Origin of the sequence: Pseudomonas sp. HB05 (assembly GCF_016756915.1) — a bacterium.
Classification (GTDB): domain Bacteria; phylum Pseudomonadota; class Gammaproteobacteria; order Pseudomonadales; family Pseudomonadaceae; genus Aquipseudomonas; species Aquipseudomonas alvandae.
Map to the genome: position 1 here is coordinate 1 of NZ_JAESPG010000010.1, position 115082 is coordinate 115082.

General features: G+C 62.0%; 108 protein-coding genes and 3 pseudogenes (1 of these 111 running past the window's edge). 71 read left to right on the top strand and 40 right to left on the bottom strand.

Going from position 1 to position 115082, the window contains the following annotated elements; all coding sequences use genetic code 11:
- The 3 genes from JMN22_RS11465 to JMN22_RS11475 form a co-directional block, all read left to right on the top strand.
- Positions 1-237, top strand: a 237-nt coding sequence (locus JMN22_RS11465) for a DUF6124 family protein (RefSeq protein ID WP_202334972.1), incomplete at its 5' end; no start/stop codon positions are given.
- A 510-nt stretch (positions 238-747) separates the two neighbouring features.
- Entirely contained in the window at positions 748-1083 is a 336-nt protein-coding gene (locus JMN22_RS11470) for a DUF6124 family protein (RefSeq protein WP_030141374.1), read from the top strand.
- A 231-nt stretch (positions 1084-1314) separates the two neighbouring features.
- Positions 1315-3078, top strand: a complete 1764-nt coding sequence (locus JMN22_RS11475; RefSeq protein WP_198798347.1) for an L-lactate permease — start codon at positions 1315-1317, stop codon at positions 3076-3078.
- A 99-nt stretch (positions 3079-3177) separates the two neighbouring features.
- On the opposite strand, the gene JMN22_RS11480 is transcribed toward JMN22_RS11475, so the two are convergent.
- Complete coding sequence (locus tag JMN22_RS11480; RefSeq protein WP_030141372.1) at positions 3178-3513, bottom strand: hypothetical protein; 336 nt, start codon at positions 3511-3513, stop codon at positions 3178-3180.
- Positions 3514-3760: 247 nt separating this feature from the next.
- On the opposite strand from JMN22_RS11480, the gene JMN22_RS11485 reads away from it, so the two are divergent.
- Positions 3761-4417, top strand: coding sequence for a polysaccharide lyase family 7 protein (locus tag JMN22_RS11485; RefSeq protein ID WP_030141371.1), 657 nt, complete (start codon positions 3761-3763; stop codon positions 4415-4417).
- Between the two features lie 18 nt (positions 4418-4435).
- On the opposite strand, the gene JMN22_RS11490 is transcribed toward JMN22_RS11485, so the two are convergent.
- The 3 genes from JMN22_RS11490 to JMN22_RS11500 form a co-directional block, all read right to left on the bottom strand.
- Positions 4436-5668: a nucleoside permease gene (locus JMN22_RS11490; RefSeq protein ID WP_198798348.1), complete on the bottom strand. Its 1233-nt coding sequence runs from the start codon at positions 5666-5668 to the stop codon at positions 4436-4438.
- 159 nt (positions 5669-5827) lie between these two features.
- Complete coding sequence (locus tag JMN22_RS11495) at positions 5828-6913, bottom strand: sugar phosphate isomerase/epimerase family protein (RefSeq protein WP_337248689.1); 1086 nt, start codon at positions 6911-6913, stop codon at positions 5828-5830.
- Positions 6910-8085 (bottom strand): Gfo/Idh/MocA family protein, encoded by a 1176-nt coding sequence (locus tag JMN22_RS11500; RefSeq protein WP_033864575.1) that lies wholly within the window; start codon positions 8083-8085, stop codon positions 6910-6912. The genes JMN22_RS11495 and JMN22_RS11500 overlap by 4 nt, the downstream gene beginning before the upstream one ends.
- Before the next feature lie 174 nt (positions 8086-8259).
- On the opposite strand from JMN22_RS11500, the gene JMN22_RS11505 reads away from it, so the two are divergent.
- The 4 genes and pseudogenes from JMN22_RS11505 to JMN22_RS11520 all read left to right on the top strand — a co-directional run bounded on the left by JMN22_RS11505 (position 8260) and on the right by JMN22_RS11520 (position 12979).
- Complete coding sequence (locus tag JMN22_RS11505; RefSeq protein ID WP_198796065.1) at positions 8260-9282, top strand: LacI family DNA-binding transcriptional regulator; 1023 nt, start codon at positions 8260-8262, stop codon at positions 9280-9282.
- Between the two features lie 255 nt (positions 9283-9537).
- Positions 9538-10492, top strand: a pseudogene (locus JMN22_RS11510) (TAXI family TRAP transporter solute-binding subunit).
- Positions 10493-10571: 79 nt separating this feature from the next.
- A complete protein-coding gene (locus JMN22_RS11515; RefSeq protein WP_198796064.1) occupies positions 10572-12599 on the top strand; it encodes a TRAP transporter permease in 2028 nt (675 codons plus the stop codon).
- Positions 12596-12979, top strand: a complete 384-nt coding sequence (locus tag JMN22_RS11520; RefSeq protein WP_030141364.1) for a DUF1850 domain-containing protein — start codon at positions 12596-12598, stop codon at positions 12977-12979. The genes JMN22_RS11515 and JMN22_RS11520 overlap by 4 nt, the downstream gene beginning before the upstream one ends.
- A 4-nt stretch (positions 12980-12983) precedes the next feature.
- Here the strand turns inward: JMN22_RS11520 and JMN22_RS11525 are convergent, their stop codons facing one another.
- Complete coding sequence (locus tag JMN22_RS11525) at positions 12984-13601, bottom strand: TetR/AcrR family transcriptional regulator (protein WP_030141363.1); 618 nt, start codon at positions 13599-13601, stop codon at positions 12984-12986.
- A gap of 163 nt (positions 13602-13764) precedes the next feature.
- Here JMN22_RS11525 and JMN22_RS11530 point away from each other — a divergent pair, with 163 nt between their 5' ends.
- The gene (locus JMN22_RS11530) at positions 13765-14205 is read left to right on the top strand and encodes a hotdog fold domain-containing protein (RefSeq protein ID WP_030141362.1); all 441 of its coding nucleotides are present in this window, start codon (positions 13765-13767) and stop codon (positions 14203-14205) included.
- Positions 14206-14430: 225 nt separating this feature from the next.
- Here JMN22_RS11530 and JMN22_RS11535 read toward each other — a convergent pair whose 3' ends face one another.
- Positions 14431-15519 (bottom strand): SMP-30/gluconolactonase/LRE family protein, encoded by a 1089-nt coding sequence (locus JMN22_RS11535; RefSeq protein WP_198796063.1) that lies wholly within the window; start codon positions 15517-15519, stop codon positions 14431-14433.
- Positions 15520-16017: 498 nt separating this feature from the next.
- On the opposite strand from JMN22_RS11535, the gene JMN22_RS11540 reads away from it, so the two are divergent.
- Together JMN22_RS11540 and JMN22_RS11545 are read left to right on the top strand one after the other, a co-directional pair.
- Complete coding sequence (locus JMN22_RS11540) at positions 16018-16980, top strand: EamA family transporter (protein ID WP_198796062.1); 963 nt, start codon at positions 16018-16020, stop codon at positions 16978-16980.
- A 250-nt stretch (positions 16981-17230) separates the two neighbouring features.
- Positions 17231-18094, top strand: a complete 864-nt coding sequence (locus tag JMN22_RS11545; protein WP_198796061.1) for a CAP domain-containing protein — start codon at positions 17231-17233, stop codon at positions 18092-18094.
- A 178-nt stretch (positions 18095-18272) separates the two neighbouring features.
- Here the strand turns inward: JMN22_RS11545 and JMN22_RS11550 are convergent, their stop codons facing one another.
- The 4 genes from JMN22_RS11550 to ggt form a co-directional block, all read right to left on the bottom strand.
- Positions 18273-18905 carry a Vgb family protein gene (locus JMN22_RS11550; RefSeq protein WP_198796060.1) on the bottom strand — a complete coding sequence of 211 codons (633 nt, stop codon included), beginning with the start codon at positions 18903-18905 and terminating at the stop codon, positions 18273-18275.
- A gap of 34 nt (positions 18906-18939) precedes the next feature.
- Positions 18940-20166: a helix-turn-helix domain-containing protein gene (locus JMN22_RS11555; RefSeq protein ID WP_198796059.1), complete on the bottom strand. Its 1227-nt coding sequence runs from the start codon at positions 20164-20166 to the stop codon at positions 18940-18942.
- Positions 20167-20334: 168 nt separating this feature from the next.
- A complete protein-coding gene (locus JMN22_RS11560; RefSeq protein WP_030141357.1) occupies positions 20335-20868 on the bottom strand; it encodes a cysteine hydrolase family protein in 534 nt (177 codons plus the stop codon).
- Positions 20869-20886: 18 nt separating this feature from the next.
- A complete protein-coding gene (gene ggt, locus JMN22_RS11565; protein WP_030141356.1) occupies positions 20887-22614 on the bottom strand; it encodes a gamma-glutamyltransferase in 1728 nt (575 codons plus the stop codon).
- Positions 22615-22779: 165 nt separating this feature from the next.
- Between ggt and JMN22_RS11570 the strand changes: the two genes are divergently transcribed.
- Positions 22780-23211 (top strand): GNAT family N-acetyltransferase, encoded by a 432-nt coding sequence (locus JMN22_RS11570; RefSeq protein ID WP_198796058.1) that lies wholly within the window; start codon positions 22780-22782, stop codon positions 23209-23211.
- Between the two features lie 112 nt (positions 23212-23323).
- Here JMN22_RS11570 and JMN22_RS11575 read toward each other — a convergent pair whose 3' ends face one another.
- The gene (locus JMN22_RS11575) at positions 23324-23674 is read right to left on the bottom strand and encodes a hypothetical protein (RefSeq protein ID WP_030141354.1); all 351 of its coding nucleotides are present in this window, start codon (positions 23672-23674) and stop codon (positions 23324-23326) included.
- Positions 23675-23807: 133 nt separating this feature from the next.
- On the opposite strand from JMN22_RS11575, the gene JMN22_RS11580 reads away from it, so the two are divergent.
- From JMN22_RS11580 to JMN22_RS11610, 7 genes are all read left to right on the top strand, one after another.
- Positions 23808-24143, top strand: coding sequence for a DUF6388 family protein (locus JMN22_RS11580; protein WP_030141353.1), 336 nt, complete (start codon positions 23808-23810; stop codon positions 24141-24143).
- A gap of 236 nt (positions 24144-24379) precedes the next feature.
- Positions 24380-24772: a sulfurtransferase complex subunit TusD gene (tusD, locus tag JMN22_RS11585; protein WP_181287846.1), complete on the top strand. Its 393-nt coding sequence runs from the start codon at positions 24380-24382 to the stop codon at positions 24770-24772.
- Positions 24772-25134, top strand: coding sequence for a sulfurtransferase complex subunit TusC (gene tusC, locus JMN22_RS11590; protein ID WP_198796057.1), 363 nt, complete (start codon positions 24772-24774; stop codon positions 25132-25134). Before tusD ends, tusC begins: the two co-directional genes overlap by 1 nt.
- Entirely contained in the window at positions 25134-25427 is a 294-nt protein-coding gene (tusB, locus tag JMN22_RS11595) for a sulfurtransferase complex subunit TusB (protein ID WP_030141350.1), read from the top strand. The genes tusC and tusB overlap by 1 nt, the downstream gene beginning before the upstream one ends.
- On the top strand, positions 25424-25759 hold the full coding sequence (locus tag JMN22_RS11600; protein ID WP_030141349.1) for a TusE/DsrC/DsvC family sulfur relay protein: 336 nt from the start codon (positions 25424-25426) through the stop codon (positions 25757-25759). Before tusB ends, JMN22_RS11600 begins: the two co-directional genes overlap by 4 nt.
- The gene (locus JMN22_RS11605) at positions 25756-26757 is read left to right on the top strand and encodes a glycosyl transferase family protein (RefSeq protein WP_198796056.1); all 1002 of its coding nucleotides are present in this window, start codon (positions 25756-25758) and stop codon (positions 26755-26757) included. Before JMN22_RS11600 ends, JMN22_RS11605 begins: the two co-directional genes overlap by 4 nt.
- A gap of 88 nt (positions 26758-26845) precedes the next feature.
- Positions 26846-27850 carry a glutathione S-transferase family protein gene (locus JMN22_RS11610; RefSeq protein WP_198796055.1) on the top strand — a complete coding sequence of 335 codons (1005 nt, stop codon included), beginning with the start codon at positions 26846-26848 and terminating at the stop codon, positions 27848-27850.
- Positions 27851-27984: 134 nt separating this feature from the next.
- Here JMN22_RS11610 and cysG read toward each other — a convergent pair whose 3' ends face one another.
- The 6 genes from cysG to JMN22_RS11640 form a co-directional block, all read right to left on the bottom strand.
- Positions 27985-29379 carry a siroheme synthase CysG gene (gene cysG, locus JMN22_RS11615; protein WP_198796054.1) on the bottom strand — a complete coding sequence of 465 codons (1395 nt, stop codon included), beginning with the start codon at positions 29377-29379 and terminating at the stop codon, positions 27985-27987.
- Positions 29380-30660: a serine--tRNA ligase gene (gene serS, locus JMN22_RS11620; protein ID WP_198796053.1), complete on the bottom strand. Its 1281-nt coding sequence runs from the start codon at positions 30658-30660 to the stop codon at positions 29380-29382.
- 15 nt (positions 30661-30675) lie between these two features.
- Positions 30676-31050, bottom strand: a complete 375-nt coding sequence (crcB, locus tag JMN22_RS11625) for a fluoride efflux transporter CrcB (protein WP_030141344.1) — start codon at positions 31048-31050, stop codon at positions 30676-30678.
- Complete coding sequence (locus JMN22_RS11630; protein ID WP_030141343.1) at positions 31047-32372, bottom strand: replication-associated recombination protein A; 1326 nt, start codon at positions 32370-32372, stop codon at positions 31047-31049. Before JMN22_RS11630 ends, crcB begins: the two co-directional genes overlap by 4 nt.
- Before the next feature lie 148 nt (positions 32373-32520).
- Positions 32521-33144 (bottom strand): outer membrane lipoprotein chaperone LolA, encoded by a 624-nt coding sequence (gene lolA, locus JMN22_RS11635; protein ID WP_030141342.1) that lies wholly within the window; start codon positions 33142-33144, stop codon positions 32521-32523.
- Positions 33145-33202: 58 nt separating this feature from the next.
- On the bottom strand, positions 33203-35611 hold the full coding sequence (locus JMN22_RS11640) for a DNA translocase FtsK (RefSeq protein ID WP_030141341.1): 2409 nt from the start codon (positions 35609-35611) through the stop codon (positions 33203-33205).
- A gap of 318 nt (positions 35612-35929) precedes the next feature.
- On the opposite strand from JMN22_RS11640, the gene trxB reads away from it, so the two are divergent.
- From trxB to infA, 4 genes are all read left to right on the top strand, one after another.
- Positions 35930-36889, top strand: coding sequence for a thioredoxin-disulfide reductase (trxB, locus tag JMN22_RS11645; RefSeq protein ID WP_030141340.1), 960 nt, complete (start codon positions 35930-35932; stop codon positions 36887-36889).
- 69 nt (positions 36890-36958) lie between these two features.
- Positions 36959-37639, top strand: coding sequence for a leucyl/phenylalanyl-tRNA--protein transferase (gene aat / locus JMN22_RS11650; RefSeq protein WP_030141339.1), 681 nt, complete (start codon positions 36959-36961; stop codon positions 37637-37639).
- A 57-nt stretch (positions 37640-37696) separates the two neighbouring features.
- Complete coding sequence (locus JMN22_RS11655) at positions 37697-38404, top strand: arginyltransferase (RefSeq protein ID WP_030141338.1); 708 nt, start codon at positions 37697-37699, stop codon at positions 38402-38404.
- Between the two features lie 315 nt (positions 38405-38719).
- Positions 38720-38938 (top strand): translation initiation factor IF-1, encoded by a 219-nt coding sequence (infA, locus tag JMN22_RS11660; RefSeq protein ID WP_002553999.1) that lies wholly within the window; start codon positions 38720-38722, stop codon positions 38936-38938.
- Between the two features lie 288 nt (positions 38939-39226).
- On the opposite strand, the gene clpA is transcribed toward infA, so the two are convergent.
- Both clpA and clpS read right to left on the bottom strand, forming a co-directional pair.
- Positions 39227-41497 (bottom strand): ATP-dependent Clp protease ATP-binding subunit ClpA, encoded by a 2271-nt coding sequence (gene clpA / locus JMN22_RS11665; RefSeq protein WP_030141337.1) that lies wholly within the window; start codon positions 41495-41497, stop codon positions 39227-39229.
- A gap of 28 nt (positions 41498-41525) precedes the next feature.
- The gene (gene clpS, locus JMN22_RS11670) at positions 41526-41888 is read right to left on the bottom strand and encodes an ATP-dependent Clp protease adapter ClpS (RefSeq protein ID WP_030141336.1); all 363 of its coding nucleotides are present in this window, start codon (positions 41886-41888) and stop codon (positions 41526-41528) included.
- Between the two features lie 225 nt (positions 41889-42113).
- Between clpS and cspD the strand changes: the two genes are divergently transcribed.
- Complete coding sequence (gene cspD, locus JMN22_RS11675) at positions 42114-42422, top strand: cold shock domain-containing protein CspD (protein ID WP_410002299.1); 309 nt, start codon at positions 42114-42116, stop codon at positions 42420-42422.
- Between the two features lie 71 nt (positions 42423-42493).
- Here the strand turns inward: cspD and icd are convergent, their stop codons facing one another.
- Positions 42494-43750 carry an NADP-dependent isocitrate dehydrogenase gene (gene icd / locus JMN22_RS11680; RefSeq protein ID WP_030141334.1) on the bottom strand — a complete coding sequence of 419 codons (1257 nt, stop codon included), beginning with the start codon at positions 43748-43750 and terminating at the stop codon, positions 42494-42496.
- A gap of 484 nt (positions 43751-44234) precedes the next feature.
- Here icd and JMN22_RS11685 point away from each other — a divergent pair, with 484 nt between their 5' ends.
- From JMN22_RS11685 to aceA, 9 genes are all read left to right on the top strand, one after another.
- A complete protein-coding gene (locus JMN22_RS11685) occupies positions 44235-46460 on the top strand; it encodes an NADP-dependent isocitrate dehydrogenase (protein WP_198796052.1) in 2226 nt (741 codons plus the stop codon).
- Between the two features lie 200 nt (positions 46461-46660).
- Positions 46661-47107, top strand: coding sequence for an NUDIX hydrolase (locus JMN22_RS11690; protein WP_030141332.1), 447 nt, complete (start codon positions 46661-46663; stop codon positions 47105-47107).
- Positions 47108-47166: 59 nt separating this feature from the next.
- Positions 47167-48291: a tRNA 2-thiouridine(34) synthase MnmA gene (mnmA, locus tag JMN22_RS11695; RefSeq protein WP_198796051.1), complete on the top strand. Its 1125-nt coding sequence runs from the start codon at positions 47167-47169 to the stop codon at positions 48289-48291.
- Positions 48288-48911, top strand: coding sequence for a high frequency lysogenization protein HflD (gene hflD, locus JMN22_RS11700; RefSeq protein WP_030141330.1), 624 nt, complete (start codon positions 48288-48290; stop codon positions 48909-48911). The genes mnmA and hflD overlap by 4 nt, the downstream gene beginning before the upstream one ends.
- A gap of 189 nt (positions 48912-49100) precedes the next feature.
- The gene (gene purB, locus JMN22_RS11705) at positions 49101-50471 is read left to right on the top strand and encodes an adenylosuccinate lyase (protein WP_030141329.1); all 1371 of its coding nucleotides are present in this window, start codon (positions 49101-49103) and stop codon (positions 50469-50471) included.
- An 83-nt stretch (positions 50472-50554) separates the two neighbouring features.
- Positions 50555-51721: a ribosomal protein uL16 3-hydroxylase gene (locus JMN22_RS11710; RefSeq protein WP_030141328.1), complete on the top strand. Its 1167-nt coding sequence runs from the start codon at positions 50555-50557 to the stop codon at positions 51719-51721.
- Positions 51714-52139 carry a GNAT family N-acetyltransferase gene (locus JMN22_RS11715; RefSeq protein WP_030141327.1) on the top strand — a complete coding sequence of 142 codons (426 nt, stop codon included), beginning with the start codon at positions 51714-51716 and terminating at the stop codon, positions 52137-52139. The genes JMN22_RS11710 and JMN22_RS11715 overlap by 8 nt, the downstream gene beginning before the upstream one ends.
- A 294-nt stretch (positions 52140-52433) precedes the next feature.
- Positions 52434-53195 carry a secretin N-terminal domain-containing protein gene (locus JMN22_RS11720; RefSeq protein WP_030141326.1) on the top strand — a complete coding sequence of 254 codons (762 nt, stop codon included), beginning with the start codon at positions 52434-52436 and terminating at the stop codon, positions 53193-53195.
- Positions 53196-53700: 505 nt separating this feature from the next.
- Positions 53701-55026, top strand: coding sequence for an isocitrate lyase (gene aceA / locus JMN22_RS11725; RefSeq protein ID WP_030141325.1), 1326 nt, complete (start codon positions 53701-53703; stop codon positions 55024-55026).
- Between the two features lie 111 nt (positions 55027-55137).
- On the opposite strand, the gene JMN22_RS26825 is transcribed toward aceA, so the two are convergent.
- Together JMN22_RS26825 and JMN22_RS26830 are read right to left on the bottom strand one after the other, a co-directional pair.
- Positions 55138-56025: a methyl-accepting chemotaxis protein gene (locus JMN22_RS26825; RefSeq protein ID WP_407683460.1), complete on the bottom strand. Its 888-nt coding sequence runs from the start codon at positions 56023-56025 to the stop codon at positions 55138-55140.
- Between the two features lie 15 nt (positions 56026-56040).
- Positions 56041-57060: pseudogene (locus tag JMN22_RS26830) on the bottom strand (methyl-accepting chemotaxis protein); the annotation flags it as partial.
- A gap of 101 nt (positions 57061-57161) precedes the next feature.
- Here JMN22_RS26830 and JMN22_RS11735 point away from each other — a divergent pair.
- The 18 genes from JMN22_RS11735 to JMN22_RS11820 all read left to right on the top strand — a co-directional run bounded on the left by JMN22_RS11735 (position 57162) and on the right by JMN22_RS11820 (position 75292).
- Entirely contained in the window at positions 57162-57326 is a 165-nt protein-coding gene (locus tag JMN22_RS11735) for a hypothetical protein (RefSeq protein WP_187293346.1), read from the top strand.
- 368 nt (positions 57327-57694) lie between these two features.
- On the top strand, positions 57695-58108 hold the full coding sequence (locus JMN22_RS11740) for an NADH-quinone oxidoreductase subunit A (RefSeq protein ID WP_030141323.1): 414 nt from the start codon (positions 57695-57697) through the stop codon (positions 58106-58108).
- Between the two features lie 10 nt (positions 58109-58118).
- A complete protein-coding gene (locus JMN22_RS11745) occupies positions 58119-58793 on the top strand; it encodes a NuoB/complex I 20 kDa subunit family protein (protein WP_030141322.1) in 675 nt (224 codons plus the stop codon).
- 73 nt (positions 58794-58866) lie between these two features.
- The gene (nuoC, locus tag JMN22_RS11750; protein WP_030141321.1) at positions 58867-60651 is read left to right on the top strand and encodes an NADH-quinone oxidoreductase subunit C/D; all 1785 of its coding nucleotides are present in this window, start codon (positions 58867-58869) and stop codon (positions 60649-60651) included.
- 2 nt (positions 60652-60653) lie between these two features.
- Positions 60654-61151, top strand: a complete 498-nt coding sequence (nuoE, locus tag JMN22_RS11755) for an NADH-quinone oxidoreductase subunit NuoE (RefSeq protein ID WP_018609201.1) — start codon at positions 60654-60656, stop codon at positions 61149-61151.
- A complete protein-coding gene (nuoF, locus tag JMN22_RS11760; protein WP_198796049.1) occupies positions 61148-62506 on the top strand; it encodes an NADH-quinone oxidoreductase subunit NuoF in 1359 nt (452 codons plus the stop codon). Before nuoE ends, nuoF begins: the two co-directional genes overlap by 4 nt.
- 142 nt (positions 62507-62648) lie before the next feature.
- Positions 62649-65363, top strand: a complete 2715-nt coding sequence (gene nuoG / locus JMN22_RS11765) for an NADH-quinone oxidoreductase subunit NuoG (protein WP_198796048.1) — start codon at positions 62649-62651, stop codon at positions 65361-65363.
- Entirely contained in the window at positions 65360-66367 is a 1008-nt protein-coding gene (nuoH, locus tag JMN22_RS11770) for an NADH-quinone oxidoreductase subunit NuoH (protein ID WP_030141318.1), read from the top strand. Before nuoG ends, nuoH begins: the two co-directional genes overlap by 4 nt.
- Before the next feature lie 11 nt (positions 66368-66378).
- Entirely contained in the window at positions 66379-66927 is a 549-nt protein-coding gene (gene nuoI / locus JMN22_RS11775) for an NADH-quinone oxidoreductase subunit NuoI (RefSeq protein ID WP_003180051.1), read from the top strand.
- A gap of 9 nt (positions 66928-66936) precedes the next feature.
- Positions 66937-67437, top strand: coding sequence for an NADH-quinone oxidoreductase subunit J (nuoJ, locus tag JMN22_RS11780; RefSeq protein WP_030141317.1), 501 nt, complete (start codon positions 66937-66939; stop codon positions 67435-67437).
- Between the two features lie 4 nt (positions 67438-67441).
- Complete coding sequence (nuoK, locus tag JMN22_RS11785; protein WP_003180046.1) at positions 67442-67750, top strand: NADH-quinone oxidoreductase subunit NuoK; 309 nt, start codon at positions 67442-67444, stop codon at positions 67748-67750.
- On the top strand, positions 67747-69600 hold the full coding sequence (gene nuoL / locus JMN22_RS11790; protein WP_198796047.1) for an NADH-quinone oxidoreductase subunit L: 1854 nt from the start codon (positions 67747-67749) through the stop codon (positions 69598-69600). The genes nuoK and nuoL overlap by 4 nt, the downstream gene beginning before the upstream one ends.
- A gap of 39 nt (positions 69601-69639) precedes the next feature.
- Entirely contained in the window at positions 69640-71172 is a 1533-nt protein-coding gene (gene nuoM, locus JMN22_RS11795; RefSeq protein WP_030141315.1) for an NADH-quinone oxidoreductase subunit M, read from the top strand.
- Positions 71173-71179: 7 nt separating this feature from the next.
- Positions 71180-72643, top strand: coding sequence for an NADH-quinone oxidoreductase subunit NuoN (gene nuoN / locus JMN22_RS11800; protein WP_198796046.1), 1464 nt, complete (start codon positions 71180-71182; stop codon positions 72641-72643).
- A 253-nt stretch (positions 72644-72896) separates the two neighbouring features.
- Positions 72897-73169, top strand: a complete 273-nt coding sequence (locus JMN22_RS11805; RefSeq protein ID WP_030141313.1) for a CopG family ribbon-helix-helix protein — start codon at positions 72897-72899, stop codon at positions 73167-73169.
- Positions 73169-73444 (top strand): type II toxin-antitoxin system RelE/ParE family toxin, encoded by a 276-nt coding sequence (locus JMN22_RS11810; RefSeq protein ID WP_198796045.1) that lies wholly within the window; start codon positions 73169-73171, stop codon positions 73442-73444. Before JMN22_RS11805 ends, JMN22_RS11810 begins: the two co-directional genes overlap by 1 nt.
- 63 nt (positions 73445-73507) lie before the next feature.
- Positions 73508-74617 (top strand): NAD(P)/FAD-dependent oxidoreductase, encoded by a 1110-nt coding sequence (locus JMN22_RS11815; protein WP_198796044.1) that lies wholly within the window; start codon positions 73508-73510, stop codon positions 74615-74617.
- A gap of 198 nt (positions 74618-74815) precedes the next feature.
- Complete coding sequence (locus tag JMN22_RS11820; protein WP_030141310.1) at positions 74816-75292, top strand: hemerythrin domain-containing protein; 477 nt, start codon at positions 74816-74818, stop codon at positions 75290-75292.
- A 52-nt stretch (positions 75293-75344) separates the two neighbouring features.
- On the opposite strand, the gene JMN22_RS11825 is transcribed toward JMN22_RS11820, so the two are convergent.
- The 7 genes from JMN22_RS11825 to JMN22_RS11860 all read right to left on the bottom strand — a co-directional run bounded on the left by JMN22_RS11825 (position 75345) and on the right by JMN22_RS11860 (position 82146).
- The gene (locus tag JMN22_RS11825; RefSeq protein ID WP_198796043.1) at positions 75345-76223 is read right to left on the bottom strand and encodes a LysR family transcriptional regulator; all 879 of its coding nucleotides are present in this window, start codon (positions 76221-76223) and stop codon (positions 75345-75347) included.
- Positions 76224-76469: 246 nt separating this feature from the next.
- Complete coding sequence (ycaC, locus tag JMN22_RS11830; RefSeq protein ID WP_030141308.1) at positions 76470-77099, bottom strand: isochorismate family cysteine hydrolase YcaC; 630 nt, start codon at positions 77097-77099, stop codon at positions 76470-76472.
- A gap of 203 nt (positions 77100-77302) precedes the next feature.
- A complete protein-coding gene (locus JMN22_RS11840; RefSeq protein WP_198796073.1) occupies positions 77303-79141 on the bottom strand; it encodes an amidohydrolase in 1839 nt (612 codons plus the stop codon).
- A gap of 118 nt (positions 79142-79259) precedes the next feature.
- Positions 79260-79898 carry an antibiotic biosynthesis monooxygenase gene (locus JMN22_RS11845; RefSeq protein ID WP_198796042.1) on the bottom strand — a complete coding sequence of 213 codons (639 nt, stop codon included), beginning with the start codon at positions 79896-79898 and terminating at the stop codon, positions 79260-79262.
- Positions 79891-80304 (bottom strand): DoxX family protein, encoded by a 414-nt coding sequence (locus JMN22_RS11850; protein WP_030141305.1) that lies wholly within the window; start codon positions 80302-80304, stop codon positions 79891-79893. Before JMN22_RS11850 ends, JMN22_RS11845 begins: the two co-directional genes overlap by 8 nt.
- Complete coding sequence (locus tag JMN22_RS11855; RefSeq protein ID WP_030141304.1) at positions 80301-81254, bottom strand: LysR family transcriptional regulator; 954 nt, start codon at positions 81252-81254, stop codon at positions 80301-80303. Before JMN22_RS11855 ends, JMN22_RS11850 begins: the two co-directional genes overlap by 4 nt.
- Before the next feature lie 70 nt (positions 81255-81324).
- Positions 81325-82146 carry an alpha/beta fold hydrolase gene (locus JMN22_RS11860; protein WP_030141303.1) on the bottom strand — a complete coding sequence of 274 codons (822 nt, stop codon included), beginning with the start codon at positions 82144-82146 and terminating at the stop codon, positions 81325-81327.
- Between the two features lie 348 nt (positions 82147-82494).
- On the opposite strand from JMN22_RS11860, the gene JMN22_RS11865 reads away from it, so the two are divergent.
- The gene (locus tag JMN22_RS11865) at positions 82495-85305 is read left to right on the top strand and encodes an ATP-binding protein (protein ID WP_198796041.1); all 2811 of its coding nucleotides are present in this window, start codon (positions 82495-82497) and stop codon (positions 85303-85305) included.
- Here JMN22_RS11865 and JMN22_RS11870 read toward each other — a convergent pair.
- On the bottom strand, positions 85252-86742 hold the full coding sequence (locus JMN22_RS11870) for an ATP-binding protein (protein ID WP_198796040.1): 1491 nt from the start codon (positions 86740-86742) through the stop codon (positions 85252-85254). The two genes, JMN22_RS11865 and JMN22_RS11870, sit on opposite strands and share 54 nt — an antisense overlap.
- A 185-nt stretch (positions 86743-86927) precedes the next feature.
- Positions 86928-87878 carry a GlxA family transcriptional regulator gene (locus JMN22_RS11875; RefSeq protein WP_030141831.1) on the bottom strand — a complete coding sequence of 317 codons (951 nt, stop codon included), beginning with the start codon at positions 87876-87878 and terminating at the stop codon, positions 86928-86930.
- Positions 87879-88176: 298 nt separating this feature from the next.
- On the opposite strand from JMN22_RS11875, the gene JMN22_RS11880 reads away from it, so the two are divergent.
- Positions 88177-88899 (top strand): pirin family protein, encoded by a 723-nt coding sequence (locus JMN22_RS11880; protein ID WP_030141832.1) that lies wholly within the window; start codon positions 88177-88179, stop codon positions 88897-88899.
- Between the two features lie 127 nt (positions 88900-89026).
- Here JMN22_RS11880 and JMN22_RS11885 read toward each other — a convergent pair whose 3' ends face one another.
- On the bottom strand, positions 89027-89902 hold the full coding sequence (locus tag JMN22_RS11885; protein WP_198796039.1) for a LysR family transcriptional regulator: 876 nt from the start codon (positions 89900-89902) through the stop codon (positions 89027-89029).
- A 110-nt stretch (positions 89903-90012) separates the two neighbouring features.
- Between JMN22_RS11885 and JMN22_RS11890 the strand changes: the two genes are divergently transcribed.
- From JMN22_RS11890 to JMN22_RS11900, 3 genes are all read left to right on the top strand, one after another.
- Positions 90013-91215: a YbfB/YjiJ family MFS transporter gene (locus JMN22_RS11890; protein ID WP_198796038.1), complete on the top strand. Its 1203-nt coding sequence runs from the start codon at positions 90013-90015 to the stop codon at positions 91213-91215.
- A gap of 139 nt (positions 91216-91354) precedes the next feature.
- The gene (locus tag JMN22_RS11895; RefSeq protein ID WP_030141835.1) at positions 91355-91756 is read left to right on the top strand and encodes a hypothetical protein; all 402 of its coding nucleotides are present in this window, start codon (positions 91355-91357) and stop codon (positions 91754-91756) included.
- Positions 91757-91978: 222 nt separating this feature from the next.
- A complete protein-coding gene (locus tag JMN22_RS11900; protein WP_030141836.1) occupies positions 91979-92185 on the top strand; it encodes a hypothetical protein in 207 nt (68 codons plus the stop codon).
- Positions 92186-92192: 7 nt separating this feature from the next.
- Here the strand turns inward: JMN22_RS11900 and JMN22_RS11905 are convergent, their stop codons facing one another.
- Positions 92193-93236, bottom strand: coding sequence for a GlxA family transcriptional regulator (locus JMN22_RS11905; RefSeq protein WP_030141837.1), 1044 nt, complete (start codon positions 93234-93236; stop codon positions 92193-92195).
- Positions 93237-93505: 269 nt separating this feature from the next.
- On the opposite strand from JMN22_RS11905, the pseudogene JMN22_RS26835 reads away from it, so the two are divergent.
- The 6 genes and pseudogenes from JMN22_RS26835 to JMN22_RS11930 all read left to right on the top strand — a co-directional run.
- Positions 93506-94588 (top strand): annotated as a pseudogene (locus JMN22_RS26835) (HAMP domain-containing protein); the annotation flags it as partial.
- Positions 94589-94681: 93 nt separating this feature from the next.
- Complete coding sequence (locus JMN22_RS26840; protein ID WP_407683462.1) at positions 94682-95449, top strand: methyl-accepting chemotaxis protein; 768 nt, start codon at positions 94682-94684, stop codon at positions 95447-95449.
- A gap of 232 nt (positions 95450-95681) precedes the next feature.
- On the top strand, positions 95682-96590 hold the full coding sequence (locus tag JMN22_RS11915; protein WP_198796036.1) for a LysR substrate-binding domain-containing protein: 909 nt from the start codon (positions 95682-95684) through the stop codon (positions 96588-96590).
- A 111-nt stretch (positions 96591-96701) separates the two neighbouring features.
- Complete coding sequence (locus JMN22_RS11920) at positions 96702-97892, top strand: CaiB/BaiF CoA transferase family protein (protein ID WP_030141840.1); 1191 nt, start codon at positions 96702-96704, stop codon at positions 97890-97892.
- On the top strand, positions 97889-98824 hold the full coding sequence (locus JMN22_RS11925) for a hydroxymethylglutaryl-CoA lyase (RefSeq protein ID WP_030141841.1): 936 nt from the start codon (positions 97889-97891) through the stop codon (positions 98822-98824). The genes JMN22_RS11920 and JMN22_RS11925 overlap by 4 nt, the downstream gene beginning before the upstream one ends.
- An 84-nt stretch (positions 98825-98908) precedes the next feature.
- Positions 98909-100243, top strand: a complete 1335-nt coding sequence (locus tag JMN22_RS11930) for an MFS transporter (protein ID WP_030141842.1) — start codon at positions 98909-98911, stop codon at positions 100241-100243.
- A 38-nt stretch (positions 100244-100281) separates the two neighbouring features.
- Here the strand turns inward: JMN22_RS11930 and JMN22_RS11935 are convergent, their stop codons facing one another.
- The 5 genes from JMN22_RS11935 to JMN22_RS11955 form a co-directional block, all read right to left on the bottom strand.
- Positions 100282-101154 (bottom strand): DMT family transporter, encoded by an 873-nt coding sequence (locus tag JMN22_RS11935; protein WP_337248690.1) that lies wholly within the window; start codon positions 101152-101154, stop codon positions 100282-100284.
- On the bottom strand, positions 101138-101404 hold the full coding sequence (locus tag JMN22_RS11940) for a ribbon-helix-helix protein, CopG family (RefSeq protein ID WP_030141844.1): 267 nt from the start codon (positions 101402-101404) through the stop codon (positions 101138-101140). The genes JMN22_RS11935 and JMN22_RS11940 overlap by 17 nt, the downstream gene beginning before the upstream one ends.
- Positions 101405-101527: 123 nt before the next feature.
- Entirely contained in the window at positions 101528-102427 is a 900-nt protein-coding gene (locus JMN22_RS11945) for a glycine betaine ABC transporter substrate-binding protein (protein WP_030141845.1), read from the bottom strand.
- A gap of 172 nt (positions 102428-102599) precedes the next feature.
- Positions 102600-103535, bottom strand: a complete 936-nt coding sequence (locus tag JMN22_RS11950) for an electron transfer flavoprotein subunit alpha/FixB family protein (protein WP_198796034.1) — start codon at positions 103533-103535, stop codon at positions 102600-102602.
- Entirely contained in the window at positions 103535-104284 is a 750-nt protein-coding gene (locus JMN22_RS11955; protein WP_198796033.1) for an electron transfer flavoprotein subunit beta/FixA family protein, read from the bottom strand. The genes JMN22_RS11950 and JMN22_RS11955 overlap by 1 nt, the downstream gene beginning before the upstream one ends.
- A gap of 207 nt (positions 104285-104491) precedes the next feature.
- On the opposite strand from JMN22_RS11955, the gene JMN22_RS11960 reads away from it, so the two are divergent.
- The gene (locus tag JMN22_RS11960; RefSeq protein ID WP_198796032.1) at positions 104492-106528 is read left to right on the top strand and encodes an NADH:flavin oxidoreductase; all 2037 of its coding nucleotides are present in this window, start codon (positions 104492-104494) and stop codon (positions 106526-106528) included.
- 193 nt (positions 106529-106721) lie between these two features.
- Complete coding sequence (locus tag JMN22_RS11965; protein WP_030141849.1) at positions 106722-107105, top strand: VOC family protein; 384 nt, start codon at positions 106722-106724, stop codon at positions 107103-107105.
- Between the two features lie 238 nt (positions 107106-107343).
- On the opposite strand, the gene JMN22_RS11970 is transcribed toward JMN22_RS11965, so the two are convergent.
- Complete coding sequence (locus tag JMN22_RS11970) at positions 107344-108129, bottom strand: pyrroline-5-carboxylate reductase family protein (RefSeq protein ID WP_198796031.1); 786 nt, start codon at positions 108127-108129, stop codon at positions 107344-107346.
- On the bottom strand, positions 108126-108827 hold the full coding sequence (locus JMN22_RS11975; protein WP_198796030.1) for a TetR/AcrR family transcriptional regulator: 702 nt from the start codon (positions 108825-108827) through the stop codon (positions 108126-108128). Before JMN22_RS11975 ends, JMN22_RS11970 begins: the two co-directional genes overlap by 4 nt.
- A 224-nt stretch (positions 108828-109051) precedes the next feature.
- Between JMN22_RS11975 and choW the strand changes: the two genes are divergently transcribed.
- The 7 genes from choW to JMN22_RS26845 all read left to right on the top strand — a co-directional run.
- Positions 109052-109900 (top strand): choline ABC transporter permease subunit, encoded by an 849-nt coding sequence (gene choW, locus JMN22_RS11980; protein ID WP_030142168.1) that lies wholly within the window; start codon positions 109052-109054, stop codon positions 109898-109900.
- Complete coding sequence (choV, locus tag JMN22_RS11985) at positions 109897-111120, top strand: choline ABC transporter ATP-binding protein (protein ID WP_198796029.1); 1224 nt, start codon at positions 109897-109899, stop codon at positions 111118-111120. The genes choW and choV overlap by 4 nt, the downstream gene beginning before the upstream one ends.
- Before the next feature lie 75 nt (positions 111121-111195).
- Positions 111196-112449 (top strand): aromatic ring-hydroxylating oxygenase subunit alpha, encoded by a 1254-nt coding sequence (locus JMN22_RS11990; RefSeq protein WP_198796028.1) that lies wholly within the window; start codon positions 111196-111198, stop codon positions 112447-112449.
- 9 nt (positions 112450-112458) lie between these two features.
- Positions 112459-113577: a hybrid-cluster NAD(P)-dependent oxidoreductase gene (locus JMN22_RS11995; protein WP_198796027.1), complete on the top strand. Its 1119-nt coding sequence runs from the start codon at positions 112459-112461 to the stop codon at positions 113575-113577.
- 87 nt (positions 113578-113664) lie between these two features.
- On the top strand, positions 113665-114579 hold the full coding sequence (locus JMN22_RS12000) for a LysR substrate-binding domain-containing protein (RefSeq protein WP_198796026.1): 915 nt from the start codon (positions 113665-113667) through the stop codon (positions 114577-114579).
- 111 nt (positions 114580-114690) lie between these two features.
- A complete protein-coding gene (locus JMN22_RS12005) occupies positions 114691-114954 on the top strand; it encodes a hypothetical protein (protein ID WP_030142163.1) in 264 nt (87 codons plus the stop codon).
- A 97-nt stretch (positions 114955-115051) separates the two neighbouring features.
- Positions 115052-115082: the beginning of a hypothetical protein gene (locus JMN22_RS26845; protein WP_442087941.1), read on the top strand. Its footprint extends 56 nt past the window's final position; the window shows 31 of its 87 coding nt (coding positions 1-31); its start codon is at positions 115052-115054; its stop codon lies off the right edge, out of view.

The following is a 115082-nucleotide window of genomic DNA, read 5'->3' on the forward strand; positions in this document are numbered from 1 at the left end:
AAACCCAGCAAACCAACACCCGACCCCAGTCAACTGTTCACCGTGATCAACGGCGTGGGCAACGAAGCCCTGCTCGCCAACCTCAGCGAAACCCTCGCCTCGGCCAATGCGATGATCAATGACCTGGCGTTCGACCTGGACAGTTCGCGACGACACGTTGCGCTGGGCATCCTGCAACTGATCGAAATGGGCGCAATGCTGGCCAACCGTGCGCTGGACAACGTCGAAGCGCGCTAGCCGCCGCTGCACATCACCCCTGTGGCGAGGGAGCTTGCTCCCGCTGGGTGGCGAAGCCGCTCCAAATTTCTGCATCAGCAAAAAACTTGGGCCTGCTACGCAGTCCAGCGGGAGCAAGCTCCCTCGCCACGGGTTTTGGGTTAACCCAGATTCCCGGTCCGGCAGCGGGCTGTGTTTATTCGGTTGTAGGATCCTTCGCGTTAGGGCTACGTCGTCTTGCGCCGTTACCTACAACTACGCCAGAATCCGCCGGCTTGTGCGTCTTGGGGCCGGGCTTTACTGTTGCTCGGTCGCTGAAAATCAGCGATCGGGTTTGGTAGCCCGGCTTTCTGGTGCAAGTGCAGCCTCATGCAGGGGACTTCTACAACCTCTGTCTTATGGTGGTCATGCGCAGGGCGTCCTCGGACGCGCCGGGTTGCCAGGTAACCGGTCTACCAACCTTCGTATGGCCACCACCCTTCGTTTGGTAGCGAGGATGATGGCTCCAATTTCTTATCTGGAGTTTCATCTATGTTCAAAGTAACCCCGAATCCTCCCGACACCGATCCAGCCGACGCGAAGGCATTCGACGAAGCCGCCGACCGCGCCCTCGATTACTACCTCAAGCCCAAACCCAGCAAACCAACACCCGACCCCAGTCAACTGTTCACCGTGATCAACGGCGTGGGCAACGAAGCCCTGCTCGCCAACCTCAGCGAAACCCTCGCCTCGGCCAATGCGATGATCAATGACCTGGCGTTCGACCTGGACAGTTCGCGACGACACGTTGCGCTGGGCATCCTGCAACTGATCGAAATGGGCGCAATGCTGGCCAACCGTGCGCTGGACAACGTCGAAGCGCGCTAGCCGCCGTTGCACATCCCCTTTGTGGCGAGGGGATTCATCCCCGCTGGACTGCGCAGCAGTCCCAAGTTTTTTGCCAATGCATAAATTTTGGGGCGGCTTCGCCACCCAGCGGGGATAAATCCCCTCGCCACAAAGGGAGTTGCGTGCAATCCAGGGACAAATCCCCGCCTATACTTCTCTGCCAATCCCCCCGGGGCCTGCACTTCCAACAATAAAAAGCAGAGGTGGAACATGGTCTGGCAACAAGTCTACGATCCCTTCGGTAATGCGGTGCTGTCGACGTTCCTGGCGGCGGTTCCGGTGGTGGTGATGCTGGCGTCCCTGGCATTCTTTCATGTCAAGGCGCACCTCGCGGCGCTGTACGCCCTGGCCTCGGCGTTGCTCATCGCGATTTTTGCCTTCGGCATGCCGGCCAACATGGCCGGTTCGGCGGCGCTTTATGGTGCGGCCAACGGGCTGCTGCCCATCGGTTGGATCGTGCTCAACATCATCTTCCTGCACCGGCTGACCACCGAGAACGGTTCGTTCAAGGTCCTGCAGGATTCCCTGGCGCGCATCACCGATGACCGCCGCTTGCAGCTGCTGTTGATCGCCTTTTGTTTTGGCGCGTTCTTCGAAGGCGCGGCGGGTTTCGGCACGCCGGTGGCGGTGACTGGCGCGATCCTGATCGGGCTGGGCTTTTCGCCGCTGGCCGCCTCGGGCCTGGCGTTGATCGCCAACACCGCCCCCGTGGCGTTCGGCGCCCTGGGCACGCCGATCATCACCCTCGCCAAGGTCACCGGGCTCGATGAAATGGAGCTGTCGATGATGGTCGGTCGGCAGTTGCCGTTCTTCTCGGTGATCGTGCCGTTCTGGCTGATCTGGGCGTTCGCCGGCTGGCGCAAGATGCTGGAGATCTGGCCGGCGATCCTGGTGGCCGGCGTCAGCTTCGCCATCCCGCAGTTTCTGGTGTCGAACTTCCACGGGCCGATGCTGGTGGACGTGATCGCCGCGCTGATCTCCATGGCGTGCCTCACCGGGTTCATCAAGGTCTGGAAACCGGCCACGATACATACCTCCGCAGCGCTGTCGGGCCGACACGATGATTCGAAGATCGACGCCAGCGAAGCACAGGCGCCGGTCGCCAGCGCCGCGTTTGCCAATGATGCCCGTCCCGCCGTGCTGCGCGCCTGGATGCCGTGGATCATCCTCACGGTGTTCGTGTTTGCCTGGGGCACCCAGGGCTTCAAGAACATCTTCGACACCCGCCCGGCCATCGACCCGCAGACGCAATCGGCCAAGCTCGACCCACAGGGCAAACCGATGCGCGAAGCCAATCCGATCTTCTCGCCCCTGCTGACCTTCGGCACCATCCACCAGCAGATCGAAAAGGTCCCGCCCGTGGTGCCCCAGCCTAAAACCGAGGAAGCGGTCTACAAATTCAACTGGTTCACCGCCACCGGCAGCGGCATCTTCTTGGCGGCGGTTCTCGGCGGCTTGCTGATGGGCTATTCGATCCCGCAACTGGTGCGCCAATACCTGCGAACGTTATGGGTGGTGCGCTATTCATTGATCACCATCGTGGCGATGTTGGCGTTGGGCTTTCTGACGCGTTATTCGGGCCTGGACGCGACCATGGGCCTGGCGTTCGCCGCGACGGGCATTTTCTACCCGATGTTCGGCACGCTGCTGGGCTGGCTCGGCGTGGCACTGACCGGTTCGGACACGGCTTCCAACGTGCTGTTTGGCGGATTGCAGCGGGTCACGGCGGAACAACTGGGAATCAGCCCGGTGTTGATGGCTGCCGCGAACAGTTCAGGCGGGGTGATGGGCAAGATGGTCGACGCCCAATCGATCGTGGTCGCCTCGACCGCAACCCGCTGGTACGGCCACGAAGGGGAAATCCTGCGCTATGTGTTTTTCCACTCGGTGGTGCTGGCGATCCTGGTGGGCGGGCTGGTGACGTTGCAGGCGTATGTGGCGCCGTTCAGTCACATGGTGGTGGGCGGACGTTGACCGAGGACCGGGCATGATCGGGTTGTTGTGGCGAGGGGATTTATCCCCTCGCCACAGGCAAGCCTTTACAGCCGGTAGGCTTGCCTTTCTAGCAGGGTATTACTGAACGTTCTTCAGCTTGACCACATCACCGGACACCGAGGTGGTGTAGCCGGTCAGGACCCAGGCCCAGAACCAGTTTTCCTGGACTTGGGTGTTGATCATGGCGTCGCCGCCCTTGGCCTGGATTGCCGCGGTCTGGGCACGGACGAAACGGTTGTTCTGGCGGATCGGGATCACGCCGAACAGCAGCAGGCCGGTGGCCTTGGCTTCGCTGTGACCGACGACGGTGTATTGGCTGCTGTCGTACTGCTGGGTCTTCATCGGGGTGCCGGTGCAACCCGCCAGGACCAGGCCGAACAGTGCGCCGGCGACAACTTTGCTGATGTGGTTCATTTGAGGCTCCATGGATAAACGCCCGGGATCCATCTCTCGGGCGGCGCGTACTCTAACCGATCAGCAATAAAATGACACAACATCCTCTGCCCATTTCAGGGCTCGAAAGGCCCATGGCAGAGCCATTCGTCAGGTGCGCCTCCAGCGAAACAGACTCGCGTCGATAGCATGAAAACTACGCCACGGAAGGCAGTTTCTTGTCTTGACGACCGCCAGGTAACGGCCGGTCCCGTTGGAGGGTTTCATCATGATCGACGTAACAGTCTGGAGCGTTACCCTGCCGGTGCAAACGCCCGCGCAGGTCGTGGCGACCAAAGCCATGCCAAGTTTGAAAAACAAATATTTCGACAATAACGGCCAGCGGATCGTCTTCTGGGCGCCCGTCACCGGCTCCCATACCGGTAACAGCAAATTCCCGCGTTCCGAACTGCGGGAAACCAGCAAGGATGGGAAGCATCGCAATTGGCGCTACAACAGCGGCACCAACACACTCAAGGGCGAACTGTCGGTCAACCAGGTGCCGTCGGAAGGCCGTGTGGTGGTGGCGCAGATTCACGCCAAGAATGCCCCGACGCCGTTGTTGAAACTGGTTTACCGCTACGAAAAGGGCACCGGCAACATTGACGTGGAATACCGGGTCAAGCCCAACGACAAAAAGAGCCCGGTGATCTACACCGTGCCCAAGGTGCCGTTGAACAAATCCTTCTCCTACACGTTGCAAATGGACAAGCAAGGCCAGCTCACGATGCTGATCGGCAGCAGCGGCAAACAGGTGAAGCTGGACAAGTCCTGGTACGGCTACGACTTCTATTTCAAGGCCGGCGTCTACACGCTGGACAACAAGGGTTATTCCAACGAAGGCGGGAAAGTGACCTACACCAAGCTGAGCGCCAGTCACAAGTGACTGACGCTCTTCCCACATTTACGCCTTGGACGGTGCCACGGCCGCTTGACGACCACTGAAGGTCAACAGGAAACCCACGAACACCACCAGCGCAAAACCGGCCGGGAACAGCCAGATGCTTTTCCAATCATGGCCGCCTTCCACCACGAAATGATCGGTCACCTGCCCCGCCACCCAGAAACCGATCAACATCCCCACGCCATAAGTCGCCAGGGTGATCAAGCCCTGGGCTGAGCTGCGCAGGTGTTTCGGCGCCTTGGCGTCGGTGTAGACCTGCCCCGAGACAAAAAAGAAGTCGTAGCAGATGCCGTGCAGGGCGATGCCGATGAACAACATGAACGCCAGCTCGCCGTTGTCGCCGTAGGCAAACAGCACGTAGCGCAACGCCCACGCCAACATCCCCACCAGTAGCGCCAACTTGATGCCGAAGCGCTGGATGAACAGCGGCAACAGCAACATGAACAGCACCTCGGACACCTGCCCGATGGCCATTTTCGCCGTCGGGTTGGTCATGCCGGTTTCGGCCAGGAAGGGATTGGCGTTCTGGTAATAAAACGCCAGGGGGATGCAGATCAGGATCGAGGCGATGAAGAACACTAGGTAGCTGCGATCCTTGAGCAGGCCCAACGCATCGAGCCCCAGGGATTGCTTGATGCCGCTCGCACTCGCCTGCTCCTTGAGCGGTGCCGTGGCGGGGAGCGTGAAACTGTAGAGTCCGAGGACCAGCGAGGCGATGGCCGCCATCAGGAAGGTGTTGCGCAAGCCACCGGATGCAATCGCCTCGCGCGAATCCCAGGCGAACACGAAGCTGATCACCACGCCCGCGGCGATCCAGCCCAGGGTGCCCCAGACCCGGATGCGTGAGAACTCCAGCGCCGGGTCGCGCATTTGCCGGAAGGCCACGGAATTGACCAGGGCCAGCGTCGGCATGTAGATCACCATGTAGGCCAGCACGAAGGGGTAGAACGCGCCGAAATCCAACGCCGAATAAAGCTGATACAGCAACACCGCGCCCACCAGGTGCAACACCGCCAGGATGCGCTCGGCGTTGAAGTAGCGATCGGCGATCAGGCCGATCACGAACGGCGCGATGATCGCCCCCCAGGACTGGGTGGCGAAGGCCATGCCGACCTGCCCGCCACTGGCTTGCAGCGTGCTGGACAGGAACGTGCCGAGGGTGACGAACCAGCCACCCCAGATAAAGAACTGCAGGAACATCATCACGCTGAGGCGTGCGTTTATCGTGGTCATGGCTGTCACCGTCTTGTTGTTCTTGTGAAATTTGAAGCCTCGTTTAGAGCACTTTGTGGCGAGGGGATTTATCCCCGCTCGGTTGCGAAGCGACCGCAAAAATTTGGGGGGCGGCTGCGCAGCCCAGCGGGGATAAATCCCCTCGCCACAAGGGTTACGTCATCGCATTGGGGGCAACCCCAACAACCGCCGGTTGGATGCCTCATCCGCCGTGACTCCGGCAAAATCATCGAACGCCTTGGCCGTCTTGTTGATCATGTGCCGCTGGATGAACGCCGCGCCCTCGGCCGCGCCCTGTTGCGAATCCTTCAGGCAGCACTCCCACTCCAGCACCGCCCAGCCATCAAAGCCGTATTGGGTCAGCTTGCTGAAAATCGCCTTGAAATCGATCTGCCCATCGCCGAGGGAACGGAACCGGCCCGGGCGATCCACCCAGCCCTGGTAGCCGCCATAGACACCGGAGCGGGCGTCGGGGCGAAACTCGGCGTCCTTGACGTGGAACATGCGGATGCGCGCGTGGTAGCGGTCGATGAAGCCCAGGTAATCCATCTGTTGCAGCAACAAGTGGCTGGGATCGTAGAGAATCGCGGCCCGTGGATGATGGTCGACCGCCTCGAGGAAGCGCTCGAACGAGGCGCCGTCGTGCAGGTCTTCGCCGGGGTGGATTTCGTAGCACAGGTCCACGCCCGCCGCATCGAAGCAATCGAGGATCGGCCGCCAGCGCCGGGCCAGTTCGGCAAAGCCTTGCTCGACCAGGCCCGAGGGGCGCTGCGGCCACGGGTAGATGTACGGCCACAGCAACGCACCGGAAAACGTCGCGTGGGCCTTGAGGCCCAGGCGCTGGCTGGCGCGGGCGGCCAGCTTCAGTTGCTCGATGGCCCACTCGGTACGCGCCTGGGGCTGGCCGCGCAGGTGGGCCGGGGCGAAGTCGTCAAACAACGCATCGAACGCCGGATGCACCGCCACCAATTGGCCTTGCAAGTGCGTCGACAATTCGCTGATCTCGACGCCGGCCGCTGCGCACGTGGCCTTGAGTTCGTCGCAATAGGCCTGGCTCTCGGCGGCCCGGGCCAAGTCGATGTAACGCGTGCCCAGCGTCGGCACCTGGATGGCTTTGTAGCCCTGCGAAGCGGCCCATCGGGCGATATTCGCCAAGCTGTCGAACGGCGCTTCGTCGGCCATGAACTGCGCCAGGAAAATCGCCGGCCCGCGCAGGCCGCGCGATGTTTGGTCGAGAGTCTTCACAGCTGCGATTCTCCGGTTTCCAGCGCGGTCCACTTCGCCTCGCCACGGTGATTGATGATGGCGGCCTCGATAAACGCCATGCCGCGTAAACCGGTTTCGATGCCAGGTACGCCCGGCACATCAGGGCCTTCGACCCGGGCACGAATGGCCTGGGCGAAATCGCCGTAGAGGTTGGCCATCGCCTCCAGATAACCCTCCGGATGCCCCGCTGGCAGACGCATCCGCCGAGTCGCCGCTTCACACAGCCAAGGCTGGCCGACACCACTGCGCAGGACGCGCAGCGGTTGGTCGAAGGCGCGATGGATCAGGCTCGACGGTGCTTCCTGGCGCCACTCCAGCGCGCCTTTGTCGCCATAGACGCGAATCTTCAGCGGGTTTTCTTCACCGGTGCAGACCTGGCTGGCGAGCAACACGCCGCTAGCGCCGCCCTCCATCTTGAATAGCATCGCGGCGTCATCGTCCAACTGCCGCCCCGGAACATGGCTGCCCAACGCGGCGCATAGCTGCTGGATCGGTTGGTCCGCGACGAACTCGGCCAGGGAAAACGCGTGGGTGCCAATGTCGCCGATGCAACCACCCAAGCCAGACCGGGCCGGATCATCGCGCCATTCGGCCTGCTTGTTGCCCTGGGCGGCGACGTCCTGGCTGAGCCAGCCTTGGGGATACTCGACGAACACTTTGCGCACCCGACCGATCACCCCCGAACGCACCATTTCCCGGGCCTGCCAGACCATGGGATAGCCCAGGTAAGTGTGGGCCAGGCCGTAGAGGCAACGACTGTCTTGCAGCACGTCCCTCAAGGCCAGCAACTCCTTGAGATTCAGCGCGGCGGGCTTCTCGCTGAACACGTGGAAGCCGGCCTTCAGCGCTTGGCTGGCAATCGGTGCGTGGAGGTGATTAGGCGTGACGATCACCAGCAATTCCATGCGCTGATCCAGCGGCAGCAGCGCTTCGTCGTCGAGCATCTGTTGCCAGTCGTGGTAACAACGCGATGCCGCCAGCCCCAACGCCGCGCCGGTCTGCCGGTTGTTATGAGGGTCGCGACTGAACGCGCCGCACACCAGCTCGAAACCGCCGTCCAGGCCCGCGGCCTGACGATGGGCCTGGCCGATGAATGCGCCCTCCCCACCGCCGACGAAGCCCATTCTTATTTTCGGTGCTACAGGATTCATCGCGATTCTCTTCTGTCCGGATCGATGATGTAACCGGTTACATCATGACGGGAATCTAGGCTTGGTTTTGTCGCCTGTCAAACGCTATGGAACAGGCTTGAGATGTGTCGGGCGACAAACCTGCGGTAAGCTCGCCGCCATGCCTGGGTCGCCAGGCGCCGAATCGAGGTGCCCTTGTCCAACATCCGTGAAGTGGCCCGGCTGGCCGGCGTGTCGGTGGCCACGGTGTCCAGAACACTGAAATCTCCCGAACGCGTGCTGCCCGAGACCCGGGACAAGGTCAACGCAGCGGTGCTCCAGGCCGGCTATCGACCGAACCTGATGGCGGTGCAGTTTCGCTCCCGGCGCACCGGCAACCTGGTGATTCTCGTGCCGACAATCGCCAACACGTTTTTCGCCCGGGTCATCAGCGGCGCCCAACAAGCGGCGCAAGCGGCCGGCTATCGGCTACTGCTGTGCGACACCCAGGGCCGCGAAGCCATCGAGCAGGAATTCGCCGCGCTGGTCTACGCCCATCAGGCCGACGGCGTGATCCAGTTGCGCGCCAGCGACCCCTTTGTCTCATTGCCTCCCGGCACCGACGCGCTGCCCCTGGTCAACGCCTGCGAGGTGGTCAAGGACGCGCCCTACCCGACCATCAGCCTGGACAACCGCGGTGCCGCGCGCGCCATGACCGAGCATTTGATCGGACTCGGCCATCGTCGCATCGGCATCATCAAGGGCCCGCGCAGCAGCCCGCTGACCCTCGACCGCGTGGCCGGTTACCAAGATGCCTTGGGCAACGCCGGTATCGCCCTCGATCCTGAATTGGTCTGCCACGGCGACTTCACCCTCAAGGCCGGCTACGACGGCGCCGGGACGATGCTCACACTGGCCGAGCGCCCCAGCGCGCTGTTCTGCGAGAACGACGAAATGGCCATCGGCGCGCTCAAGCGCATCAAGCAGATGGGCCTGCGGGTGCCCGAGGATATTTCCCTGGTGGGTTTTGACGACATTCCGTTCGCCGCGTATTGCGATCCGCCGTTGACGACCATTTCCCAACCGGCAGAAACTTTTGGTCACAAAGCCGTGGAGATGCTGATTGCCTTGATCGAGAAGCGCCCCATCACGCAGCGGCATGTGCTGCTGCCGTTCGAGTTGACCGTGCGGGGCAGTTCGGCTCCCCTGGTAGGTTTCCGTTCCGAGCCAGACCGCTAAGACCAGGGCCGCTGCGCGCGCCAGCGGGAGCAAGCTCCCTCGCCACGGGGATATCTGCTACTGAGCGCATACCTCCGGCTAGGCGAGATTGCTTTTGTGGCGAGGGAGCTTGCTCCCGCTGGGGCGCGAAGCGGCCCCGAATCAAACTGATTACGAAAGTTCTTTGCTCGTGCTTACTCGCCACCACCCAATACCCTTGTTTCGACTACAGTGGAAAGACTCTGCATAAAGCCATAACAAGACGGAGAGTCCTCAATGCGAGTCAACAAGCGCTTCACCCTCCTGGCCGCCGCCGCAACCTTGGCGGTCGCCGCCACCGCCCAAGCTGCCCCCCCCGGTGTTTATCAACATCCTGACCGGCGGCACCAGCGGTGTGTATTACCCGATCGGCGTCGGGCTTTCCCAGATCTACAGCAGCGGCATCGAAGGTTCCAAGACATCGGTACAGGCCACCAAGGCTTCGGTGGAAAACCTCAACCTGCTGCAAGCCGGGCGTGGGGAGCTGGCGCTGGCCTTGGGCGATTCGGTGGCCGATGCGAAAAACGGTGTGGAAGATGCCGGCTTCAAGGCCCCGCTGACCAAGCTGCGGGCGATTGCCGGCGCCTACCCCAATTACATCCAGATCGTCGCCAGCGAAGAATCGGGGATCAAGACCCTCGCGGACCTCAAGGGCAAGACCGTTTCCGTCGGCGCGGCGAAATCCGGCACCGAACTCAACGCCCGGGCGATCTTCAAGGCCGCCGGCCTGACCTACAACGATATGAAGGTCCAATACCTGCCCTTCGCCGAATCGGTGGACCTGATCAAGAACCGCCAACTGGACGCCACCCTGCAATCCTCCGGCCTGGGCATGGCCGCCATTCGTGACCTGGCGTCGACGATGAAATTGAACTACGTGTCGATTCCCACTGACGTGGTACAGAAGATCGGCAACCCGGCCTACCAGAGCGCCATGATCCCCGCCAACACCTACGACGGCCAGGCGGATGCCGTGCCCACCGTGGCCATCACCAATATCCTGGTAACCCACGCGGATGTCCCGGACGAAGTGGCCTATCAGATGACCAAGCTGCTGTTCGACAACCTCCCCCGCCTGGGCACCTCCCACTCGGCGGCCAAGGACATCACGTTGAAAAACGCCGCGAAGAACCTGCCGATCGCCCTGCACCCCGGTGCCGAGCGCTACTACAAGGAAGTGGGCGCGCTGTAGCCCTTGGCACTGCAACGGCGCCCGTCGCCGTTGCAGCATTGCGTTTCGCATCCGCACGTCGACAACAGGCAGGCATCTCATGAGTGAAGACCAGCACGGCATCGCCACGGACCCGCGGGACTGGCCCAAGACGCTGTTCTACGTGGCGTTGCTGTTTTCCATATTCCAGATCATCACGGCGGCCTTTTCACCGGTGTCCAGCATCGTACTGCGGGCAGTGCATGTGGGCTTTTTGCTGTGGGTGGTGTTTTTGAGCTACCCGGCCCACGGCAAGCAACGGCCCTGGCAGCCCTTGGCCTGGGCCTTGAGCCTGGCGAGCGTGGCGACGGCGCTCTATCAATGGGTGTTCGAGGCCGACCTGATCCAGCGTTCCGGCGACCTGACGACCGCGGACATGGTCATCGGCGTCATGCTGATCGTGCTGGTGTTCGAGGCGGCGCGGCGGGTGATGGGCATCGCCTTGCCGATCATCTGCGGCCTCTTTCTCGCCTATGGCCTGTTCGGCGAACACTTGCCAGGCGAACTGGCCCATCGCGGCTACGGCGTCGATCAAATCATCAACCAATTGGCCTTCGGCACCGAAGGCCTGTACGGCACGCCGACCTATGTATCGGCCACCTACATCTTCCTGTTCATCCTGTTCGGCGCGTTCCTGGAAAAGGCCGGCATGATCAAGCTGTTCACGGATTTTGCCATGGGCCTGTTCGGCCACAAGCTGGGCGGCCCGGCGAAGGTGTCCGTGGTGTCGTCGGCGCTGATGGGCACCATCACCGGCTCGGGCATCGCCAACGTCGTGACCACCGGCCAGTTCACCATTCCGCTGATGAAACGCTTTGGCTACAAGGCCGCGTTCGCCGGCGGCGTGGAAGCGACGTCGAGCATGGGCAGCCAGATCATGCCGCCGGTGATGGGCGCGGTGGCGTTCATCATGGCCGAGACCATCAACGTGCCGTTCGTGGAGATCGCCAAGGCCGCGCTGATTCCGGCGTGCCTGTATTTCGGCTCGGTGTTCTGGATGGTTCACTTGGAAGCCAAGCGCTCCGACCTCAAGGGCCTGCCCAAGGACCAATGCCCGAGCGCCTGGGGCGCGGTCAAGGAGAGCTGGTTCCTGCTGATCCCATTGGCCGTTCTGGTCTACCTGCTCTTTTCCGGCCGCACGCCGCTGTTCTCCGGCATGGTCGGGCTGGCGCTGACGGCCATCGTGATCCTCGGCTCGGCGATCATTCTCAAAGTGTCGAACTACGCCTTGCGCTGCGCCTTCTGGGTCGCGCTGGGCATCCTTTGCGTCGGGTTCTTCCGGCTCGGTATCGGCATCGTATTCGCGGTGATCGGCGTGCTGGTGGTGGCCTGCTGGTTCATGAAAGGCACCCGGGAAACCCTGGTCGTCTGCCTGCACGCCTTGGTGGACGGCGCCCGGCACGCCGTTCCGGTAGGGATCGCCTGCGCCTTGGTCGGCACCATCATCGCCGTGGTCTCGCTGACGGGCGTGGCGTCCACGTTCGCCGGCTATATCCTGGCGATCGGCAAGGACAACCTGTTCCTGTCGCTGCTGCTGACCATGCTCACCTGCCTGGTGCTGGGCATGGGCATCCCGACCATCCCGAACTACATCATTACCAGCTCGATTGCCGCGCCCGCGCTGCTGGAACTTGGCGTGCCGCTGATCGTGTCGCACATGTTCGTGTTCTATTTCGGCATCCTCGCCGACCTGACCCCGCCAGTGGCCCTGGCCTGCTTCGCCGCCGCGCCCATCGCCAGGGAGAGCGGCCTGAAGATCAGCTTCTGGGCGGTGCGCATCGCCCTCGCCGGCTTCGTCATTCCATTCATGACTGTGTACAACCCGGCGTTGATGCTGCAGGGCGACAATCTGTGGATGACGGCGTACATGGTGGTCAAGACGTTGTTGGCCGTCGGGCTCTGGGGGATGGCTTCCACTGGATACCTGCAACAGAAAATGCCGGTCTGGGAACGCCTGATGTGTTTTGCCGCCGGCGCGATGCTGGTGGTTGCCCTGCCCCTGACCGATGAGATCGGCTTCGTGCTGGGTGCGCTGCTGATTTTCCAGCACGTCTGGCGCTCACGACGTGTCGGGCGAGCCTTGGCGTGATTGGCTTGTGCCTGGGCTTGTCCGGCGTGGTCTGGGCACACCTTGAACTCAGCGAGTTCACGCTGGCCTGGAACCACACCATCGAGAAGATCCGTTGGGAGGAGGATTATCGGGTCAGCGAACAGGGCCTGATCCTGGGTGAGGCCAGGGTCAAGGGCAACGGCGCCGGCATGGAAATACCCGAGGGCGCTCGGCTGGAAAACGGCAGTTGGCGATACCACCGCGAACTGCCGCCGCTGCAACCGCTGAAGCTCGGCCGCACACCCCAGGCCGGCGACTATCAGCTGTGTCATGCCGGCGTTTGCCAGCCGATGGCGCATTGGCTGGGGCCGCCCGATGCGCAACAACCGGCCGTGGAATTGTGGAGTTGCCCGCTGTAATCGCTCAGTCAGCGCTGATGGAGCGCCACGCTGCTTGCGCCAATAATTCCCGGTGAATCTTCGGACTGGAGGGCACTCGCCCCGCCAGCCATGCCCGGCAATAACTTTCAGCCGCGCCGATGATCAGCGAGAACATCAACTCGGCGGGATAGCGCTTGAGCGCCTCGCCCTGCTCTGCGGCGCTCAGCCACTGCCACAGTTGACCGTTACGTGAGGTGTTGCGGCTGGCGAGCTCGTCCTTGAACGGTCCCTTGGTTACCGCAAAGCGCGCGTGATACTGGAAACGCGCCCATTCGGGCTGGCTGTCCACCCAATCAACGTAGCTGTAGATCAACGCTTGCACGCCCTGTTCGGCGGTTGTCGCCTGGGACAGATATTGCTCGCGCAAACGCGCCTGATCCTCCAGGGCGGTGAAGAACAGCGCCGCCACCAAGCCTTCCTTGTTGCCGAAATGATGGTAGATCGCGCCGACGCTGGTCTGGCATTCGGTGCGGATCATTTCAATGGTGGTCGCCTCGATGCCCTGCTCGTTGAACAGCGCCAGGGCCTTGCGAAAGATATCGCGCTTGAGCTCGGCCCTTCTGCCGGGGAAGGCGCGTTCGAGTAAATCTGCTGTTTCCATGCTTGGCATTAACCGGTTCGTTGGATGGACCGGGCGCTGGGTTGCCCGTGATGAAGTGAGCACAGCTTGACAGATTCGCCACCAACAGAATACCGTTCCGTTACAGAACATTATTCTGTAAAAGAACATCATTCCGCAAAATCACTCGTCAGCGAGGCTTCACATGAATCAGGTTCTCGGTATGTTCAACAGCGCAGGTCCGGACGCCTTCAGCAAAATGGCCTGTCAGATGGCGCCGTACTTTTCCACCATCAACCCTCTGGTCACAGAGTTGCGCCAGGGCGCGGCGACCGTGCAGGTGCCGTTTCGCAAGGAAATCACCAATCACCTGGGAACAGTCCACGCGATCGCCATGTGCAACGCCGCCGAGTTGGCTGCGGGCATGATGACCAACGTTTCCATTCCGGAAGGCGCCCGCTGGATTCCCAAAGGGATGAGCGTGCAATACCTGGCCAAGGCCAAGAGCGATGTGACGGCGGTTGCGAATGGCGACGAGGTGGACTGGCAGACCGAAGGCGACAAGATCGTGCCGGTGGACATTCATGACGTGGAAGGCAAGAAGGTGTTCACGGCGCAGATCACCATGAACGTGAAGCTGGGTTGAGGCAGAGGGCGTCCAGGACGCCCTCTATCCAATGATTGTGAAAATCGTGGCGAGGGGATTTATCCCCGCTGGGCTGCGCAGCAGCCCCAAACCTGTGAACTCAATATTCCTGGCACACCGAGTTGCCTGGTTTGAGGGCTGCTTCGCAGCCCAGCGGGGATAAATCCCCTCGCCACAAAACAGGTGCTCGACTCACTGAGAGACGTTGCTGAGCCTATTTTTTGGTCAGGCGAACGTCGCCCCCCGGGTGTTCACGAACAACGAGTACAGCGAGTGGCTGCCGGCCATGAACAGCCGGTTGCCTTCTCGCCCGCCGAAGCAGATGTTCGGGCAGCGTTCCGGCAACGAGATGTGCCCGATAGCCTTGCCCTCGGGGTTGAACACCCGCACGCCGTCGAGTTTTTCCAGGTCGGCCTTGGGATCGCCATTCCCGCCCCAACCGCACCAGAGGTTGCCGCTCTCGTCGCACTTGATCCCATCGATGGCCGCGTAGTCCAGCCCTTCGATGTGCTTGCGCCGCTCCCCCAGGGTGCCGTCATCCTTGACCGTGATCGCCCAGATCAAACGGTTGGGCTTGGCCCGGCCTTCGACTACGTAGAGGGTTTTTTCGTCCGGGGAAAAGCACAGGCCGTTGGGCCCCGCCAAATCGTCGATTACACGGCTGAGCTTGCCGGTCTGGCCGTCGATGCGGTAGACCGCGTGAGGCTGCGCCGGGGTGACTTTGTGCCCTTCATAATTGTTGCCGGTCTGGAACGGTGGATCGGTGAACCAGATCGAGCCGTCCCGCTTGCAGACGATGTCGTTGGGCGAATTCAACGGCTTGCCGTCGAAACTGTCGGCCAGCACGGTGATGGTGCCGTTGGGTTCGGTGCGCGTGATGCGCCGACCTTCGCTCGTCGTGGTCGAACCTTCGCAGACCAGCAACCGCCCCTGGCGATCGCGGCACATGCCGTTGGAGAAGTTCGAGTTCTCGCGGTACACCGACAAGCCACCGGTTACTTCATCCCAACGCACGATGCGGTTGTTGGGAATGTCACTGACCAGCAGGTAGCGACCGTCGCCGATCCATACCGGCCCTTCCGCCCAGCGCAAGCCGCTGGCGAGCTTCTCGACGCTGGCGTTGAAGATGCGCAAGTCCATGAAGCTGGGGTCGAGGATATTGATCAGGGGGTCTGGATAGCGCTGGCTCAGCGGCTCGGCCTGGGCCAGGCCGGACAGGTTTCCAAGTGTCGCGGCGGCGGCCGAGACCACCAGGGATTTCTTCAGGAAGATCCGGCGCCCCTGATCGGCGGTTGCAGGTTGCGAAGCATCCATCGTACGTCTCCGTTAATTATTATTGGACGGGGACGTTTGTTTTACTCTCTGATAGGACATCGTACAAGATCAAAAATACAGTTGTTGCTTGGCAGCGGCCTTCACGGCGTAGAAAAAGCCGAAATCGGCTTGAACGCGGCATATAACCTGACACTGAAACCAAGAAGCGTTTTCCGACAGGCTTGTTAGCGCTCGCCATATACGGTAAAAATTCGACTCAGTTGTACGACAACAAAATCAAAAGCCCGCTAAAGGGCTGACGCTGCTCACTCAAGATCGTCTAACAACCTGTGGCGAGGGAGCTTGCTCCCGCTGGGTCGCGAAGCGGCCCCAAAACTGCTGAATGCGGAGTTTTATATACACCGCATTCGCCGGTTTTACGGCCGCTTCGCAGCCGAGCGGGAGCAAGCTCCCTCGCCACGGGCCCCCCTTTTTCTTAAGTGAGCAGCATTACGCTAATAGGGCTTGTTTCGCGCCCTCCTTTTGAGACGTCCTGCCATGACCCGCTCCATCGCCGCATCCAATGTTCCCATTCCATTCCCCCGCCCCATCGCCGTGCTCATTCTGCTTTGCATGGGCTGCGCCTTCGCTGGCAACCATGTCGCCGCGCGGGCGGCGTTCGATGACGGGGCCGGCGTGTTGCTGGCGATCCTGCTGCGCTCGGGCGGGACGTTGCTGGTATTGGCGGCGATGGTGTTGTGGCAACGCCAGAGCTTGCGCCTGCCGCCCGGCGCCTGGCGCTGGCAGTTGGCGTTGGGCCTGCTGATCGGCGCCCAAAGCCTGTGCCTGTATTCCGCCGTGGCCCGGGTGCCGGTGGCGCTGGCTCTGTTGGTGGGCAACGTCTTCCCGATTCTCCTGGCCCTGTTGACCTGGGCCCTCGGCGGCCCGCGCCCGACTGCCCGTACCGCAACGCTGATGGGCTTGATCCTGGTGGGCCTAGTATTCGTGCTGGAGGTGCCGACGCGGTTGGCGTCCCAGGCGGATGTCGGCCCGCAATGGCTGCTGGGGGTTGGCCTGGCGTTCTGCGCCGCGTGTGTCTTCGCGTGCGCGTTGTGGATCACCGATCACAAGTTGTCCCAGGTGCGCGGCTCAGTACGCAGCCTGCTGACGATTTTCATTGTGTTCAGCAGCGTCAACCTCGCCGGCCTCACCGGGGCCCTGCCCGGCGGCCTTGACTTCCCCGCCAGCAGCACCGGCTGGCTGGCGCTCGCCACCCTGATGGTGCTTTACGGCACCGGCTTCATCGTCTTGTTCATGTGCGTGCCGCGCCTGGACATGCCGCGCAACGCCCCGGTGATGAACATCGAACCACTGGCGACCCTGCTGATCGGCTGGCTGGTACTGGACCAGATGCTCAATCCAGGGCAGATCCTGGGCGGCGCGATCGTGGTGACCGGCATCGTGTTGCTGACGTGGCGCAAGGTCGAGCGGGTCAAGGCGCCGGTGGAAGCTCACAACTGAATGCCTTTGTGGCGAGGGAGCTTGCTCCCGCTCGAGCGCGAAGCGGTCGCAAAAACCGGGGCTGCTGCGCAACCCAGCGGGAGCAAGCTCCCTCGCCACAGAGGGCTGTGTGGGTCCAGGGATTTAAGTGTTTGCCAGCTCTGAAACTAGTTTCAAAAGCCGCAGTCCTACCCCAGCCCTGAACGATGCATCCAGGGCTGACCGGCGCCGTTCTGGCGTCAAGGCAATTCCCTCCCGAGCCGTTCGCCCCATGCGCCATCCTGTTCGCTCTCGCCGTTTCGCTTCGCTGTGCCTCACGATCCTGTCTTCTCTCCTCGCCAGCCCGGCCCATGCCCGGGGCGAAGGGCAACTGGCGAGCGCTATCAACGATTACCGCAGCCAGTCCCAACGGTGTGACTGGCGAAGGTTGCGCGCCGCGCCCCCCTTGGTACTGCGCTCGGACCTGGCGTTGCCGATCGGTTTCCGTGGCGGACTGCGCGACGCACTGAAGGATGTGGGTTATCAAGCCCGCGAGGTGCGCAGCATTCGCCTGACCGACGCACGGGACGCCGACGAAGCGTTGGAAATGCTCGCAGACGAGCATTGCGCGGCGCTGCTGGACAATCGGTACGCCGATATCGGCGTCAATCGGGTCGGTGACGAGTGGCGTGTGGTGTTGGCGCAGCCCATGGGGGGCAGCACGCGAATGAGCGATGCGGGCGCGCCGGACAAGACGCTGCTGGCCCAGGTCAACGCCGCCAGGGCCAAGCCACGGATGTGCGGGCGCCAGCGCTTTGCCGCCGCTCGGCCGTTGAGCTGGAACGCCGCCCTGGGTACCGCTGCCCTCGGGCATAGCCGCGCCATGGCCCGGGGTAATTATTTCGCCCATCGCGACCCGGACGGTCGCTCCACATCCGACCGGGCCAAGGGCGCCGGCTTTCGCGGACATAAGCTGGGCGAAAATATCGCCGCCGGACAACGCTCGCCGAGCCAGGCCATGGGCGACTGGCTCGCCAGCCCCGGGCATTGCGCCAACCTGATGAACCCGATGTTTACCCAGATGGGCGCCGCATCCGCCAGCGATCCGAGCAGTGATGCGGGGGTGTACTGGACGATGGTGCTTGGCGCGCCATAAGCCAATAGGCAGACATCATTGTGGCGAGGGGATTTATCCCCGCTGGGCTGCGGAGCAGCCCCCTGAACCAGTGCTCGGTGTGTCGGGCCGTGAGGGAAGAGGGGCCGCTGCGCGCCCCAGCGGGGATAAATCCCCTCGCCACAAATGCGGTATTTCAGATACTGAACTTGGCCAGCCCTCAAACCGGCCGACGCACCGCCCTCACCTTGCCGCTGCCGCCCCCACCACAAAAGAACCGGTCCGCACCATCGGACTCCAGCCCCGACACGCCGATCCCCGGCGGCATCGTCACGCTTTCCAGCACTTGCGCCGTTTGCGGATCGATACGCCGCAGGTCGCTTTCATCATCTTCCCAGGTGCCATGCCACAGCTCGCCATCGACCCAAGTCACGCCCGTGACGAAGCGATTGGATTCGATCGTGCGCAGAATCCTGCCGTCGGCCGGGTCGATCTGCAGGATCTTGCGCGCCTTGTACTGACCGACCCAAAGTGAACCTTCGGCCCATGCCAGGCCGGAGTCATCACCACTGTTGGGCGCCGGGATCGTCGCCACTACCTGGCCGGTGCGCGGATCGATCTTGCGGATGCTGTCGCCGGCAATCTGGAACAGATGCTGACCGTCGAATGCCGTGCCCGCATTCGCTGGAACATCAAGGGACTGCACGGTCTGGCCACTGGCGGGATCGAGGGCGTGCAGCTTTTCGCCCGAGGCGAACCAGACGCGCTCGCCGTCATGGCTCACGCCGTGCACGCAGTCGACGCCTGGAAACGGGCCGTATTCACGCAGGATTTGTGCCTCTGAACGTTTCATCTCACATCGCCTCATCGGTGGGTGTGATTGCATCCTAGCCATCGAACGGCAGCGCAGTGAGTAACAATACCGTCGCGAATCCGGGCATCGGTGGCGCCGTCCAGCGCCGGGCCCTGGCGCGACCGAACGACTGCGCCTTGCCATTGGCCGCAAGGGTTTCCAAGGCTCGCTGCACACTGCGCTGGCTTGTGCCCAGGGCCAACGCGAGGGCCGAGCTGGACCAGGCTTCTCCATCCGCCAACAGCGCCAGCACCGCCCCGCAGGGTTGCTCGACGACATGCGCCAGTACCTGGATCTCGTCGGCATGGCGTGGCTTCAGGATAAAACCGCGCCGCGTCGCGACAACGTCGGCCACTGGACGCAGCGCCTCGCGCAACCGTCCCATCTCGACCCGCAGCCGGGCGCGGTGGGAGTCGTCCGTCAACTTCAAGCCAAAGGCCTGGGTCATGAGCACTTCCCGCGAGGCGTCGTCGGGCCAGGCTTGAGCCAGTTCGCGGGCCAGGGCAAACAGCACCGGGCGCCGGGCAAGTGAAATCTGGCGGCCTGCGTTGCCGACCGCATATCGGCAGGCATCCACCACCAGCGCCGCGCCGCCCAACAGGGCTTGCACCTCTTCGAGTGGCAACAAGCGCTCTTCGCCTCGGGCCATCAGGCGCGCGGCGGGCATACGCAGCATTTGCCAGGCGCTTTCGATTTCAGCGTTCAACGCGCCAATGCCCGCTTGCCGTGCGGCGTGCCCGGCCCGTTCAAGGGCAGCGCGGGCGGTCTGCGCCTGCAGTCGTCGCATGGCAATGCCGGCGGTCGCCAATTCGCAAGCCGCCCGGGACGCCAAAGGCAGGCCGTCAAGGTCCAGCTCGACGAGTTTGAGCTCGGCCTCGTCGAGCCGGCCCATCAACAACGACCGGCGAATTTCAAGGGTCCGCGCATGGCCCGCGTTCGCTCGATCGCCTTGGGTTTCGAGCACCGACCGAGCGGCGTCGAGGCGCTTCATCGGCCAGGCGAGGTCACGGGAAGCCAGGGCAATTTCAGCCTCGGCGACGACGCACCGCGCCCGCGCCATGGCCTCCCTGGGCCCGAAGGCCAAACCGGCCCGCCGCATCAGGCCCTTGGCTTTTTCCAGCTCTCCCAACTGGGCCATGGCAATGCCACGAAGCGCGAGGGCCGGGGCATCATTGCGCAAGGCGACACGATTGAGCGCGGCCACCGGGTCCCCCGCCGCCAATGCGCGCGCTGCTGTGGTGATCATAAGATCCGTTACCATTCCCGCAGCTCCCTGTGGCGAGGGGATTTATCCCCGTTGGGTCGCGAAGCGGCCCCCTGTATCCCGACTGCTACACCGCAGTGACAGGCACAGCTGGGGCTGCTTTGCAGCCCAACGGGGATAAATCCCCTCGCCACAGAGTTGACCTGAGCGTTCGCTGGTTTTGAATCAAAGGCGGATCTTGGCCGCCGGCATCACATCGATCCGCGACACCGCACTGCTCAACCGCCCCAGTCGATGGTTATGATTGGCGATGATCTGCTCCGCCGTCATGCTGCCGTTGTCCACCGTCGAATGGGCGTCGGCGGCCAGGACCACTTCGTACCCCAGGGCATGGGCCTGGCGCACGGTCGCGTTGATGCAATAGTCGGTTTGCAGCCCGCAGATCACCACGCGATCGATGCTCCGGGCTTGCAACAGCGCCAGCAGGTCGGTCTGGTAGAACGCGTCCGGCGTGGTCTTGCGCACCCGCAAGTCATCAGGTCCGGTGAGCAGGCCGCCGGCCAATTGCCAGGCGGCACTGCCATGTGCCAGCGAACCGTCCAGCTCTTCATGCTGGACCAGGATCACCGGCAGGTCGACAGCCCGCGCCCTGGCGCTGAGGTCGTTGATGGTCTGGACCAGGCGCTGGCTGTCGAAGCATTCCTCCTCGCCAGCACACAACCCCTCCTGGACATCGATAATCAGTAATGCGGTGCTCATGTTTCCCTCTTCGAATGGTCAGTAGCCCAACGACAATCCGGTGTTGCGGCGTGGATCGTTAGCGCCGTAGAAGCGGTTCTTGCCCACCGGCTTGCCGCCCAATGACGGCGCGCCCACCAGGATCGCGGCGATGTGGTTCGGATCCTGTGGCCCGGCAAACTTATGCCCCCAGCTCTCCAGCAGCTTGAGCGTATCGGGGCTGGCGGCGAAGGTTTCCAGGTTGGTTTCCTCCGGCATCCACTGTTGATGGAAGCGCGGCGCATCCACCGCTTCCTGCAGGTTCATGCCGTAGTCGATCACGTTGAGGATGGTCAGCAAGGTTGCCGTGATGATGCGGCTGCCGCCCGGGGTCCCGACGACCATCACGGTCTTGCCGTCCTTGGTGACGATGGTCGGGCTCATGGACGACAGCGGCGCCTTGCCCGGCGCGATGGCGTTGGCTTCGCCCTGCACCAGGCCGTACATGTTGGGCACGCCGACCTTGGCGGTGAAATCATCCATTTCGTCGTTGAGGATCACTCCGGTCTTGCTCGCCATCACGCCAGCGCCGAACCAGTCGTTGAGGGTGTAGGTGACGGAGACGGCGTTGCCCCACTTGTCGACGATCGAATAATGGGTAGTGTTGCTGCCCTCATGGGGGGCCACGCCGGGTTTGATTTGTTTCGAGTCACCGGCTTTCTGCGGCTCGATCGCCGCACGCAGCTTCGCCGCGTAGTTCTTGTCCAGCAGGTGGTCGATGGGGTTCTGCACGAAATCCGGATCGCCCAGGTAGCTGTTGCGATCGACGTAGGCGTGACGCATGGCTTCGATCTGGTAGTGCATGCCCTGTGCCGAGTGGAAACCCAGGTCTTTCATCGGGTAGCCGTCGAGGATGTTCATAATCTGGCACAGCACCACGCCGCCGGAGCTGGGTGGCGGCGCGGAGATGATGTGGTAGCCGCGATAATCGCACTCCACCGGTGCCAGTTCGCGGGTCTTGTACTTGTCCAGGTCAGCCTGGGTGATGATGCCTTTGTTGGCTTGGCTGGACGTGACGATAGCGTCGGCGACCCAACCTTTGTAGAAACCATCGGCGCCCTTGGTGGAGATTTCCCGTAGCGTCTTGGCGAGGTCCTTCTGCACCAGTTTCTGGCCGGCCTGCATCGGCTCGCCGTTGTGCAGGAAGATCGCGCCGGAATCACGCGCATCCTTCTTGAACACATCGGTGGCGGTTTCCAGCAGATCGACATCCCCCTGCTCCAAGACAAAACCGTCCTCGGCGAACTTGATGGCCGGCGCGATCAATTCCGCCCGGGGTTTGCTGCCATATTTCTTCAGCGCCAGTTCCATGCCGGAGACGGTGCCGGGCACGCCTACCGCCAGATGGCCGCGCGTGCTGAGTTCGGGGATGACGTTGCCGTCCTTGTCCAGGTACATGTCCGCCGTGGCGGCCAGGGGCGCTTTTTCACGGAAGTCCAGGAAAGTCTTGCGGCCATCGGCCATCTGCAAGGTCATGAAACCGCCACCACCGAGGTTGCCCGCCGCCGGGTAGACCACCGCCAGGGCATAGCCCACCGCCACTGCCGCATCCACCGCATTGCCACCGCTCTTGAGCACATCGACGCCAACGTGGGTCGCTAGGTGCTGGGCGGTCACCACCATGCCGTTCTCCGCGGCAACCGGGGCTTGGGACGCAGCGTGGGCAGTCAGACAGCAGAGGGAGAGCGAGGTGGCGATGAGGGTCCGGGCCAGGGATTCGAACTTCATGAGTCGGTCTCTTCTTGTTTTAAGGGTCGGGATCGCTTCAAAAGCACAGACGAGTATGGCTCGGTTTGCGCAATGTGCCCGTTTCCCGTCGAGCGACTTACGTCATCGTCGTCCTTGGGATAGGCTCACTGCGCTTGATCATCCCAATGCACAAGGACATCACTGATGACGCTGCGAATCGAACGCACGGACGCTCCAACCGATGAACAACGCCAGGCCATCCTCGCGCCACTGCGGGCCTATAACATCGCCCAGACAGGCGGAAGCGCGCCAGAACCGGTCGCCTGGCTGGTGCGCGACGAGCACGACGAAATCGTCGGCGGACTATACGGCCGAGTATTTTTTCGTTGGCTCTATATCGAGTTGCTGGTCTTGCCTGAACAGGCCCGGGGTCAGGGCACAGGCTCGGAATTGATGCAGATGGCCGAACAGCTGGCCAGGGAAAAGGATTGCGTGGGCATCTGGCTCGACACCTTCGACTTCCAGGCCCCGGACTTCTACCGCAGGCATGGTTTCACCGAGTGCGGCAAGATCGAGGACTATCCACCGGGGCATCAGCGTTTCTTCTTCCAGAAGCGCCTGGATTCCGAAAATTGAAACTCCCCCCTGTGGGAGCGAGCTTGCTCGCGATAGCGGTGGATCAGTCAACTGCCACGCAAGAAGATAAAACCCATCGCGAGCAAGCTCGCTCCCACAGTGGTTTGGGTGCCTAGAGACACGTCGCCAACGCCGCCAACCGGCGCTTGGCGACAAAATCGTCATGCTTGGCGTAGTAACTCAACGCCGTACCCGTGGCACTGGCTTGCAGATCGACAAACGATTCGGCCGAGCGGGTGTACACCGTCGAGCCGCCATTCTTGCCCGGTTGCAAGTAGGCGCCGGCATCGACACCAAACACCGCTTCATCTTCCCAGGCAAACTTCACGCACTCGGCGACATTCTGCTGCGGCTTGTCGGAGGCCAGGGTCTTGTAGGGGGCTTGGGTCCGGGCTTGTTCCATCGCCGAACCCGCGCAGCCGGCCAGCAGGGTCGCGGCCACGGCCACCATCAGCATTCGCATCGCATTCACTCATCGAGAAAAAAAACGGACTGTAGCATTGCGCCCCCTGTTGCCGTGCGGCTTTACCGAAATTTGCACGCGACAACGGCTATCGATTCGCGCAACCTGTTGGCTTATCGACCAAGGAGCGACCATGGCGACAACCGAACAGCAACACGAACGAGCCCTGCAGATCTTCCTCGACGAACGCCCCGAGCTGCGCGACGAACTGGACAACCTCAACCCGCTGCTGGCCCAGGCCAAGGGCGAAACCGCCGCGCAATACCGCGCCGAGCGGTTGCATGAAGCATTCGAAGCCGAGGCCGAAAGCGTCGGGTTGTTCGCCTGGGAACTGACGCTGTTGCTAACGACCGACTCAGCCGAGGACTACCAGGCCCAACGCATGGAAGTGCACAAGGAAGTGGCGGAAATGGCGGGGATGGAATGGGCAGAGTATTGCGAGCTGTATGGCCTCGAAAGCCAAAGCTGAACAACCCGCTGTGGCGAGGGGATTTATCCCCGCTGGGCTGCGAAGCAGCCCCCGGATGTGCCAACGCGGTGTATCAGGCAAACCACAGCGACCTAAAGAGGGGCCGCTGCGCGCCCCAGCGGGGATAAATCCCCTCGCCACAATGAGTACATCTGGGTTCTGTTTTGGAAGACCTGTAATCGCCCCCTCGCCCATAAAGCATTATCATGGCCGCAGTTTTGCTGATCGGGTCCGTCATGAAGTTCGCCATCGCGCTGTTTTCCGCCGCTCACGCGCCCTCCTCGCGCCGCGCCTTGCTGTTTGCCCAGGCAGCGCTGGCCGCAGGGCATGAAATCGTGCGGCTGTTTTTCTATCAGGACGGCGTCTACAACGCCGCCAACAGCGTCGTCACGCCTCAGGACGAACAAGACCTGCCCCAGCAATGGCGCGCCTTCGTCAGCGAGCATCAGCTCGACGGCGTGGTGTGCATCGCGGCGGCGTTGCGCCGTGGCGTCTTGAACGCGGAAGAAGCCCAGCGCTACCAGCGTTCGGCGGCCAGTGTCGAAGCGCCCTGGGCGTTGTCCGGGCTGGGCCAGTTGCACGATGCGATCCAGGACGCCGACCGCTTGATCTGTTTTGGAGGCGCGTGATGGCCAAGTCCTTGTTGCTCATCAGCCGCCAAGCACCTTGGTCCGGCCCCGGCGCCCGGGAAGCGCTGGACATCGTCTTGGCCGGCGGCGCGTTCGACCTGCCCATCGGCCTGTTGTTTCTCGATGACGGCGTGTTCCAGCTCGCCGCCGGACAGCACGCCAAGGTTGTCCAGCAAAAGGACCTGAGCGCCAACTTGCAGGCATTGCCGATGTTTGGCGTCGACGACCTGTTTGTCTGCGCCGACAGCGCCGCCGAACGCGGTCTCGCTGTCGATGCCCTGGCGCTGGACGACCTGAACGTATTGGGCGCAGCGGACATCGCCGCGCTCATTGACCGCTATGACCAGGTGATCACCCTCTGATGTCGACCTTGCATGTGTTGTCTCATTCCCCCTTCGGCGACAGCCGTCTCGCCAGTTGCCTGCGGATCCTGGGCACTCACGACGCGCTGCTGCTGTGCGGCGACGCGGCCTACGCGCTGCAACCCGGTACCGCGCCGTTCTCCACGCTGCACGCCAGCGGCTGCAAAGTGTTCGTCCTGACCGAAGACGCACAGGCCCGCGCCTTGCCTGTTCCGGACTGGGCCGAGGCCATCGATTATCCAGGCTTCGTCGAACTGTCGATCCAGCATGACAAGGTCAACACCTGGCTATGAAGACCCTGACCGTAGGCGAGCGCGGCATTGCGCTGGACAAAGATGGCTATTTGACCGATCTCAATGACTGGTCCGCCGACGTCGCCACCGCCTTGGCCACTGCCGAAGACATCGAGCTGAGCCCCGAACATTGGGAAATCCTCGAACTGCTGCGGGCCTTCTACGATGAATTCCAGCTGTCCCCCGCTACCCGGCCGCTGATCAAGTACACCGCGCTGAAACTGGGGCCGGACAAAGGCAACAGCCTGCACCTGAACCGATTGTTCAAAGGCACTCCCGCCAAACTCGCCGCCAAGCTGGCGGGCCTGCCCAAACCGACGAATTGCCTATGACCGACTTCCCAGCACTGACCCTTGAAACCCCCGCCGAGCACCCGTTCGCCCAGTTCGTGCGCATTCTTGGCAAAGGCAAGCGTGGCGCCCGCAACCTGACCCGTGAAGAAGCGCGGGAAGCCATGGGCATGGTGCTCGACGAGCAGGTTGAAGAAACCCAGCTGGGTGCGTTCCTGATGCTGTTGCGGCACAAGGAAGAAAGCGCCGAGGAAATGGCCGGCTTCACCGACGCCCTGCGTCAGCGCCTGGAGGTGCCGACATTGGCGGTGGACCTCGACTGGCCAACCTACGCCGGCAAGAAGCGTCATCTGCCCTGGTATCTGCTGGCCGCGAAATGCCTCGGACAAAACGGCGTGCGCATCTTCATGCACGGCGGCGGGGCCCACACGGCGGGCCGGCTCTACACCGAGCAACTGCTGGGCTTCTTGAGCATCCCCTTGTGCCGCGACTGGCAGCAGGTCGGCACCGCACTGGACCACGGCGGCCTGGCCTTCATGCCGCTGGTGGACTGGGCACCGCAGATGCAGCGCATGATTGACCTGCGCAACACCCTGGGCCTGCGCTCGCCGATCCATTCCCTGGCGCGGATCCTCAACCCGTTGGCCGCACGCTGCGGGCTGCAAAGCATCTTTCATCCGGGCTACCAGGCCGTGCACCGCGGGGCCAGCGGCTTGCTGGGCGACACCGCCATCGTGATCAAGGGCGACGGCGGCGAGATCGAGATCAATCCGGACGCCGACAGCCATTTGTACGGCACCACTGGCGGCAGCAGTTGGGATGAGGAATGGCCGCGCCTGTCCGAGCAACGCCACGTCAAACCGGAGAGTCTTGATCCCGAGCATTTGAAAGCGATCTGGCGTGGCGACATCGAAGACAGTTACCCGCAACTGGCGCTGATCGCTACCATGGCCCTGGCCTTGCGCGGCCTGGGCGATACTCGCGACGAAGCGTTCGACAAGGCACGCCAGTACTGGCATGCCCGAGACAGATCGATTTAATCGATCATCAGCGCCCAACCTTTGCGCTATTAGTTCGAACCTATCGGAATAGACTCGTCTCCAATGATTATTGAGCGAGGACATCCAGATGGGTTTGTTGGTCGAGGGCCGCTGGCAGGACCAGTGGTATGAAAGCAAGGACGGCAGCTTCCAGCGTGAACAGGCACAACGGCGCAATTGGGTGACCGCCGACGGCAGCGCCGGCCCCTCGGGTGAGAGCGGTTTTGCCGCCGAGGCCGGACGCTACCATTTGTACGTCTCCCTGGCCTGCCCCTGGGCGCACCGGACGCTGATCTTTCGCAAGCTCAAGGGCCTGGAAAACCTGATCGACGTCTCGGTGGTCAGCTACCTGATGCTGGAAAATGGCTGGACCTTCGACCAGGCCCACGGCTCGACGGGCGACAAACTCGACGATTTGCAATTCCTGCATCAGCGCTACACCGCCGACACGCCCGACTACACCGGCCGCGTCACCGTGCCGGCGCTATGGGACAAACAGAAGCGGCGCATCGTCAGCAACGAATCGGCGGAAATCATCCGCATGTTCAACAGCGCTTTTGATGGCTTGACCGGCAACGACTTGGACTTGTATCCCGAACACCTGCGCCATGAGATCGATGCGTTGAACGGGCGTATCTACCCGGCGGTGAACAACGGCGTGTACCGCGCCGGGTTCGCGACGACCCAGGCCGCTTATGAAGAAGCCTTCGACCAATTGTTTGCCGAACTGGATCGATTGGAAGCCTTGCTGGACACCCGTCGCTACCTGGCCGGCGAATACCTGACCGAAGCCGATATCCGCTTGTTCACCACGATGATTCGCTTCGACGCGGTGTACTTCGGTCACTTCAAATGCAACCTGCGGCGCATCGCCGATTACCCGAACCTGTCGAACTGGCTGCGGGAGTTGTACCAATGGCCGGGCATTGCCGAGACCGTGGATTTCACTCACATCCAGGGGCACTACTACGGCAGCCACAAGACCATCAACCCGAATGGGATCGTGCCCAAGGGGCCGAAGCAGGATTTTACCGTCGCCCATGATCGGGAGCGGTTGAGTGGGAAAGGGATTTGGCGTGGGACAGGGGATTGACCCTGGGTTTTCGCGGTATTTGAAGGCCTCATCGTCGGAACGCCGCCCGGAGCAAGCTCGCTCCCACAGTGGACTGTGTTCAAACATGGCCTACTGTGGGAGCGAGCTTGCTCGCGATGGGGGCGACGCGGTCCTCAGACCTGCCCCTGAGCCCCTTCAAACCAAGCCAGTTTCTCGCGCAACTGCACCACTTCCCCAACGATTACCAGGGTCGGCGCATGCACTTCATGCTCGGCCACCAGCCGTGGCAAATCCGCCAAAGTGCCGGTGAAAACCCGCTGGTTTGACGTCGTGCCTTGCTGGATCAACGCCGCCGGCGTATCCGCCGCGCGACCGTGCTTGATCAGCTCGGTGCAAATCACTGGCAAGCCGACCAGGCCCATGTAGAACACCAACGTCTGTGCTGGCGAAACCAGGTCCGCCCACGGCAAGTCGCTGGTGCCATCCTTGAGGTGACCGGTGATGAAACGCACCGACTGGGCATAGTCGCGATGGGTCAGCGGAATCCCGGCGTAAGCCGCGCAACCACTGGCGGCAGTGATGCCCGGGACGACCTGGAACGGGATGCCATGGGCCGCCAGTTCTTCGATCTCTTCGCCACCACGGCCAAAGATGAACGGGTCGCCGCCCTTCAACCGCACCACACGCTTGCCCTGGCGAGCCAGGTCGACCAATTGCTGGTTGATCTGATCCTGCGGCACCGCATGCTCGGCACGACGCTTGCCAACATAGACCCGTTCGGCGTCGCGCCGGCACAGTTCGAGGATCGCCGGTGCCACCAGGCGGTCGTACAGCACGACGTCCGCCTGTTGCATCAGGCGCAAGGCGCGGAAGGTCAGCAGGTCCGGATCGCCCGGCCCCGCGCCCACCAGGTAGACTTCACCCGGCGCGTTCGGCGCCTCGCCGTCGATCTTCTCCCGCAGCAGCCGCTCGGCCTCCGCGCCCTGCCCGGCCAACTGACGATCGGCAATCGGGCCTTGGAACACCTCTTCCCAGAATGCCCGGCGCTGCTGGACATCGGGGAACAAGCCTTTCACCTGATTGCGAAAACGCGCCGCCAAACCGGCCAGTTGCCCGTACGTAGACGGAATCCAGGTTTCCAGCTTGGCCCGGATCAGTCGCGCCAGCACCGGCGCATCGCCGCCACTGGACACCGCGATCACCAGGGGCGAGCGATCGACAATCGCCGGGAAGATCACGCTGCAGAGCGCCGGCGCGTCCACCACGTTGACCGGCACACAACGCTTGTGGGCGTCGGCCGAGACCTGGGCATTGAGCGGCTCGTCGTCGGTGGCGGCAATGATCAGCCCGCAACCGTCCAGGTCCGCTTCCACGTAACCACGCTGGACGCATTCGCCGCCGCTGCCACTGACCAATTCCCGCAGTTGCGGTTCGATGTCGGGTGCGACCACCCGCAACAACGCGCCGGCGTCGACTAGCAGGCGAGACTTGCGCAGGGCAATCTCGCCGCCGCCGACCACCAGCACGCGGCTGCCGCGCAGGTTGTGGAACAGTGGCAGATAGTCCATTTAGCCGATGACCTCGATGCCGCCCATGTACGGTTTCAGCACCTCAGGCACACGGATCGAACCGTCGGCCTGCTGGTAGTTTTCCAGCACCGCCACCAGGGTACGACCCACCGCCAGGCCGGAGCCATTGAGGGTGTGGACCAGTTCCGGCTTGCCGGTTTCCGGGTTGCGGAAGCGGGCCTGCATGCGGCGCGCCTGGAAATCGCCGCAGTTGGAGCACGAGGAAATCTCGCGGTACTTGTCCTGGCTCGGAATCCACACTTCCAAGTCATAGGTTTTCACCGCACTGAAGCCCATGTCGCCGGTGCACAAGGCCAGGGTGCGATACGGCAGCTCCAGCAGTTGCAGGACTTTCTCGGCGTTGGCGGTCAGGCTTTCCAGGGCTTCCATGGACTTCGACGGCTCGACGATCTGCACCATCTCGACCTTGTCGAACTGGTGCTGGCGGATCATGCCGCGGGTATCACGGCCCGACGCGCCGGCTTCGCTGCGGAAGCACGGCGTATGGGCGACGAACTTGATCGGCAGTTGCTTGGCATCGACGATCTCGCCCGCGACGATATTGGTCAGCGAGACTTCGGCGGTCGGGATCAGGTACAGGTCGGCTTCGCCGTCGCGGCTGATCTTGAACAGGTCTTCCTCGAACTTCGGCAACTGGCCGGTGCCTTGCAGCGCCGGAGCCTGGACCAGGTACGGGGTGTAGGCTTCTTCGTAGCCGTGCTCGGTGACATGCAAGTTGATCATGAACTGCGCCAAGGCGCGATGCAGACGGGCAATCGGCCCGCGCAGCAAGGCAAAACGCGCGCCCGACAGCTTGGCGGCGGTCTCGAAGTCGAGCCAGCCGAATTTTTCGCCCAGGGCCACATGGTCCTGTACCGGGAAATCAAAGGTGGTCGGCGTGCCCCAGCGGCGTACTTCGACGTTGCCGTCTTCGTCGTCACCAACCGGCACCGATTCGTGGGGCAGGTTCGGGATGCCCAGCAAGATCGAGTCCAGCTCGGTCTGGATCGCGTCCAGCTCGGTCTTGCCTGCGCTCAACTCGTTCGCCATGCGCTCGACATCGGCCATCAGCGGCGCGATGTCTTCGCCGCGCTGCTTGGCCTGGCCGATGGATTTGGAGCGCGCGTTACGTTCAGCCTGCAGGGCTTCGGTGCGGGTCTGGACGGTCTTGCGCTGTTCTTCCAGCGCTTCGATGCGCGCGACATCCAGGGCAAAGCCACGGGAAGCCAGGCGGTCCGCTACGTCCTGAAGGTTGCTACGTAACAGTTTGGAATCGAGCATGTCGGTCTCTCGTTATCAAAGTTTGGTCAGGGACAGGCCGGCCCAGGTGGCGAGCAGCCCGCCGAATACGGTGATGGCCGCGTAGCCCAGGGCCAGCAGCACTTGGCCGCTTTCCAGCAGGCGCACCGTATCCAGTGAAAAGGATGAAAAGGTCGTCAGGCCGCCAAGAAAGCCGACCATCAACCCCGCACGCACCTCGATGGGCACCTCGGGGCGAATCAAAAACAGGCCGTAAAGAACGCCGATCAGCAGACAGCCCACGATATTAACGGCCAGCGTCGCGGTATAGAAGTGCCTGGGCCAATTTGCATTGATCCAGTTACCGGTGGCGAAACGCAACAACGTGCCGGCAACGCCACCAGCGGAAACTGCGAGTATCAGGGGGATCAAGGCTTTCTCCGCTGCCGTGGACTCAGGCGATCCAACTGCGCCAAGTGATTGAGCTTCTCGCCGATCTTCAACTCAAGGCCACGGGGCACTGGCTGGTAGAAGTGCTGGGGGTCGAGTTCTTCGGGAAAATAGTCTTCGCCGGCGGCATACGCGTCGGGCTCGTCATGGGCATAACGGTATTCGTCGCCATAGCCCAACTGCTTCATGAGCTTGGTCGGCGCGTTGCGCAGATGCAGCGGCACTTCCAGGGAGCCGTGCTCGGCGGCGCTGCGCATCGCGGCCTTGAAGCCCATGTACACGGCGTTGCTCTTCGGCGCGCAAGCCAGGTAGGTGATGGCCTGGGCCACGGCGAGCTCGCCTTCCGGGCTGCCAAGGCGTTCCTGCACGTCCCAGGCCGCCAGGCACAGGCTCAGCGCGCGCGGGTCGGCATTGCCGATGTCCTCGCTGGCCATGCGCACCACCCGCCGGGCCAGGTACAGCGGATCGCAACCGCCGTCGATCATCCGCGCAAACCAGTACAGGGCACCGTCAGGATTGGAGCCACGCACCGATTTGTGCAGGGCCGAGATTTGGTCGTAGAACGCCTCGCCGCCCTTGTCGAAACGCCGACGGGTATCGCCCAGCAGGCTTTGCAACAGCTCGACGCCAATTTCGCTGTCGTCTTCGGCCAGGTCCGAGGCGTTTTCCAGCAGGTTGAGCAAGCGCCGGCCATCGCCGTCGGCGGCGCTGAACAGTATCTGGAAGCCCTCATCGCTGAGGCTCAGGTGACGCTTGCCCAGGCCACGCTCCTCAGTCAGCGCGCGATGCACCAGCTTGCGCATGGCCGCTTCGTCGAGGCTCTTGAGTACGTAGACCCGAGCGCGGGACAGCAAGGCGTTGTTCAGTTCGAACGAAGGGTTTTCGGTGGTCGCGCCAATGAAAATCAGCGTGCCGTCTTCGACATAGGGCAGGAACGCATCCTGCTGGGACTTGTTGAACCGGTGGACTTCGTCGACGAACAGGATGGTGCGCTTGCCGTACTGGCCGGCCTGCTGCTTGGCTATTTCCACCGCCTGGCGAATTTCCTTGACCCCGGCCAGCACCGCCGACACCGTTTCGAAATGCGCGTCCGAGACTTCCGCCAGCAGCCGCGCCAGGGTGGTCTTGCCCACGCCCGGCGGGCCCCAGAAGATCATCGAATGCAGGGCGCCCTGCTCCAGGGCCTCGCGCAGAGGCTTGCCGCGGGCGAGCACATGTTCCTGGCCGACGTACTCATCCAGGTTGGTCGCGCGCAGGCGGGCGGCCAATGGCTGGGCAATCGGGGCGCTTCGAAACAGGTCCATCACTGCCTATGCAACCTCCACTGGGGTCCTGTTGAAGACCGCCCTTGTGGGAGCGAGCTTGCTCGCGATAGCGGTGGGTCAGTCACATCAAATCCAACTGATCCGCCGCCATCGCGAGCAAGCTCGCTCCCACAAGGGGGCCATTGGGTTATTCCTGGATCACATCCGCACCCTTGGGGATGTCGAACTTGAACTTGGACGCGGCGATCGGCTCGTTGGCCTTCACCCCGGTGAACAGGATATTGGTGCGCTGGCCGACGCTGTCGATCAGTTGCATATCGTTGACCAACCCATTGCGGAACGACAGCCGCAGGCTGTCGAACAGGCTGTCCTTGGTCTTCGGCTTGAGTGTGAAGTCAATCACGCCGCCCGCCTCCTTGGAGGTAATGTCGAAACTCTGGCTGATCTCGGAGATGTCACCGGACAGCAGCAACGCCGGTGTCTGGGTCAGGCGATGGTCGAGGGTCTTGATGGTGACTTGCTCCAGGTCCGGGTCCCACAGGGAGACTTTCTTGCCATCAGACACCATCAGTTGTTCGGCGGGCGCATCGGTGTGCCAGTAGAACAGGCCGGGGCGCTGCAGGGCCATGTCACCGGCGGTTTCCTGCAATTGGGTGCCACTGCCGTCGAGGGTCAACTGGGAAAAGCGTGCCGTCAGGGTCTGGGAGCCACCCAGCAATTGAGTCAGGCGGGCCACGTCCTTTTCGCCGGCGTGGGCCGACAACGTGCTCAAGGCCAATACGGGCAACAGCAGCATGCGAATCAGGCGCATGGGAATCCTCATGAATTCGTGGGGGGTCGAGCGGCGCGTCATCACGCCGCCCGGGTAGTCAGTCGCGCATCGGGCCCGGCGCGAGCACTTCGCGCGAACCGTTGGTGTTCATGGCCGTCACGACCCCGGCCATTTCCATGGCTTCGATCATGCGGGCGGCGCGGTTGTAGCCGATCTTAAGCTTGCGCTGTACCGCGGAAATCGAGGCCCGGCGGCTCTCCAGGACGAACTGCACTGCTTCGTCGTAAAGCGCGTCGGTCTCGGCATCGTCATCGCCGCCACCGCCACTGCCGCCCTCAAAGCCACTGCCAGCCTCTTCGACACCGTTGAGGATGTCATCGTTGTATTCGGGCGCGCCGCGCAGCTTCCAGGCTTCCACCACGCGGTGTACTTCATCATCGGAAACAAATGCGCCGTGGACACGAATCGGCAGGCTGGTGCCCGGCGGCATGTAGAGCATGTCGCCATGGCCCAGCAGTTGCTCGGCACCGCCCTGGTCGATGATGGTTCGCGAGTCGATCTTGCTCGACACCTGGAACGCCATGCGGGTCGGGATGTTGGCCTTGATCAGGCCGGTGATCACGTCCACGGATGGCCGCTGCGTGGCAAGAATCAAGTGGATACCGGCCGCACGGGCCTTTTGGGCGATACGGGCGATAAGTTCTTCGACCTTCTTGCCGACGATCATCATCATGTCGGCGAATTCGTCCACCACCACCACGATGGTCGGCAGCTTGTGCAGCAGCGGCGCTTCGTCGTGGATGCTTTCGCGGTGATACAGCGGATCGCTCAATGGCGTGCCGGCCTCTTCGGCTTCCTTGACCTTGGCATTGAAGCCCGACAGGTTGCGCACGCCCATCTTCGCCATGAGCTTGTAGCGACGCTCCATCTCGGCGACGCTCCAGCGCAGGGCGTTGGCCGCATCCTTCATGTCGGTGACCACCGGGCACAGCAGGTGCGGGATGCCCTCGTAGATCGACAGTTCGAGCATCTTCGGGTCGATCATGATCAGCTTGGCGTCTTCCGGGCCGGACTTGAACAGGATCGACAGGATCATTGCGTTCACACCCACCGACTTACCGGAACCGGTAGTACCGGCCACCAGCAAGTGGGGCATCTTCGCCAGGTCGGTGATGACCGGCTTACCGCCGATGTCGTGGCCCAGGGCCAAGGTGACCGGCGACTTGTGGTTGTCGTATTCCGGCGTCGACAGCACCTCGGAGAAACGCACGATCTGCCGGTCTTCGTTGGGAATCTCGATGCCCACGGTGGTCTTGCCGGGAATGACCTCCACCACCCGCACGCTGGTCACGGCGAGGGAGCGCGCGAGGTCCTTCGCGAGGTTGGCGATACGGCTGACCTTCACGCCGGCGGCCGGCTGGATTTCGTAACGGGTGATGACCGGGCCCGGATGGATCGAATCCACCGAGACCTCGACACCGAATTCCTTGAGCTTGATCTCCAGCAGGTGACCGACCGCTGCCAGGGACTCGGGGGAATAATTGAGTTGCTTCTTCTCGGCCGGGTCGAGGATCGAGATCGGCGGCAAGGTGCCTTCGACCGCGCTGTCGACGAACAACGGTGCCTGTTTTTCCTTCTGCACGCGCTTGCTTTGCTCGGGCGGCTTGGCCGGGGCCATGGTGATGACCGGCGGCACCTGCTTCTCGCGCTCGGACATGTGCTTGCTCAGGGCCTGCTCGCGCTCGATCAGGCGTTCCTTGACCTTGGCCTGCTCGCGTTTGTCCGGCGTGGTCGGCGCCACCACGTCATGGACCCGGTCGTCCACCTCGCGCAGTTGCGCCACCAGTTGCTTGCGTTCGTTGCGCGCCGCCCACCAGCGGTTCAGCGCGCCCTGGATCAGCTCGATGAGGTCGAGGGTGATCTTGCCGGTGACATCCATGACCTTGAACCACGACAGGTCGGTGAACACGGTCAGGCCGAACAGGAACAAGGCGATGAACAGCAGCGTGCTGCCCTGGATGTTGAGGGCATTGCGGGCCAGGTCGCCGAGGCTTTCACCCAACGCGCCACCCGCCCCGGCCGGCAGGCCAGTGGGTGCGTGGAAATGAATGTGGGCCAGCGCGGCCCCCGACAACACCAGGAACACCAGGCCGATCAGGCGCCAGGAGAACAGCCAGCCACTCCACTGCCAGGGCTCATGGCGCTGGCGGAAGATCTGATAGGTCTTGATCGCCAGCAGCAAGGGGAAAATGTAGGCGAAATAGCCCAGCACCATGAACAGGATGTCTGCGCTATAGGAACCGGCGGGGCCGCCGAAATTCTGCACGTCGTCGATCTTGCTGTTATGGCTCCAGCCCGGATCGTCCTTGCCGTAGGTCAGCAAGGCCATCATCAGGAACAGGCACAGGGCACCAATGGCGATCAACGCACCTTCCTTGAGCCGGTAGTGCAATTGTTGGCGCCAGAGCGGAACGACTGTCTTGGGTGCTGCGGTGGATTTCTTCAAAACGCTTCTTTTCCTGCGCCTATGGCGCGTCCATCTGTTGAATGACTATGAAAAACTGCCCGTGACGAGCAGGTAAAAAAGTGAATGTGCACATCCGGTACTACTTTTACCACTGTGGCATGCGTCCGGAAAACCGCAGGTGTTGCCGAAGATTTTGATCTTTTGCCTTCCCTGCGCTCAAAACTCAAGCATTGTACGGGTTTGTCATGCCCAAGGCATTGCCCGCACGCTCGGCGACAGCATAGCCATGATCAGGGTTCCAGGGCGCCAATTTGAGCATGCATTCTCTTTTGTGACAAAGGCTTATGAGGTGTTTTTATGAGCGAAGCGAAGCATTCACGCCTGATTATTCTCGGTTCCGGCCCTGCAGGGTACAGCGCTGCTGTCTATGCGGCCCGTGCCAACCTCAAACCCGTTGTCATCACCGGCCTACAGGCCGGTGGCCAGCTGACCACCACGGTTGAAGTCGATAACTGGCCCGGCGACGTCGAAGGCCTGACCGGCCCGGTGCTGATGGAACGCATGCAGCGGCATGCCGAGCGCTTCGACACGCAGATCGTCTACGACCATATCCACACCGCCAAGTTGCAACAGCGCCCGTTCGAACTCATCGGTGACAGCGGCACCTACACCTGCGACGCGCTGATTATCGCCACTGGCGCCTCGGCCCAGTACCTCGGCCTGCCGTCGGAGGAAACCTTCGCCGGCAAAGGTGTTTCAGCCTGCGCGACCTGCGACGGTTTTTTCTACCGAAACCAGGTAGTGGCAGTGGTCGGCGGCGGCAACACCGCCGTCGAGGAAGCCCTGTACTTGTCGAACATCGCCAAGGAGGTGCACTTGATCCACCGGCGGGACAAGCTGCGCTCGGAAAAGATATTGCAAGACAAGCTTTTCGAGAAAGCCACCAACGGCAATATCCGCCTGCACTGGAACCAGAACCTGGACGAAGTTCTCGGCGATGCCAGTGGCGTGACCGGCGCGCGCCTGCGGCACAGCGAGAGCGGCGAAACCAGTACGCTGTCCCTGGCCGGGGTCTTCATCGCCATCGGTCATAAGCCCAACACCGACCTGTTCCAGGGGCAACTGAAGATGCGCGACGGCTATTTGATCGTGCGCGGCGGCAGCGAAGGCAACGCCACGGCCACCGACATCGAAGGTGTGTTTGCCGCCGGCGATGTGGCCGATCATGTCTACCGCCAGGCCATTACTTCCGCCGGTGCCGGGTGCATGGCCGCCCTGGATGCGGAAAAGTATCTCGATGACATCCCGGCCGTTTGACGGTTAACCTCTAGGCGGGCTCTGGTTCATCTGGAGCGCCGCCCTCCCCTTCTGCAAGCCCGGACACCCATGCTGACTTGGTTACAACGCAACACCTTCGATTTTCCGCCACTGGAAAAAGCCATGCGCGACCCCAACGGCTTGCTCGCCGCCGGTGGGGATCTGTCCGCCGACCGCTTGATCCAGGCCTATCGCCACGGTTGTTTTCCGTGGTTTTCCGAAGGCCAGCCGATCCTGTGGTGGTCGCCGGATCCGCGTACGGTGCTGTTTCCCGACGAGCTGCATGTCTCGCGCAGCCTGGGCAAGCTACTGCGCAAGCGCCGCTATGAAGTGACGTTCGACCGGGATTTCGCCGCCGTCATCAAGGCCTGCGCCGCGCCCCGCGATTATGCCGACGGCACCTGGATCACCGAAGCCATGCAGACCGCTTATCTGGAACTGCACCGACGCGGCTTCGCCCATTCGGTGGAAGTCTGGGATCAAGGCGCACTGGTGGGTGGCCTGTACGGCCTGGCGATGGGGCAACTGTTTTTTGGCGAGTCCATGTTCAGCCGGGCCGACAATGCGTCGAAATTCGGCTTCGCAACCCTGGTCCAACATCTCAAGGAGGCGGGTTTCGTGCTGATCGACTGCCAGATGCCTACGGAGCACCTGCACAGCCTGGGCGCGCGGTCGATCCCCCGTACGACGTTTGCCGGCTACCTGAAGGCGCATCTGGACCAACCGAACCACGCCACCTGGGTTTGCTGAGCGATATTCACGCTCCTGGCTTACACTTGAATTTGAAGCTTATACCGAGGGTTGATCATGACCGAGTTGGCGCGCTTGAAGTTCTATGCCACTCAACCCCACTCCTGCAGTTACCTGCCCGAGGAGCAGGCCACGACCCTGTTCCTCGACCCTAGCCAGCCCATGGATGTGCATGTCTACGCAGATCTGTCGGAGATGGGCTTTCGTCGCAGCGGCGATCACCTCTACCGGCCCCATTGCCAGCACTGCAATGCGTGCGTTCCGGCGCGCATCCCCGTGGCCCGATTCACCCCCAACCGGCAGCAGAAGCGTATTTTCAAGCGCAACGCCGACGTACAGGTCCGCCCCGCCAAGCCGCAGTTCACCGAAGAATATTTCGACCTGTACCAGCGCTACATCGAACAACGCCACGCCGACGGCGACATGTACCCGCCCAGCCGGGACCAGTTTTCGACCTTCCTGGTCCGCGACCTTCCGTTCTCACGTTTTTATGAGTTCCGCCTCGAGGGTCGGCTGGTGGCCATCGCCGTCACCGACCTGCTGCCCAACGGCCTCTCGGCGGTCTACACCTTCTATGAGCCCGACGAAGAAAAGCGCAGCCTAGGACGCTACGCAATCCTCTGGCAGATCAATGAATGCCGCCGCCTGGGCCTGGAAGCGGTGTACTTGGGCTACTGGATCAAGAACTGCAAAAAAATGAACTACAAGACCCAATATCGGCCCATTGAATTACTCATCAACCAGCGGTGGGTTGTCCTGAACTAGGGTTTGTACGAAAAGTCGCCGAGCGGCGATCAGGCAAGGCGAAAACAGGCGAGGAACGGCCGGGGTCGCGCTCGACTTGACTGGTTGTCAATGAGCATTCCGAGCCTGTTTTCAACGCAGCATGATCGTCGCGCAGGCACTTTTCGGACAAAGCCTAGGGGCCGCTCGTAGTCTGCGCCTTATCCACGCGCCGCATTCATTGAGTAACTCCGAAGAACCCCTTGGCTTGCCCCCCCTTTTTCGGGCACAATGCACGCCGCTTTTGCCTGGCGCAGTTGCACCGGGCCATTCACTGGATACCGAGGGCTTTACTGCATGTCGAAAGAAGACAGCTTCGAAATGGAAGGCACTGTCGTCGACACCCTGCCCAACACCATGTTTCGTGTGGAGTTGGAAAATGGGCACGTCGTAACCGCGCATATCTCCGGCAAGATGCGCAAGAACTACATTCGTATTCTTACCGGTGACAAAGTGCGCGTCGAGCTGACGCCCTATGACTTGAGCAAAGGGCGCATCACTTACCGCGCTCGCTAACAAGTCAATACAAAACGCCCGGCTCATGTCGGGCGTTTTTGTCTGCCTGGGATTTGCCCCAATCTTCAGAAACACACGCCCCCCCCTGTGGGAGCGAGCTTGCTCGCGAAGGCGGCGGCACAAGCACCGTTGATGCAAGCTGCCCCACCGCTATCGCGAGCAAGCTCGCTCCCACAGGGATTGGTGATAAAACGCAATCTTGTTCCATGCCCACAGCAGCGCCTGGTGTAGGCATGGAACAGCAAAAAGGCGCCTTTCGGCGCCTTTTGGCTTTGTTGCAGGTAACGATCAGGCCATTTCGGCCGTGGTTTCGAAGTCGAAGGTCAGCTCGCCGTCCTTGATGTCGATGTGAACCACACCGCCATGCTCGGCCAGTTCGCCAAACAGGATCTCCTCCGCCAGCGGACGCTTGATCTTGTCCTGGATCAGGCGAGCCATCGGCCGCGCACCCATCGTCACGTCGTAACCACCTTCCGCCAGCCAGCTGCGCGCCGCATCGGTGACTTCCAGCAATACACGCTTGTCTTCGAGCTGCGCCTGAAGTTCGGTAAGGAACTTGTCCACCACGCTCTTGATGACCTCATGGCTGAGGCGACCAAACTGGATAATGGTGTCCAGGCGGTTGCGGAATTCAGGCGTGAAGCTCTTCTTGATCACTTCCATCGCATCGGACGAGTGGTCCTGATGGGTGAAACCGATCGAAGCGCGCGCCGCAGTCTCGGCACCGGCGTTCGTGGTCATGATGATGATCACGTTGCGGAAATCCGCCTTGCGCCCGTTGTTGTCGGTCAGCGTACCGTGGTCCATCACCTGCAGCAGCAGGTTGAAGACTTCCGGATGCGCTTTCTCGATCTCATCGAGCAACAGCACGCAGTGAGGCTGCTTGGTAATCGCCTCGGTCAACAGGCCGCCCTGGTCGAAACCGACATAGCCCGGAGGCGCACCGATCAGACGCGATACGGTGTGGCGTTCCATGTACTCGGACATGTCGAAGCGCACCAGCTCGATGCCCATCGCCTTGGCCAGCTGCCGTGCCGCCTCGGTCTTGCCGACACCGGTAGGCCCGGCGAACAGGAACGAACCGACCGGCTTGTCCGGCGACTTGAGTCCCGCGCGGGACAGCTTGATGGCGGTCGAAAGCGAGTCGATGGCCGCATCCTGGCCGAACACCGTCAGCTTCAGGTCACGCTCCAGGTTACGTAGCAGTTCCTTGTCGGAGCTGGTGACGTGTTTTGGCGGAATCCGCGCGATTTTGGCGACGATGTCCTCGACTTGCGGCACCTCGATACGCTTGACGCGATTCTCCACCGGCTGCAGCCGCTGGTAGGCGCCCGCCTCGTCGATGACGTCGATGGCCTTGTCCGGCATGTGCCGATCATTGATGTAGCGCGACGCCAGCTCGGCAGCGGCGCGCAATGCCTCGTCGCTGTATTCGATGTTGTGGTGCAGCTCGAAACGCCCTTTCAGGCCACGCAGGATGCCGATGGTGTCTTCCACCGACGGCTCCGACACATCGACCTTCTGGAAACGCCGTGCCAGGGCACGGTCCTTCTCGAAGATCCCACGGAATTCCTGGAACGTGGTCGAGCCGATGCAACGGATATCACCCGAGGACAGCAGCGGTTTTAGCAGGTTCGAGGCATCCATGACGCCACCCGACGCAGCGCCCGCACCGATGATGGTGTGGATCTCGTCGATGAACAGGATCGCTTGCGGGCGTTTTTTCAGCTCGCCGAGCAGCGCCTTGAAGCGCTTCTCGAAATCACCACGGTATTTGGTACCGGCCAGCAAGGCACCCAGGTCGAGGGAATACACCACGCTGTTGGCCAACAGATCCGGCACCTGGTTGTCGACGATGCGCTTGGCCAGGCCTTCGGCGATTGCGGTCTTGCCCACGCCTGCCTCACCCACCAGCAACGGGTTGTTCTTGCGGCGCCGGGCGAGAATCTGCGCAACGCGCTCGACTTCCGCCTCGCGCCCAACCAGCGGATCGATGCGGCCCTGGCGGGCCAGCTCGTTCAGGTTGCTGGCATACGCGTCCAGCGGATTGCCTGAAGAAGAAGACTCACCGCCCTCGTCGTCCTGCATATCCTGTTCACCCTCGGAATGATCGCCATGCCCCGGCACCTTGGAAATGCCATGGGCAATGTAGTTGACGACATCGATACGCGCGACGCTCTGCTGCTTGAGCAGGAACACCGCCTGGCTTTCCTGCTCACTGAAGATGGCGACCAGCACGTTGGCCCCGGTCACTTCACGCTTGCCCGAGCTCTGCACATGGAAGACAGCACGTTGCAGCACCCGCTGGAAGCCCAGGGTTGGCTGGGTTTCGCGATCCTCGTCGTGAACGGGGATCAGTGGCGTGGTGGAGTCGATGAACTCTTGCAAATCGTGCTTGAGTTTGTCGAGGTTCGCGCCGCAGGCACGCAAAACGGTGGCGGCAGCCTCGTTATCCAGTAGGGCCAACAGCAGGTGTTCGACTGTCATGAACTCATGACGCTTCGAACGAGCCTCCTTGAAGGCAAGATTGAGGGTGACTTCGAGCTCGCGGTTTAACATGGTTCACCTCATACCCAAGTGGTCGGCGTTAACCGTCCTTCTCGATTTCACAGAGTAGCGGATGCTGGCTTTCCCTGGCGTACTGGTTGACCTGCATGGCCTTGGTCTCCGCGATGTCGCGGGTAAACACACCACATACTGCCCGTCCCTCTGTATGAACGGCCAGCATGACCTTGGTCGCCAGCTCACGATTCAGGTTGAAAAACACCTCGAGCACTTCGACGACGAAATCCATCGGTGTGTAGTCATCGTTGAACAAAACCACCTTGTACATCGGTGGAGCCTGTAAAGCGGGCTTTGATTCCTGAACAGCAATGCCCGCTGAATCGTCGTCATGTTGATCCGGGCGATCCTGATTGAATGTTAGTCGAATCTGGCTGATTGCATGCATGGAAAGAAAGGTTCGTTTTAGTTGGCAAATACAGTGATGGGGCCGCTTGCGGGCGATTTCAACCGCTACCGCCCGATCACCTTGACTAACGGCAAATCGGTGTTACAACCAATAGAGCCCACCGTGGGTTAAAAAGGTCCGCGAAGTCAATCCGATTTCCATGATCGACGGCGGATCATCAGGATGATACTCCGTTGCCGGGGTGTGTTGCAGAGGGAAATTGGTATGTCAGGTACCACCAGCATGCGAGTCAAGGGAAAGGTCAAATGGTTCAATAACGCCAAGGGCTACGGTTTCATTATCCAGGACGGGAAGGACGAAGACCTCTTCGCTCATTACTCCGTCATTCAGATGGACGGCTATAAAACCCTGAAGGCAGGTCAGCCCGTGACGTTCTGCATGATACAAGGGCCAAAGGGCATACATGCCGTTGAAATTCGTCCGGTCGCCGTCGACGCCGAGAGCACTCAGGCCAGCGAAAAGCCAGAGCCGACCAGGGTCCACGTCAAGCCTCGGGTCACCGAGGACCACTAAAGGCCTGCCCCACCCATGAAAATGCCCGGTTTCGATCACTCGAACCGGGCATTTTCGTGTCCAGGCTTCGCTTACATATGGGAAATCAGCGCATCGCCGAAGCCGGAAGACGACACCAACTTGGCACCGTCCATCAGGCGCTCGAAGTCATAGGTCACGGTCTTGGCCGAAATCGCACCGTTGGTGCCCTTGATGATCAGGTCGGCCGCTTCAGTCCAACCCATGTGGCGCAGCATCATTTCCGCCGACAGGATCAGCGACCCCGGGTTGACCTGGTCCTTGCCTGCGTATTTGGGCGCGGTACCGTGGGTGGCTTCGAACATCGCCACGGTGTCGGACAGGTTGGCGCCCGGCGCGATGCCGATACCACCTACTTCCGCCGCCAGGGCATCGGAGAGGTAGTCGCCGTTGAGGTTCAGGGTGGCGATCACATCATATTCCGCCGGACGCAGCAGGATCTGCTGGAGCATGGCGTCGGCGATGGCGTCCTTGACCACGACATTCTTGCCGGTCTTCGGATTCTTGAACTGCATCCATGGCCCGCCGTCGAGCAAGGTTGCGCCGAACTCTTCGGCCGCCACTTCGTAGGCCCATTCCTTGAAGGCACCTTCGGTGAACTTCATGATGTTGCCTTTGTGCACGATGGTCAGCGAGTCGCGGTCGTTATCGACGACATATTGCAAGGCCTTGCGAGCCAGGCGCTTGGTGCCCTGTTTGGAAACCGGCTTGACACCGATACCGCAATCTTCGTCGAAGCGGATCTTGGTGACGCCCATTTCTTCTTTAAGGAACTTGATGACTTTGGTGGCTTCGGCCGAACCGGCCTTCCACTCGATGCCGGCATAGATGTCTTCGGAGTTCTCGCGGAAGATCGTCATGTCCACGTCGCCAGGCTTCTTGACCGGGCTGGGCACGCCTTCGAACCAGCGCACCGGGCGCAGGCAGACATACAGGTCGAGCTGCTGGCGCAGCGCTACGTTCAGCGAGCGGATACCGCCACCGACCGGCGTGGTCAGCGGGCCCTTGATGGAAACCACGTAGTCCTTGACCGCGTCCAGGGTTTCCTGGGGTAGCCAGGTGTCCTGGTCGTAGACCTGGGTGGCTTTTTCACCGGCGTAGACTTCCATCCAGGAAATCTTGCGCTTGCCGCCGTATGCCTTCTCGACCGCGGCGTCGACCACCTTGATCATGACCGGACTGATATCAACGCCAATGCCGTCGCCTTCGATGAAGGGGATAATCGGATTGTCGGGAACATTAAGAGAATGGTCTGCGTTGACGGTGATTTTGTCACCGACGGCCGGAACCTGAATCTTTTGATACCCCATGCTGAACTCCATTGCTTGGATTGAACATCTGGCTTGCGTTCGAGCGTAACCCAGTTGAATCGGCACGCAAACCCTACGTTAGGCCCATCAAGGACGAAAGTGGCGCAGTTCGCGATGTACAAGCCTGAAAACCAAGGGAAAAGCGCCAAACATGAGCATAGTCCACCACCCTTGGCATGCGACGTTTAGACCAATGGACGTGTACGGAAGTCTATGAACCGTCGGCAGATCGCCAGCTACCTATGTATAATGCCGCCGCTGACCACAGGGTCACGACGGCTGACGGCTCTATAACGAGACTTTCCGCCATTTTAAAAGCCGGACCGTTACCGCGGCCCGACCGCTTGACGCTCGACTGATGCACCCAACATCACCGCGAAGAAACCTCGACATTCGGCTCACGGATGACTTTGAACGAACGCGCTTACCCGGCGCCCCTCGAGTTTCTGCGCATGCTTTAGCAAAGAAGAGAGTTAATCCGAATATGCCCACCCGCTCGAAGATCATCTATACCTTCACCGACGAAGCGCCTGCCCTCGCCACCTATTCGCTGCTGCCGATCGTCGAAGCCTTCACCGCTTCGGCCGACATCGCCGTGGAGACCCGCGACATCTCCCTCGCAGGGCGCATCCTGGCCAGCTTCCCCGAGCAACTGGGTGACAAAGCCGTAGCCGACCACCTCGCCGAACTGGGCGACCTGGCCGTTACGCCTGAAGCCAACATCATCAAGCTGCCGAACATCAGCGCCTCGGTGCCGCAACTGCAGGCCGCGATCAAGGAATTGCAGGCCCAGGGCTACGCACTGCCGGATTACCCGGAAACCGTGACCACCGACGCCGAGAAAGAAGCTCGCGCTCGCTATGACAAGGTCAAGGGCAGCGCCGTGAACCCGGTCCTGCGCGAAGGCAACTCCGACCGTCGTGCGCCGCTGTCGGTCAAGAACTACGCCCGCAAGCACCCGCACAAGATGGGCGCCTGGGCTGCCGACTCCAAGTCCCACGTCGCTCACATGAACGCCGGCGATTTCTACGGCAGCGAAAAAGCCGCCCTGATCGACGCCGCGGGCAGCGTGAAGATCGAGCTGATCGCCAAGGACGGCACCGCCACCGTCCTGAAGGAAAAGACCACCGTTCAAGCCGGTGAGATCCTCGATTGCGCCGTGCTGAGCAAAAACGCCCTGCGCAACTTCATCGCCGCCGAAATCGAAGACGCCAAGCAAAAAGGCGTCCTGCTGTCGGTCCACCTGAAAGCCACCATGATGAAGGTCTCCGACCCGATCATGTTCGGCCAGATCGTCGCCGAGTACTACAAGGACGCGCTGACCAAGCACGCCGAAGTGCTGGAGCAGATCGGTTTCAACCTGAACAACGGCATCGGCGACCTGTACGCCCGCATCAAGGCCCTGCCGGCCGAGCAGCAGGCCCAGATCGAAGCCGACATCCAGGCGGTCTACGCCATTCGTCCAGCACTGGCGATGGTCAACTCCGACAAGGGCATCACCAACCTGCACGTGCCGAGCGACGTCATCGTCGACGCCTCGATGCCAGCCATGATCCGTGACTCCGGCAAGATGTGGGGCACCGACGGCCAGTTGCATGACACCAAGGCCGTGATCCCGGATCGCTGCTACGCCACCATCTACCAGGCGGTGATCGAAGACTGCAAGCAACACGGCGCCTTCGATCCGACCACCATGGGCAGCGTGCCGAACGTTGGCCTGATGGCCAAGAAAGCCGAAGAGTACGGTTCCCACGACAAGACCTTCCAGATCAAGGCCGACGGCGTGGTCCGCGTTTCGGACAACAACGGTCGCACCCTGCTGGAGCAGAACGTCGAGGCTGGCGATATCTTCCGCATGTGCCAGACCAAGGACGCGCCGATCCAGGATTGGGTCAAGCTGGCCGTCAACCGTGCCCGCGCCAGCGCCACCCCGGCGATCTTCTGGCTCGACCCGATGCGTGCCCACGACGGCGTGATGATCGAGAAGGTCCAGGCTTACCTGAAGGACCACGACACCAGCGGCCTGGACATCCGCATCATGTCGCCTGTCGACGCGATGAAATTCACCCTGGCTCGCACCCGCGAAGGCAAGGACACCATTTCGGTGACCGGCAACGTACTGCGCGACTACCTGACCGACCTGTTCCCGATCATGGAACTGGGCACCAGCGCCAAGATGCTGTCGATCGTGCCGCTGATGAACGGTGGCGGCCTGTTCGAAACCGGCGCCGGCGGTTCGGCACCCAAGCACGTGCAGCAACTGCTGGAAGAAAACTTCCTGCGCTGGGATTCCCTGGGCGAGTTCCTGGCCCTGGCCGCTTCCCTGGAACACCTGGGCGTGACCTACAACAACCCCAAGGCGCTGGTGCTGGCCAAGACCCTCGACCAGGCGACTGGCGAGTTCCTGGATCGCAACAAGTCGCCTTCGCGCAAGGTCGGCGGCATCGACAACCGCGGCAGCCACTTCTACCTGACCCTGTTCTGGGCCCAGGCATTGTCCGCCCAGGATGACGACGCAGCCCTCAAGGCGCAGTTCACCACCCTGGCCAAGACCCTGACCGACAACGAAGAAAAAATCGTTGCCGAGCTCAATGCGGTCCAGGGCAAGCCCGTGGACATCGGCGGCTACTACTTCGCCAACCCGGAACTGACCCGCAAGGCCATGCGCCCGAGCAACACCTTCAACGCGGCGATTGCTGCGCTGGTGTAAGGTTGCAAGGAAGCACCACGAACCCCGGCCTTGTGCCGGGGTTTGTGTTTTTATGCATACCCTATTTGCCCCTGTGGGAGCGGGCTTGCTCGCGAAGGCAATTTATCATTCAACATTTGCATTGACTGACACACCGCTTTCGCGAGCAAGCCCGCTCCCACAGGGGATTCGCATCTCAATCCAACAATAGAGGAACCATCATGGACTGGAACCCCCACATCACCGTCGCCACCATCGTCGAAGACCACGGCCGCTTCCTGATGGTGGAAGAATCCAAGGGCGGCCGCGCAGTACTCAACCAGCCCGCCGGCCACCTGGACCCCAACGAAACCCTGATCGAAGCCGCCGTGCGCGAAACCCTCGAAGAAACCGGCTGGGACGTCGAGCCCACCAGCGTCACCGGCATCTACCTCTACACCGCCCCCAGCAACGGCGTGACCTACCAACGGGTCTGCTTCGCCGCCAAAGCCCTGAAACACCATCCCGAATACCAACTGGACGACGGCATCCTCGGCGCCAAATGGCTGTCCCGTGACGAACTGCTCGAACAGCGCGATCACTGGCGCAGCGAGCTGATCATCCGCTGCATCGACGATTACCTGGCCGGCCATCGCCATAGCCTGGCGCTTATCCGCCCTTCTCTTTAGCCTTGCGCGCCCGGGCCTGATAGAATCGCGTCCTTTTTCAAGACACTCATTGAATTCCTATGCGTGATCCAGCCTCTTCGAACACCCCAAAGCAACGCGTCATCGTCGGCATGTCCGGTGGCGTGGACTCTTCCGTTTCCGCCCTTCTGCTGATGGAGCAGGGTTATGAGGTGGAAGGCCTGTTCATGAAGAACTGGGAAGAAGACGACGGAACCGAATACTGCACCGCCATGGACGACCTCGCGGACGCCCAGGCCGTGTGCGACAAGATTGGCATCAAGCTGCACACCGCCAACTTCGCCGCCGAGTACTGGGACAACGTGTTCGAGCACTTCCTGGCCGAATACAAGGCCGGCCGCACGCCGAACCCGGACATCCTCTGTAACCGCGAAATCAAGTTCAAGGCATTCCTCGACTACGCGATGATGCTCGGCGCCGACCTGATCGCCACCGGCCACTACGTGCGCCGCCGCGACATCGATGGCCGCACCGAACTGCTCAAGGGCCTGGATCCGAACAAGGACCAGAGCTACTTCCTGCATGCCGTCGGCGGCGAGCAGATCGCCAAGACCCTGTTCCCGGTCGGCGAACTGGAAAAGCCCGAAGTGCGCGCGATTGCCGAGAAACACCAGCTCGCCACCGCCAAGAAGAAGGATTCCACCGGCATCTGCTTCATTGGCGAGCGTCGCTTCAGCGACTTCCTCAAGCAGTACCTGCCGGCCCAGCCGGGCGAGATCAAGACCACCGAAGGCGAGGTCATCGGCCGTCACCATGGCCTGATGTACCACACCATCGGCCAGCGCCAGGGCCTGGGCATCGGCGGGTTGAAAGACGCTGGTGAAGAGCCATGGTATGTGCTGGTCAAGGACCTGGAGCACAACGAGCTGATCGTCGGCCAGGGCAACGACCACCCATGGCTGTTCTCCGGCGCCCTGCTCGCCTCCGACATCTATTGGGTCAACCCGATCGACCTCAGCGAACCGCGCCGCCTGACGGCCAAGGTTCGTTATCGCCAGAGCGACCAGCCTTGCACGCTGGAGAAAACCGCCAGCGGTTATCGCGCGACGTTCGATGATCCGCAGCGAGCCGTCACGCCCGGCCAATCCGTGGTGTTCTACGACGGCGAAATCTGCCTGGGCGGCGGCGTGATCGAAGTCGCCGAGCCATGGAGCAGCAAGGCATGACGCCGATCCAGGAACAACTGACGGCGCTGGGCGGAGTGTTTCTCGCCGCCGTGCTGGTGGATCGCATCGCCAAGACCGGCCAGACCAACGAAGCCGGGCTGGGCTGCATGCTCGGCAGCCTTCTGGTGCGCGACCCCAAGGACACCCTGGAAGTCTACGGCGGCGATGACCTGAACCTGCGCGAAGGCTATCGCGCCTTGATCGGCGCCCTGGAACGCGACCCCAGCGCCCTGCAACGCGAACCGCTGCGCTACGCCTTGTCGATGCTGGGCCTGGAGCGTCAGTTGGCCAAGCGCGACGACCTGCTGGAAACCATCGGCAAGCGCCTGCCGCAGATCCAATCCCAGGTCGAACATTTTGGCCCGTCCCACGAAAACGTGATCGCCGCGTGCGGCGCGCTGTACCAGGACACCTTGAGCACCCTGCGCCAGCGCATCCAGGTGCATGGCGACATGCGCAACCTGCAACAACCGAGCAATGCCTCGAAGATCCGCGCGCTGTTGCTGGCCGGGATCCGCTCGGCACGCCTGTGGCGGCAGTTGGGCGGCCATCGCTGGCAACTGGTGATCAGCCGACGCAAATTGTTGAAAGAGCTGTACCCATTGATGCGCAACGAATAAGTCGCCTCGACCTTTTTTGTAGCAAGGGAGCTTGCCTCACTGGACCGTAGGAGCAAGCTCCCTCGCCACAGGTAATAAACAGCTTTATCTCGTTACGCGTAACACGCCGGTCAGTTGGCGACGGACCGGCGTCTGTTTTCATGTATGATACGCGCCCCATTTCGTTGCCCGACTGTCCGAGAACACCCCATGCAGCTCTCTTCGCTCACTGCGGTTTCCCCTGTAGACGGCCGCTACGCCGGCAAAACCCAGGCCCTGCGCCCGATTTTCAGCGAGTACGGCCTGATCCGTGCCCGCGTCCTGGTTGAAGTGCGCTGGCTCCAGCGCCTCGCCGCCCACCCTGGCATTGGCGAAGTCCCGGCCTTTTCCGCCGAGGCCAACGCAGTGCTGAACGCCCTGGCCGACAATTTCGCCCTGGAGCACGCCGAGCGCGTCAAAGAGATCGAGCGCACCACCAACCACGACGTCAAGGCGATCGAATACCTGCTCAAGGAGCAGGCGGCCAAGCTGCCGGAACTGGCCAACGTCAGTGAGTTCATCCACTTCGCCTGCACCAGCGAGGACATCAACAACCTGTCCCACGCCCTGATGCTGCGCGAAGGCCGTGACGACGTGCTGCTGCCGCTGATGCGCCAGACCGCCCAGGCCATCCGCGAGCTGGCGATCCGTTTCGCCGACGTGCCGATGCTGTCGCGCACCCACGGTCAACCGGCTTCGCCGACCACCCTGGGCAAGGAACTGGCGAACGTGGTCTACCGCCTGGAGCGCCAGATCGCCCAGGTTGCCGCCGTGCCACTGCTGGGCAAGATCAACGGCGCCGTGGGCAACTACAACGCCCACCTGTCGGCCTACCCGGACATCGACTGGGAAGCCAACGCCCGCGCCTTCATCGAAGACGAACTGGGCCTGAGCTTCAACCCGTACACCACCCAGATCGAGCCACACGACTACATCGCCGAGCTGTTCGACGCGATCGCACGTTTCAATACCATCCTGATCGACTTCGACCGTGACATCTGGGGGTACATCTCCCTGGGTTACTTCAAGCAGCGCACCATTGCCGGGGAAATCGGTTCCTCGACCATGCCCCACAAGGTCAACCCGATCGACTTCGAAAACTCCGAAGGCAACCTGGGCATCGCCAACGCGCTGTTCCAGCACCTGGCGAGCAAGCTGCCGATCTCCCGCTGGCAGCGCGACCTGACCGACTCCACCGTGCTGCGCAACCTGGGCGTGGGTTTCGCCCACAGCGTCATCGCCTACGAAGCCAGCCTCAAGGGCATCAGCAAGCTGGAGCTCAACGAGCAGAAGATCGCCGCTGACCTGGACGCCTGCTGGGAAGTCCTGGCCGAGCCGATCCAGACCGTGATGCGTCGCTACAACATCGAAAATCCGTATGAAAAGCTGAAAGAACTGACCCGTGGCAAGGGCATCAGCCCAGAAGCGCTGCAGACTTTCATCGATGGCCTGGACATGCCGGCCGACGCCAAGGCTGAACTGAAGAAGCTGACCCCGGCCAGCTACATCGGCAACGCGGCGGCACAAGCCAAGCGCATCTGATCCATCGCTTCACCTTGAGACGCCCGGCCGCGCCGGGCGTTTTTATTCGCGTCTGAAAAGTATATTTTTTCAATAGGTTACACATGAATCCTGACATTCCACTGCAACTCCTGGGCGGTATCACGGCACGGGAGTTCCTGCGCGACTACTGGCAGAAGAAACCCCTGCTGATCCGCCAGGCGATTCCTGATTTCGAAAGCCCGATCGATGCCGACGAACTGGCCGGCCTTGCCCTGGAAGAAGAGGTCGAATCGCGCCTGGTGATCGAGCACGGCGAGCGCCCGTGGGAGTTGCGTCGCGGCCCGTTCGCCGAAGATGAGTTCAGCAAACTGCCCGAGCGCGAGTGGACCTTACTGGTGCAGGCGGTCGATCAATTCGTCCCGGAAGTCAGCGAGCTGCTGGAGCATTTCCGCTTCCTGCCGAGCTGGCGCATCGACGACGTGATGATCAGCTTCGCCGCCCCGGGTGGCGGCGTGGGCCCGCACTTCGACAATTACGACGTATTCCTGCTGCAAGGCCACGGCAAGCGCAACTGGAAGATCGGCCAGATGTGCGACTCCGAAAGCCCGCTGCTGCCCCACGCGGACCTGCGCATCCTCGCCGATTTCGAGGCCACCGACGAGTGGATCCTGGAACCCGGCGACATGCTCTACCTGCCGCCACGCCTGGCTCATTGCGGCGTCGCCGTGGACGATTGCATGACTTACTCGGTCGGCTTCCGCGCACCGAGCGCCGCCGAAGTCCTGACCCACTTCACCGACTTCCTCAGCCAGTTCCTACCGGATGAAGAGCGTTACACCGACGCCGATGCACGCCCGGTGACCGACCCGCACCAGATCCAGCACGACGCCCTGGACCGCCTCAAGGGCCTGCTGGCCGAACACATGAGCGACGAGCGCTTGCTGCTGACCTGGTTCGGCCAATTCATGACCGAGCCACGCTACCCGGAATTGGTGGTGGGCCCGGAACTGGAAGAAGACGACTTGCTGGCCGGCCTGGAACAGGGCGCAGTGATCATCCGCAACCCGAGCGCGCGCCTGGCCTGGTCGGAAGTCGATGACGACCTGCTGCTGTTCGCCAGTGGCCAGAGCCGTTACCTGCCGGGCAAGCTGCGTGACCTGCTGAAGATGATCTGCGCCGCCGACGCGCTGCACATCGAAAACCTCGGCCCATGGCTGGCCGATGAAGACGGTCGCGGTCTCATCCATGAATTGGTCAAGCAAGGCAGCCTGGGGTTCGCCGATGAATAAAATTCACGTTCGTGTCGCAGACTGGCAAAAGGATAACGCCGAGATCCGGCGCATTCGTGAAGCGGTGTTCATTGCCGAGCAATCCGTACCACCGGAGCTGGAGTGGGATTCGGATGATCAGGACGCCGTGCATTTCCTGGCTCTCGAAGGCGACTTCCCGATCGGCACCGCGCGCCTGTTGACCGATGGCCATATCGGCCGGGTGTCAGTCCTCAAGGATTGGCGCGGGCTGAAGGTCGGCGACGCGCTGATGCAGGCGGTGATTGCCGAGGCCGAGAAACGCGGGCTCAAGCAGCAGATGCTCAGTGCCCAGGTACACGCCACGCCGTTCTATGAGCGGCTGGGGTTTGCGGTGGTCAGCGAGGAGTTTCTCGAAGCCGGCATTCCGCACGTGGACATGGTGCGGCGTTCGGCCTGAACCCCGCAGGAAGCACCACCATAATGCCCTGTGGCGAGGGGATTCATCCCCGCTGGGTTGCGCAGCAACCCCAATGAAGCTGCCTGGATTCAAACTGACACACCGCAGCGACTGATTTGGGGCTGCTTCGCAACCCAGCGGGGATAAATCCCCTCGCCACGAAAGCGTCCTGCAACACCCAAAACGCCCCGCCATCCTCCGATGCCGGGGCGTTTTGCCGTCTACCATTCAACTTGCCCCACTCGGGGCCGACAAACTGGCAATATCAAGCCTTTGTCTCGCGGAGAAATGGACATGTCCCTACGCACCTTGCTGACCACCCTCCTGCTCGGTTGCAGCCTGTCAGTCATGGCCGACACGCAAGTCGTGCCACTGAACTACCGCACCAGCGCCGACCTGCTGCCGGTGGCGCAGAACTTCATCGGCAAGGACGGCCAGGTCAGCGCCTACGGCAACCAACTGATCGTCAACGCCGAGCCTGGCAAGATCGAAGAACTCCGGCAATTCCTGGCTCAATTGGACACCGCGCCCAAGCGCTTGCTGATCACCGTAGACACCAACGAAAACAACTTGCAGGGCGACCAGGGCTACTCGATCAACGGCGCCGCGCCCAGCCAGACCCGCATCATCAACCGCAGCACGGCCAGCCGTGACGGCGGCGTACAGCAGATCCAGGCCAGCGAAGGCCAACCAGCGCTGATCCAGGTCGGCCAGAGCGTGCCTTTCACCAGCAACCAGACTGACGGCTACGGTCGCATGCAAAGCCAGACCGAATACCGCAACGTCACCCAAGGTTTCTACGTCACCGCCAGCGTCACCGGCGAGACCGTTCATCTGAACATCAGTACCAACCGTGACCGTATGAGCCAGGAACGTCCCGATGTAGTGAACGTGCAAAGTACCGACACAACCGTCAGCGGACGCCTTGGCGAATGGATCACCCTGGCTGGGGTGAATCGCCAGACTCAGGCCGACAAACAGGGCCTGACCCGCAGCTACTCGACCCAAGGCCGCGACGACATGATTCTGCGGGTGAAGGTCGATACCTTGAACTGAAGCACCAGAAACTGACTGATGAGTCGTATTAGACCAAAGATGTAGTGCCATAAAAAAAGCACTACAAAACGTTTGACGAGCCAAAAAACCGAAGGCATGATGGCCTCGCTCCCGCTAATCAGGGGCCCTGGCAAGGGCCTTCGGGTCGATGCTTGCAACCACCCTGCGAGCCGATTCGTGTCTGTACCGCCCACAAGGTGTGTTTGACGAGGTTGCGACTGGAACGAAGTTGTCCCGAGGGACGGAAGCGTAACTAGGTAACCCGGCATCACTCTGAGTTCGTATAAAGGCCCACGACGCCCGAATGCGCCCGCAGTTCGCCCCTACCTGCTCACTTTCCCCTCGAGCCCATCGTTCATCCCGTCGCCACCCCGCCTTGACCGACTTGTATGCCAGCCTCCTGGTCAGCGAGCAGCCCTTCACACCCATGACGGGTGCGATTGGCAAGCTGGAATCTTCCAGCCCAGAACGACCATCCATACAAGACGCGACGAGGTTTATTTCCATGGCACTGACACGCGAACAGCAAATTGCAGCCCTTGAAAAAGACTGGGCTGAGAACCCGCGCTGGAAAGGCGTGAAGCGCAATTATTCCGCTGCTGACGTCGTCCGTCTGCGTGGCTCGGTTCAACCTGAGCACACCTTCGCGAAGATGGGCGCCGAGAAGCTGTGGAACCTGGTGACCCAGGGCGCCAAGCCAGCCTTCCGTCCCGAGAAAGATTTCGTCAACTGCATGGGCGCCCTGACCGGCGGCCAGGCTGTGCAGCAGGTCAAGGCCGGCATCCAGGCGATCTACCTGTCGGGCTGGCAAGTGGCCGCGGACAACAACTCCGCCGAGTCCATGTACCCTGACCAGTCGCTGTACCCGGTGGATTCGGTTCCAACCGTGGTCAAGCGCATCAACAACTCGTTCCGTCGTGCCGACCAGATCCAGTGGAAAGCCGGCAAGAACCCGGGCGACGAAGGCTACATCGACTACTTCGCGCCAATCGTGGCTGACGCCGAAGCCGGTTTCGGCGGCGTGCTGAACGCCTACGAGCTGATGAAGAGCATGATCGAGGCAGGCGCCGCCGGCGTTCACTTCGAAGACCAACTGGCATCGGTGAAGAAATGCGGCCACATGGGCGGCAAGGTACTGGTTCCGACCCAGGAAGCCGTACAGAAGCTGACCGCTGCCCGCCTGGCCGCCGACGTTGCCGGCGTACCGACCATCATCCTGGCCCGTACCGACGCCAACGCCGCTGACCTGCTGACCTCCGACTGCGACCCGTACGACCAGCCGTTCGTGACAGGTACCCGCACCCCGGAAGGTTTCTACAAAGTGCGCGCCGGCCTCGACCAGGCCATCGCCCGCGGCCTGGCCTACGCCCCGTATGCCGACCTGATCTGGTGCGAAACCGCCAAGCCGGACCTGGACGAAGCCCGTCGTTTCGCTGAAGCGATCAAAAAGGAATACCCGGACCAACTGCTGTCCTACAACTGCTCGCCTTCCTTCAACTGGAAGAAGAACCTGGACGACGCGACCATCGCCAAGTTCCAGCGCGAACTGTCCGCCATGGGCTACAAGCACCAGTTCATCACGCTGGCCGGCATCCACAACATGTGGCACAGCATGTTCAACCTGGCGCACGACTACGCCCGCAACGACATGACGGCCTACGTGAAGCTGCAAGAGCAGGAGTTCGCTGACGCCGCCAAGGGTTACACCTTCGTGGCTCACCAGCAGGAAGTGGGCACTGGCTACTTCGACGACATGACCACCGTGATCCAGGGCGGCGCCTCGTCCGTGACCGCGCTGACCGGGTCGACCGAAGAAGAACAGTTCCACTGATCCAAAAAGCAAGCGGCCCTTGCGGACCGAATAAAAACTAACCGCAAAGCCGACGATCTGAAGCCCCGACTGGTTCGGGGCTTTTTTTTGCCGGTTTCCCCGGTTCGTTTTTCATACCTTGAAATGACTGACCAACTGCTGCAACTGGTTGCCCAGGCGCGCCAGTTCGACGCTGGAGGCTGCGGTTTCTTCGCTGGCCGAGGCGGTCTGCTCGGATACATCGCGCACGCTCAGGATACTCCGGCTGATTTCCTCGGCCACCGAGCTTTGCTGCACCGCCGCGGCGGCAATCTGTTGGTTCATGGCCTGGATGCCCGACACCGCCTGGGTGATGTTGCCCAGGGATGCGCCAGCCTTGCCCGCCAATTCCACGCTGCTGTCGGTCAGCTCGCGGCTATTTCGCATCATGCTCGATACCTGGCGCGTGCCGTTCTGCAAGCCCGCCACCAGGTTTTCAATCTCTTCGGTGGAATGCTGGGTACGCTGGGCCAGCCCACGTACTTCGTCGGCGACCACGGCAAAACCGCGCCCGGCGTCGCCCGCGCGAGCGGCCTCGATGGCCGCGTTGAGGGCCAGCAAGTTGGTCTGTTCAGCCACCGCCCTGATCACGTCCATGATCGTGCCGATGCGCCCGCTTTCCTGTTCCAGCTCACTCATGGCTTCGACCGAGCGACCGACCTCGCTGGCCAGGCGCTCAATCTGAACGATGGCTTGCGCGACCACTTGGTCGCCAATACGGGCTTGCGCATCGGCCTCAGATGCGGCCGCGCGCGCTTGTTCGGCATTACGCGCGACCTCATGCACAGTGACCGACATTTCGTGCATGGCGGTCGCCACCTGATCGGTCTCGGTCTTCTGGCTGTTGACCCCGGCGCTGGTCTGCTCAGTGACAGCCGACAGCTCTTCGGCGGCGCTGGCAATTTGGGTAACACCATCGCGAATGCCAGCGATCAGGTCACGCAAGGTGGCGCCCATGCGCTGGATACCCTGCTGCAACATCCCCAGCTCATCACTACGGGTCACGACCCTGTGTTGCGTGAGGTCGCCTGCGGCAATGCGATCGACCACCGCCAATGTGTCTCGCAACGGCCGGGTAATCTGGCGGGTAATGATCAGCGCGGCAAAAATCCCCAACACCATCGCCAAGGCAGCACAGCTCAACTGCAGGATGCGAGCCTGGGCGCTGTCTTCGTCCCGGGAGACGAGTTGGCTGGCATACATCTCGTCACACAGGCGAGTGATGGTTTCACCCAGATCGACCGTGTCCTGCACGGCCTTGCCAATGGCCCGGGTGCTGGCCGTGAAGTCCTGCACCGAACGGCGGTAAGCAACCAGCGCGGTTTCCAGTTGCTTGAAGGTGTCGGCGTAGGCCGGACCGAACGCGCCGTTGAGGGTTTCGATGCCCTTGAGCGTATTTTCGAGCTGGCGGTTGGCGGCCTGCTCGGTGGCGCTGTTGGGGTTGCCGGTATAGCCACGCACTTCATAACGCACCAGCGCCACGTCCTCTTTTGCCTTGAGGATGATCCTGTACAGCTCGAAACGGCGCTCATCCGAGGCAGGCATTGCTTGTACATCGTCGATGACCTTGGCAATCAGCGCGGCGCCCTTGACGGCATTGACGCCCATCTCCTTGCGCATGGCTGCGTCATTGCGATAGGCCTCGCGCATCGTATTCAGCGCCACTTGATATTGCGTGCTGGCTTGCTCGATCAGCGCAAGCTTCTTCAGGTTTTCCGGTTTTTTCAGCTCGCTTGCGAGGCTTTTCTGCTTGGCGACAAACTGCTCCAGCGAGGCCTGGATCAATGCTCCCTTTTGCTCATCGCCCCTGTCCAACTGGTATTGCAAGCGAGCCCGGCGCAGGTGATCAAGGCGGTTGCCGAGCTCGGTGATGCTGGTCATACGATCGGTACGCTCGATCATTTTCCCCAGGCTGAACCAGCCGGTCGCGGCGAGAACGGCGGTCAGTAGCAGCACAACGGCAAAGCCCAAAGCCAGCTTGAGCATAACGCTCATATTCGCGATCCAAGAGTTCATGGCATTCCTTACGGTACTCAGCCGCGAACAAGGAAGGCCGGCGCGGCTATCCAGGAAGCGGGCGTTAGCCTAATCACGTATTGATATAGATGATTAGATGAATGAGTCGCAAAGATAGCCATTTGATATCAAACCTTCAAGACAAGTTGACGATGGCTGGAATGAGCGAAGCGCTGGTCGTCAAAAATCGACAGGAGATCGGACCTGAGGCGCTGGCGCCTGTTGATCGAATGAAAATTGATCGAACGCAGTATCGGGGTGTCTGAAAAGGAGTAAAACGTCCGGCGCTGACAATTGCAGTAGCGGCGATGTAAGAAAGACTCTCATGCATGACAGTAAGTGCATCGTGGAAAGGTCGGCACAGATAATAATAATTATCATTTGGAAGGCATTATCATTGTTACATTCCGCGCGAAATATTATTGATGAAGTGACGTCCAGTGCCCACCCGGCCTGGGTTGCAAGGCCATGGAGGTACGCTATGTCCTTATTCCAATAAATAATTTCGCTATAGGAATTTTACTTGCCCGGTGTTTAGCCATAAAATCACCGCGATTGATTGCTGCGACATATCGTCACTGCGTTATTTCTTTTCAAGCTCAGAGACCATTGCTCTCTGTTAAGGATTTCCAGCATGCCCGAAGCGACAGGACTCATGGCCCACAACTGGGGCTTTGCCATTTTCCTTCTGGGCGTGGTCGGCCTGTGTGCCTTCATGCTCGGCGTGTCGAGCCTGCTCGGGTCAAAAGCCTGGGGCCGAAGCAAGAATGAACCGTTCGAGTCCGGCATGCTGCCTACCGGTGGCGCCCGCTTGCGGCTCTCAGCCAAATTCTATCTGGTCGCGATGCTCTTCGTGATCTTCGATATCGAAGCCCTCTTTCTCTTTGCCTGGTCTGTGTCCGTCCGCGAAAGCGGCTGGACCGGATTTGTCGAAGCTCTCGTTTTCATAGCAATTCTGTTGGCAGGTCTTGTCTACCTTTACCGGGTGGGGGCTCTTGATTGGGCTCCGGAAGCTCGGCGCAAGCGGCAAGCGAAGCTGAAACAATGAGGCTTTGGCAATGCAATACAATCTCACCCGGATCGACCCCGATGCTCCTAACGAGCAGTATCCGATCGGCAAGCGGGAAACCGTCGCCGATCCGTTAGAAGATCAAGTCCACAAAAATATCTTCATGGGCAAGCTCGAAGACGTGCTGAACAGCACGGTCAACTGGGGTCGCAAGAACTCCCTGTGGCCGTACAACTTCGGCCTTTCGTGCTGCTACGTGGAAATGACCACCGCCTTCACGGCGCCCCACGACATCGCGCGCTTTGGCGCCGAGGTTATCCGGGCATCGCCGCGCCAGGCGGATTTCATGGTTATCGCCGGTACCTGCTTCATCAAGATGGCGCCGATCATCCAGCGCCTCTACGAGCAGATGCTCGAACCCAAGTGGGTTATCTCCATGGGTTCGTGCGCCAACTCCGGTGGCATGTACGACATCTATTCCGTTGTTCAAGGGGTGGACAAGTTCCTGCCCGTGGATGTCTACGTGCCCGGCTGCCCTCCTCGCCCCGAAGCGTTCCTGCAAGGCTTGATGCTGCTGCAGGAATCGATTGGCCAGGAGCGGCGCCCTCTGTCCTGGGTCGTTGGTGATCAAGGCGTCTATCGCGCCGAGATGCCGTCGCAAAAGGAACAGCGCCGCGAACAGCGTATCGCAGTCACCAACCTGCGCAGCCCCGACGAAGTCTGATCCAAGCTCTGTTCTGAAGAAGAAACGAGAACCTGGCTTCATTCTTTACGTTGACCGAAAGCGATAAATAACCATGACTACAGGCAGTGCTCTGTACATCCCGCCTTACAAGGCAGACGACCAGGATGTGGTCGTCGAACTGAACAACCGTTTTGGCCCCGAGGCGTTCACCGCCCAGCCGACCCGCACCGGCATGCCGGTGCTTTGGGTTGCCCGTGCCAAACTCGTCGAAGTCCTGACCTTCCTGCGCAACCTGCCCAAGCCGTACGTCATGCTCTATGACCTGCACGGCGTGGACGAGCGCCTGCGCACCAAGCGTCAAGGGCTGCCCGACGGCGTCGACTTCACCGTGTTCTATCACTTGATGTCGATCGAACGTAATAGTGACGTAATGATCAAGGTCGCCTTGTCCGAGAGCGACCTCAGCGTGCCGACCGTGACCGGCATCTGGCCGAACGCCAACTGGTACGAACGCGAAGTCTGGGACATGTACGGGATCGACTTCCCCGGCCACCCGCACCTGTCGCGCATCATGATGCCGCCGACCTGGGAAGGTCACCCGCTGCGCAAGGACTTCCCGGCCCGCGCCACCGAGTTCGACCCGTTCAGCCTGTCCCTGGCCAAGCAACAGCTCGAGGAAGAAGCCGCGCGCTTCAAGCCGGAAGACTGGGGCATGAAGCGTTCGGGCGCCAACGAGGACTACATGTTCCTCAACCTCGGCCCCAACCACCCTTCAGCCCACGGTGCGTTCCGCATCATCCTGCAGCTGGACGGCGAAGAGATCGTCGACTGCGTCCCGGACATCGGCTACCACCACCGTGGTGCCGAGAAAATGGCCGAGCGCCAGTCCTGGCACAGCTACATTCCGTACACCGACCGCATCGACTACCTCGGCGGCGTGATGAACAACCTGCCGTACGTGCTTTCGGTCGAGAAACTCGCCGGGATCAAGGTGCCGGACCGGGTCGATGTCATCCGCATCATGATGGCCGAGTTCTTCCGCATCACCAGCCACCTGCTGTTCCTGGGGACCTATATCCAGGACGTGGGCGCGATGACGCCGGTGTTTTTCACCTTCACCGACCGTCAAAAAGCCTACACCGTGATCGAAGCCATCACCGGTTTCCGCCTGCACCCGGCCTGGTACCGCATCGGCGGCGTGGCCCACGATTTGCCGCGCGGCTGGGAAAAACTGGTCAAGGATTTCGTCGAGTGGATGCCCAAGCGCCTGGACGAGTACACCAAGGCCGCCCTGCAGAACAGCATCCTCAAGGGTCGTACCATCGGCGTCGCTGCCTACAACACCAAGGAAGCCCTGGAATGGGGCGTCACCGGTGCCGGCCTGCGTTCCACCGGTTGCGATTTCGACCTGCGCAAGGCGCGCCCGTATTCCGGCTACGAAAACTTCGAGTTCGAAGTCCCGCTGGCGGCCAACGGTGACGCCTACGACCGCTGCATGGTTCGCGTCGAGGAGATGCGCCAGAGCGTCAAGATCATCGAGCAATGCATGCGCAACATGCCGGAAGGCCCGTACAAGGCGGATCACCCGCTGACCACGCCGCCGCCGAAAGAGCGCACGCTGCAACACATCGAGACCCTGATCACGCACTTCCTGCAGGTTTCGTGGGGCCCGGTCATGCCGGCCAACGAATCCTTCCAGATGATCGAAGCGACCAAGGGCATCAACAGTTATTACCTGACGAGCGACGGCGGCACCATGAGCTACCGCACCCGGATTCGCACCCCAAGCTACCCGCACCTGCAGCAGATCCCTTCGGTGATCAAAGGCAGCATGGTCGCGGACTTGATCGCGTACCTGGGTAGTATCGATTTCGTTATGGCCGACGTGGACCGCTAAGCATGAACAGCACGCTTATCCAGACAGACCGTTTCGCCCTGAGCGAAACCGAGCGCTCGGCCATCGAGCACGAGCTGCATCACTACGAAGACCCGCGCGCGGCGTCGATCGAAGCCCTGAAGATCGTCCAGAAGGAACGTGGGTGGGTGCCTGACGGCGCGCTCTACGCCATCGGCGAGATCCTTGGCATCCCGGCCAGCGACGTCGAAGGCGTTGCTACCTTCTACAGCCAGATTTTCCGCCAGCCGGTAGGCCGCCACATCATCCGCGTCTGCGACAGCATGGTCTGCTACATCGGCGGCCACGAATCGGTGGTCAGCGAGATCCAAGGCAAGCTGGGCATCGGCCTGGGCCAGACCACCGCCGACGGCCGCTTCACGCTGCTGCCGGTGTGCTGCCTGGGCAACTGCGACAAGGCACCGGCGCTGATGATCGACGACGACACCTTCGGTGACGTCCAGCCGGATGGCGTCGCCAAACTGCTGGAGGGCTACGTATGACCCTGACTTCCTTCGGGCCCGCCAACCGCATCCAGCGTTCGGCCGAAACCCATCCCCTGACCTGGCGCCTGCGTGACGACGGCGAGGCAGTCTGGCTGGACGAATACCAGGCGAAGAACGGCTATGCCGCCGCGCGCAAGGCATTCGCCGACATGGCCGCCGATGACATCGTCCAGACCGTGAAAGACTCCGGCCTCAAGGGCCGTGGCGGTGCGGGCTTCCCCACCGGCGTGAAGTGGGGCCTGATGCCCAAGGATGAGTCCATCAACATCCGCTACCTGCTCTGCAACGCGGACGAGATGGAACCCAACACCTGGAAGGACCGCATGCTGATGGAGCAACTGCCCCATCTGCTGATCGAAGGCATGCTGATCAGCGCCCGTGCGCTGAAGACCTACCGTGGCTACATCTTCCTGCGCGGCGAGTACACCACCGCCGCCAAGCACCTGAACCGTGCCGTGGAAGAAGCCAAGGCCGCAGGCCTGTTGGGCAAGAACATCCTGGGCAGCGGCTTCGATTTCGAACTGTTCGTCCACACCGGCGCCGGGCGTTACATCTGCGGTGAAGAAACCGCGCTGATCAACTCCCTGGAAGGCCGCCGCGCCAACCCGCGCTCCAAGCCGCCCTTCCCTGCCGCCGTTGGCGTGTGGGGCAAGCCGACCTGCGTGAACAACGTCGAGACCCTGTGCAACGTGCCGGCGATCATCGCCGACGGCGTGGACTGGTACAAATCCCTGGCCCGTGACGGCAGCGAAGACATGGGCACCAAGCTCATGGGCTTCTCCGGCAAGGTCAAGAACCCTGGCCTGTGGGAACTGCCGTTCGGCGTCACCGCGCGCGAGCTGTTCGAGGACTACGCCGGCGGCATGCGCGACGGCTACAAGCTCAAGTGCTGGCAGCCCGGCGGCGCCGGTACCGGCTTCCTGCTGCCGGAACACCTGGACGCACAAATGTACGCCGGCGGCATCGCCAAGGTCGGCACCCGTATGGGTACTGGCCTGGCAATGGCGGTGGACGACAGCGTCAACATGGTCTCGCTGCTGCGCAACATGGAGCAGTTTTTCTCCCGTGAATCCTGTGGGTTCTGCACCCCTTGCCGCGATGGCCTGCCCTGGAGCGTCAAGCTCCTGATGGCCATCGAGAAAGGCCAAGGCCAACCCGGCGACATCGAGACCCTGTTGGGCCTGGTGGGTTTCCTCGGCCCAGGCAAGACCTTCTGTGCTCACGCACCGGGTGCCGTGGAGCCGTTGGGCAGCGCGATCAAATATTTCCGCCCTGAATTCGAGGCCGGCATCGCGCCAACCCGCGCGGGCGACCTCAATCAGGTGGTCACGCCGACCATGGTCGGCGCGTAACGACGCTTAAAAAGGCGAAGGGTCCGTGCCCTTCGCCTTTCGTTCGATGACGCCTTTTCACCGAGGCTGTTTGGATTCGGACGAATGACAAGATTCCATTAGCCACGCCCGCTGACACCGGGCCAACGAAGAACTTTGAACCATGGCCACTATCCACGTAGACGGCAAAGAGCTCGAAGTCGATGGCGCAGACAACCTGTTACAGGCATGTCTGTCGCTGGGCCTCGACATTCCTTATTTCTGCTGGCACCCCGCCCTTGGCAGCGTTGGCGCCTGTCGCCAATGCGCAGTCAAGCAGTACACCGACGAGAACGACAAGCGTGGTCGGATCGTCATGTCCTGCATGACCCCCGCCACCGACGGCAGCTGGATCTCCATCGACGACGAAGAAGCGAAAGTGTTTCGCGCCAGCGTCGTCGAATGGCTGATGACCAACCACCCTCACGACTGCCCGGTCTGTGAAGAAGGCGGACACTGCCACCTGCAAGACATGACCGTGATGACCGGCCACAACGAGCGCCGTTATCGCTTCACCAAGCGTACCCACCAGAACCAGGACCTCGGCCCGTTCATTTCCCACGAGATGAACCGCTGCATCGCCTGCTACCGCTGCGTGCGTTTCTACAAGGACTACGCCGGCGGCACCGACCTGGGCGTATTCGGCGCCCACGACAACGTGTACTTCGGTCGCGTTGAAGACGGCACCCTGGAAAGCGAATTCTCCGGCAACCTCACCGAGGTCTGCCCGACCGGTGTGTTCACCGACAAGACCCACTCCGAGCGCTACAACCGCAAGTGGGACATGCAGTTCGCACCGAGCATCTGTCATGGCTGCTCCAGCGGTTGCAACATCAGCCCGGGCGAGCGCTACGGCGAACTGCGTCGCATCGAAAACCGCTACAACGGCTCGGTGAACCAGTACTTCCTGTGCGACCGTGGCCGTTTCGGCTATGGCTACGTCAACCGCAAGGATCGCCCGCGCCAGCCGCTGCTGGCAGACGGCGCCAAGCTGAGCCTGGACGAAGCCCTGGACAAGGCCGCCGAACTGCTGCGCGGTCGCAACATCGTCGGCATCGGCTCGCCTCGCGCCAGCCTGGAAAGCAACTACGCCCTGCGTGAACTGGTCGGCGCCGAGCACTTCTACAGTGGCATCGAGGCCGGCGAGCTGGAACGCATCCGCCTGGTGCTGCAAGTGCTCAAGGACAGTCCGCTGCCCGTGCCGACGATGCGCGACATCGAAGACCACGACGCGGTGTTCGTCCTTGGCGAAGACCTGACCCAGACCGCCGCCCGCATGGCCCTGGCCCTGCGCCAGTCGGTCAAGGGCAAGGCCGAGGACATGGCCGACGCCATGCGCGTCCAGCCGTGGCTCGACGCCGCCGTGAAGAACATCGGCCAGCATGCGCTGAACCCGCTGTTCATCGCCAGCCTTGCTGAAACCAAGCTCGACGACGTGGCCGAAGAATGCGTCCACGCCGCCCCGGACGACCTGGCGCGCATCGGTTTTGCCGTGGCCCACGCCCTGGACGCCAGCGCCCCGGCCGTCGACGGCCTGGACAGTGAAGCCGCCGCCCTCGCCCAACGCATCGCCGACGCCCTGCTGGCCGCCAAGCGTCCTTTGATCATTGCCGGCACCTCCCTGGGTTCCAAGGCGCTAATCGAAGCCGCCGCCAACATCGCCAAGGCCTTGAAGCTGCGCGAGAAGAACGGTTCCATCAGCCTGGTCGTGCCGGAAGCCAACAGCCTCGGCCTGGCCATGCTCGGTGGCGAATCGGTCGATGCAGCCCTGCAAGCGGTGATCGACGGCAGCGCCGACGCCATCGTGGTGCTGGAGAACGACCTGTTCACCCGCACTGACAAGGCCAAGGTCGATGCCGCGCTGAACGCCGCCAAGGTTGTGATCGTCGCCGACCACCAGAAAACCGCCACCACCGACCGCGCCGACCTGGTGCTGCCGGCGGCGAGCTTCGCCGAAGGCGACGGTACGCTGGTCAGCCAGGAAGGTCGCGCCCAGCGCTTCTTCCAGGTTTTCGACCCGCAATACCTGGACGCCAGCATCCTCGTCCACGAAGGCTGGCGCTGGCTGCACGCCCTGCGCGCCACCCTGCTGAACCAGCCGATCGACTGGACGCAACTGGACCACGTCACCGCCGCCGTCGCTTCGAGCAGCCCGCAACTGGCGCGCATCGTCGATGCCGCGCCGTCCGCCGCGTTCCGCATCAAGGGCCTGAAGCTTGCTCGCGAACCGCTGCGCTACTCCGGTCGCACCGCAATGCGCGCCAACATCAGCGTCCACGAACCACGCACCTCCCAGGACAACGACACGGCGTTCTCCTTCTCCATGGAAGGTTACTCGGGCTCCGCCGAACCGCGCTCGCAAGTGCCGTTCGCCTGGTCGCCGGGCTGGAACTCGCCACAAGCCTGGAACAAGTTCCAGGACGAAGTCGGCGGTCACCTGCGTGCCGGTGATCCGGGCACTCGCCTGATCGAAAGCCAGGGCGATGGCCTGGGCTGGTTCGCCAGCGTCCCACGTGCCTTCAATCCGGCACCGGGCACCTGGCAGGTCGTGCCGTTCCATCACCTGTTCGGCAGCGAAGAGAACTCTTCCAAGGCCGAACCGGTGCAGGAACGCATCCCGGCCGCCTACGTGGCACTGGCCAAGTCCGAAGCCGATCGCCTGGGCGTCAACGACGGTGCCCTGCTGAGCCTGAACGTGGCGGGCCAGACCTTGCGTCTGCCGCTGCGCATCAATGAAGAACTGGGCGCCGGCCTGGTGGCCCTGCCGGCTGGCCTGGCGGGTATTCCACCGGCGATTTTCGGCAAGACTGTCGACGGTCTGCAGGAGGCAGCGCAATGAGCTGGTTTACCCCTGAAGTGATCGCCGTGATCCTGACGGTCCTCAAGGCCATCGTGATCCTGCTGGCCGTGGTGGTCTGCGGCGCATTGCTGAGCTTCGTCGAACGTCGCCTGCTGGGCTGGTGGCAGGACCGCTACGGTCCAAACCGCGTTGGTCCGTTCGGCATGTTCCAGATCGCCGCCGACATGATCAAGATGTTCTTCAAGGAAGACTGGACCCCTCCGTTTGCCGACAAGGTGATCTTCACCCTGGCACCGGTGGTCGCCATGAGCGCCTTGCTGATCGCCTTCGCAATCATCCCGATCACCCCGACCTGGGGCGTGGCGGACCTGAACATCGGCCTGCTGTTCTTCTTCGCCATGGCGGGCCTGTCGGTGTATGCGGTGCTGTTCGCCGGTTGGTCGAGCAACAACAAGTTCGCCCTCCTCGGCAGCCTGCGGGCCTCGGCCCAGACCGTGTCCTACGAAGTGTTCATGGGCCTGTCGCTGATGGGCATCGTGATCCAGGCCGGCTCGTTCAACATGCGCGACATCGTCGAGTACCAGGCGCAGAACCTGTGGTTCATCATTCCGCAGTTCTTCGGTTTCTGTACCTTCTTCATCGCGGGCGTGGCCGTGACTCACCGTCACCCCTTCGACCAGCCGGAAGCGGAGCAGGAACTGGCAGACGGTTACCACATCGAATATGCCGGCATGAAATGGGGCATGTTCTTCGTTGGCGAGTACATCGGCATCATCCTGATCTCGGCGCTGCTGGTAACGCTGTTCTTCGGTGGCTGGCACGGTCCGTTCGGCATCCTGCCGCAACTGTCCTTCGTCTGGTTCGCCCTGAAGACCGCGTTCTTCATCATGCTGTTCGTCCTGCTGCGCGCCTCCATCCCGCGCCCACGCTACGACCAGGTGATGGATTTCAGCTGGAAATTCTGCCTGCCGCTGACCCTGATCAACATGCTGGTGACCGCTGCGATCGTTTTGATGAACGCGCCCGCGGCCGCGGTTCAGTGAGGATTTGACCCATGTTCAAATATATTGGCGACATCGTTAAGGGTACCGGTACCCAACTGCGAAGCCTGGTCATGATCTTCGGCCATGGCTTTCGCAAGCGCGACACCCTGCAATACCCGGAAGAACCGGTCTACCTGGCACCGCGTTATCGCGGTCGTATCGTCCTGACCCGCGACCCCGACGGCGAAGAGCGCTGCGTGGCCTGCAACCTGTGCGCCGTGGCGTGCCCGGTGGGTTGCATCTCGCTGCAGAAAGCCGAGACCGAAGACGGTCGCTGGTACCCGGACTTCTTCCGCATCAACTTCTCTCGCTGCATTTTCTGCGGCCTCTGCGAGGAAGCGTGCCCGACCACCGCGATCCAGCTCACGCCGGATTTCGAAATGGCCGAGTTCAAGCGTCAGGACCTGGTGTACGAGAAAGAAGACCTGCTGATTTCCGGTCCCGGTAAAAACCCTGATTACAACTTCTATCGTGTTGCAGGTATGGCCATTGCCGGTAAGCCGAAAGGCGCCGCGCAGAACGAAGCCGAACCGATCAACGTGAAGAGCTTGCTGCCTTAAGGAAGAAAGATGGAATTCGCTTTCTATTTCGCATCGGGTATCGCGGTGGTGTCCACGCTTCGTGTGGTCACCAACACCAACCCCGTGCACGCCCTGCTCTACCTGATCATTTCGCTGATCGCCGTGGCCATGACCTTCTTTGCCCTCGGTGCGCCGTTCGCCGGTGCCCTGGAAGTGATCGCCTACGCCGGCGCCATCATGGTGCTGTTCGTCTTCGTGGTGATGATGCTCAACCTCGGTCCGGCGGCGGTCCAGCAGGAACGCTCGTGGCTCAAGCCTGGCATCTGGGCGGGACCGGTGATCCTCTCCGCCCTGCTGCTCGGTGAACTGCTGTATGTGCTGTTCGCCCACCAGAGCGGCCAGGCCATCGGCCACACCACCGTGGGCGCGAAAGCCGTGGGCATCAGCCTGTTCGGTCCGTACCTGCTGGTGGTCGAACTCGCCTCGATGCTGCTGCTTGCCGCAGTCGTCACGGCGTTCCATTTGGGCCGTAACGAGGCGAAGGAGTAATCACATGCCTGCTATCCCTCTCGAACATGGCCTGGCAGTTGCCGGCATCCTGTTCTGTCTCGGTCTGGTCGGCCTGATGGTCCGCCGCAACATTCTGTTCGTGCTGATGAGCCTGGAGGTCATGATGAATGCCTCCGCCCTGGCCTTCATCGTCGCGGGCGCTCGCTGGGCGCAACCGGATGGACAGATCATGTTCATCCTGGTGATCAGCCTGGCAGCCGCCGAGGCCAGTATTGGCCTGGCGATCCTGTTGCAGCTGTATCGCCGCTTCCACACTCTCGATATTGACGCTGCCAGCGAGATGCGCGGATGAACCTTCTTTTCCTGACTTTCATATTCCCCCTCATCGGTTTCCTGCTGCTGTCGTTCTCCCGTGGACGCTGGTCGGAAAACCTTTCGGCGCTGGTTGGCGTGGGTTCCATCGGCCTGTCCGCCATCGTCACGGCCTACGTGATCTGGCAGTTCAACGTCGTCCCGCCGGAAGGTGGCGCGTACGTGCAGGTGCTGTGGCGCTGGATGGCGGTAGAAGGCTTTACGCCGAACTTCGCCCTCTACCTCGACGGCCTGTCGGTGACCATGCTCGGCGTGGTGGTCGGCGTGGGTTTCCTGATCCACCTGTTCGCCTCCTGGTACATGCGCGGTGAAGCCGGTTACTCGCGCTTCTTCGCCTACACCAACCTGTTCATCGCCAGCATGCTGTTCCTGGTGCTCGGCGATAACCTGTTGTTCCTGTACTTCGGCTGGGAAGGCGTGGGCCTGTGCTCGTACCTGTTGATCGGTTTCTACTACAGCAACCGCAACAACGGTAACGCCGCACTCAAGGCCTTCATCGTCACCCGCATCGGCGACGTGTTCATGGCCATCGGCCTGTTCATCCTGTTCCAGCAACTGGGCACGCTGAACATCCAGGAACTGCTGGTCAAGGCACCCGAGCACTTCAAGGCCGGTGACTTCTGGATCGTCCTGGCGACCCTGATGCTGCTGGGCGGCGCCGTCGGTAAATCCGCGCAACTTCCGCTGCAAACCTGGTTGGCGGACGCGATGGCCGGCCCGACGCCGGTTTCGGCACTGATCCACGCCGCGACCATGGTCACCGCCGGTGTCTACCTGATCGCCCGTACCCACGGCCTGTTCGCCCTGGCGCCGGACATCCTGCACCTGGTCGGTATCGTGGGCGGCGTGACCCTGGTGCTGGCTGGTTTTGCCGCACTGGTGCAGACCGACATCAAGCGCATCCTCGCCTACTCGACCATGAGCCAGATCGGCTATATGTTCCTGGCCCTGGGCGTCGGCGCCTGGGAAGGCGCGATCTTCCACCTGATGACCCACGCCTTCTTCAAGGCCCTGTTGTTCCTCGCCTCCGGTGCGGTGATCGTGGCCTGCCACCACGAGCAGAACATCTTCAAGATGGGCGGCCTGTGGAAGAAACTGCCGCTGGCCTATGCCAGCTTCATCGTTGGCGGCGCGGCCCTGGCGGCCCTGCCACTGGTCACCGCCGGCTTCTACTCCAAGGACGAAATCCTCTGGGAAGCGTTCGCCAGCGGTAACCAGGGTCTGCTTTATGCCGGCCTGGTGGGTGCGTTCATGACCTCGCTGTACACCTTCCGCCTGATCTTCATCGCGTTCCACGGTGAGGCCAAGACTGAAGCCCACGCCGGCCACGGCATTGCCCATTGGCTGCCGCTGTCGGTGCTGATCGTGCTGTCGACCTTCGTCGGCGCCATGATCACCCCACCGCTGGCCGATGTGCTGCCGCAAAGCGTCGGCCATGCCGGCGGCGAAGCCAAGCACAGCCTGGAAATCGCCTCGGGTGCCATCGCCCTGGCGGGTATCCTGCTGGCCGCCCTGCTGTTCCTGGGCAAGCGTCGCTTCGTCACGGCCATCGCCAACAGCGGCATCGGGCGTTTCCTCTCGGCCTGGTGGTTCGCTGCCTGGGGCTTCGATTGGATCTACGACAAACTGTTCGTCAAGCCATACCTTGCGATCAGCCACATTCTGCGCAAAGACCCGCTCGACCAGACCATTGGCCTGATCCCGCGCATGGCCAAGGGCGGCCACACCGCCCTGAGCCGTACCGAGACCGGTCAACTGCGTTGGTATGCGGCTTCCATGGCGGCTGGCGCCGTGCTGGTTATCGGCGCCATCGTGCTGGTAGCGGTCTGATATGAACCTTGCGAACTTGCGAAAGGAAACGAGCCCGTCATGATTCTGCCCTGGCTAATCCTGATCCCCTTCATCGGCGGCCTGCTGTGCTGGATGGCGGAGCGTTCCAGCTCTACCCTCCCGCGCTGGATTGCGCTGCTGACCATGTCCCTGGAACTCGCGCTCGGCCTCTGGCTGTGGGCGACCGGCGACTATTCATTTGCACCGGCCCCTGGCGCCGATCCGACCTGGGCGCTTGAGTTCAAGCACACCTGGATCGCGCGCTTCGGCATCAGCGTGCACCTGGCCCTCGACGGCCTGTCGCTGCTGATGATCCTGCTGACCGGCCTGCTGGGTATCCTCTCGGTACTCTGCTCCTGGAAAGAGATCCAGCGCCACGTCGGTTTCTTCCACCTGAACCTGATGTGGATCCTGGGCGGTGTCGTCGGCGTGTTCCTGGCGCTGGACCTGTTCATGTTCTTCTTCTTCTGGGAAATGATGCTGGTGCCGATGTACTTCCTCATCGCGCTCTGGGGTCACAGTTCGTCGGACGGCAAGAAGACCCGGATCTACGCGGCGACCAAGTTCTTCATCTTCACCCAGGCTTCCGGCCTGATCATGTTGGTGGCGATCCTTGGCCTGGTCCTGGTGAACTTCAACAACACTGGCGTGATTACCTTCAACTACGCCGACCTGTTGAAAGTGCAGATGTCCAAGACCACCGAGTACGTGCTGATGCTGGGCTTCTTCATCGCCTTCGCGGTGAAGCTGCCGGTAGTGCCGTTCCACTCCTGGCTGCCGGATGCCCATGCCCAGGCACCGACCGCAGGTTCCGTGGACCTGGCCGGTATTCTGCTGAAGACCGCGGCCTACGGCCTGCTGCGCTTTGCCCTGCCGCTGTTCCCCAACGCTTCGGCCGAGTTCGCGCCGATTGCAATGACCCTGGGCCTGATCGGGATTTTCTACGGTGCGTTCCTGGCCTTCGCCCAGACCGACATCAAGCGCCTGATCGCATTCTCCAGCGTTTCGCACATGGGCTTCGTGTTGATCGGGATCTACTCCGGCAGCCAGCTGGCCCTGCAAGGCGCGGTGATCCAGATGCTCGCCCACGGCCTGTCGGCGGCGGCGCTGTTTATCCTCAGTGGCCAGTTGTACGAGCGCCTGCACACCCGTGACATGCGTGAAATGGGCGGCATCTGGTCGCGCATCGCCTACCTGCCGGCCATCAGCCTGTTCTTCGCGGCCGCGTCCCTGGGCCTGCCGGGTACTGGCAACTTCGTCGGCGAGTTCCTGATCCTGATCGGCTCGTTCGTCAGCGCGCCATGGATCACCGCGATTGCCACGTCCGGCCTGGTGTTCGGTTCGGTCTACTCGCTGATCATGATCCACCGCGCCTACTTCGGTCCGGCCAAGTCGGACGAAGTGCTGCGTGGCATGGACGGTCGCGAACTGATCATGGTGCTTGGCCTTGCGGTGCTGCTGGTTTACCTCGGCGTCTATCCGCAGCCGTTCCTCGACACTTCCGCCGCCACGATGCATGGCGTGCAGCAGTGGCTCGGCACCGCCTTCTCTCAACTCGCTTCGGCCCGGTAAGAGCGCTATGGAATTCACGATTCAACACTTTATCGCGCTTGCGCCGCTGTTGATCACCAGCGCCACGATCATCGTGGTGATGCTGGCGATCGCCTGGCGCCGCAATCACTCGCAGACCTTCCTGCTGTCGGTGGCGGGGCTGAACCTGGCCTTGCTGTCGATTCTGCCGGCCCTGAAAGTCGCGCCACTGGCGGTCACACCGCTGATCCAGATCGATAGCTTCGCGTGCCTGTACATGGCGCTGATCCTGGTCGCCACCCTCGCTTGCGTCACCCTCGCCCACGCCTACCTGGGTGATGGCGGTTCGGGTTACCCGGGCAACCGCGAAGAACTGTACCTGCTGATCCTGATGGCCGCCGCCGGTGGCCTGGTCCTGGTCAGCGCGCAGCACCTGGCCAGCCTGTTCATCGGCCTGGAACTGCTGTCGGTGCCGGTCTACGGCCTGGTGGCCTACGCCTTCTTCAACAAGCGCTCGCTGGAAGCCGGCATCAAGTACATGGTGCTGTCGGCGGCCGGTTCCGCGTTCCTGTTGTTCGGCATGGCCCTGCTCTACGCCGAAGCCGGCACCCTGAGCTTCGTCGGCATCGGCCAGGCCCTGGCGGCCACCGGCCTGCCTAGCCCGATCGCGCAACTGGGCCTGGGCATGATGCTGATCGGCCTGGCGTTCAAGCTGTCGCTGGTTCCGTTCCACCTGTGGACCCCGGACGTGTACGAAGGCGCCCCGGCGCCCGTGGCGGCGTTCCTCGCCACCGCGTCGAAAGTGGCGGTGTTCGCGGTCATGGTGCGGCTGTTCCAGATCTCGCCAGTGGCGAGCAGCGGCGTGCTGAGCAACGTGCTGACCATCATCGCCATCGCGTCGATCCTGTTCGGTAACCTGCTGGCACTGACCCAGAGCAACCTCAAGCGTCTGCTGGGTTACTCGTCCATCGCCCACTTCGGCTACCTGCTGATCGCCCTGATCGCCAGCAAGGGCCTGGCCGTGGAAGCCATCGGCGTGTACCTGGTCACCTACGTGATCACCAGCCTCGGCGCCTTCGGCGTGATCACCCTGATGTCCTCGCCGTACAACGGCCGCGACGCCGACGCCCTGTACGAATACCGCGGCCTGTTCTGGCGCCGTCCGTACCTGACCGCCGTACTGACCGTGATGATGCTGTCCCTGGCCGGCATCCCGCTGACCGCCGGTTTCATCGGCAAGTTCTACATCATCGCCACCGGCGTCGAGGCTCACCAATGGTGGCTGGTCGGCTCCCTGGTGCTGGGCAGTGCCATCGGCGTGTTCTACTACCTGCGCGTCATGGTCACCCTGTACCTGATGGAACCGAACCTGCGTCGCCACGATGCCGAGTTGCACTGGGAACAAAAGGCAGGCGGCGTGATGCTGCTGGCTATCGCCATCCTGGCGTTCTTCCTCGGTGTGTATCCGCAGCCGTTGCTGACCTTGGTTCAGCAGGCTGGGTTGACCGGCTGATTGCCTGAGCGTCATCGGTAACAAAAATGCCCGTATCGTGAGATGCGGGCATTTTTTTTGGCTGCTCTATCACAAGGCGTGATAGCCGGCCGGCCTTGGCTCAGCCAGACTCAGGCGATTGATACTAACACCTTATTCAATATGATTTATTTTGCTGCTCATAGCTTCAAAATTAATCACCTATACTCAGCCTTCGAGAGTGACTGCTTCAGAAGACTGGCTCCTACTGTCGATTGCCAAGGAGAAATCCACCATGACTACCACTGCGAAGACCCGATCGGTCACGGCTCATGTCCCGGTCCACCTGGCCGAGAAAGTCGACCTGATGGCCGAGCGACTCGAGCGCTCCAGGAATTGGATCGTCAAACAGGCGTTATCTGCCTGGATCGACCAGGAGGAGGAGCGAAGCCGGCTGACCCATGAAGCGTTGGCGGACGTGGACGCTGGCCGAGTAATTGACCATCAGGCTGTCCAGGCTTGGGCCGACAGTCTCAGCACCGACGCCCCGTTACCGGTACCGCGCTGATGGAGTTGAAGTGGACCAGCAAGGCGCTTTCAGATATTGCCCGGCTTTATGAGTTTCTGGCTTCGGTAAATCAACCCGCCGCCGCGCGGACCGTGCAACAACTCACGGCAGCGCCCAGCTCTCTGCTGGTTAACCCGCGAATTGGTGAACGCCTGGAAGAGTTCGAACCTCGAGACGTACGCAGAATTCAGGTCGGCCATTACGAAATGCGCTATGAAATAGTCGGTTCTACCCTTTACCTGCTACGCCTTTGGCACACCCGTGAGGATCGATGACTTGGGCTTGACCAACCAGACCACCGTCGCGCAGAAGCAGTTTTCATTTTGGAAGCCGCTGCGTTGAGCGTCGATATCGAGTGCGTAGTGGTCGGCGCAGGCGTCGTCGGCCTGGCCGTGGCGCGGGAGATGGCACAGGCCGGGCATGAAGTGCTGGTGATCGAAGCAGGCGATGCCATCGGCACGGGCATCAGTTCGCGCAATTCCGAAGTGATCCATGCCGGGCTTTATTACCCGCCCGGCAGTCTCAAGGCGCAGTTGTGCGTCGAAGGCCGGCGACGGCTATATGAGTACTGCGACAGCCACGGCGTCGAGACTCGCCGGCTCGGTAAATTGATCGTGGCCAAGGATCAGGCACAGTTGGCGGGGCTTGAAATGCTGCTGGCCCGCGGCCTGCTCAACGGCGTCGACGACCTGCGCCTGCTCGATCAGGAACAAGCACAGGCACTGGAGCCGGAGCTGTCCTGTGTCGGCGCGTTGTACTCGCCCTCCACCGGAATCGTTGACGTCCATGCCTTGATGCTGGCGCTGCAGGGCGATGCCGAGGCGGCCGGCGCCAACGTGGTGTTTCGCACGCCCTTGCTGGAGGCCCGGGTTATCGACGAGGGCTTCAGCCTGGTGTTGGGCGGCACGGCGCAGATGACATTGTCCTGCCGGCAATTGATCAACGCCGCTGGCCTCCAGGCCCCTGCCCTCGCCCGCCGGATCGAAGGCCTCGACCGGCATTGGGTGCCTGATGAATACCTGTGCAAGGGCAACTACTTCCAACTGTCCGGGCGGGCGCCGTTCCGCCATCTGGTCTACCCCGCGCCGGAAGCGGCCGGCCTGGGCATTCACATGACCCTCGACCTGGCCGGCCAGGCGCGCTTCGGTCCTGACACCGAATGGGTCGATACGGAAGATTACCGAGTGGATCCGGCTCGAGCCGAAGCCTTTTACCAGGCCATTCGAAATTACTGGCCAGGCCTGCCCGATCAGAGCCTGCAACCGGCCTACAGCGGGATCCGCCCGAAAATTTCCGCACCGGGGGAACCGGCTCGGGACTTTCTGATCAGCGCTGCCGCCGAGCATGGAATACCGGGTCTGATCAACCTGTTCGGCATCGAATCGCCCGGACTGACATCTTGCCTGGCGCTGGCGGAACGGGTTCGGCAACAGATCGACAACACCTGACCCGGCAGCGCAAAGTGCAAGGCGTTTTAACCGCCGCTCATGCAGCCTGCACGATGACAAAACTCGACTCCGTCATAACTAACTGTTTTTAAAGAGAATTTAAAAGCGACTCGGCTGGCACGAGGGATGCACCTTTCCTGTCACGTGGCGTCGGCGCTCGAAGCCGGCCCGCATCCGTGAATGACCGAGGAGCAGCACATGAACGCCATCGACCTGTTGAAAGCCGACCATGAACGCGTCAAAGCCATCCTCACTCAGCTGAGTGAATCCACTGATCGCGCCGTCAAGAAACGCACCGAGCTGCTGGCGAAGCTGGAAATGGAAGTGACCATCCATACCCGCCTCGAAGAAGAAATCCTCTACCCGGCCTTCAAGCAGGAAGGCGGCAAGGAAGAAGCCGAGATGTACTACGAAGCCAAGGAAGAGCACCGCACCGTCGACTCGCTGGTGCTGCCGGACCTGAAAACCACCGATCCTTCCCAGCCTGAATTTGCGGGCCGGGTGAAGGTGGTCAAGGAGCTGCTGGAGCACCACATCGAGGAAGAAGAAAAGGAAATGTTCCCGAAAGCCAAGAAGGTGCTGGGTAAGGCCAAGCTGGACGCCTTGGGCGAACAGATGGAAACCATGAAGGCGCAGTACAAGAAAGAACTGAGCAGCGCCAACCTCGCCGCTTGATCGAAGGCCGCGAACGCTTCAGCCACTCATCAGGATTGAAGCGTTCCGGCCTTTATTGCATCCGCTCGCGCAGGAACTCCACCAGCGCCTGCACCGGGCGCGAAGCCTGGCGATGTTGCGGGTAGACCGCCGACAGCGCCAACGGCTCGGTTTCAAAGCCCTCCAGCAGCTTGACCAACCGCCCGTCCTTCAACGCCTCACCAAGGATGAAGGTCGGCAGGTAGGTGATCCCCATACCGGCGATCGCCGCATCCCTGAGCAGGTCGCCGTTATTGGCCCGCATCCGCCCCGCCACTTCCAGGACCAGCGGTTTGCCATTTCCCTCGAAACGCCACTGCACCTGACGGCTGTGTCCATAGGGCAGGCAGTCGTGATTGCGCAGGTCTTCAGGTCGTGCGGGCGTGCCGTTCTCCGCGAGATAGGCCGGGCTGGCGCAGTACACCCGTTCGATGCTCGCGATGCGCCGGGCGATCAGGGTTGAATCCTCCAGCACGCCGATCCTCAGCGCCAGGTCGTAGCCCTCGCCCAGCAGGTCCACCGAGCGATCGCTCAGGTCCACCTCGACGCTAACGTCCCGGTAGCGCTGCAAGAACTGCGGCAGCAGGCAGCCCAGGTGCGCCACGGCGAACGACAACGGCGCGCTGAGTCGAATGGTCCCGCGCGGCTCGCTGGTCTGGCCGCTGATGCCCTGCTCCACTTGCTCGACTTCACTGAGCAGGCGCAACGCCGCCTCGTAGTAGCGCTGGCCGAGCGGCGTCACGTCCAGCCGTCGCGTCGAGCGGTTGAGCAAGCGCACGCCCAGCCGTTGCTCCAGCTCCATGAGCTTGCGGCTGACGAATTGCTTGGACAGCCCGAGCTTGTCCGCCGCCGCGGTGAAACTGCCCGACTCCATGACCTGGGCAAAGATGCGCATTTCTTCGAAGGGGTTCATTGTCATTCCGTGGGTGGGACTTAGAAACATCCAAGCCAAATACAAAACCTGTGGCGAGGGGATTTATCCCCGCTGGGCTGCGTAGCAGACCCAATAACTAACCATGTGAACATTCTGACACACCGAGTAAGCCTATTTTGAGCTGCTGCGCAGCCCAGCGGGGATAAATCCCCTCGCCACAAGGGTGCTTCGGCAGACAAAAAGATGCCCGCACATTGGCGGGCACCTGTTCAGCCAGGACGCTGCTTACTTGGCCGTCAGCGCCGAGTAGCTGTTCATCAGGTTGCGGTAGTTCGGAATGCGCTGGGACAGCAGGTTGCCCAGGCCTTCGATGTCGTTGCGCCAGTCGCGGTGCAGCTCACAGGCCACCGAGAACCAGTTCATCATCTGCGCGCCCGCAGCAGTCATGCGCACCCAGGCGGCTTGCTGCACGGTTTCGTTGAAGGTACCCGAGGCGTCGGTCACGACGAATACGTCGAAACCTTCCGCCAGGGCCGACAGGGTCGGGAATGCCACGCAGACATCAGTCACCACGCCAGCGATGATCAGTTGCTTGCGGCCAGTGGCCTTGATCGCCTTGACGAAGTCTTCGTTGTCCCAAGCGTTGATCTGGCCTGGACGTGGAATGTACGGCGCGTCCGGGAACATTTCCTTGAGCTCCGGCACGATCGGGCCGTTAGGGCCTTGTTCGAAGCTGGTGGTCAGGATGGTTGGCAGGCCGAAGAATTTAGCCAGGTCAGCCAACGCCAATACGTTGTTCTTGAACTCGTTGGGCGAGAAATCCTGGACCAGGGAAATCAGGCCAGTCTGGTGATCGACCAGCAGGACCACCGCGTCGTCTTTGTTCAGGCGGTTGTAGGCGGGAACGTTGCTCATGGGATGACTCCTTTGGGATGGATGTTACAGCCCCCATGTGGGAGCGGGCTTGCTCGCGAAGGCGTCGTCACATCCAACAACCTTGCCAGCGGACCCAACCCGGGCGGCGGCCCCGCCCCCCCCCCCCCCCCCCCCCACACCACCCCCCCCCCCCCCCCCCCCCCCCCCCCCCCCCCGCTCCCACAGGGGAATATGTTTGTCAGTCAAAAGGCAAAGCAGGAACAGCCAAACGCGCCCCAGAAACCCTGGAAGTCGCTGACCGGGACGTTCGACAAGCGCGCCCGTTCGTGGCTGTGGGAGTGCACCGTGCACGGACCGCTGCACTGGTGGACCTGGGCCTGCAACGGTGAGGTCGGACGCCAATGGCCCGGGACCTTGACCACGGGCGACCAGTCCGGCAGCACCGGGACGCTGGCCGGGCCGAGTTTTTCGAAGTCGCCGGCGGCGTAGACCACCTTGCCGTCGACCACGGTCAACACCGACTCGATCCACTTGATGGCTTCTTCCTCGACGCTGAAGAAGTCCGCGCTCAGGGCAGCCAAGTCCGCCAGTTGGCCGACCTTGATCTGGCCTTTCTTGCCCTGCTCGGACGAGAACCAGGCGCTGCCATGGGTGAACAGTTCCAGCGCGGTCAGGCGCGGCAGGCCTTCTTCGTGCAACGACAGGCCGCCAACGGTACGACCGCTGACCATCCAGTACAGCGAGGTCCACGGGTTGTAGCTGGAGACGCGGGTGGCGTCGGTGCCGGCGCCCACCGGCACGCCTTCGGCGAGCATGCGCTTGATCGGCGGCGTGGCCTCGGCCGCCTTGGCGCCGTAGCGATCAACGAAATATTCGCCCTGGAAGGCCATGCGGTCCTGGATTGCGATACCGCCGCCCAGTGCTCGCACGCGTTCGATGTTCTTCGGCGTAATGGTCTCGGCGTGGTCAAAGAACCATGGCAGGCCGTTGAACGGGATGTCGCGGTTGACCTTCTCGAACACGTCGAGCATGCGGCTGATGGATTCGTCATAGGTCGCGTGCAGGCGGAATGGCCAGCGCTGTTCCACCAGATGACGAACCACCGGTTCCAGGTCCTGCTCCATGCCTGGCGGCAGGTCCGGGCGCGGTTCGAGGAAGTCTTCGAAGTCCGCTGCGGAGAACACCAGCATTTCGCCGGCGCCGTTGTGCCGCAGGAAGTCGTCGCCCTGGTGCAGCTTGACGCTGCCGGTCCAGTTCTTGAAGTCGGTGAGCTCTTCCTTGGGCTTCTGGGTGAACAGGTTGTAGGCGATGCGCACCGTCATCTGTTGCTCGCGGGCCAATTGCTCGATCACCGCGTAGTCGTCCGGGTAGTTCTGGTAGCCGCCGCCGGCGTCGATGGCGCTGGTCAGGCCCAGGCGATTGAGCTCGCGCATGAACTGGCGGGTGGAGTTGACCTGGTATTCCAGCGGCAGCTTCGGTCCCTTCGCCAGGGTCGAGTAAAGGATCATCGCGTTGGGCCGCGCCACCAGCATGCCGGTCGGATTCCCGTTGGCATCGCGAACAATCTCGCCACCGGGCGGGTTCGGCGTGTCGCGTGTGTAGCCGGCCACGCGCAACGCGGCGCGGTTGAGCAAGGCGCGGTCGTACAAATGCAACACGAACACCGGGGTATCGGGCGCGGCCTGGTTGAGTTCTTCCAGGGTCGGCATGCGTTTTTCGGCGAACTGGAATTCATTCCAGCCGCCCACTACGCGTACCCATTGTGGCGTCGGCGTGCGGTCGGCCTGGTCCTTGAGCATGCGCAAGGCATCGGCCAAGGACGGCACACCTTCCCAGCGCAATTCCAGGTTGTAGTTCAAGCCGCCACGGATCAGGTGCAGGTGCGAGTCGTTGAGCCCGGGAATGACGGTGCGGCCCTTGAGGTCAATGACCTGGGTGCCGCTGCCACGCAAGGCCATGGCCTCGGCGTCGGTGCCCACGGCGACGAAGCGCCCTTGGCTGATGGCAACCGCGCTGGCGCGAGGCTTCTCGCGGTCGACGGTGTGGAATTGGCCATTGAACAGAATCAGATCGGCGTTCATAGGGTTTCCTTGTGAATGGGAAGAAGCAAGGGACAGGCGCGGCCAGAAAGCCGCGGCGGCGCTGAGCAACGATCCGGCGGCGAGCAGTTGGCGGCGCAGCGGATCGGTTGGATCGTCGTTATTGGCCATGGCCGGGCTCCAGGTGTTCGTGGGCCTTGGACGCTTCCAACCATGGCGCGAACAGGCGGGTCGCCAGCGGCATGCACACGTACACCACCGAAAGCACGATGGTCACGGTGATCAGGAACGTGGCGACCACGTAGTTGGACAGGAACGCGTTGAGTTGCAGCAGCGGTCCCCAGAGCAAGGGCACCAGCAGCGTGTGCGGCAGGATGACGAATAGCGTCACCACCGATTGTTTCCAGCGCGGTGGCGGCGTAGCGGCATCGGCCAGCGGGGCGAACCAGAATTCCTTGTGGGAGGCGACTTCAGTCTGGTCGCCGTCGGCCAGCAGCGGCGTGGCCTCATTCACCAATTCGCGGCGCTCGGACGAGTCCAGCCAGCGCTGCATGGCCTCGGTGGAACAGAAACGCAGCACGCAGGTAAACAACGACAATCCGCCCTGCTTGCCCCGGACCACATCCACGCCCAGATGCCCCGGCCACTGGCCGGCAACGCTGACGATGCGCCGCAACCAGGCTTCATAGGCGCCGTCCTGGCCGGCCTTGATCCGGTGCTTGACCACCAGCGTGACGATTTCGTCGGAACCGGGCATGGCCGGTTTCGCGGTGGATTCGAGGGTTGGGGATTCAGACATGGCGAAGCACTCCATCAAAACGCGTGTTCATCGCCAGGCGGCCGGGGCCGGCAATGAATACGCTGGTAAATATGATCAGCAGTAACCAGCCGAACTGCCCTTCTTCCAGGCTCCACTGCGGATGCACCACCAGCAGCGCCACGGCCAGCAGGAACAGGATCGGCAGGCACGCCAGGCGCACCAGCACGCCGGCCATGATCAGCAACGGACACAGCACCTCGGCGAAAATCGCCAGGATCAGCGTGGGTGCGGCGCCGAGGTGGAACGGGTCTTCGATGCGGGTCAGTTCGGCGCTGTAGTTCAGCAACTTGGGCAAGCCATGCACCCACAGTAGGAACAACGCGCCGCTCAGGCGCAGGAACAGCAGGCCCAGGTCCTGCATGCGGCGTTCATCAGTGCTATTCATCGGTGGGCTCCGGCCGGGTCCGTCGAGACGGCCGCGGCTGCAGGCAACGGTTGGGACATGTGGGTGGCGATGCGCGAACGCAGCCAGCGCTCGGCGGGGTCGTTGTCATGCACGCCGCTCCAGACCATCGACAACTCGGCGGCATTGATTTCGAACGGCGGGTCTTCGGCGCGTAGCGCACAGCCTTCCACCAGCGCACAGGCGGCGTAGTCGGGAACGGTGGCGATCAGCTCGGTGCCGGCCAGCAAGGCCCGAAGGCCGCTGAATTGCGGTACCGCCAGCACGACCTTGCGCGCCCGGCCGATGCGGGCCAGGTCCAGGTCGATGTTGCCGCTCAGGTCGCCCGAAAACGAGACCATGGCGTGGGGCCGCGAACAGTACTCGTCCAGGGTCAACGGCCCGGGACGGTTGTCGCCGCGCAAGACCTTGCAGGGAATGTCCCGCAGTTTCTTGCGCTTGGCATTGGCCGGCAGGTCGGTGGTGTAGCTGACGCCGACGCTGATCTCACCGCTGGCCAGCAGCGACGACATCAGCAGGAAATTGGCCCGGCGCACCACGACGATGATGCCCGGCGCTTCTTCGCGCAGCTGACTCAGCAGTGGCGGAAACAGGCCGAACTCGGCATCGTCCGACAGACCGACGCGGAACACGTCGCAACTGGTGGACGGGTCGAACGCCTTGGCCCGGCTGACGGCGCTGGAAATCGTGTCCATCGCCGGCTGCAATTCCTGCAGGATCGCCAGGGCCCGCGGCGTGGGTTCCATGCCTCGGCCGTGGCGGATCAGCAGCGGGTCGTCGAACAGATCCCGCAGCCGCCCGAGCGCCGCGCTCACCGCCGGCTGGCCCATGAACAGCTTTTCGGCGACGCGGGTCAGGTTCTTCTCGAACATCAATGCCTCGAAGATCACCAGGAGGTTCATGTCGAGACGGCGTAAATCGTTGCGGTTCATGGGTGTCGTTCCTGTTCAATACCGAACCTGTGGGAGCGAGCTTGCTCGCTCCCACAGGTTTGCGCCCTGATCAGCCTCGGATGAACGCCAACAGGTCAGCGTTCAGTTGGTCCTTGTGGGTGTCGGTCAGGCCGTGGGGCGCGCCTGGGTAAACCAGCAGCTGCGAATTCTTGAGCAACTTGGCGGCCGCGATGCCGGCGGTTTCGATCGGCACCACCTGGTCGTCATCGCCATGGACCACCAGGGTCGGCACGTCAATGTTGCGCAGGTCTTCGGAAAGGTCGGTCTCCGAGAACGCCTTGATGCAGTCGTAAGTGTTCTTGTGGCCGGCGAGCATGCCTTGCATCCAGAACCAGTCGATCATGCCTTGGGAAACTTTGGCGCCCGGACGGTTGGCACCGAAAAACGCGCTGGCCACGTCCTTGTATAGCTGAGAACGGTCGGCCAGGGAGGCTTGGCGGAAGCCGTCGAAGACTTCGATGGGCAGGCCGCCAGGGTTGGCCGGGGTCCTGAGCATCAATGGCGTGACGGCCGAGATCAGGCCGAGCTTGGCGACGCGGGCGGCGCCATGACGACCGATGTAGCGCGCCACTTCGCCACCGCCGGTGGAGAAACCGAGCAACACCGCGTCCTTGAGGTCCAGGCGCTCGATCAGTTCGGCCAGGTCATCGGCGTAAGTGTTCATGTCATTGCCATCCCACGGCTGGCTGGAACGCCCGTGGCCACGGCGGTCGTGGGCAATCACCCGGTAGCCGTTGGATGCGAGGAACATCATCTGCGCCTCCCAACTGTCGGAGTTCAACGGCCAGCCGTGGCTGAAGACCACCGGTTGGCCAGTGCCCCAGTCCTTGTAGTAGATCTCTGTGCCGTCGCGGGTGATGAACGTGCTCATGACATGACTCCTTGAGGTGGGTGGATCGCTCAATGGTCCGGCCAGGGGAGATATTTGCGTGAGTTAAACGTTGTTAATTTTTTCGGGACTGACGTGCTTTTGTGGCGAGGGAGCTTGCTCCCGCTGGGCTGCGCAGCGGCCCCGGGATTGTCGCCTCGGTGTGCCGGATTGATTGGGAAACGAGGGTTTTTGGGGCCGCTTCGCGGCCCAGCGGGAGCAAGCTCCCTCGCCACGGGTTTGGCGTTGCGCAGGGACATGGCAACACCACCCGCCGTTGCGCTTGACATAAAACCTGAGGAATATAGTCGGGTACAGCCCATCTCCAGGGGACAGAACCATGAGCACGCCATGAGCCAATACCTCAGCCTGCCCGTCGAAAAGACGGTGCATTTCGGCCCCTATCGGGTCCATCCGCGCCAGCGCCTGGTGTTGGAGGGCGGGCAGCCGTTGCGCCTCGGAAGGCGGGCGGTGGAGATTCTGCTGGTACTGCTCGAACACGCCGGCCAGGTGGTGAGCAAGCAAGAATTGATCGCCCGTGTCTGGCCCAAAAGCGTGGTGGAAGACACCAACCTGCGGGTTCACGTGGCAGCCCTGCGCAAGGCCTTGGGCGACGGACAGGCTGGCCAGCGCTACATCGTCACCGTGGCGCAGCGTGGCTACAGCTTTGTCGCGCCGCTCAGCTGCGAACCGCCCGAGCAACTGGCCCGTATCCCCCACCCTTCCCTGGCAGGCAACCTGCCGCCGCGCCGCACCCGCGTGATCGGACGCCAGGGCCTGGTGGAAAGCCTGGTCGCCCAGTTGCCGCGAAAACGCTTCATCACCCTGGTCGGCAGTGGCGGCATCGGCAAGACCACCGTTGCCTTGCGCGTCGCCGAGCGGCTGATCGGACAATATCGCGATGGCACTTACCTGCTGGACTTGGGCTCGCTCAACGACCCGGCCATGATCGCGCCGAACCTCTGCGCCCTGCTGGAGCTGTCGCCGCAAGACGGCGCACCGCTTGAAACGATCCTCAGACCGCTCAAGGATCGCCATTTCCTGCTGGTGATCGACACCTGCGAGCATTTGATCGACGCCGTCGCCCTGCTCTGCGAGACCTTGCTGCGCGGCGCTCCTCACCTGCACATCCTGGCCACCAGCCGCGAGGGCTTGCGCGCCGAGGGCGAGCATGTGCAGCGCCTCGAGTCCCTGGCGCTGCCGCCCCGGGGAATGGCCATCGAAGGCTATCCGGCCCTGGAATACCCGGCACTGCAACTGTTTGCCGAGCGGGCGATGGCCAGCCAGGACGACTTCGAGCTGACCGACCATCAGGTCCCGCTGGTCATCGACATCTGCCAGCGGCTGGATGGCATTCCCCTGGCCATCGAGCTGGCGGCCGCACAGGTGGGACGCTTCGGGCTCGAAGAGCTGCGCCGCCAATTGCAGGACAGCGTCGCCCTGCTCGTCCACGACAATCACGCCAGCGCGCCGCGCCAGCAAACACTGCGGGCCACCCTGGATTGGAGCTTCGCGCTGCTCACCGCCTGCGAGCAGACTTGCCTGCGACGGCTGGCGGTGTTCATGGGTAGCTTCAACCTGGCGTCGGCGGCAGCGGTCATCGTCGGCCAGCATGTGGCGCCCGAACAGGTGCTGGTGTCGATCAGTCAACTGGTCGCCAAATCGCTGCTCAACGTCGAGATCGGTGACGAAGAGGTCCGCTATTGCCTGCTGGATACCACCCGCAGCTACGCCTTGGAGAAATTGATCGCGGCAGGCGAACTCGCCGCCAGCCAGGCGCGCCACGCCGAGCGCTGCCTGACCCTCATGGAGCAGGCTGAAAAAGATTGGGAACAGACCCCAACGCGGCTGTGGATCGCGCGCTACGCGACCTACCGCGACGACATCCGCGCGGCGCTGGACCGAGGGCTGGGCCCGCACGGTTCCCACAGTGTGGCGATCCGCCTGACGGCGCGCACCCTGCCCCTCTGGCAGGAACTGTCACTTCTCAAGGAGCACGGTCTTTACGTCAACAAGGCCCGGGAACTGCTGCACGGCAGCGCCTCGCCATGCCCGAGGCTGACCCTCGCCCTGGAACTGGCCCACGCCAGTCTCAACTACCACACCGAGGGCGGCACGCCCGCCACCGTCGCGGCGTTTGTCACGGCTCGGCGCCTCGCCCGACAGTATCAAGACCTGGCCGGTGAACTGCGGGCCCTGTCCGGCCACATGACGGTCAACCTCAGTTGCGGGCGCTATCAACAGGCGTTGGAACAATGCCAGGAGTTCGACCGGCTGGGCCTGCCGGGCGATCCGGTCATGTCCTTGAGTGCCCAGCGCCTGCGAGTACTGGCGTTGCATTTCATCGGCGACCAGGGTGCGGCGCGGCACGATGCCGAGCAGGTCATCCAGCGCCTGGCCCAGAACGGTCACTTGAGTCGCTTCACTCACGGTTTCGGCGTGCAATACGAACAGAGCGTGGCGGCGCTGACGATCCTGGCGCGGATCCTCTGGCTCCAGGGCTTCCCCGAGAAAGCCCGGCGCACCGCCAACCTCGCCTTGCAGATTGCCCTGCAAATCAACCATGGCCTGTCGATCTGCTACACCCTGGCGGTGAGCGGTTGCGTGATCGCCCAGTACACCGGGGATTACTCCACCGCCCGGGAACGGCTCGATATGCTGAAACACCAGGCCCGGAAACACTCAGTGATGCTGTTCCATGGCTGGGCCTGCCACTTCGAGCGCGCGTTCGACGGCGGGCCCCTCGAGACGTGCCCGTCCCCTACCAGTCTTATCCAGGACATGGTCGTGACTGTCCGACCGGATACCGTCAGCCCGCCCCAGATCGAACGTGCCCACAGTGGCGCGGCGGGCTGGTGCTCGGCGGAGATCCTGCGTGCCGCCGCCGAAGCCTTGCTGGCACAGGGCGGTGCGGGTGCCGAAGCGAATGCCGAAGCGCATTTGCTGGCCGCGCTGGCCGTGGCCCGACGCCAAGGCGCGCGCGCCTGGGAGCTGCGCGGTGCCATGTCCCTGGCCCGGCTATGGCAACGGCAAGGTCAGGACGAGGCCGCGCACGACCTGCTCGGGCCGGTGTATCGAGGTTTTACGGAAGGGTTCGACACCCCCGATCTAACGGAAGCCGGCGTGCTGCTCCAGGCGCTGGCTCGCCGGCTCGGGTCGTGAATGGCGCAGCTGCCACGCGTTCTGGAGCACGTAGCGGCGCCGCAGCAAATGCCACTGGCCATTACGCCGCAATTTTTCCAGGGCATAGGCACGGGTGGTGTTCAGCAGATAGAACCGAGTCCCTTCGGCCCGTTGTTCGACCATCACCAGCGATTGCCTGACCAGCCGTGACAGCAGCCAGGGCAACCGCTCCATACCCAGGTCAGTGCAACTGATGACGGCCATCGCGGCTTTCAGGGAAAACGCCTGTTCAAACACCGCCAGTCTCTGGAACACCGTTTGTTCATCGCGACTCAAGCGCTCGAAGCTCCAGTCCAGCGCTGCCTCCAGGCTGCCGTGACGCGCCACGGCCGTGCGACGCCCGTGGCTGAGCACCGACAGACCGCCGTCCAATTGTTCCAGAACGCCAGCAACCCCCAGGACATCGACTTGGGCCGCCGCCAATTCCAACGCCAGCGGAGCGCCATCCAGGCGCCGGCAAATCTGCGCGAGGAGCACCAGGTCACGCTCCCCCGGCGTGAAGCCTTGCTGTCGGGCGCCGACGCGATCCATCAGCAACTGCACCGCCGGGCACGCCAGCACCTGGTGATCCGGGTCGCGGGGCGACGCCACCGTCAGGCCGGGCAGTTGCAGGACATTTTCTTGCGCCAGATCGAGGATTTCACGGCTGCTGAACAACAGCGACACACCGGGGGCCGACGCACCCAGCATCAGGGCCAATTCCCGACAGGCCCCGAGCAAGTGTTCAACACCGTCGAGCACCAGCAACACCCGGCAGGATTGCAGTCGCTGCTCCAACGGTCCGTCTTCCAAACCGAGGGCATGGCAGATCCGCGGCGCAATCAGGCTCGGGTCGTTGATGTCGGACAAGTCAATGAACCAGGCGCCTTGGTCGAAATGCTCCAGCAGCAGCTCTGCTGCCCGCAGGACCACAGTGGTCTTGCCGACGCCGCCCGAGCCGGTGACGGTGGTCAGGGGCTGGCGCGGGACTTCGACAAGCAACCGCCCCAGCACTTTGTCGCGTCCGATCACCGGGCTCAGGCGCGCGGGTAGATTGTGCCGCTCGCCCTGTTCGGCATCGGGCCCGTCGGCACTCGGCTCGACAACCAGCGGCGCGGCAAAGCAGTAGCCCTGGTGGGGGTGATTGAGGATGTAGCGTTTGCCATCCCGTCCGTCGCCGAACGTTCGCCGCAGCGCCGCGATATGCACCCGCAGGTTGATCTCCTCCACCACGCTGTCAGGCCAGACGTGAGCGATGAGCGTTTGTTTGCTGACGAAGCTGCCGGCGTGCGCCACCAGCAGTTGCAGAATATCCAGGGCGCGACCGCCCAACGCCAGGGGTTGGCCGTCGCGGGTGACCAGTCGCTGCTGTCGGTGAAAGACAAACGGACCGAAGCCCACCGTCTGTTCGGTGCCAGGTTTGACGAAGCTGTTCATTGAGCGATCCTGCGCCAGATAACCGGTCCGGGCGTGGCGTTGCGAATCATCGCAAGCGTCTGCCCTGGCTCTTTGCGCATCCTTTCCAGAGGGTTCGCCCTTATCTTGGCAGCCACCCGCCAGAGAACAATGCTGGCACAGGACGCATCACGGACATCACGGTGCCCTGGACGGACACCGACGGCTCAACTGAACTGTTGACGGTACTGGACTGGGGTCAGGCCGAGCTTTTCGCTGAACAGCAAGCGCATGTGGCGGACGCTGCCGAACCCGCTGCGAAAGGCCACGGTCTTGAGGGGCAAGTCGGTGGACTCCAGCAACTGTCGCGCCCGGTCGATGCGCGCGCCCTGGAGGAATTCCATGGGGGTCATCTTCACTTCCCGGACGAAGAGCCGGGCGAAGTGCCTGGAACTCATGGCCGCCAACGCCGCCATGCGCTCGATGGTGAACGGCTCTTCCAGATGCTCCATCACGTAATGCTGCACGCGGGTGACCGCCGACTCCTGGGTCGCCACCGCCGCCACCAGCGGACTGAACTGCGCCTGCCCGCCTTGGCGTTTCATCACCACCAGAAGCACCTTGGCGATATCCAGCGCGACCTTCCGTCCATGATCCTGGGCGACGATAGACAACGCCATGTCGATACCGGCCGTGACACCGCCGGAGGTGATCAAGCGCCGATCCTGCAAATAGATTTTGTCGGTCTCGACCAGCGCCTTGGGGAAACGCTGGATCAAGCGTTCGGTGTAATGCCAATGGGTGGTGACGCGGTGTTCGTCGAGCAACCCCGCCTCGCCCAGCACGAAGGCACCGGTGCAGATAGAGCCGTAGCGCGTGGCCCGTTGCGCCGACGCCCGCAGCCAGGCATGCAAGCCAGGATGCCTATCGTTATAGGCACCAGGACCGCCCGGCACGAGCAAGACGTCATAGGCGGCCCACGCCTGGTCGATGTGGAAATCGGCCTGGACCGTCACCCCGTTGGACGCCCGCAATGGGCCCCGCTCGGTGCCCAGGGTCAGCAGCTGATAGTGCTGATCGGGCGCAAGAAAACGATTGGCGATGGAAAACACTTCGAGCGGCCCGGCCATGTCGAGCAGCAGGAAATCAGGGAACAGCACCATTGCAACGGTTTTCATGGGAGAGACGCCAAGATCGAGAAGAACATGCCGGACCTTGTGGGAGTGAGCTTGCTCGCGATAGCGTCCCTCCAGTGGCATCCATGCACCTGACACGTCGCTATCGCGAGCAAGCTCGCTCCCACAAGGATCATCGGCTGGCATTATGACGAAGCCAAGCGCCCGCTGCGAGATTGTCCACTCAGAACGGACAGTATTTCGCCATTGAGCCGCTTATTGAACAGGCCGATTACCATTAATCTTCTTCTGAACCCGGCGAACGGCCACGGCCACCGCCCACTGAACCAGGAGAATTCTCATGCTGACCCTTCGCAAAGCTTCTGATCGCGGTATTGCCCGTCACGGCTGGCTGACCTCTTTCCACACCTTTTCCTTTGCCAGCTACCGCGACCTCAACCAACAAGGTTTTTCCGACCTGCTGGTCATCAACGATGACCGGGTTGCCGCCGCCAAAGGTTTTGGCCAGCACCCGCACCGGGACATGGAGATCTTTTCCTATGTGCTCGAAGGCGCGCTGGAACACAAGGACACCTTGGGCACCGGATCGGTCATTCGCCCGGGCGACGTGCAGTTGATGAGCGCCGGCAGTGGCGTGGCCCACAGTGAGTTCAACCACAGTGCCGACGAGCCGGTGCACTTCCTGCAAATCTGGATCGTGCCCAACGTGGTCGGCGCCACGCCGCGCTACCAGCAGGAGCACTTCAGCCCCGAACAGAAACGCGGTCGCCTGCAACTGATCATTTCTCCGGACGGCGCCGAGGGATCGCTTCACGTTCGCCAGGACGCACGGGTGTATGCCGGACTGTTCGACGGCCAGGAAAGCGCCACGCTGACGTTGGCCGCCGATCGCTACGCCTATGTCCACGTGGCCCGGGGCAGTGTCGAACTCAATGGCGTGCGGTTGCAGGAAGGCGATGGCGTGCGGGTGCGCCAGGAACAGGCGCTGACATTGGGCAATGGCCAGGATGCCGAGGTACTGGTGTTTGACCTGCGGCCACAGGAACTGCCGCAAATGCCATGAGACCGGTGCCTTGTGCAACCCTGTGGGAGCGGGCTTGCTCGCGAAAGCGGAGGGTCAGTCAACATTGAGGTTGACTGGACTGACGTCTTCGCGAGCAAGCCCGCTCCCACATTTCTCTTATCCGCTGTTATTCGTTTTCCTGGGCAAACGCCCCGACGATCTCATCGATCACCGCCCGCACCCGCGCCGTGTGGCGTAGGTCCGCGTGCGTCACCAACCAGACCTCGTACGGCAGCGGTCGCGTGCGTTCCGGCCACAGGCGCACCAAGCCATCGCGCTCGCCCATGTACACCGGGATTTCCCCGACACCGATACCCGCCGCAATCGACCGGCGCACCAGCAGGCTTGAACTCAGGCTGGCAACGATCCGCCCACGGCTGACCGGCTCGGCGACCAGGGTGAAATCCTTCTGGCCCTGCAAGTACGGCTGATAGACCACCAAGTCATGGCCCTCAAATGCGCTGCCAGGCGTCGGCTCTCCATGGGCATCGACATAATCCCGCGAAGCAAAAAGTCCCACCGGCCAGCGGGCGATCCGCCGGGCGATCAGGTCGGGATTGTCTGGTCGGGTGTTGCGCACGGCGATGTCCGCTTCGCGCTTGACCAGGCTGAGGATCTGCGTGGAGGCGTCCAGTTGCACGCGCACATCGGGGTGCCGTTGATGCAGGCGGGCAATGGCCGGGATCAGGAAATCGATCGCCAGCGAATCGGTCGTGGCCACGCGCACGTTGCCGATCAAGCGATCGTCCAGGCCCTGGATCCGTCGCTCCAGCTCCAGCGCCGATTGCTCCATTTTTTCCACGGACTTGAGCGCGGCTTCGCCCATTGCCGTCAAGGCATAACCGTCGGAGGTACGCAGAAACAGCGCCGCGCTCAGGGATTTCTCCAGCGCCACGATACGCCGTCCGACAGTGGCCTGGTCCACCCCCAATACCCGTGCGGCGCCACGCAAGGTCGACTCTCGACAGACCGCCAGGAACACCCGTGCGTCATCCCAATTCATCCGTCCTCCGGTGATGCATAACTGCATCGCTGTGCCGCGTAATCGCTGCATAAACGCAACAACGATAGCCGATATGCTGGGCGCCATAAACCTCTCACGGGATCGCCATCATGCGTACATCATCCGCAGCGCTCGATTCACCTCCAAGCGGCATCTGGCTGCCAATATTCGCCGGTCTTTGCGCCAGCCTCGTCGGTATCGGCTTGGCGCGATTCGCCTATACCCCCTTGATTCCTTCGCTGATCGAGGCGCATTGGTTCAGCGCAGGCGACGTGGTCTACCTCGGCGCGGCCAACCTCGTGGGCTACCTGATCGGCGCCCTGCTCGGTCGGCCCATGGCTCGGCGGCTGACCCATAAAAATGCCCTGCGGTTGATGATGCTGGCAGTGACCGCTGCGTTTTTCGCCTGCGCCTTTCCACTGTCGGTGACGTGGTATTTCGCCTGGCGGCTGCTGTCGGGGATCGCCGGTGGCGCGATCATGGTGCTGGTGGCGGCGACCGTGCTGCCCCATGTGCCCGCCGCGCGCAGAGGGTTGGCCAGCGGCGCGATTTTCCTCGGGATCGGGCTGGGTATCGCGGGCTCCGGAACGATCGTGCCGCCCTTGTTGAGCCTGGGCCTTGAGGCCACCTGGCTGGGGCTCGGCGTGCTGTCGCTGGTGCTGACCGGGCTGAGCTGGTTCGGTTGGCCGCAGGATTTGCCCCACGTGGCCGCCGCGAAACACAGCACCCCGGAGGACACCACGCCCCGAGCCGTCTATCTGTTATTCGCCCAATACGCTTTCATGGCGGCCGGGTTGGTGCCAGCGATGGTGTTCCTGGTGGATTACGTGACCCGAGGCCTAAAGGCCGGTGCTCATGTCGGTGCCCTGGTGTGGGTGATGTACGGCGTCGGCGCGATTATCGGGCCCGTGAGCTATGGCTTTCTCGCGGATCATCTGGGCGCGCGCCGAAGCATTCGCCTGGTGCTCGCCGTGCAGGCCGTTGCCCTGGGTTTGCTCGCAGTTTCGCAGACGTTCCTGGCGCTGGCGTTGCTGGCGGTGCTGATCGGTTCGTTTCCGCCGGGTATCGTGCCGCTGGCCCTGGCGCGGGTGCATGAACTGGTGCCAAACCATCACCGCCAACAGGTGGCCTGGAGCCGTGCAACGGTGTCATTCGCCACGTTCCAGGCGGTGGCCGGTTTCGCCTATTCCGCGCTGTTCAACGCCAGTGGAGGGCACCATGCGTTGCTCTTCCTGATTTCCGCTGGCGCGATTGTCATTGCCTTTTTGTTCGACTACATTCCTCGCATTGCGGTGTCTGACACAAAAGCTTAAAGTTCCGCAAATTCGTCGGAGTCCGACCAGCGGTCAGCATTGCCATCATATTGCAATGTTGACTCGCTCCGACAAGCCAAGCAAAATGATTTCACTTGGCCACCACCCTCTGTCGTAGGTCCTTTCACGGAAGAAAAGAATGAAAAGGGTTATTTCTCTGGTCGCTGTCCTCGCGGCTTGCCCAGCGACAGCAGACGTACAGCAGATCCAGTACAACTACGATGATTCGAATGCCGAGTACGCCATCGTCTCGTTCGTCGAAACGGGTTCGGCTGTGCAGGCAACCGTTAGAAGAACCGGTGCCTATTTCACCAATTACACCAGGCTCGAACTTGATTGCGCCAACCGCAATGTCCGTCACATGGGCATGTACAACAGCGTCGAAGGTGTTGAAAAAGCCGAGTTCGACCAGATGCAAGGCCGGATCATAGACGGTTCGATCGCCGACGAAGTGGGAAAGGTGCTGTGCAAGGGCACGACCTTGACCGCCTCGCAGACAGAAGAAATGCCGACCGAAGATTTATTGGACGACAAGAGCTGAATCTAATCGCTTGCCTTCAGCGCTACCATTCGTAGCCGCGAAGGCAATTGCAGAACGAGTTCCTGAAGCTCTCGGACATTGGATGTCCCGCAGTTGATAAGCAAGGCCTTGCGGCTCGCCACTCGCTGCTCGAAGACTTCTTTTATTTCTGCCCAGACAGAAAAAAAGCCAACCTGACCGATCGCTTGAACACCCGCCTTGATCGGCGGGCGGGGAATCCTGATGCACGCTAGAAAGATATTCGAACTGCTGATGTCGTCGCTGGGCTACGTCTTGATCTCACTGCTTTGGTTCGTCTACGCCGTCCCGGGGATGATCGAACTGGATTCCGACTTTTCCCTCATAGCCGCCGCTTTTGGCTCCATCGTCTGGCTGTGTGCCACGGGCTGTATCGTCCTGTACGTCGTCCAGCGGATGCGCACGGCCTGATTAGGGCTCATTGCGATACGTGTTTTCGCCCGAAGGCCGAACGGTAGCTGCCGGGCGGAACACCAAAAAAATCCCGGAAACGTCGCTGGAAATGCGGGGAGCTGACAAAGCCCGTGGCCACGGCGATTTCCGTGACTGATCGATTGGTCTGCTGGATGAGCTGGCGTGCACGGGTCAGGCGCAGTTCCAGGTAATACCGCGTCGGGGTCGCACCGAGAAACCGACAGAACCGCCGCTCCAGTTGACGCTTGGACACCTTGACGCACGCCGCCAGCTCATCGATCGTCAACGGCTCCTCGACGTTCTGCCACATCAGTTCCAGTGCCAGCTTGAGACTTTGCGGCAGCGTCGGATCGGTCTCGACGAAGATCGGCGGCAGGTCGCTGGCGTCGTCGCCCGACTCGTCGCAGCGCAGGATCTCCTCGATCGCCCCCACCAGCGCTTCCCCACCCGTGCGGCGAATCAACTGCAGCATCATGCGCAACGAACTGTTGGCGCCCGCGCAACTGACGCGCTCGCGATCCACCACATAAGCGCGGCTGGAGACCTTCACAAGGGGGAACATCTCGGCCATGGTCGCGCGACTTTCCGGATGGACCGCGCATTCGAAGCCGTCGAGCAGGTTTGCGTCAGCGACAAAGAACACGCCGTTCCACAACCCGCCCAACAAGGCGCCAGAGGTTGCGTTGGCGCGCAGTTTGCGCCGCAGCAACGGCGAGCCTTGCAGCTTGACGCGAAAGCCGCCGGCGACAATCAGCACGTCCAGGTTGTCCGGCAGTTGCGCCAGCTCGACATCGGCCGAAATGACGATGCCCAGGTCACTCGTCACCTGCCCGCCCGACGCGCCGACCGTCAGCACTTCATAAAGCGGCATGTCGCTCATCAGGTTCGCGGTGACCAGCGCGTCCACCGCGCCGGTAAAGGACATCATCGAAAAATTGTCCATCAATACAAACGCGACACGGACCGGCGCCTGGCCGGGCGACGCAGCGCCCTGGGGCCGATAGGCCATGTTCTTGTTCTTGAGTACGCTTTCGAATGCGCTTGGCATGGGGCCTCGGGAGACAGGAAGGCGATCTGGACCGGAGCCGGGCACACGGCCCGAACCCTGCCATCTTCCCGATTAACCACCCAAGCGACCATCGTCTGCGCGACATCACTGTCAGCGATAACGACCTCCGACAAATGGCTACCTCAAGGGAATACGACCTTGGTCGATAGCCTATGGGTAGGCATGGGCGCTTTCCCTTCCAGAGTTCGCAACGCTCACCGCTAATGTTTCCGCCGTTCCAACACCGATAAATACCTGCGGGAGAAGTCATGAATATCAAACAGAAGCTGACATGGGCGTTCGCGGCCATTGCCTGCGTGCCGGTGATCCTGGTGGCGGTGCTCGTAGTATTGAACCTGCGCGATGCGGCACAAGCCAACTTCCTGGACAGCAGCGGTCGCGAGATCCGCCAGATCGACAACGGCATGAAGCAGTTCTTCGACGGCATCATGCAAAACGTCGAATTCTTCGCCAAGGACCCGCGGATCGTCGCGGCCAAGGACTTGAAGAATTATTCCGCCGCCGACGCTGCGCAAACACCCCTGCCCGAGACCAACAAACAGATCCTGGACATTTTCGACCGGTTCGCCAAGAGCCATCCAACCACCGCCTACCTTTCCGTCGGCCTGGCGGACGGTGGCTATGCCAGTTGGCCGGATGATCCGAAAATCTCCAATTACGACCCGCGCGTGCGCCCTTGGTACAAGGCCGCCATCGCCGCGCCAGGCACCACCGTGAAGACCGATGCCTACTACTGGGCGCCGGATGACGTGTCGTTGATCGGCATCGTGCACACCGTCAGCGACGCCGCCGGCAAGCTGGTGGGCGTGGTGGGCCTGGACGTGTCGCTCAAGCAACTGACTGAGCTGGTCAAGAACATCAAGCTCGGCGACAGCGGCTACCTGATGCTGGTGGAAGCCAGCGGCAACGTCCTGGTGGACCCCGCCGATGCCAAGCACAACTTCAAGCCGCTGGCCGATCTCGGCCCGAACTACGCCGCACTGGCCAAGAGCAGCGATGGCGCCACCCAGATCGAGATCGATGGCGTGCCCTACATGGCCAACATCGTCACCTCCAAGAGCCTGGGCTGGCGCTTCATTGGCCTGATCAAGCGCGACGAAGTCATGGCCGGTGCATCGAGCCTGACCTGGCTGATCGCCGTCATTGCCGCCGCCCTGGCCGTGGTCTTCGCCATTGTCGGCGCCAGCTTCGCCAGCGTCATCGTCCGGCCGATTCGTGGCGTTGCCAACGGCCTGCAGGAAATCGCCGAAGGCGAAGGCGACCTCACCCGTCAGCTGGCCGTGCAAGGCAAGGACGAAACCGCCACCCTGGCGAGCTGGTTCAACCAGTTCCTGGGCATGATCGCGCAGTTGGTACAACGCATCGGCAGCGCCTCCTCCGACCTGCAGAATGCCGCCGCCGATACCAGCGATGTGGCCCAGAACATGAACGAAGCCGCCGGGCGCCAGCGCCAGGCCGTGGAACTGGTGAGTACCGCGTTCAACGAAATGGTCGCCACCGCCAACGAAGTCGCCCGCTCCTGCAGCCAGGCCGCCGTCAGCGCGGACACGGGTTATCGCGACGTTCACGACGGCCAGCACCACATCGGCGAAGCCACCGGCAGCGTGTTGAAGCTGAGTGAGGAATTGCAGCAGTCGACCCAGACCATGCAGGCGCTGGAGCAGGACAGCAAGAACATCAACACGATCCTGGACACCATTCGCTCGATTGCCGAGCAGACCAACCTGCTCGCCCTCAACGCGGCCATCGAAGCCGCCCGTGCCGGTGACCAGGGCCGCGGTTTCGCCGTGGTGGCCGACGAGGTACGCGCCTTGGCACGGCGTACCGCCGACTCCACCGGCGAGATCGACAGCCTGCTCGGCAACCTCGCCCGGCGCACCCAGGAAGTGACGCACCAGATGCAGAACAGCCTGCAGGTGTCGCACACCAGCGTCGAGCGCATCCAGCAGGCCCGCGACAGTTTCGACAAGATCCGCACGTCGGTGGACTCGATTCGCGACCAGAACACGCAGATCGCCACCGCCGCGGAGCAACAGCACCAAGTGGCCGAAGACATCAACCGGCACATCGCGCAGATTCATTCCGATGCGCAATTGGTCGAGGAATTCGCCCACACCGCACAGACCGGTTCGAGCCGTCTGACGGATATTTCCGGGCAGCTCAAGGGCTTGGTGGGACGCTTCAAGTTCTAAACCGGGCTTAGGTCCACTGAAGATCCAATGTGGGAGCGAGCCTGCTCGCGAAGACAGTGTCACAGTCGACGAAGCATATAGACTGTGCCGGCCTCTTCGCGAGCAAGCCCGCTCCCACAAAAGCCTTGCGGTTCCCTGTGTTTTTTGCCTGCTGAATATCCTGTGTCGGAACGAACTTGCTCACTCCCCCACAAGGTGCCAGAGTCAGCGCTCAACCAACAGGACAGGCTCCATGCTCCACAAGCAACTGATCAGACGCCTGGACCTCATCACGCTTCAGTTGTTCGTCGCCGTCCATGAAGAAGGCACCTTGACCCGCGCGGCATCGAGGGAAGCTATCGCGGTGTCGGCGGCCAGCAAGCGCTTGATGGAGCTTGAGGAAGTGCTGGGCGTCGCGCTGTTTTCCCGTACCGCAAAAGGCATGTCCCTGACCGCCGCCGGCGAAACACTGCTGCACCACGCGCGACGCATGCTGGCCGAGGTGGAGAAAGTCGGCATCGAAGTCGGTGAGCATCTGCAAGGGCTCAGGGGCTACGTGCGCATGCTTGCCAACCTCTCGGCCATCATCCAATTCCTGCCTGAAGACCTGCACAGCTTCGTGTCCACCCACCTGCGGGTGAAGGTCGATCTGGAGGAGCGCCCCAGCACCGGTGTGGTCGAAGGGATCATCGACGGTGTGGCCGACCTGGGCATCTGCACGATGGACAGTGACACCAAGGACCTGTTCAGCGTGCCTTACCGCCACGACCGCCTGGCCGTGGTCATGCGCCCTGACCATCCATTGGCCAACCGGGCCCAGGTGGCCTTTTCGGAAACCTTGCCCTACGACCATATCGGCCTGCACGCCGCGAGCTCGATCAACAGCCGCGTCCACGCCGCCGCCAACGCCCTCGGCGAATCCTTGCGCGTGCGCATCCATGTGCCGGGGTTCGACGCGGTGTGTCGGATGGTGCAGGCGAACATGGGCATCGGCGTCCTGCCATACAAAGCCTACGAATTGTTTGGGCAAGGCCTTGGATTGACGGTCGTGCCGCTCACCGATGACTGGTCCCATCGAACGCTGTTGCTGGTGGTGCGCGACCGCGATGCCCTGTCCCCCGTGAGCCGGTTGTTGTTCGACCATCTTCAGCTCAGCGAGTGATCCAACGCCGCGTTCGCGAAACGCGAACGCCCCTTTCCAACACAAGGTTGGAATCCGCCTCGGGTCAGCCTCTAGTCTTGGCACAAATTCCAAGAAACACGAGGCTGCACCATGACTGCTCTTAGCGGAATCCGCGTCATCGAGATCGGGACACTCATCGCCGCCCCTTTTGCCGCGCGCTTGATGGCTGAATTTGGTGCCGAGGTGATCAAGATCGAAAGCCTTGGCCAAGGCGACCCACTTCGCAAGTGGCGAAAGCTGCATGAAGGCACCTCGCTCTGGTGGTACCTGCAGTCACGCAACAAAAAATCCCTGGCACTCAATCTCAAATCCGCCGAAGGCATCGCGATCGTCAAGCAACTGGCCGAAAGCGCCGATGTGCTGATCGAGAATCTTCGCCCTGGTGCATTGGAAAAACTCGGGCTGGGTTGGGACGTGCTGCATGCGCTCAATCCCAAGCTGACCCTCGTGCGGATCTCCGGTTATGGGCAGACCGGCCCTTACCGCGACCGCCCGGGATTCGGTGCGATTGGCGAGGCCATGGGCGGGGTTCGCTACACCACCGGCGACCCGCAATCGCCGCCCGCGCGCATGGGCGTCAGCCTTGGCGATTCGCTGGCCTCGATGCATGCGGTCATGGGCGCGCTGATGTCGTTGTTGCGGGTCAAGACCGGCCAGGGCGACGGCCAGGTCGTCGACGTTTCCCTCGTCGAAAGCGTGTTCAACGTGATGGAAAGCCTCGTGCCGGAATACGCCATGCTCGGCCATGTCCGCGAACGCAGCGGCGGCGCCTTGCCGGGCATCGCGCCGTCCAATACCTACCCGACGGCGGACGGTGGCTACGTCGTCATCGCCGGCAACAGCGACCCCATCTTCAAGCGCCTGATGATCGCCATTGGGCGACCCGACCTGGGTGAAAATCCGGCATTCGCCCATAACGACGGACGGGTCGCGGAATGCGAACAGCTCGATCGCGCTATCAGCGAGTGGAGCATCAGGCTGCCAATCGATGCGGTCCTCGACACGCTGGAAAAAGCCGAGGTGCCGGCGGGGCGAATCTACTCCGTGGAGGACATCGTCAGCGACCCGCACTACCAGGCGCGCGACATGATCCTGGATGCGCAGCTTCCGGGCGGCGCCGCCGTAAAGATGCCCGGGATTGTCCCCAAGCTGTCGGCCACACCGGGCACCGTCAATTGGCAAGGGCCGAGCCTCGGCCAGCATACCCAAGCGGTACTGGGCGAATTGGGCCTGGACGAAAGCGCCATCCAACGCCTGAAGAATGAGGGGGTCGTGCAATGATCACCGACTACTCGCAACGCCTTATCGTCCAGGAAGTCTCGCCCCGGGATGGCCTGCAGATCGAGCCGACCTGGGTCGAAACGGCGGACAAGGTCCAACTTATCGATCAGCTGTCCCTGGCCGGCTTCACGCGAATTGAAGCAGGATCCTTTGTGTCGCCCAAGGCCATTCCCGCGCTGCGCGATGGCGAGCAAGTGTTCCAGGGCATCGCGCGACGCCCCGGGGTCATTTATGTCGCGCTGATCCCCAACCTCAAGGGCGCACAACGGGCGCTCCATGCCGAGGCCGACGAACTGAACCTGGTGTTGTCAGCGAGCCAGAGCCACAACCTGGCCAACATGCGCATGACCCGCGAGCAGTCCCTGGCCGCCTTCGCCGACGTGGTTTCGCTGGTGAGTAACAGCGGCGTCAGCCTCAACGGCTCGGTAGCGACGACCTTTGGCTGCCCGTTCGAAGGGCCGGTCGATGAAGACGTGGTGATGCGCCTGGTCGATGCCTACCAAACGTTCGGCATGCAGGGTGTGACCTTGGCCGATACCACCGGCATGGCCAACCCACGCCAGGTCTACCGACTGGTGCGTCGGGTGCTGGAACGACTTCCCGCCAGTGCCTTGACGTTGCACTTCCACAACACCCGAGGCCTGGGCCTGTGCAACGTGCTGGCAGCCTACGAGGCCGGGGCCCGGCGTTTCGACGCCTCGCTCGGTGGACTGGGAGGCTGTCCTTTCGCCCCGGGCGCCTCAGGAAATATCTGCACCGAAGACCTGGTGAATCTCTGCGAAGAAATCGGCATCGACACCGGAATCGACCTGCCCCACTTGCTGAAACTGTCCCGCACCCTGCCCTCGCTTCTCGGGCACGAGATGCCAGGACAAGTGGCCAAGGCGGGACGAAATCGTGACCTTCATCCGCTGCCTCCTGGCATCGATTGACACACAACGAGGCGACTCGGGTCGCCAGCCAGACAACAAAAACAAAAGAGTTCCCCTAGGGAAACTCGCCTGGAGAAAAAACTCATGTCCGTATCCGTAACCTCACAGGGCGACGGCGTCGCCACCGTGGCCAACGATGAAAAAGCCTTGATCGCCAAAGTGGCATGGCGCCTGATGCCCTTGATCATGGTCTGCTATCTGTTCGCGTTCTTCGACCGCATCAACATCAGCTTCGCCAAGTTCCAACTGCAAGCCGACTTGAGCCTGAGTGATACCGCCTACGGCCTGGGCGCCGGACTGTTCGTGGTCGGCTACGTCCTGTTCGAAGTGCCCAGCAACATGATGCTCTACAAGGTTGGCGCGCGGCGCTGGATCGCTCGCATCATGATGTCCTGGGGTATCGCGACGGCGCTGATGGTATTCGTCACCGCCGAGTGGCAGTTCTACGTGCTGCGCTTCATCATCGGAGCCATGGAAGCAGGCTTCGCCCCCGGTGTGCTGTACTACCTCACCCTGTGGTTTCCACAGAACTACCGCGGGCGCATCACCTCCACGCTGTTCCTGGCGTCTGCGTTTGCCGGGTTGATCGGCGCACCGGTCTCCGGCCTCGTCCTGGGTCATATGGACGGCGTCCTGCAGATGCGCGGCTGGCACTGGCTGTTCCTGCTGGGTGGCATTCCCTGCGTGGGCCTGGGCCTGGTCGTGCTGTTCACCCTCAAGGACCGCGTCACGGACGCCAAATGGCTGACCGATGCCGAGAAAACCTACCTGGCCAGCCGGATCGCCAGCCAGGAACCCCACAAGCATGGCGGCTCATTGATGACGGCGCTGAAATTGCCGGGCTTCCTGATGCTGGGCCTGATCTACTTCCTCATCCAGGTCGCCTCGTACGGGCTCAATTTCTGGGCGCCGCAACTCATTCGCAGCGCCGGCACCGAAAGCCCGACCATCATTGGCCTGCTCACCGCGGTGCCTTATGTCTGCGGCGCCATCAGCATGATTGTGATCGGGCGCTGGTCCGACGCCACCGGGGAGCGGCGCAAATTCGTCTGCGGCCTGGTGCTTGCCGGCGCGATCGGTTTCTTCAGCGCGGGCATCTTTGCGAGCCACACGCTGCTGCTGACCATTTCCCTGGCGTTGCTCGGCAGCGGCATCATCGCCTCGATCCCGGCCTTCTGGGCGCTTCCTCCCAAGCTGCTCGCAGGTGCAGGAGCCGGCGCGGCGGGAGGGATCGCGCTGATCAACACACTGGGGCAGTTCGGCGGGATCGTCAGCCCGGTGATGGTGGGCTACATCAAGGACATGTCCGGCAGCACCACGCCAGCGCTGTATGTCATCGGCGGCACCTGCATCCTGGCCGGGGCCTTGCTGATGTGGGGCTTGCCGCAGTCGTTGAGGACGCTGGACAAGAATCAATAGCGACCTTACGAGCCATGGACGGCTCGCCCACCCGTTCGCTACCCTTTTGCCTTGATCGCATACATCCCGCCGGCAATCACCAGACAGGCGCCCACGACGGTCCAGGTGTCGGGTAGCTCGCCGAAGACCAACAGGCCGATCAGCGTGGCGAACACCAGAAGAGAATAGTTGAACGGCTGGAGTGTGGCCGCCGTTGCAACCTTCAGTGCCTGGAGCAATAACAGCTGGGCCACCACGCCGGTCATGGACAGCACTGCTATCAGGCCCCATTGCGCCGGGCTCGGTGATACCCAGCCTGGAAGGCCCAACATGGTGATCGCTACCGCGCCGAAAAAACCCATGTGAAGCATATTCGTGGCGAACGAGTCCTGCCGGCTGATACGTCGGGTCAGCACACTGAAAATCGCGAAGCCCAACGCAGACAACAACGGAATCAGCGCTGCCAGTTCGAAGACGCCGGAGCCTGGACGAAGGATAACCAGCGTCCCCGTGAAGCCAATGGCGGCGGCAATCCATCGACGCACACCAATGAACTCGCCCAGGAACGCCCCCGCCAATGCCAACGTCATCAAGGGGAACACCGCATACAGCGCATGCATTTCCGCCAGCCCCAGATAGCGCAGCCCCAGTCCAAACAGTGCGCTTTCACCGACCCCGATGAGCGCACGAATGACCTGCTGGCAAGGATGGTGGCTTCGACACGCAGTCCGCAGGCTGCCCTGATAGACGCTGTAACCGACAGCAAAAGCCAGGAACACCCAATAGCGCACCATGACCAGTTGTGCGATCGGGAGGTCTTTGACCAGTACTTTGGTGACGCCATCCTGGGCTGCGAAAATCAGCATGGACAGAAGGCACAGGGCGATCCCTAACCGAGGGCGGGGGGTGTCATGATCATGCACCGCGCGCACCTGGGACGGTATCTTCAAGCAGGCTGCTCTCTGTGCGGCGCCTCGCAATGCTATGGCGCAACCGATCCCGTTCCAGCGCTTCGGCGGCTACGAGTGCTTCAACGCCGGCCCCGGCTTCGACTTGTTCAATGAAGTTCAAAATCGCCTTTTTCATGAACCAGTGCGAGGTCCGGTCCAACCTGGCCGATGCCGACTTCAACCTGGCGCGTGTCTCCTCATCCAACTTGATACCCAGCGTTGTCACGGTCATCGCTCAGCCTCTGAATGGAACAACCCCCTGCCCTGCTACACCTGCGACAGGACACAGCAGACAGTGCCCTCGGCTCTCGACCAAGGGCACCGGACTGCAACAGCTATCGGATAGCAACGACGATTACTGGGCTGGCGTCGCAGAAGCCGTCTGGCTGCCAAACATCGCTTCGAAACGCGGCTTGTTGGTTGCGTAATATTCCGCAACCACTTTGTCCGCCGTGCTGTCACGGGCATCCGCCATCAACTTCTCGAGGTCTGCCTTGGGGATCTTGAAGTTGGCGAAGAAGCGCGCCACGTCAGGGTGCTCCGCGCTGAAGCCTTTGCGTGCGACGGCGTGGATCTGCTCGGCACCACCGAAGATCTGCTTCGGATCATCGAGGTAGCGCAGCGGCCATTTGGCGAACATCCAGTGCGGGCTCCAGGCGTTGACCAACGACCATTTGTCGCGCTTGATGTTGCGATCCAGCTCGCTGAGCATCCCGGACTCGGACGAAGCCACCATCTTGTAGCCGTCGAGCTTGTATTCCTTGATGGCCTTTTCCGTCAGCTTGTACTGACCGTTGCCCACTTCCGATGTGAGGATCTTGCCACCGAGTTTTTCCCGCACTTCAGGCTTGTTGAGGTCCTCGACACTGGCGATCTCGCTGGTGGGAATGGAAGTGGGCACCGCCATGCCGATCCGGCCTTCGTACAGCACGCCGAGGTCTTCGAGCCTGTCCTTGTATTTGTCATAGAAGGACTTGTGGGTGCTGGGCAGCCAGACCATCGGGATCAAGTCGATATTGCCGTTAGCCAGCGCCTGGAACTGGATGCCGATGTCGGCCAGCACCAACTTGACCGGTTGCTTGAGGTGATCCTGCAACGCGGTGTTCGCCAGTTTCACCGCGATTTCCGTGTCCGACCAGTTCACCCAGCCGATACGGATGGGCGCGGGCTCCTCGGCTTGGACGATCAGGCTGCTGCAGGCTAAAGCAAGGCCTGCAAACCAGCCGATTAAAGTTTTACTGGGTAACGTCATCATGTGCATCTCCGCAGACTGTATTAATAGTTATTGGCAGGGCAGCAGAAGCATTCATTTTCCCATCACGACCGCACGCGGCCATCCGGTGGTTCTAGTTATGAAAATCACGGGGACTAAAGTTTTTCGGCCCTCCTCCGCCCTCTGGCGTTTCCAACCGCAATGACCGGCTCATTCACAACGCCTTCTCGAGTGCCGGCAAAGCCTCGAACAAATCCGCCACCAACAGGTAATCCGCCACCTGGGCAATCGGCGCCTCGGCGTCCTGGTTGATCGCGACGATCACTTTGGAACCGCTCATGCCCGCCAGGTGCTGGATGGCCCCGCTGATACCCGCCGCGATGTAAAGCTCTGGCGCGACGATTTTTCCCGTCTGCCCAACCTGCAGATCGTTAGGGGCGAACCCTGAATCCACGGCTGCGCGGGAGGCACCCACCGCGCCACCGAGCTTGTCCGCCACGCGTTCGATCAAGGCAAAATTGTCTTTGGCTTGCATCCCCCGGCCGCCGGACACCACGACGCGGGCGCTCGACAGATCGGGCCTTGCGCTGGTTGTCAGTTGTTCACTGACAAAGCGGGCGTGGGTTGAGCTTTGGCCGCCCTCCACCTCCATGACTTCGCAGGGTTTGTCATGGGATAACGCCTGGGCAAACGCCGAGGCGCGAACGGTGAGCAGCTTGATTGGATCGAGGGACTGCACCGTGGCGATCGCGTTGCCGGCATAGATGGGACGCTGGAAAGTGTCCGCCGAAACGATAGCGGTAACGTCTGAAAGCATGCCGACATCCAGGCTGGCCGCGACCCGTGGCAACAGGTTGCGGCCCATGCTGCTGGCGTCGGCGAAAACGTGCGTATAACCCTCGCAGACCAACGACGTGATCAGCGGCTGGGTATTTTCGGCCAGTGTTTTTTCGAACCGCGCATCCTGTGCGAGCAGAACTCGGTCCAGGCCTTGGACGAGCGCAGCTTGACGCGCCACTTCCGGCGCATCCGCTCCACCCAAGACCAGCAAATCCGTCTCGCCCCCCAGCGCCAGGGCGGCGGTCACGGCGCTGCGTGTACCTGCCGTCAGTTGACCGGCACTGTGCTCGGCGATCACTAAACTGCGCATCAAATCACCCCCGCCACGTTTTTCAGTTTATCCACCAGCTCAGTCACCGAAGCGACCGTGATGCCTGCCTTGCGCACCGGCGGTGGGACCACGCCCAACAATCGAGCATGTTCCTTCACGCTCGCGCCCAAGGTGTCGGCGGCAATGATTTCCAACGGTTTTCTCTTGGCTTTCATGATGTTCGGCAACGAGGCGTAGCGCGGTTGGTTCAGGCGCAAATCACAGGTCACCACGGCGGGCACCGTGAGGGCGACGACCTGGCTGCCGCCGTCGACTTCACGCTCGACGACCCATTGTCCGTCGACATGATTGACCCCCGAGGCGTAAGTGGCCTGACCGCAGCCGATCAACTGCGCCACCATTTGCCCGACCTGATTGTTCTCCTGGTCAATCGCCTGCTTGCCGAACAGGATCAGTTGCGGCTTTTCCTGATCGATCACCTTGCTCAAGTACTTGGCGACGTTGAGCGGCTCAAGGACCGCGCTCGTCTCCACCAGAAGTGCTCGATCCGCGCCCAGCGCCAATGCGGTGCGCAATTGTTCCTGCGCCGCAGGAGTGCCCACCGAGACCACCACGACCTCGGACGCCAGCCCCTTCTCCTTGAGGCGGATTGCCTCCTCCACCGCTATCTCGCAAAACGGGTTCAAGGCCATTTTCACGCCGTTGAGCTCGACGTCCGAACCGTCAGCCTTTACCCGGACCTTCACATTCGGGTCGATGGCGCGCTTTACCGCAACGAGCACTTTCATGATTCCTCGCATCCCCCTCGCACTCTGGATCGACGCGGGCGACCGGCTACACGTGCCGGATCACCCCTGTTTCGACTGGATGGTAATCCTGGTTTTTCCACGACGCAAGAAAAATGTACACCTGTGTCTCAATCGTTGACACACGTGAACATTGAACATACCGTTATGTCAAAACCAAGCCTGATGTTCTGTTCCCGGAGCAACACCATGTCCAGTGATCCTCTGCTGCAGCCCTACAAAATCAAGCATCTGACGCTCAAGAATCGGATCATGACCACCTCTCATGAACCGGCGTATCCCGTCGATGGCATGCCGAAGGACTTGTACCGTGCCTATCACGTCGAGCGGGCCAAGGCCGGCGTGGCGCTGACCATGACCGCCGGCTCCGCCGCTGTTTCCCGGGACAGCCCGCCGGTGTTCAACAACGTGCTGGCGTACAAGGACGAAGTGGTCAAATGGATGAAGGACCTGACCGACGAGTGCCACGAGCACGGCGCGGCGGTGATGATCCAACTGACCCACCTGGGCCGGCGCACGCGCTGGGACAAGGCTGACTGGCTGCCGGTCGTCTCGCCGTCCCATCGCCGCGAAGCATCCCACCGGGCCTTCCCGAAAAAGATGGAAGACTGGGACATCGACCGGATCATCAAGGATTACGTGGATGCCGCCGAACGCATGAAGGCTGCCGGCCTTGATGGCCTGGAGCTGCAGGCCTACGGGCATCTCATGGATCAATTCTGGTCGCCACTGACCAACGATCTCGACGGGCCCTACGGCGGCTCGCTGGAAAACCGCATGCGCTTCACCTTCGATGTGTTGCGCGGTATCCGCCAGCGTTGCGGCGAGGATTTCCTGCTGGGGGTGCGCTACACCGGCGACGAAGACTTGCCAGGGGGCTTCGGTGCCAGCGACGGCATCCGGATTTCCCACATGCTCAAGGACAGCGGCCTGGTGGATTTCCTCAACGTCGTGCGCGGGCATATCGATACCGATGCCGGCCTCACCGACGTGATCCCGATCCAGGGCATGCGCAACTCACCGCACCTGGATTTTGCCGGCGAGATTCGCTCGGCCACCGGTTTCCCGACGTTCCATGCGGCGAAGATCCCGGACGTCGCCACCGCGCGACACGCCATCGCCTCGGGCAAGGTGGACATGATCGGCATGACCCGCGCCCACATGACCGACCCGCACATCGTGCGCAAGATCATCGAGAAGCGTGAAGAAGACATCCGTCCCTGCGTTGGCGCCAACTATTGCCTGGATCGCATCTACCAGGGCGGCGCCGCGTACTGCATCCACAACGCCGCCACCGGGCGCGAAACCACCATGCCCCACGACATTCCCAAGGCGTCGGTCAAGCGCAAGGTCGTGGTGATCGGCACCGGCCCGGCGGGGCTGGAAGCGGCAAGGGTAGCCGGTGAACGCGGCCATGACGTCACGGTGTTCGAAGTGGCCGACCAGCCAGGCGGGCAGATCCGCCTGACCGCGCAGAGCGAGCGTCGCCGCGAGATGATCAGCATCATCGACTGGCGCATGGCGCAGTGCGAACGACTGGGCGTGAAGTTCCAATTCAACACCTGGGCCGAAGCCGAGACAGTCCTGGCCCAGGAACCGGACGTGGTGATCGTCGCCACGGGCGGCCTGCCCCACACCGAGGTGCTCAAGCAAGGCAACGAACTGGTGGTGTCGACCTGGGACATCATTTCCGGCGACGTCAAACCCGGCCAGAACGTGCTGATCTTCGACGACGCCGGCGACCACGCGGCGCTACAGGCGGCCGAGGTGATCGCCAACAGCGGTGCGAAACTGGAGATCGTCACGCCCGACCGATCGTTCGCGCCGGAAGTGATGGCCATGAACCTGGTGCCGTACATGCGCAGCCTGCAAGACCTGAACGTCACCTTCACCGTCACCTATCGGGTCGATTCCGTGGAGAAGCGCGACGGCCAGTTGGTCGCCAGCTTCGGCAGCGATTACGGCCAGGTGCACAAGCAGCGCGTGGTCGATCAGGTGGTGGTCAACCACGGCACCCTGCCCCTGGATGATTTGTACTTCGAACTGCGCCCGCATTCGAAAAACGACGGCGCGGTTGAACAACACGATCTGATTGCAGGGAAAACCCAGAACATCGTGACCAACCCCGAGGGCCGCTTCCAACTGTTCCGCATCGGTGACGCGGTGTCGGCGCGTAATACCCATGCCGCGATCTACGATGCGCTGCGGCTGGTCAAGGACATCTGAAGGCGCAGCCCGATAAGGATCGGGCAACGTTCGCCCTGAATAAGAAATGCGCTCAATCCGTGGCGAGGGAGCTTGCTCCCGCTGGGCTGCGCAGCAGACCTGTTATGAGCGCTTCGCACTCAAGCGGGAGCAAGCTCCCTCGCCACGGGTTATCCCGTCCGTAAACCTCTACAACCAACAGAAAGGAAATGAAATGTCCGTTTTTACCCATGTCACCGTCGGCACCAACAACCTGGCAAACGCTCGCGCATTCTATGACGCTACCTTGAAGGAAATCGGCCTGAAGCGCGTTGCCGACCTTGATGAGGCCGGCTCCATCTGGGGCGTCGACAAGCCTTCGTTCTTTGTACTGAACCCGGCCAACGGCAACCCGGCGTCCATCGGCAACGGCGTCACCGTGAGTTTCGAAGCGCCGGACCGGGCGGCGGTCCATGCCTTCCATAGCGCCGCGCTGGCGAACGGCGGCGTGTGCGAGGGGCTGCCGGGCTCTCGCGGCTGGGCGGAAAATGCCTACGCGGCTTATGCCCGGGACCTGGATGGGAACAAGCTGGCGGTGTATTGCTTCAAGGCTGAGTAATGAGATGTAGCTTGCTCGCAAAAGCGGTGGGTCAGTGACAGGGATGTTGGATCGGCTGTCGTCATCGCGAGCAAGCTCGCTCCCACAAGGGGATTGAGTTGCATACGATGTTTGTGGTGGATAAAGAGCCCGATGTGGGAGCGAGCCTGCTCGCGAAAGCGGTGGGTCAGTGACGGGGATATTGGATTGGCTGACGCCTTCGCGAGCAAGCCCGCTCCCACAAGTTCCACGCAGTGGATCAGCCTTGGAGCCCTTTGCGTGCGACTGCGGCGCCGGCTTGCAACGCCCTTCCCACCTGCTCCTCGAAATGTCCCTGGGTCATTGACTGCAAGGCGGCGGCCGTCACGCCGCGATAGGCGACCAGGGCATCGATCAACTGTTGCGCGTCATGGCTGGCCAGCAGCTGGCTGCTGTCGACCACGACATTCTTCGCGGCAAGCTGGGCAATCTCGGCTGGAATGCCGGCCGCCATCGCCTGATTCGCCAACGCCGTCATCAACAAGGCAGGAAAGGCCGGACCGGTGCCCGACAGCGCGGAGAGGTAATCAATGAAATCTTCCTGCTGGACCTCGGCAGCCGTGCCCACGCATTCGAACAAGCGCTGAACCAGGCTTTTCGTCGTCGGCTCTGCCACGCCAGCGCAATACCACGGCGTAAAGGATTGCCCGATCTCCACCGCCGCGTTGGGCATCGCCCGTACGACCCTTTCAGCCGAGGTCTGCGCGGCAATAGCCTGCGCCGTGATTCCGGCCATCAGCGAAATGACCGTCTTGCCCATCGCGTCGAGGGTCAGGTTGGCGAACTGCTCGGGTCGTACCGCGATGACGATGACGTCGCTGCGGTCCACCAGTGCCTGGTTGTCGGTGACCAGGCAAACGCCTTGCTGCGCCAGTGGATGTGCCCCGGAGCGATTGGAGAGGATCAGATTACCCGCCGGCAACAAGGCCTTCGCCAGCACGGCCTTGGCAATCGCCCCACCCAGCCAGCCCGTACCGCCAATGATGCCCAGCGTCGGCTCGGTCATTTTTCAGCCGTCTCTTCAAAAGTTTCCACCAGCGGCACAAAGACCCCAGGCTCTTTTTCGGCATAGCCGAATTTGCCATAGAAACGATCCAGCTCGCGCTGCTTGGGCACCTTGCCGGTGAAGATGCTCACGTAATGAGGGATGCGCTGGAAACGCACGGTGATCAGCTCGCTGGTGTTCATGGTGATGTAGCCGATCTGCGTCAGGTAGATCGTCCGGGCTCGCGCGTCGGCCCCTTGGCTGTCGTAGCCAAAGCGCTTGAACATGCTCGCCAGCGCGCCCATTCGCTGCTCGTCGACAACGGCAACTTCTTGCGCGACCTCTGCGGACTGGAGCGCCCAACTGCGCACCGCGAATTCAAACTGCGAGTCGAACAGTTGTGGGTTGAGCCAGCATTCGAAGACATTCAGGATCGCCTCGGAGATGCTCTCGGCGTAGCTTTCGCTTTGCCGGATCAACCCGCCGGTGTTGGTCTCGCGCCAGCGCGACAGCAGGGCCGCCAGCAACTGTTCGCGGTCCTCGAAGAACCAATAGAAACTGGTGCGTGACAAACCCAGGCGCTTGGCCAACGGCATGACCCGGACCGCATCGATGCCGGACTCCCTCAAGGCCTCGTAGGCCGCTTCCAGCCACCCTTCGGGCGACCCCCGCCAACCCGCGTCCTGGGCCTTGCCACGTGCCTTCCCTACCTGGGGCATCTTGCATCCACCTTATTGAACATACGTAACGCGAATGTACTCGGATGCCCGCTAAATGTACACCTAAGTACATTTGATCGACTCAGCGCCGCTTCTTCCCCCGAGAGCGCAAAAAGATTGATGAGAAAAAGTCATGAGCGGCTGATTTTAAATGGTTTGTCAGCGTGGCAGGCCCAGGACGAGTATCTGCTCCAGGCAAACCAAAACAACAACGAGCCGCCTCTATGTGGACTACGCAAGAAAAACTTCCATTGGGCGAGCACATCGCCCGGTACGTCGAGTGGCTGACCCAGCATGGCGCTGATGTATTCGACGCCATATCGTCGTCGCTCTCCGAAATCATCAGCCTCCTCACCAGCGCCCTGCTCTGGTTCAATCCGTTGGCCTTGATAGGGCTGCTGGCGCTGCTCGCCTTCTACATTCAACGCAAGGTGAGCCTGACGCTGTTCGTCGCGCTGTCGTTCCTGCTGATCCTCAACCTGGGCTACTGGCAGGAAACCATGGAGACCCTGGCCCAGGTGACATTCGCCACGCTGGTGTGCGTGATCGTCGGCGTGCCGCTGGGGATCGTCGCGGCGCATCGCCCCTGGTTCTACGCAGCCTTGCGACCGGTGCTCGACCTGATGCAGACCGTGCCCACCTTCGTCTACCTGATCCCGACCTTGACGCTGTTCGGCCTCGGCGTCGTTCCGGGGTTGATCTCCACGGTGGTCTTCGCCATCGCCGCGCCGATTCGCCTTACGTACCTGGGCGTGCGTGACGTCCCGCAAGAATTGATGGACGCCGGCAAGGCGTTCGGTTGCTCGCGTCGCCAGTTGTTGGCCCGCATCGAACTGCCCCATGCGATGCCGAGCATCGCCGCCGGCATCACCCAATGCATCATGTTGTCGCTGTCGATGGTGGTCATCGCCGCGCTGGTTGGCGCGGACGGCTTGGGCAAACCTGTCGTCAATGCGTTGAACACGGCTGATATCGCCATGGGCTTCGAAGCAGGCCTGGCGATCGTGCTCCTGGCGATCATCCTCGACCGCATCTGCAAACAACGCGAAACCGTAAGACGAGGTGACGCATGAGCATCATTCGTTTCGAAGACGTCGACGTCATTTTCGCCCATCGTCCCAAGGCCGCGCTGGACCTGCTGGATCAAGGTTTTTCCCGGCCGGACATTCTGCAGAAGACCGGCCTGATCGTCGGCGTGGAAAAGGCCAACCTGGAAATCAACAAAGGCGAAATCTGCGTATTGATGGGCTTGTCGGGTTCCGGCAAGTCCAGCCTGCTGCGCTGCATCAACGGCTTGAACACGGTGAGCCGCGGCAAGCTCTTCGTCGAACACGAAGGTCGGCAGATCGACATTGCCGCCTGCACCCCAGCCGAGTTGAAAATGATGCGCACCCAGCGCATCGCCATGGTCTTCCAGAAGTTCGCCCTGATGCCCTGGCTGACGGTGCGCGAGAACATCGGTTTCGGTTTGGAGATGCAGGGTCGCCCAGAGAAGGAGCGGCGCAGACTGGTCGACGAAAAGCTCGAACTGGTGGGCTTGACCCAGTGGCGCAACAAGAAGCCGGACGAATTGTCCGGCGGCATGCAGCAGCGCGTGGGGCTGGCCCGCGCCCTGGCGATGGACGCAGACATTCTGCTGATGGACGAGCCGTTCTCGGCCCTCGATCCGCTGATTCGCCAAGGGTTGCAGGACGAATTGCTCGATCTGCAGCGCAAGTTGCACAAGACCATTGTGTTCGTCAGCCATGACCTGGACGAAGCCCTCAAGCTGGGGACGCGGATCGCGATCATGAAGGACGGCAAGATCATTCAGTACAGCAAGCCCGAAGAAATCGTGCTCAACCCGGCCGACGACTACGTGCGCAACTTCGTCGCCCACACCAACCCGCTGAATGTGCTGTGCGCGAAAAGCTTGATGACTCCGCTGGACCGGTGCGTCTTCGCCCAAGATGAATACTGCCTGGATACGGTACAGAACCTCTGGATGGCACTGGATCAGTCCCGAGGACTGGCCAGCATCCGACGAGGCGCAACCGCCCTGCCGACGCAACGCTGGGAGGATGGCAAGGCCCTCGGGACCTTGCGCCGCCAAGTCACCCTGGTAGCGCCGGAAACCAGCATGCGAGTCGCCTTGGGGATCCGTTATGAAACAGGTCATCCATTGCTCATAGTCGACGATGCCCAAACCGTCCTGGGCGTATTGGGCGACGTGGAACTGTACCGGGCGTTGCTCGGCCATGACCTGTCGCGCCCGGTCTTACCCGAGCCATTGCCGGAGCCTTCGGTGGCTTGAACAAACGACACCCATTTTTCCTGCTGCACTGCTTGCCCGCCAACCACCGATCATTTGCCTTGAGTGAGATCGACGATGAACCCTACCTTGAAAACCCATCGTGAACTGCTGGCCGATCGCGCCCCCGGCCATGGCATGCCCGGCGGTCTGTTCGGCCGCCAGGATATTTTTGAAACCGACGTCGATGTCTTTTTTACCAAACACTGGATCCTGGTCGGGGTCACCAGCGACGTTTCCGAACCCGGCGATGTCTCCACGATCGACGTCGGCAAATCCTCCATCCTCCTGGTGCGCGATGACGACGAGCATGTGCAGGCCTTCCGCAACGTCTGCCGCCACCGTGGGGCGCGCCTGAAACAGGCCGGCAAATCGACGGTGGGCATGCTGGTCTGCCCTTATCACCAATGGACGTACGACCTCGATGGCAGCCTGAAACACGCCGCGCACATGGGCAAGGATTTCGACCCGGGGTGCAAGAGCCTGATCCCTGTCCATACGCGCGTGGTCGGCACCCATGTTTTCGTCTGCCTGAGTGACGAGCCGCCAGAAGACATCCTGTACCTGGACCAGGTCATGACGCCGCGTTTCGCTCAATATGACCTTGCCCATTCCAAGATCGCCTACGAGTCGGAGATCATCGAGAACGGCAATTGGAAACTGGTGATCGAGAACAATCGCGAGTGCTACCACTGCGCCGCCACCCACCCCGAACTGACGGCGTCGTTCCTGCCGGAGGATTTCGGCTTCTGCACCGATGGACTGGGCGAGGACTCGCTCCAGGCGTTGCAGGAGTACCACCAGCGCAACGCCAACACCAAGCAGGACTGGGAACGCGAAGGCTACCTGTGTGACGCCGTCGAGCACCTGGGCGAGGACGCGGTGACTCAGTTCCGCTCCCAGCGCCTGGTCATCGCCGGCAACGGCGAATCCCAGACCCTCGATACCCGCGTGGCCTGCACCCGGCTGTTTGGCGACCTCACACGCCGCGACCTGGGCGATATGCACTTGTGGACCCATAATTCATGGACCCACATCATGAGCGATCACGCGATCGTCTCCTACATCATCCCGCTCGCGCCCGATAGAACCCTGGTGCGCACCAAATGGCTGGTGCACGCCGACGCCGTCGAAGGCGTGGACTACGCGTTGGACAAGCTTACCGAAGTCTGGGCGGCGACCAACCTCCAGGACGCCAGCCTCGTCGGCATCACCCATAGCGGCACCCAAGACCCGGCCTACACGCCCGGACCGTTCTCGGCGTTTACCGAAACCTATGTCGACCAGTTCTCGCGCTGGTACGCGGCGCGTCTGGCCGCCCACGGCGTGTGAGGGATGAACATGACGACTTACGAAAAGCTGACGCGCCCTAGCCGTTTTACCGATCCGACGACCTGGGGAGCGTTTGGCGCGCAATGGCACAGCGGCGAGCAGAAGACCTTGCAGTGTTGCGCCGTGCGACAGGAAACCCATGATGTAAAAACGTTCACTTTCCAATGCGCGGACTTCAGCGCGTTGAGTTTCGAGCCGGGCCAGTTCATTACCCTGTCGCTCGTCATCAATGGGCAGGCCATTGCGCGGTGCTACACCCTGTCGTCTTCACCGACTCGCCCGTTCGCTTTTTCGATCACCGTCAAACGCGTGCCCGGAGGCGTGGTGTCGAACTGGCTGCATGACCATCTCAAGCCTGGAGACAACCTCAAGGCGTCCGGGCCGGCGGGCAGCTTCACGCCGGTTGGTCGTCCAGCGGCAAAACTGTTGTACCTCTCCGCCGGCTCCGGCGTGACCCCGTTGATGTCGATGACCCGCGCCGCCTGCGACATGGCTGCCAACCTGGACATTGTTTTCGTGCACAGCGCTCGTACGCCGGCGGATATCATTTTCCACGGCGAGTTGACGCGAATGCAGGCCGATATGCCGGGACTGCGGGTCATCGATATTTGTGAAGGGCTTGGCGACGCCAGCCACTGGCAGCAGCCGATGGGTCGTCTCGATTTGCCTTTGTTGAGCCAACACGTCCCGGACTTCAAGGAGCGAGAAATCTTTACCTGTGGCCCCCAGGGTTACATGGAAGCGGTCAAGGCGTTGCTCAGGGAAGCGTCGTTCGATTTCGGCCACTATCATCAGGAAAGCTTCGATATCGCGGTGTTGAATGAGGAACCGTTGATCGAGCAAGCCGCTCCATTGGATCAACAGGACATCTTCACGGTCACGCTGGCACGTTCGGGCAAGACCTTCAGCATGCCCGGCGACCAGACCGTGCTGAGCGCAGCCAAAAAGGCCGGTGCGATTGTGCCTTCATCCTGCAGCCAGGGCGTTTGCGGCACCTGCAAGACCGCCCTGCTGGAAGGCACCGTGGACATGAACCACAACGGCGGCATCCGGCAACGGGAGATCGACAAGGGCCTGCGTTTGCTGTGTTGCAGCAAGCCGACGTCCAACCTGGTGATCGATCTCTAGCCGTCATGCCGGATTAGGTAGTCACTGCGCGCAGGCTTCTGCACAATCGCCCTGCGCTTGAAATCAACAAGACAGTGACCCAGCCCAATGAAACTGCAACCGTTGCCGCCGCTCAACAGCCTGGTAGCGTTCGAAGCCGCCGCACGCCACCTGAGTTTCACCGTGGCGGCCCGCGAGCTGAACGTCACCCAGGGCGCTGTCAGCCGCCAGATACGCCTGCTCGAGGATTACCTGGGCACAGCGCTGTTTGTCCGTACGACCCGTGAGATCAACCTCACTTCGACAGGCAGCCAATACTACGAAAGTGTTCGCGATACGCTGCAACAGATCGCCCGTGCCACGGCTGGCGTGCGTCATTGGCAAGGCGCGCAGCAAGTCACGGTGGTCACCAGCACGGCGATGGCATCGCTGTGGTTGCTGCCGTTGGTATCGGAGTTCCGGCGTCAGCACGAGGAGATCGACCTGCGCATCATCGCGACCGATCAAGTCGAGGATTTCTCCCGCCTCGACTGCGACCTGGCGCTGTACTACTGCAGCACGCCCCCCAAGAACATGAAGGTCACTGCGCTGTTCAATGAAGAAATTTTTCCGGTGTGCAGCCCGGCCTACCTGTCTCAGCATCCCGAGGCGGGCAACCTTGAACAACTCGGCGCCTGTACCTGGCTGTGGCTCGAGGACCAGCATCGGGACTGGATTGGCTGGAAGGAATGGTTCCAGCGCCTGGGCCATCCAGCGCCAGAACCTCGTCGACGCATCAACATCAACAACTACTCGATGCTGATCCAGTCGGCGCTGGCGGGCCAGGGAATCGCCCTGGCCTGGACGCGGTTGCTCGGCGACCACCTACAGACCGGCAATCTCGTGCGCCCGACATCCGCCATCTTGTGCACCGATGCGCAATTCTGCTTGTTGGAGCCCCTGGGCCAGGTGCCGAACCGGCAAAGCGTCAACCGCTTCCGCGAATGGTTGATGGCGCACCTGGCACAAACAGAGGATGCCTGACCCGTGGCGCCTCGAACCCGTTTATCAATCAGCTTCAAAAATCAGCATTCGCGGCCGATAACCAGACAAGAGCCCAGTGATTGGGTGGTGGGAATACGGCGGGAACCGGTGATGACAGACATATATCTGCTGATAGCGAGCGGAACTGACCAGAGCGATGCCTACGTCCTGGGTTGGTTCGATGATCGAAACAAAGCCAGGGAAGCGGCCGAGCAGAAGGAATGGGAAGCTTATCGCGCCAGCCTGAAAGCGGAACATCCTTGGTCCAGCCAAAAACCGTTGGCGCCGGACAAGACCGAGTATCGGCGCTATTGGATCAAGACCGTTTCGAAGTTCGAACATGTGTCCGTGCCGAGGTCCCTGGCGGTTCACTGAGCGGCGCCCAGGCTTTTTACCCATCGCGCAAATTTAACGAACTGTGCGCTCTCGCCAAGGGTCTAGAAAATTAAGCCCATCCGATGAGAGCGTTCCTATGTTGAAATTTCTTGGTGGTACCGTTGGGA

Coding starts and splice junctions, on each gene's coding strand:
- JMN22_RS11470 (WP_030141374.1), top strand. CDS start 748: ATGTTCAAAGTAACCCCGAATCCTCCCGACACCGATCCAGCCGACGCG.
- JMN22_RS11475 (WP_198798347.1), top strand. CDS start 1,315: ATGGTCTGGCAACAAGTCTACGATCCCTTCGGTAATGCGGTGCTGTCG.
- JMN22_RS11480 (WP_030141372.1), bottom strand. CDS start 3,513: ATGAACCACATCAGCAAAGTTGTCGCCGGCGCACTGTTCGGCCTGGTC.
- JMN22_RS11485 (WP_030141371.1), top strand. CDS start 3,761: ATGATCGACGTAACAGTCTGGAGCGTTACCCTGCCGGTGCAAACGCCC.
- JMN22_RS11490 (WP_198798348.1), bottom strand. CDS start 5,668: ATGACCACGATAAACGCACGCCTCAGCGTGATGATGTTCCTGCAGTTC.
- JMN22_RS11500 (WP_033864575.1), bottom strand. CDS start 8,085: ATGAATCCTGTAGCACCGAAAATAAGAATGGGCTTCGTCGGCGGTGGG.
- JMN22_RS11515 (WP_198796064.1), top strand. CDS start 10,572: ATGAGTGAAGACCAGCACGGCATCGCCACGGACCCGCGGGACTGGCCC.
- JMN22_RS11525 (WP_030141363.1), bottom strand. CDS start 13,601: ATGGAAACAGCAGATTTACTCGAACGCGCCTTCCCCGGCAGAAGGGCC.
- JMN22_RS11530 (WP_030141362.1), top strand. CDS start 13,765: ATGAATCAGGTTCTCGGTATGTTCAACAGCGCAGGTCCGGACGCCTTC.
- JMN22_RS11535 (WP_198796063.1), bottom strand. CDS start 15,519: ATGGATGCTTCGCAACCTGCAACCGCCGATCAGGGGCGCCGGATCTTC.
- JMN22_RS11540 (WP_198796062.1), top strand. CDS start 16,018: ATGACCCGCTCCATCGCCGCATCCAATGTTCCCATTCCATTCCCCCGC.
- JMN22_RS11545 (WP_198796061.1), top strand. CDS start 17,231: ATGCGCCATCCTGTTCGCTCTCGCCGTTTCGCTTCGCTGTGCCTCACG.
- JMN22_RS11550 (WP_198796060.1), bottom strand. CDS start 18,905: ATGAAACGTTCAGAGGCACAAATCCTGCGTGAATACGGCCCGTTTCCA.
- JMN22_RS11555 (WP_198796059.1), bottom strand. CDS start 20,166: ATGGTAACGGATCTTATGATCACCACAGCAGCGCGCGCATTGGCGGCG.
- JMN22_RS11560 (WP_030141357.1), bottom strand. CDS start 20,868: ATGAGCACCGCATTACTGATTATCGATGTCCAGGAGGGGTTGTGTGCT.
- ggt (WP_030141356.1), bottom strand. CDS start 22,614: ATGAAGTTCGAATCCCTGGCCCGGACCCTCATCGCCACCTCGCTCTCC.
- JMN22_RS11570 (WP_198796058.1), top strand. CDS start 22,780: ATGACGCTGCGAATCGAACGCACGGACGCTCCAACCGATGAACAACGC.
- JMN22_RS11575 (WP_030141354.1), bottom strand. CDS start 23,674: ATGCGAATGCTGATGGTGGCCGTGGCCGCGACCCTGCTGGCCGGCTGC.
- JMN22_RS11580 (WP_030141353.1), top strand. CDS start 23,808: ATGGCGACAACCGAACAGCAACACGAACGAGCCCTGCAGATCTTCCTC.
- tusD (WP_181287846.1), top strand. CDS start 24,380: ATGAAGTTCGCCATCGCGCTGTTTTCCGCCGCTCACGCGCCCTCCTCG.
- tusC (WP_198796057.1), top strand. CDS start 24,772: ATGGCCAAGTCCTTGTTGCTCATCAGCCGCCAAGCACCTTGGTCCGGC.
- tusB (WP_030141350.1), top strand. CDS start 25,134: ATGTCGACCTTGCATGTGTTGTCTCATTCCCCCTTCGGCGACAGCCGT.
- JMN22_RS11600 (WP_030141349.1), top strand. CDS start 25,424: ATGAAGACCCTGACCGTAGGCGAGCGCGGCATTGCGCTGGACAAAGAT.
- JMN22_RS11605 (WP_198796056.1), top strand. CDS start 25,756: ATGACCGACTTCCCAGCACTGACCCTTGAAACCCCCGCCGAGCACCCG.
- JMN22_RS11610 (WP_198796055.1), top strand. CDS start 26,846: ATGGGTTTGTTGGTCGAGGGCCGCTGGCAGGACCAGTGGTATGAAAGC.
- cysG (WP_198796054.1), bottom strand. CDS start 29,379: ATGGACTATCTGCCACTGTTCCACAACCTGCGCGGCAGCCGCGTGCTG.
- serS (WP_198796053.1), bottom strand. CDS start 30,660: ATGCTCGATTCCAAACTGTTACGTAGCAACCTTCAGGACGTAGCGGAC.
- JMN22_RS11630 (WP_030141343.1), bottom strand. CDS start 32,372: ATGGACCTGTTTCGAAGCGCCCCGATTGCCCAGCCATTGGCCGCCCGC.
- lolA (WP_030141342.1), bottom strand. CDS start 33,144: ATGCGCCTGATTCGCATGCTGCTGTTGCCCGTATTGGCCTTGAGCACG.
- trxB (WP_030141340.1), top strand. CDS start 35,930: ATGAGCGAAGCGAAGCATTCACGCCTGATTATTCTCGGTTCCGGCCCT.
- aat (WP_030141339.1), top strand. CDS start 36,959: ATGCTGACTTGGTTACAACGCAACACCTTCGATTTTCCGCCACTGGAA.
- JMN22_RS11655 (WP_030141338.1), top strand. CDS start 37,697: ATGACCGAGTTGGCGCGCTTGAAGTTCTATGCCACTCAACCCCACTCC.
- infA (WP_002553999.1), top strand. CDS start 38,720: ATGTCGAAAGAAGACAGCTTCGAAATGGAAGGCACTGTCGTCGACACC.
- clpA (WP_030141337.1), bottom strand. CDS start 41,497: ATGTTAAACCGCGAGCTCGAAGTCACCCTCAATCTTGCCTTCAAGGAG.
- clpS (WP_030141336.1), bottom strand. CDS start 41,888: ATGCATGCAATCAGCCAGATTCGACTAACATTCAATCAGGATCGCCCG.
- cspD (WP_410002299.1), top strand. CDS start 42,114: ATGTCAGGTACCACCAGCATGCGAGTCAAGGGAAAGGTCAAATGGTTC.
- icd (WP_030141334.1), bottom strand. CDS start 43,750: ATGGGGTATCAAAAGATTCAGGTTCCGGCCGTCGGTGACAAAATCACC.
- JMN22_RS11685 (WP_198796052.1), top strand. CDS start 44,235: ATGCCCACCCGCTCGAAGATCATCTATACCTTCACCGACGAAGCGCCT.
- JMN22_RS11690 (WP_030141332.1), top strand. CDS start 46,661: ATGGACTGGAACCCCCACATCACCGTCGCCACCATCGTCGAAGACCAC.
- mnmA (WP_198796051.1), top strand. CDS start 47,167: ATGCGTGATCCAGCCTCTTCGAACACCCCAAAGCAACGCGTCATCGTC.
- hflD (WP_030141330.1), top strand. CDS start 48,288: ATGACGCCGATCCAGGAACAACTGACGGCGCTGGGCGGAGTGTTTCTC.
- purB (WP_030141329.1), top strand. CDS start 49,101: ATGCAGCTCTCTTCGCTCACTGCGGTTTCCCCTGTAGACGGCCGCTAC.
- JMN22_RS11710 (WP_030141328.1), top strand. CDS start 50,555: ATGAATCCTGACATTCCACTGCAACTCCTGGGCGGTATCACGGCACGG.
- JMN22_RS11715 (WP_030141327.1), top strand. CDS start 51,714: ATGAATAAAATTCACGTTCGTGTCGCAGACTGGCAAAAGGATAACGCC.
- JMN22_RS11720 (WP_030141326.1), top strand. CDS start 52,434: ATGTCCCTACGCACCTTGCTGACCACCCTCCTGCTCGGTTGCAGCCTG.
- aceA (WP_030141325.1), top strand. CDS start 53,701: ATGGCACTGACACGCGAACAGCAAATTGCAGCCCTTGAAAAAGACTGG.
- JMN22_RS26825 (WP_407683460.1), bottom strand. CDS start 56,025: ATGTTGCAGCAGGGTATCCAGCGCATGGGCGCCACCTTGCGTGACCTG.
- JMN22_RS11735 (WP_187293346.1), top strand. CDS start 57,162: ATGAGTCGCAAAGATAGCCATTTGATATCAAACCTTCAAGACAAGTTG.
- JMN22_RS11740 (WP_030141323.1), top strand. CDS start 57,695: ATGCCCGAAGCGACAGGACTCATGGCCCACAACTGGGGCTTTGCCATT.
- JMN22_RS11745 (WP_030141322.1), top strand. CDS start 58,119: ATGCAATACAATCTCACCCGGATCGACCCCGATGCTCCTAACGAGCAG.
- nuoC (WP_030141321.1), top strand. CDS start 58,867: ATGACTACAGGCAGTGCTCTGTACATCCCGCCTTACAAGGCAGACGAC.
- nuoE (WP_018609201.1), top strand. CDS start 60,654: ATGAACAGCACGCTTATCCAGACAGACCGTTTCGCCCTGAGCGAAACC.
- nuoF (WP_198796049.1), top strand. CDS start 61,148: ATGACCCTGACTTCCTTCGGGCCCGCCAACCGCATCCAGCGTTCGGCC.
- nuoG (WP_198796048.1), top strand. CDS start 62,649: ATGGCCACTATCCACGTAGACGGCAAAGAGCTCGAAGTCGATGGCGCA.
- nuoH (WP_030141318.1), top strand. CDS start 65,360: ATGAGCTGGTTTACCCCTGAAGTGATCGCCGTGATCCTGACGGTCCTC.
- nuoI (WP_003180051.1), top strand. CDS start 66,379: ATGTTCAAATATATTGGCGACATCGTTAAGGGTACCGGTACCCAACTG.
- nuoJ (WP_030141317.1), top strand. CDS start 66,937: ATGGAATTCGCTTTCTATTTCGCATCGGGTATCGCGGTGGTGTCCACG.
- nuoK (WP_003180046.1), top strand. CDS start 67,442: ATGCCTGCTATCCCTCTCGAACATGGCCTGGCAGTTGCCGGCATCCTG.
- nuoL (WP_198796047.1), top strand. CDS start 67,747: ATGAACCTTCTTTTCCTGACTTTCATATTCCCCCTCATCGGTTTCCTG.
- nuoM (WP_030141315.1), top strand. CDS start 69,640: ATGATTCTGCCCTGGCTAATCCTGATCCCCTTCATCGGCGGCCTGCTG.
- nuoN (WP_198796046.1), top strand. CDS start 71,180: ATGGAATTCACGATTCAACACTTTATCGCGCTTGCGCCGCTGTTGATC.
- JMN22_RS11805 (WP_030141313.1), top strand. CDS start 72,897: ATGACTACCACTGCGAAGACCCGATCGGTCACGGCTCATGTCCCGGTC.
- JMN22_RS11810 (WP_198796045.1), top strand. CDS start 73,169: ATGGAGTTGAAGTGGACCAGCAAGGCGCTTTCAGATATTGCCCGGCTT.
- JMN22_RS11820 (WP_030141310.1), top strand. CDS start 74,816: ATGAACGCCATCGACCTGTTGAAAGCCGACCATGAACGCGTCAAAGCC.
- JMN22_RS11825 (WP_198796043.1), bottom strand. CDS start 76,223: ATGAACCCCTTCGAAGAAATGCGCATCTTTGCCCAGGTCATGGAGTCG.
- ycaC (WP_030141308.1), bottom strand. CDS start 77,099: ATGAGCAACGTTCCCGCCTACAACCGCCTGAACAAAGACGACGCGGTG.
- JMN22_RS11840 (WP_198796073.1), bottom strand. CDS start 79,141: ATGAACGCCGATCTGATTCTGTTCAATGGCCAATTCCACACCGTCGAC.
- JMN22_RS11845 (WP_198796042.1), bottom strand. CDS start 79,898: ATGTCTGAATCCCCAACCCTCGAATCCACCGCGAAACCGGCCATGCCC.
- JMN22_RS11850 (WP_030141305.1), bottom strand. CDS start 80,304: ATGAATAGCACTGATGAACGCCGCATGCAGGACCTGGGCCTGCTGTTC.
- JMN22_RS11855 (WP_030141304.1), bottom strand. CDS start 81,254: ATGAACCGCAACGATTTACGCCGTCTCGACATGAACCTCCTGGTGATC.
- JMN22_RS11860 (WP_030141303.1), bottom strand. CDS start 82,146: ATGAGCACGTTCATCACCCGCGACGGCACAGAGATCTACTACAAGGAC.
- JMN22_RS11865 (WP_198796041.1), top strand. CDS start 82,495: ATGAGCCAATACCTCAGCCTGCCCGTCGAAAAGACGGTGCATTTCGGC.
- JMN22_RS11870 (WP_198796040.1), bottom strand. CDS start 86,742: ATGAACAGCTTCGTCAAACCTGGCACCGAACAGACGGTGGGCTTCGGT.
- JMN22_RS11875 (WP_030141831.1), bottom strand. CDS start 87,878: ATGAAAACCGTTGCAATGGTGCTGTTCCCTGATTTCCTGCTGCTCGAC.
- JMN22_RS11880 (WP_030141832.1), top strand. CDS start 88,177: ATGCTGACCCTTCGCAAAGCTTCTGATCGCGGTATTGCCCGTCACGGC.
- JMN22_RS11885 (WP_198796039.1), bottom strand. CDS start 89,902: ATGAATTGGGATGACGCACGGGTGTTCCTGGCGGTCTGTCGAGAGTCG.
- JMN22_RS11890 (WP_198796038.1), top strand. CDS start 90,013: ATGCGTACATCATCCGCAGCGCTCGATTCACCTCCAAGCGGCATCTGG.
- JMN22_RS11895 (WP_030141835.1), top strand. CDS start 91,355: ATGAAAAGGGTTATTTCTCTGGTCGCTGTCCTCGCGGCTTGCCCAGCG.
- JMN22_RS11900 (WP_030141836.1), top strand. CDS start 91,979: ATGCACGCTAGAAAGATATTCGAACTGCTGATGTCGTCGCTGGGCTAC.
- JMN22_RS11905 (WP_030141837.1), bottom strand. CDS start 93,236: ATGCCAAGCGCATTCGAAAGCGTACTCAAGAACAAGAACATGGCCTAT.
- JMN22_RS26840 (WP_407683462.1), top strand. CDS start 94,682: ATGAACGAAGCCGCCGGGCGCCAGCGCCAGGCCGTGGAACTGGTGAGT.
- JMN22_RS11915 (WP_198796036.1), top strand. CDS start 95,682: ATGCTCCACAAGCAACTGATCAGACGCCTGGACCTCATCACGCTTCAG.
- JMN22_RS11920 (WP_030141840.1), top strand. CDS start 96,702: ATGACTGCTCTTAGCGGAATCCGCGTCATCGAGATCGGGACACTCATC.
- JMN22_RS11925 (WP_030141841.1), top strand. CDS start 97,889: ATGATCACCGACTACTCGCAACGCCTTATCGTCCAGGAAGTCTCGCCC.
- JMN22_RS11930 (WP_030141842.1), top strand. CDS start 98,909: ATGTCCGTATCCGTAACCTCACAGGGCGACGGCGTCGCCACCGTGGCC.
- JMN22_RS11940 (WP_030141844.1), bottom strand. CDS start 101,404: ATGACCGTGACAACGCTGGGTATCAAGTTGGATGAGGAGACACGCGCC.
- JMN22_RS11945 (WP_030141845.1), bottom strand. CDS start 102,427: ATGATGACGTTACCCAGTAAAACTTTAATCGGCTGGTTTGCAGGCCTT.
- JMN22_RS11950 (WP_198796034.1), bottom strand. CDS start 103,535: ATGCGCAGTTTAGTGATCGCCGAGCACAGTGCCGGTCAACTGACGGCA.
- JMN22_RS11955 (WP_198796033.1), bottom strand. CDS start 104,284: ATGAAAGTGCTCGTTGCGGTAAAGCGCGCCATCGACCCGAATGTGAAG.
- JMN22_RS11960 (WP_198796032.1), top strand. CDS start 104,492: ATGTCCAGTGATCCTCTGCTGCAGCCCTACAAAATCAAGCATCTGACG.
- JMN22_RS11965 (WP_030141849.1), top strand. CDS start 106,722: ATGTCCGTTTTTACCCATGTCACCGTCGGCACCAACAACCTGGCAAAC.
- JMN22_RS11970 (WP_198796031.1), bottom strand. CDS start 108,129: ATGACCGAGCCGACGCTGGGCATCATTGGCGGTACGGGCTGGCTGGGT.
- JMN22_RS11975 (WP_198796030.1), bottom strand. CDS start 108,827: ATGCCCCAGGTAGGGAAGGCACGTGGCAAGGCCCAGGACGCGGGTTGG.
- choW (WP_030142168.1), top strand. CDS start 109,052: ATGTGGACTACGCAAGAAAAACTTCCATTGGGCGAGCACATCGCCCGG.
- choV (WP_198796029.1), top strand. CDS start 109,897: ATGAGCATCATTCGTTTCGAAGACGTCGACGTCATTTTCGCCCATCGT.
- JMN22_RS11990 (WP_198796028.1), top strand. CDS start 111,196: ATGAACCCTACCTTGAAAACCCATCGTGAACTGCTGGCCGATCGCGCC.
- JMN22_RS11995 (WP_198796027.1), top strand. CDS start 112,459: ATGACGACTTACGAAAAGCTGACGCGCCCTAGCCGTTTTACCGATCCG.
- JMN22_RS12000 (WP_198796026.1), top strand. CDS start 113,665: ATGAAACTGCAACCGTTGCCGCCGCTCAACAGCCTGGTAGCGTTCGAA.
- JMN22_RS12005 (WP_030142163.1), top strand. CDS start 114,691: ATGACAGACATATATCTGCTGATAGCGAGCGGAACTGACCAGAGCGAT.